This window comes from Streptomyces sp. NPDC057253 (assembly GCF_042669125.1).
Taxonomy (GTDB): Bacteria; Actinomycetota; Actinomycetes; order Streptomycetales; family Streptomycetaceae; genus Streptomyces.
Genome location: NZ_JBHUXV010000009.1, coordinates 1 through 114,469, shown reverse-complemented (window position 1 = coordinate 114,469; position 114,469 = coordinate 1). Strand labels below are relative to the sequence as shown.

The 114,469-nt window shown below is 72.1% G+C and carries 97 protein-coding genes (1 of these 97 cut by a window edge); 48 read left to right on the top strand and 49 right to left on the bottom strand.

Features of this window, described 5'->3' with window-relative positions; all coding sequences use genetic code 11:
* The 3 genes in view from ACFULQ_RS07270 to ACFULQ_RS07260 are tightly spaced (each overlapping or abutting the next) and all read left to right on the top strand, a layout consistent with a single transcriptional unit that may run on beyond the window.
* Window positions 1–283 carry the final stretch of a response regulator gene (locus ACFULQ_RS07270; protein ID WP_383539355.1) on the top strand. 413 nt of this gene lie to the left of the window's left edge, so the window shows 283 of its 696 coding nt (coding positions 414–696); the start codon falls outside the window, past its left edge; it ends in the stop codon at window positions 281–283.
* Window positions 280–1,740, top strand: coding sequence for an ATP-binding protein (locus tag ACFULQ_RS07265; RefSeq protein WP_383539352.1), 1,461 nt, complete (start codon window positions 280–282; stop codon window positions 1,738–1,740). The genes ACFULQ_RS07270 and ACFULQ_RS07265 overlap by 4 nt, the downstream gene beginning before the upstream one ends.
* Entirely contained in the window at window positions 1,737–2,312 is a 576-nt protein-coding gene (locus ACFULQ_RS07260; RefSeq protein WP_383539350.1) for a hypothetical protein, read from the top strand. The genes ACFULQ_RS07265 and ACFULQ_RS07260 overlap by 4 nt, the downstream gene beginning before the upstream one ends.
* Before the next feature lie 13 nt (window positions 2,313–2,325).
* Here ACFULQ_RS07260 and ACFULQ_RS07255 read toward each other — a convergent pair whose 3' ends face one another.
* From ACFULQ_RS07255 to ACFULQ_RS07235, 5 genes are all read right to left on the bottom strand, one after another.
* The gene (locus ACFULQ_RS07255) at window positions 2,326–2,715 is read right to left on the bottom strand and encodes an ArsR/SmtB family transcription factor (protein WP_383539348.1); all 390 of its coding nucleotides are present in this window, start codon (window positions 2,713–2,715) and stop codon (window positions 2,326–2,328) included.
* Window positions 2,716–2,869: 154 nt separating this feature from the next.
* The gene (locus ACFULQ_RS07250; protein ID WP_383539345.1) at window positions 2,870–3,244 is read right to left on the bottom strand and encodes a hypothetical protein; all 375 of its coding nucleotides are present in this window, start codon (window positions 3,242–3,244) and stop codon (window positions 2,870–2,872) included.
* Window positions 3,245–3,449: 205 nt separating this feature from the next.
* Window positions 3,450–5,216: a SpoIIE family protein phosphatase gene (locus tag ACFULQ_RS07245; RefSeq protein WP_383539342.1), complete on the bottom strand. Its 1,767-nt coding sequence runs from the start codon at window positions 5,214–5,216 to the stop codon at window positions 3,450–3,452.
* A gap of 90 nt (window positions 5,217–5,306) precedes the next feature.
* Entirely contained in the window at window positions 5,307–5,606 is a 300-nt protein-coding gene (locus ACFULQ_RS07240) for a hypothetical protein (protein ID WP_383539339.1), read from the bottom strand.
* Window positions 5,603–6,421, bottom strand: a complete 819-nt coding sequence (locus ACFULQ_RS07235) for a phytanoyl-CoA dioxygenase family protein (RefSeq protein WP_383539336.1) — start codon at window positions 6,419–6,421, stop codon at window positions 5,603–5,605. The genes ACFULQ_RS07240 and ACFULQ_RS07235 overlap by 4 nt, the downstream gene beginning before the upstream one ends.
* A gap of 70 nt (window positions 6,422–6,491) precedes the next feature.
* Between ACFULQ_RS07235 and ACFULQ_RS07230 the strand changes: the two genes are divergently transcribed.
* Window positions 6,492–7,283 (top strand): helix-turn-helix domain-containing protein, encoded by a 792-nt coding sequence (locus ACFULQ_RS07230; protein ID WP_383539333.1) that lies wholly within the window; start codon window positions 6,492–6,494, stop codon window positions 7,281–7,283.
* A gap of 6 nt (window positions 7,284–7,289) precedes the next feature.
* Here ACFULQ_RS07230 and ACFULQ_RS07225 read toward each other — a convergent pair whose 3' ends face one another.
* The 7 genes from ACFULQ_RS07225 to ACFULQ_RS07195 form a co-directional block, all read right to left on the bottom strand.
* Window positions 7,290–8,159 (bottom strand): metal ABC transporter permease, encoded by an 870-nt coding sequence (locus tag ACFULQ_RS07225; protein ID WP_383539330.1) that lies wholly within the window; start codon window positions 8,157–8,159, stop codon window positions 7,290–7,292.
* Entirely contained in the window at window positions 8,156–8,956 is an 801-nt protein-coding gene (locus ACFULQ_RS07220; protein WP_383539327.1) for a metal ABC transporter ATP-binding protein, read from the bottom strand. Before ACFULQ_RS07220 ends, ACFULQ_RS07225 begins: the two co-directional genes overlap by 4 nt.
* Window positions 8,953–9,891 (bottom strand): metal ABC transporter solute-binding protein, Zn/Mn family, encoded by a 939-nt coding sequence (locus ACFULQ_RS07215; protein WP_383539324.1) that lies wholly within the window; start codon window positions 9,889–9,891, stop codon window positions 8,953–8,955. Before ACFULQ_RS07215 ends, ACFULQ_RS07220 begins: the two co-directional genes overlap by 4 nt.
* Before the next feature lie 156 nt (window positions 9,892–10,047).
* Window positions 10,048–10,947 (bottom strand): amidohydrolase, encoded by a 900-nt coding sequence (locus ACFULQ_RS07210; RefSeq protein WP_383539321.1) that lies wholly within the window; start codon window positions 10,945–10,947, stop codon window positions 10,048–10,050.
* 102 nt (window positions 10,948–11,049) lie between these two features.
* Window positions 11,050–12,342 (bottom strand): VWA-like domain-containing protein, encoded by a 1,293-nt coding sequence (locus tag ACFULQ_RS07205; protein ID WP_383539434.1) that lies wholly within the window; start codon window positions 12,340–12,342, stop codon window positions 11,050–11,052.
* A gap of 92 nt (window positions 12,343–12,434) precedes the next feature.
* Window positions 12,435–13,667 (bottom strand): AAA family ATPase, encoded by a 1,233-nt coding sequence (locus tag ACFULQ_RS07200; RefSeq protein ID WP_383539319.1) that lies wholly within the window; start codon window positions 13,665–13,667, stop codon window positions 12,435–12,437.
* A gap of 56 nt (window positions 13,668–13,723) precedes the next feature.
* Window positions 13,724–15,424 carry a hypothetical protein gene (locus ACFULQ_RS07195; protein ID WP_383539317.1) on the bottom strand — a complete coding sequence of 567 codons (1,701 nt, stop codon included), beginning with the start codon at window positions 15,422–15,424 and terminating at the stop codon, window positions 13,724–13,726.
* A 141-nt stretch (window positions 15,425–15,565) separates the two neighbouring features.
* Between ACFULQ_RS07195 and ACFULQ_RS07190 the strand changes: the two genes are divergently transcribed.
* Window positions 15,566–16,723 (top strand): cytochrome P450, encoded by a 1,158-nt coding sequence (locus ACFULQ_RS07190; RefSeq protein WP_383539315.1) that lies wholly within the window; start codon window positions 15,566–15,568, stop codon window positions 16,721–16,723.
* 15 nt (window positions 16,724–16,738) lie between these two features.
* Here the strand turns inward: ACFULQ_RS07190 and ACFULQ_RS07185 are convergent, their stop codons facing one another.
* The 3 genes from ACFULQ_RS07185 to ACFULQ_RS07175 all read right to left on the bottom strand — a co-directional run bounded on the left by ACFULQ_RS07185 (window position 16,739) and on the right by ACFULQ_RS07175 (window position 19,928).
* Complete coding sequence (locus ACFULQ_RS07185; RefSeq protein ID WP_383539312.1) at window positions 16,739–17,524, bottom strand: hypothetical protein; 786 nt, start codon at window positions 17,522–17,524, stop codon at window positions 16,739–16,741.
* Entirely contained in the window at window positions 17,521–18,780 is a 1,260-nt protein-coding gene (locus ACFULQ_RS07180) for a glycosyltransferase family 4 protein (RefSeq protein WP_383539310.1), read from the bottom strand. The genes ACFULQ_RS07185 and ACFULQ_RS07180 overlap by 4 nt, the downstream gene beginning before the upstream one ends.
* A 74-nt stretch (window positions 18,781–18,854) precedes the next feature.
* On the bottom strand, window positions 18,855–19,928 hold the full coding sequence (locus ACFULQ_RS07175) for an alkene reductase (RefSeq protein ID WP_383539307.1): 1,074 nt from the start codon (window positions 19,926–19,928) through the stop codon (window positions 18,855–18,857).
* Between the two features lie 99 nt (window positions 19,929–20,027).
* Between ACFULQ_RS07175 and ACFULQ_RS07170 the strand changes: the two genes are divergently transcribed.
* The 7 genes from ACFULQ_RS07170 (at window position 20,028) to ACFULQ_RS07140 (ending at window position 32,364) form a co-directional block, all read left to right on the top strand.
* Complete coding sequence (locus ACFULQ_RS07170; protein WP_383539305.1) at window positions 20,028–20,396, top strand: MerR family transcriptional regulator; 369 nt, start codon at window positions 20,028–20,030, stop codon at window positions 20,394–20,396.
* Window positions 20,397–20,970: 574 nt separating this feature from the next.
* Window positions 20,971–22,167 carry a cysteine desulfurase-like protein gene (locus ACFULQ_RS07165; protein ID WP_383539302.1) on the top strand — a complete coding sequence of 399 codons (1,197 nt, stop codon included), beginning with the start codon at window positions 20,971–20,973 and terminating at the stop codon, window positions 22,165–22,167.
* A 14-nt stretch (window positions 22,168–22,181) separates the two neighbouring features.
* Entirely contained in the window at window positions 22,182–22,970 is a 789-nt protein-coding gene (locus tag ACFULQ_RS07160; RefSeq protein WP_383539299.1) for a DUF427 domain-containing protein, read from the top strand.
* Window positions 22,971–23,093: 123 nt separating this feature from the next.
* Window positions 23,094–26,468 (top strand): pyruvate carboxylase, encoded by a 3,375-nt coding sequence (locus ACFULQ_RS07155; RefSeq protein WP_383539297.1) that lies wholly within the window; start codon window positions 23,094–23,096, stop codon window positions 26,466–26,468.
* A gap of 122 nt (window positions 26,469–26,590) precedes the next feature.
* Complete coding sequence (locus ACFULQ_RS07150; protein ID WP_383539294.1) at window positions 26,591–29,314, top strand: glucosidase; 2,724 nt, start codon at window positions 26,591–26,593, stop codon at window positions 29,312–29,314.
* Window positions 29,311–30,756, top strand: coding sequence for an alpha-amylase (locus tag ACFULQ_RS07145; RefSeq protein WP_383539291.1), 1,446 nt, complete (start codon window positions 29,311–29,313; stop codon window positions 30,754–30,756). The genes ACFULQ_RS07150 and ACFULQ_RS07145 overlap by 4 nt, the downstream gene beginning before the upstream one ends.
* Window positions 30,757–30,882: 126 nt before the next feature.
* Window positions 30,883–32,364: an MFS transporter gene (locus ACFULQ_RS07140; RefSeq protein ID WP_383539431.1), complete on the top strand. Its 1,482-nt coding sequence runs from the start codon at window positions 30,883–30,885 to the stop codon at window positions 32,362–32,364.
* Here the strand turns inward: ACFULQ_RS07140 and ACFULQ_RS07135 are convergent.
* The 5 genes from ACFULQ_RS07135 to ACFULQ_RS07115 all read right to left on the bottom strand — a co-directional run bounded on the left by ACFULQ_RS07135 (window position 32,333) and on the right by ACFULQ_RS07115 (window position 37,760).
* Complete coding sequence (locus ACFULQ_RS07135; protein WP_383539289.1) at window positions 32,333–33,103, bottom strand: response regulator transcription factor; 771 nt, start codon at window positions 33,101–33,103, stop codon at window positions 32,333–32,335. The two genes, ACFULQ_RS07140 and ACFULQ_RS07135, sit on opposite strands and share 32 nt — an antisense overlap.
* 184 nt (window positions 33,104–33,287) lie before the next feature.
* Window positions 33,288–34,973, bottom strand: coding sequence for an NlpC/P60 family protein (locus tag ACFULQ_RS07130; RefSeq protein WP_383539286.1), 1,686 nt, complete (start codon window positions 34,971–34,973; stop codon window positions 33,288–33,290).
* Between the two features lie 126 nt (window positions 34,974–35,099).
* Window positions 35,100–36,155 carry an NAD-dependent epimerase/dehydratase family protein gene (locus ACFULQ_RS07125; protein WP_383539283.1) on the bottom strand — a complete coding sequence of 352 codons (1,056 nt, stop codon included), beginning with the start codon at window positions 36,153–36,155 and terminating at the stop codon, window positions 35,100–35,102.
* 103 nt (window positions 36,156–36,258) lie between these two features.
* A complete protein-coding gene (locus ACFULQ_RS07120; RefSeq protein WP_383539281.1) occupies window positions 36,259–37,254 on the bottom strand; it encodes a hypothetical protein in 996 nt (331 codons plus the stop codon).
* A 104-nt stretch (window positions 37,255–37,358) separates the two neighbouring features.
* A complete protein-coding gene (locus tag ACFULQ_RS07115) occupies window positions 37,359–37,760 on the bottom strand; it encodes a hypothetical protein (RefSeq protein WP_383539278.1) in 402 nt (133 codons plus the stop codon).
* 271 nt (window positions 37,761–38,031) lie between these two features.
* On the opposite strand from ACFULQ_RS07115, the gene ACFULQ_RS07110 reads away from it, so the two are divergent.
* Entirely contained in the window at window positions 38,032–41,967 is a 3,936-nt protein-coding gene (locus ACFULQ_RS07110; protein WP_383539428.1) for a helix-turn-helix domain-containing protein, read from the top strand.
* Between the two features lie 76 nt (window positions 41,968–42,043).
* Window positions 42,044–42,910: a fructosamine kinase family protein gene (locus tag ACFULQ_RS07105; RefSeq protein WP_383539425.1), complete on the top strand. Its 867-nt coding sequence runs from the start codon at window positions 42,044–42,046 to the stop codon at window positions 42,908–42,910.
* 236 nt (window positions 42,911–43,146) lie between these two features.
* On the opposite strand, the gene ACFULQ_RS07100 is transcribed toward ACFULQ_RS07105, so the two are convergent.
* The gene (locus ACFULQ_RS07100) at window positions 43,147–45,315 is read right to left on the bottom strand and encodes a hypothetical protein (RefSeq protein ID WP_383539276.1); all 2,169 of its coding nucleotides are present in this window, start codon (window positions 45,313–45,315) and stop codon (window positions 43,147–43,149) included.
* A gap of 78 nt (window positions 45,316–45,393) precedes the next feature.
* Window positions 45,394–45,777 (bottom strand): DUF5997 family protein, encoded by a 384-nt coding sequence (locus tag ACFULQ_RS07095; RefSeq protein WP_383539273.1) that lies wholly within the window; start codon window positions 45,775–45,777, stop codon window positions 45,394–45,396.
* 58 nt (window positions 45,778–45,835) lie between these two features.
* On the opposite strand from ACFULQ_RS07095, the gene ACFULQ_RS07090 reads away from it, so the two are divergent.
* Complete coding sequence (locus tag ACFULQ_RS07090) at window positions 45,836–46,678, top strand: LysR substrate-binding domain-containing protein (protein WP_383539271.1); 843 nt, start codon at window positions 45,836–45,838, stop codon at window positions 46,676–46,678.
* 156 nt (window positions 46,679–46,834) lie between these two features.
* Here the strand turns inward: ACFULQ_RS07090 and ACFULQ_RS07085 are convergent, their stop codons facing one another.
* Both ACFULQ_RS07085 and ACFULQ_RS07080 read right to left on the bottom strand, forming a co-directional pair.
* The gene (locus ACFULQ_RS07085; RefSeq protein ID WP_383539268.1) at window positions 46,835–48,004 is read right to left on the bottom strand and encodes a GDSL-type esterase/lipase family protein; all 1,170 of its coding nucleotides are present in this window, start codon (window positions 48,002–48,004) and stop codon (window positions 46,835–46,837) included.
* Between the two features lie 16 nt (window positions 48,005–48,020).
* Complete coding sequence (locus ACFULQ_RS07080; protein ID WP_383539265.1) at window positions 48,021–48,590, bottom strand: TetR/AcrR family transcriptional regulator; 570 nt, start codon at window positions 48,588–48,590, stop codon at window positions 48,021–48,023.
* A gap of 70 nt (window positions 48,591–48,660) precedes the next feature.
* Between ACFULQ_RS07080 and ACFULQ_RS07075 the strand changes: the two genes are divergently transcribed.
* From ACFULQ_RS07075 to ACFULQ_RS07065, 3 genes are all read left to right on the top strand, one after another.
* Complete coding sequence (locus tag ACFULQ_RS07075; RefSeq protein WP_383539263.1) at window positions 48,661–49,155, top strand: FBP domain-containing protein; 495 nt, start codon at window positions 48,661–48,663, stop codon at window positions 49,153–49,155.
* Window positions 49,156–49,262: 107 nt separating this feature from the next.
* Window positions 49,263–52,496, top strand: coding sequence for an AAA family ATPase (locus ACFULQ_RS07070; RefSeq protein WP_383539260.1), 3,234 nt, complete (start codon window positions 49,263–49,265; stop codon window positions 52,494–52,496).
* A gap of 100 nt (window positions 52,497–52,596) precedes the next feature.
* Window positions 52,597–54,012, top strand: a complete 1,416-nt coding sequence (locus ACFULQ_RS07065) for an FAD-binding oxidoreductase (RefSeq protein WP_383539258.1) — start codon at window positions 52,597–52,599, stop codon at window positions 54,010–54,012.
* A 127-nt stretch (window positions 54,013–54,139) separates the two neighbouring features.
* Here the strand turns inward: ACFULQ_RS07065 and ACFULQ_RS07060 are convergent, their stop codons facing one another.
* Together ACFULQ_RS07060 and ACFULQ_RS07055 are read right to left on the bottom strand one after the other, a co-directional pair.
* Window positions 54,140–54,829, bottom strand: a complete 690-nt coding sequence (locus ACFULQ_RS07060) for an HAD family hydrolase (RefSeq protein ID WP_383539255.1) — start codon at window positions 54,827–54,829, stop codon at window positions 54,140–54,142.
* Between the two features lie 20 nt (window positions 54,830–54,849).
* Window positions 54,850–55,326 (bottom strand): Lrp/AsnC family transcriptional regulator, encoded by a 477-nt coding sequence (locus tag ACFULQ_RS07055; protein ID WP_383539253.1) that lies wholly within the window; start codon window positions 55,324–55,326, stop codon window positions 54,850–54,852.
* Window positions 55,327–55,530: 204 nt separating this feature from the next.
* Here ACFULQ_RS07055 and ACFULQ_RS07050 point away from each other — a divergent pair, with 204 nt between their 5' ends.
* Together ACFULQ_RS07050 and ACFULQ_RS07045 are read left to right on the top strand one after the other, a co-directional pair.
* On the top strand, window positions 55,531–57,018 hold the full coding sequence (locus tag ACFULQ_RS07050; protein WP_383539251.1) for an FUSC family protein: 1,488 nt from the start codon (window positions 55,531–55,533) through the stop codon (window positions 57,016–57,018).
* Between the two features lie 447 nt (window positions 57,019–57,465).
* Entirely contained in the window at window positions 57,466–58,497 is a 1,032-nt protein-coding gene (locus tag ACFULQ_RS07045; RefSeq protein ID WP_383539248.1) for a lactonase family protein, read from the top strand.
* A 107-nt stretch (window positions 58,498–58,604) separates the two neighbouring features.
* On the opposite strand, the gene ACFULQ_RS07040 is transcribed toward ACFULQ_RS07045, so the two are convergent.
* Both ACFULQ_RS07040 and ACFULQ_RS07035 read right to left on the bottom strand, forming a co-directional pair.
* Complete coding sequence (locus ACFULQ_RS07040; RefSeq protein WP_383539245.1) at window positions 58,605–59,528, bottom strand: sirohydrochlorin chelatase; 924 nt, start codon at window positions 59,526–59,528, stop codon at window positions 58,605–58,607.
* Window positions 59,529–59,623: 95 nt separating this feature from the next.
* Complete coding sequence (locus ACFULQ_RS07035; protein WP_383539242.1) at window positions 59,624–60,595, bottom strand: N-acetylglucosamine kinase; 972 nt, start codon at window positions 60,593–60,595, stop codon at window positions 59,624–59,626.
* A 115-nt stretch (window positions 60,596–60,710) separates the two neighbouring features.
* Between ACFULQ_RS07035 and ACFULQ_RS07030 the strand changes: the two genes are divergently transcribed.
* From ACFULQ_RS07030 to ACFULQ_RS07020, 3 genes are all read left to right on the top strand, one after another.
* Window positions 60,711–61,388: a uracil-DNA glycosylase gene (locus ACFULQ_RS07030; RefSeq protein WP_383539240.1), complete on the top strand. Its 678-nt coding sequence runs from the start codon at window positions 60,711–60,713 to the stop codon at window positions 61,386–61,388.
* A gap of 350 nt (window positions 61,389–61,738) precedes the next feature.
* Window positions 61,739–62,515, top strand: coding sequence for a hypothetical protein (locus ACFULQ_RS07025; protein WP_383539237.1), 777 nt, complete (start codon window positions 61,739–61,741; stop codon window positions 62,513–62,515).
* A gap of 61 nt (window positions 62,516–62,576) precedes the next feature.
* Entirely contained in the window at window positions 62,577–63,353 is a 777-nt protein-coding gene (locus ACFULQ_RS07020) for a phosphotransferase (protein WP_383539235.1), read from the top strand.
* A gap of 15 nt (window positions 63,354–63,368) precedes the next feature.
* Here the strand turns inward: ACFULQ_RS07020 and ACFULQ_RS07015 are convergent, their stop codons facing one another.
* From ACFULQ_RS07015 to modA, 3 genes are read right to left on the bottom strand one after another with little or no spacing between them, the layout of a single operon-like run.
* Window positions 63,369–64,436, bottom strand: coding sequence for an ABC transporter ATP-binding protein (locus ACFULQ_RS07015; RefSeq protein WP_383539233.1), 1,068 nt, complete (start codon window positions 64,434–64,436; stop codon window positions 63,369–63,371).
* Entirely contained in the window at window positions 64,433–65,287 is an 855-nt protein-coding gene (gene modB / locus ACFULQ_RS07010; RefSeq protein ID WP_383539231.1) for a molybdate ABC transporter permease subunit, read from the bottom strand. The genes ACFULQ_RS07015 and modB overlap by 4 nt, the downstream gene beginning before the upstream one ends.
* A complete protein-coding gene (gene modA / locus ACFULQ_RS07005; protein ID WP_383539228.1) occupies window positions 65,284–66,108 on the bottom strand; it encodes a molybdate ABC transporter substrate-binding protein in 825 nt (274 codons plus the stop codon). Before modA ends, modB begins: the two co-directional genes overlap by 4 nt.
* A gap of 180 nt (window positions 66,109–66,288) precedes the next feature.
* Here modA and ACFULQ_RS07000 point away from each other — a divergent pair, with 180 nt between their 5' ends.
* Window positions 66,289–67,125, top strand: coding sequence for an MOSC domain-containing protein (locus ACFULQ_RS07000; protein ID WP_383539226.1), 837 nt, complete (start codon window positions 66,289–66,291; stop codon window positions 67,123–67,125).
* Between the two features lie 76 nt (window positions 67,126–67,201).
* On the opposite strand, the gene ACFULQ_RS06995 is transcribed toward ACFULQ_RS07000, so the two are convergent.
* The gene (locus ACFULQ_RS06995) at window positions 67,202–68,287 is read right to left on the bottom strand and encodes a WD40/YVTN/BNR-like repeat-containing protein (protein WP_383539223.1); all 1,086 of its coding nucleotides are present in this window, start codon (window positions 68,285–68,287) and stop codon (window positions 67,202–67,204) included.
* A 294-nt stretch (window positions 68,288–68,581) separates the two neighbouring features.
* On the opposite strand from ACFULQ_RS06995, the gene ACFULQ_RS06990 reads away from it, so the two are divergent.
* The gene (locus tag ACFULQ_RS06990) at window positions 68,582–69,169 is read left to right on the top strand and encodes a hypothetical protein (protein WP_383539220.1); all 588 of its coding nucleotides are present in this window, start codon (window positions 68,582–68,584) and stop codon (window positions 69,167–69,169) included.
* A gap of 137 nt (window positions 69,170–69,306) precedes the next feature.
* Here the strand turns inward: ACFULQ_RS06990 and ACFULQ_RS06985 are convergent, their stop codons facing one another.
* Window positions 69,307–71,337: a HEAT repeat domain-containing protein gene (locus ACFULQ_RS06985; RefSeq protein WP_383539218.1), complete on the bottom strand. Its 2,031-nt coding sequence runs from the start codon at window positions 71,335–71,337 to the stop codon at window positions 69,307–69,309.
* 137 nt (window positions 71,338–71,474) lie between these two features.
* Window positions 71,475–73,130 (bottom strand): acyl-CoA dehydrogenase family protein, encoded by a 1,656-nt coding sequence (locus ACFULQ_RS06980; protein ID WP_383539215.1) that lies wholly within the window; start codon window positions 73,128–73,130, stop codon window positions 71,475–71,477.
* Between the two features lie 65 nt (window positions 73,131–73,195).
* Here ACFULQ_RS06980 and ACFULQ_RS06975 point away from each other — a divergent pair, with 65 nt between their 5' ends.
* A complete protein-coding gene (locus ACFULQ_RS06975; protein ID WP_383539212.1) occupies window positions 73,196–73,954 on the top strand; it encodes a PaaX family transcriptional regulator C-terminal domain-containing protein in 759 nt (252 codons plus the stop codon).
* 65 nt (window positions 73,955–74,019) lie between these two features.
* Here ACFULQ_RS06975 and ACFULQ_RS06970 read toward each other — a convergent pair whose 3' ends face one another.
* The gene (locus ACFULQ_RS06970; RefSeq protein ID WP_383539209.1) at window positions 74,020–74,823 is read right to left on the bottom strand and encodes a pectate lyase; all 804 of its coding nucleotides are present in this window, start codon (window positions 74,821–74,823) and stop codon (window positions 74,020–74,022) included.
* A 43-nt stretch (window positions 74,824–74,866) separates the two neighbouring features.
* A complete protein-coding gene (locus ACFULQ_RS06965) occupies window positions 74,867–75,844 on the bottom strand; it encodes a polysaccharide lyase family 1 protein (protein WP_383539206.1) in 978 nt (325 codons plus the stop codon).
* Window positions 75,845–76,110: 266 nt separating this feature from the next.
* On the opposite strand from ACFULQ_RS06965, the gene ACFULQ_RS06960 reads away from it, so the two are divergent.
* Window positions 76,111–77,484: a PHB depolymerase family esterase gene (locus ACFULQ_RS06960; RefSeq protein WP_383539203.1), complete on the top strand. Its 1,374-nt coding sequence runs from the start codon at window positions 76,111–76,113 to the stop codon at window positions 77,482–77,484.
* 31 nt (window positions 77,485–77,515) lie between these two features.
* Here the strand turns inward: ACFULQ_RS06960 and ACFULQ_RS06955 are convergent, their stop codons facing one another.
* Window positions 77,516–78,595 (bottom strand): NADH:flavin oxidoreductase/NADH oxidase, encoded by a 1,080-nt coding sequence (locus ACFULQ_RS06955; protein ID WP_383539201.1) that lies wholly within the window; start codon window positions 78,593–78,595, stop codon window positions 77,516–77,518.
* A 118-nt stretch (window positions 78,596–78,713) separates the two neighbouring features.
* Here ACFULQ_RS06955 and ACFULQ_RS06950 point away from each other — a divergent pair, with 118 nt between their 5' ends.
* Window positions 78,714–79,067, top strand: a complete 354-nt coding sequence (locus tag ACFULQ_RS06950; RefSeq protein WP_383539198.1) for an ArsR/SmtB family transcription factor — start codon at window positions 78,714–78,716, stop codon at window positions 79,065–79,067.
* Window positions 79,068–79,104: 37 nt separating this feature from the next.
* Here ACFULQ_RS06950 and ACFULQ_RS06945 read toward each other — a convergent pair whose 3' ends face one another.
* Window positions 79,105–80,448, bottom strand: coding sequence for an FAD-dependent oxidoreductase (locus ACFULQ_RS06945; RefSeq protein ID WP_383539196.1), 1,344 nt, complete (start codon window positions 80,446–80,448; stop codon window positions 79,105–79,107).
* A 189-nt stretch (window positions 80,449–80,637) separates the two neighbouring features.
* Between ACFULQ_RS06945 and ACFULQ_RS06940 the strand changes: the two genes are divergently transcribed.
* Window positions 80,638–81,102, top strand: coding sequence for a DUF6214 family protein (locus ACFULQ_RS06940; RefSeq protein ID WP_383539194.1), 465 nt, complete (start codon window positions 80,638–80,640; stop codon window positions 81,100–81,102).
* 28 nt (window positions 81,103–81,130) lie between these two features.
* On the opposite strand, the gene ACFULQ_RS06935 is transcribed toward ACFULQ_RS06940, so the two are convergent.
* Entirely contained in the window at window positions 81,131–81,799 is a 669-nt protein-coding gene (locus tag ACFULQ_RS06935; protein ID WP_383539191.1) for a DUF305 domain-containing protein, read from the bottom strand.
* Window positions 81,800–81,895: 96 nt separating this feature from the next.
* On the opposite strand from ACFULQ_RS06935, the gene ACFULQ_RS06930 reads away from it, so the two are divergent.
* Window positions 81,896–83,398 (top strand): LVIVD repeat-containing protein, encoded by a 1,503-nt coding sequence (locus tag ACFULQ_RS06930; protein WP_383539188.1) that lies wholly within the window; start codon window positions 81,896–81,898, stop codon window positions 83,396–83,398.
* Here ACFULQ_RS06930 and ACFULQ_RS06925 read toward each other — a convergent pair.
* From ACFULQ_RS06925 to ACFULQ_RS06910, 4 genes are all read right to left on the bottom strand, one after another.
* Window positions 83,386–84,060: a TetR/AcrR family transcriptional regulator gene (locus ACFULQ_RS06925; RefSeq protein WP_383539186.1), complete on the bottom strand. Its 675-nt coding sequence runs from the start codon at window positions 84,058–84,060 to the stop codon at window positions 83,386–83,388. The two genes, ACFULQ_RS06930 and ACFULQ_RS06925, sit on opposite strands and share 13 nt — an antisense overlap.
* 217 nt (window positions 84,061–84,277) lie before the next feature.
* Entirely contained in the window at window positions 84,278–84,970 is a 693-nt protein-coding gene (locus ACFULQ_RS06920; protein ID WP_383539183.1) for an HAD family hydrolase, read from the bottom strand.
* Between the two features lie 218 nt (window positions 84,971–85,188).
* On the bottom strand, window positions 85,189–85,902 hold the full coding sequence (locus ACFULQ_RS06915; RefSeq protein WP_383539180.1) for a phosphatase PAP2 family protein: 714 nt from the start codon (window positions 85,900–85,902) through the stop codon (window positions 85,189–85,191).
* A gap of 118 nt (window positions 85,903–86,020) precedes the next feature.
* Entirely contained in the window at window positions 86,021–86,551 is a 531-nt protein-coding gene (locus tag ACFULQ_RS06910; RefSeq protein WP_383539177.1) for a DUF5134 domain-containing protein, read from the bottom strand.
* A gap of 159 nt (window positions 86,552–86,710) precedes the next feature.
* On the opposite strand from ACFULQ_RS06910, the gene ACFULQ_RS06905 reads away from it, so the two are divergent.
* From ACFULQ_RS06905 to ACFULQ_RS06895, 3 genes are all read left to right on the top strand, one after another.
* The gene (locus ACFULQ_RS06905; protein WP_383539174.1) at window positions 86,711–88,300 is read left to right on the top strand and encodes an FUSC family protein; all 1,590 of its coding nucleotides are present in this window, start codon (window positions 86,711–86,713) and stop codon (window positions 88,298–88,300) included.
* Window positions 88,297–88,836, top strand: a complete 540-nt coding sequence (locus ACFULQ_RS06900; protein ID WP_383539172.1) for a MarR family winged helix-turn-helix transcriptional regulator — start codon at window positions 88,297–88,299, stop codon at window positions 88,834–88,836. The genes ACFULQ_RS06905 and ACFULQ_RS06900 overlap by 4 nt, the downstream gene beginning before the upstream one ends.
* Window positions 88,837–88,961: 125 nt before the next feature.
* On the top strand, window positions 88,962–91,556 hold the full coding sequence (locus ACFULQ_RS06895) for a cellulosome protein (RefSeq protein WP_383539169.1): 2,595 nt from the start codon (window positions 88,962–88,964) through the stop codon (window positions 91,554–91,556).
* A 279-nt stretch (window positions 91,557–91,835) separates the two neighbouring features.
* Here the strand turns inward: ACFULQ_RS06895 and ACFULQ_RS06890 are convergent, their stop codons facing one another.
* Window positions 91,836–92,876 (bottom strand): LacI family DNA-binding transcriptional regulator, encoded by a 1,041-nt coding sequence (locus tag ACFULQ_RS06890; RefSeq protein ID WP_383539167.1) that lies wholly within the window; start codon window positions 92,874–92,876, stop codon window positions 91,836–91,838.
* Between the two features lie 248 nt (window positions 92,877–93,124).
* Here ACFULQ_RS06890 and ACFULQ_RS06885 point away from each other — a divergent pair, with 248 nt between their 5' ends.
* From ACFULQ_RS06885 to ACFULQ_RS06860, 6 genes are all read left to right on the top strand, one after another.
* Window positions 93,125–94,021, top strand: a complete 897-nt coding sequence (locus ACFULQ_RS06885; RefSeq protein WP_383539164.1) for a carbohydrate ABC transporter permease — start codon at window positions 93,125–93,127, stop codon at window positions 94,019–94,021.
* Entirely contained in the window at window positions 94,018–94,839 is an 822-nt protein-coding gene (locus tag ACFULQ_RS06880; protein WP_383539162.1) for a carbohydrate ABC transporter permease, read from the top strand. Before ACFULQ_RS06885 ends, ACFULQ_RS06880 begins: the two co-directional genes overlap by 4 nt.
* A 43-nt stretch (window positions 94,840–94,882) precedes the next feature.
* Window positions 94,883–96,148: an ABC transporter substrate-binding protein gene (locus ACFULQ_RS06875; RefSeq protein WP_383539160.1), complete on the top strand. Its 1,266-nt coding sequence runs from the start codon at window positions 94,883–94,885 to the stop codon at window positions 96,146–96,148.
* Between the two features lie 145 nt (window positions 96,149–96,293).
* The gene (locus ACFULQ_RS06870; protein ID WP_383539422.1) at window positions 96,294–99,311 is read left to right on the top strand and encodes a family 78 glycoside hydrolase catalytic domain; all 3,018 of its coding nucleotides are present in this window, start codon (window positions 96,294–96,296) and stop codon (window positions 99,309–99,311) included.
* A 136-nt stretch (window positions 99,312–99,447) separates the two neighbouring features.
* Window positions 99,448–100,551: a LacI family DNA-binding transcriptional regulator gene (locus ACFULQ_RS06865; RefSeq protein ID WP_383539157.1), complete on the top strand. Its 1,104-nt coding sequence runs from the start codon at window positions 99,448–99,450 to the stop codon at window positions 100,549–100,551.
* Window positions 100,552–100,690: 139 nt separating this feature from the next.
* Window positions 100,691–102,196: a glycoside hydrolase family 43 protein gene (locus tag ACFULQ_RS06860; RefSeq protein ID WP_383539154.1), complete on the top strand. Its 1,506-nt coding sequence runs from the start codon at window positions 100,691–100,693 to the stop codon at window positions 102,194–102,196.
* A gap of 228 nt (window positions 102,197–102,424) precedes the next feature.
* Here ACFULQ_RS06860 and ACFULQ_RS06855 read toward each other — a convergent pair whose 3' ends face one another.
* Window positions 102,425–103,747 (bottom strand): diacylglycerol/lipid kinase family protein, encoded by a 1,323-nt coding sequence (locus ACFULQ_RS06855; protein ID WP_383539151.1) that lies wholly within the window; start codon window positions 103,745–103,747, stop codon window positions 102,425–102,427.
* 106 nt (window positions 103,748–103,853) lie between these two features.
* Window positions 103,854–104,246: a VOC family protein gene (locus ACFULQ_RS06850; protein WP_383539148.1), complete on the bottom strand. Its 393-nt coding sequence runs from the start codon at window positions 104,244–104,246 to the stop codon at window positions 103,854–103,856.
* Between the two features lie 71 nt (window positions 104,247–104,317).
* On the opposite strand from ACFULQ_RS06850, the gene ACFULQ_RS06845 reads away from it, so the two are divergent.
* The gene (locus tag ACFULQ_RS06845) at window positions 104,318–104,854 is read left to right on the top strand and encodes a GNAT family N-acetyltransferase (RefSeq protein ID WP_383539145.1); all 537 of its coding nucleotides are present in this window, start codon (window positions 104,318–104,320) and stop codon (window positions 104,852–104,854) included.
* Window positions 104,855–104,896: 42 nt separating this feature from the next.
* Here the strand turns inward: ACFULQ_RS06845 and ACFULQ_RS06840 are convergent, their stop codons facing one another.
* Window positions 104,897–105,580, bottom strand: a complete 684-nt coding sequence (locus ACFULQ_RS06840) for a glycerophosphodiester phosphodiesterase (RefSeq protein WP_383539143.1) — start codon at window positions 105,578–105,580, stop codon at window positions 104,897–104,899.
* A 271-nt stretch (window positions 105,581–105,851) separates the two neighbouring features.
* Here ACFULQ_RS06840 and ACFULQ_RS06835 point away from each other — a divergent pair, with 271 nt between their 5' ends.
* From ACFULQ_RS06835 to ACFULQ_RS06820, 4 genes are all read left to right on the top strand, one after another.
* On the top strand, window positions 105,852–107,249 hold the full coding sequence (locus ACFULQ_RS06835; protein WP_383539141.1) for a DUF6421 family protein: 1,398 nt from the start codon (window positions 105,852–105,854) through the stop codon (window positions 107,247–107,249).
* 35 nt (window positions 107,250–107,284) lie between these two features.
* Window positions 107,285–108,034 (top strand): SDR family NAD(P)-dependent oxidoreductase, encoded by a 750-nt coding sequence (locus ACFULQ_RS06830; protein ID WP_383539139.1) that lies wholly within the window; start codon window positions 107,285–107,287, stop codon window positions 108,032–108,034.
* Window positions 108,031–109,104, top strand: a complete 1,074-nt coding sequence (locus ACFULQ_RS06825; RefSeq protein WP_383539421.1) for a threonine aldolase family protein — start codon at window positions 108,031–108,033, stop codon at window positions 109,102–109,104. The genes ACFULQ_RS06830 and ACFULQ_RS06825 overlap by 4 nt, the downstream gene beginning before the upstream one ends.
* Window positions 109,105–109,190: 86 nt before the next feature.
* Window positions 109,191–109,763, top strand: coding sequence for a transglutaminase domain-containing protein (locus ACFULQ_RS06820; protein ID WP_383539136.1), 573 nt, complete (start codon window positions 109,191–109,193; stop codon window positions 109,761–109,763).
* Window positions 109,764–109,856: 93 nt separating this feature from the next.
* Here the strand turns inward: ACFULQ_RS06820 and ACFULQ_RS06815 are convergent, their stop codons facing one another.
* Complete coding sequence (locus ACFULQ_RS06815; RefSeq protein WP_383539133.1) at window positions 109,857–110,585, bottom strand: lysophospholipid acyltransferase family protein; 729 nt, start codon at window positions 110,583–110,585, stop codon at window positions 109,857–109,859.
* A 186-nt stretch (window positions 110,586–110,771) separates the two neighbouring features.
* On the bottom strand, window positions 110,772–111,188 hold the full coding sequence (locus ACFULQ_RS06810; RefSeq protein WP_383539130.1) for a DUF4395 domain-containing protein: 417 nt from the start codon (window positions 111,186–111,188) through the stop codon (window positions 110,772–110,774).
* Between the two features lie 75 nt (window positions 111,189–111,263).
* On the opposite strand from ACFULQ_RS06810, the gene ACFULQ_RS06805 reads away from it, so the two are divergent.
* The 4 genes from ACFULQ_RS06805 (at window position 111,264) to ACFULQ_RS06790 (ending at window position 114,446) form a co-directional block, all read left to right on the top strand.
* Entirely contained in the window at window positions 111,264–111,677 is a 414-nt protein-coding gene (locus tag ACFULQ_RS06805; RefSeq protein ID WP_383539418.1) for a TlpA family protein disulfide reductase, read from the top strand.
* 208 nt (window positions 111,678–111,885) lie between these two features.
* The gene (locus tag ACFULQ_RS06800) at window positions 111,886–112,395 is read left to right on the top strand and encodes a flavin reductase family protein (protein ID WP_383539127.1); all 510 of its coding nucleotides are present in this window, start codon (window positions 111,886–111,888) and stop codon (window positions 112,393–112,395) included.
* A 227-nt stretch (window positions 112,396–112,622) separates the two neighbouring features.
* Window positions 112,623–113,411: an electron transfer flavoprotein subunit beta/FixA family protein gene (locus ACFULQ_RS06795; RefSeq protein WP_383539124.1), complete on the top strand. Its 789-nt coding sequence runs from the start codon at window positions 112,623–112,625 to the stop codon at window positions 113,409–113,411.
* Window positions 113,412–113,483: 72 nt separating this feature from the next.
* Window positions 113,484–114,446 carry an electron transfer flavoprotein subunit alpha/FixB family protein gene (locus tag ACFULQ_RS06790; RefSeq protein WP_383539121.1) on the top strand — a complete coding sequence of 321 codons (963 nt, stop codon included), beginning with the start codon at window positions 113,484–113,486 and terminating at the stop codon, window positions 114,444–114,446.
* The last annotated feature ends 23 nt before the right edge of the window (window positions 114,447–114,469 follow it).

Genomic DNA, 114,469 nt, shown 5'->3' with positions numbered 1-114,469 from the left:
ACTGGCCGTCGACCGGGCCGGTCTGACCGTCGCGCTGCACGGCGAGCCGATCGCCCTCGCCCCCTCCGAGCTGCGGCTCCTGCTCACCCTGAGCGCCTCACCGGGCCAGGTGTTCAGCCGTCAGCAACTCCTGGAGGCGGTCTGGGAGCACGACTACCACGGCGACGCCCGCCTGGTGGACGCCTGCGTCAAGCGGCTGCGCACCAAGATGTCCGAGCCGCCCCGCGCACCCCGCTACATCCACACCGTGCGCGGCTTCGGCTACCGATTCGCGGCGCCGTGAGAACGCGCCGACTGCGCGGCCTGCGGGCCCGTCTGGTGGTGGCCTTCGGCCTGGTCGCCGCCGTCGCGGCCGTCACGACCGGCGCCCTCACCTTCCGCGAGGCCCGCACCGGAGTGCTCCAGCAGAGCCAGGACGCCACCATCAGACAGCTGCGGGCCCAGCTCAACCAGCACGCCGCCGAACTCGGGCTGCCCCCCGACCGGTCGGCACTGCTGAAGTTCGCGCAGGACACGGCGGCCACCGAGTCGCAGGGCAGCTGGCGGGTCCTGGTGACCTACGGGGACCTGAGCGGCTCCTCCGCCGCCGGCGACCCCTTCACCGAGGTGACCCCCGCCCTGCGCGAAGCCGTCGCGTCCAGCCGGGCCACCGTCTTCCAACGGGTGCGCCACGACGGACGCACCTTACTCGTCGTCGGCATGTCGATTCTCTTCGGCGGTCAGGGCGTCGACCAGACGGCCAGCGGGGTCCGGGTCTTCCTGGTCGTCCCGCAGACCACCGAACAGGCCTATGTCGACGCCCTGGTGACCGCTGTCGAACGGGCCATGGTGGCCGCGCTGGTGCTCGCCGTGGTGCTCGCCCTCCTCGCCGCGCGCGGAGTGCTGGTCCCGGTGCGGAAGCTGCGGCACGCCACCCGCCGGATCGCCGAAGGGCGCCTGGACACCCGGCTCGCGGTCAACGGCTCCGACGAACTCGCCGATCTGTCCCACACGTTCAACGAGACGGCCGCCGCACTGGAGACCTCGGTGGCCGAGCTGCGCGACATGGAGGCCCGGGCCCGCCGCTTCGCCGCCGACGTCTCGCACGAACTGCGCACCCCGCTCGCCGCCATGTCCGCGGTCACCGACGTCCTCGACGAGGACGCCGCCCGACTGGACCCGGACACCGCCACCGCGGTCCGGCTGATCAGCGAGGAGACCGTCAAACTCGCCCGGCTCGTGGACGACTTGATGGAGATCTCCCGCTTCGACGCGGGCGCCGCGGTGCTGCACCTGGACGAGATCGACCTCGCCGAGTCGATCCGGCGCACCCTCGCCTCCCGCGGCTGGACGGACACCGTGGAGACCGAACTGCCCCCGCCGCACGCGGTACGCGCACGCGTCGACCCGCGCCGCGTCGACGTCGTCGTCGCCAACCTGGTCGGCAACGCCCTCAAGCACGGCGCCCGTCCGGTGAGGGTGCGCCTGAGCGGCGACGACACGGTGGCCGTCATCGAGGTCCGGGACAGCGGACCCGGCATCCCGCGCGACGTCCTGCCCCATGTCTTCGAGCGGTTCTACAAGTCCGACAGCGCCCGGATCCGCTCCGAGGGCAGCGGCCTCGGCCTGTCCATCACCGCCGAGAACGTCCGCCTCCACGGCGGTACCGTGCGCGCGGGCGACCACCCGGCGGGCGGTGCCGTCTTCACCGTGGAACTGCCGCTGCGGCGGGACGAGTCGACCGAGGAGTACCGGGCATGAAGGCCCTGCATCGCGTTCCGCTGCTGGCGCTGCTCGCGCTCACCTCCTGCGGGATCCCCGCGACCGGGGTGGTGGAGGCGGGCGGCCCCGCGAGCGGGATCCTGCCCCTCACGCCGGTCTACTTCGTGGAGAACGGCCGGCTCGTCTCGGTGCCGCGCCACACCGGGCGGCCGGGCGACCCCACGGAGGCGCTGCGGCTGCTCATGGCCGGTCCGCTGGCCGGTGAGGGGCGCATCGACGGCCTCTCCACCGAGGTGCCGGCCCTGCCGACCGCCATGGCCGTTCCGACGGCCGCCTCCGAGGTGCCGGGGAGCCCCCCGCCGGACACCGCCGGCCCGGCCGGGGACTCCGCGTCGGGCGAACCGACCGTGACGGTCGAGGGTGACACGCTGACGATCCGACTGCCGCCGGGCATGGACGTGTTGAGCGACCTCGGGGTGCGGCAGACGGTGTGCACGGCCGCCGCCGCGTACCGCCTCACCCACCCCTCCGCCACCCCGCTCACCGCCGAGGTGACCGGGGGCGGCGGATGGCGGGTCAGGACCACGGACGAACGCTGCCCTGACCGGTGAGGTGGCTGCCGGGTCATGCCGTCGGGCGGCCGCCGGCCTGGTCGGTGAGCATGCCCCCCGCCCGGGGTGCCGCGGTGTCGGCCTGCTGGAGCTGGCTGAGGAGCTGGTTCTGGCCGGCCAGAAGCTCGGTGAGGATCCGGCGGGCGGCGCGCAGGAGTTCGGCGACATCACCGCCGGCCAGCGCGTAACTCACCGTGGAGCCCTCCCGTATGGAGACGACGATGCCGGACCGCCTGAGGACGGCCAGTTGCTGGGAGAGGCTGGACGGCTCGATGTCGATGTCGGCGAGCAGGTCGCGGACGGGCACGGGCCCGTGCTGGAGCAGCTCCAGGACCCGGATGCGCACCGGGTGGCCGAGCATGCGGAAGAAGTCCGCCTTGGCCTGGTAGAGGGGGACCTGCATGGGGCGCTCGCTCCCTGCCGGACGGTACGGGGTCGTCGGTGCCGATCCTGCTGGTCGGGGACGCCGGGCGGCCGTGGATTGGACTCATGTTGATGTGGCGACTTGCAGAAGTCTTCACATCGTGGGCGCGCGGCGACCCCGACCGGAGCGGGACCTAGACCTCCAACTGCTCTTCCACGCGCTTGAGTTGGTGACGGGCCATCGCCAGGTTCGAGCGGGCCTTGTCGAGGACCAGGTAGAGGAACAACCCGTTGCCGTTGCGGCCGGTCACCAGACGGATGAGGTGGTACTGGTTCTCGAGCGTGATGAGGATGTCCTCGATGTTGCTCTTGAGGCCCAGCTGTTCCATGGTGCGTACCTTGGCCCGGATGACGTCGGTGTTGCCGGCCGCCGCGACCGTCGTGTCCAGGTCCTTGCCGCCGCCCAGGGTGCCCAGCGCCATCCCGCTGGTGTAGTCGACGACCGCGGCCGCCATCGCCCCTTCCGTGCCGGCCATCATCTCCTTCAGCGACACTTCCACACTCGCCACGGTGCCTCCCTTGTGCCTGTGGGTCGCGGCGGGCCCGTGCCGGGTCCGTCCGCCGGATCTGTGGACCGTATGCGCCTGGCCGCCGTGCGGGTCGGGGGTCTTCGGGACTGCTCCCCGTTGACTGAACACCGACTCGACGAGACCGCCTGCCGGGCACAACTGGCCTTCACGGGGCCGAAGATGACTCCGGCGCCGGCCGGTGTGCTCAGTGGGTGCGGGCCGCCAGCAGGGTCACGTCGTCCTCCGAGCTGGCCGGGGCCAGGCGGTCGAGGACGGTGCTCAGGACGTCGGGCAGGGAGTGCCGGGAGGCGATGGGCAGGGCGGTGAGCGTGGCGAGACCGATGTCGATGTCCTCGCCCCGCCGCTCCACCAGCCCGTCGGTGTAGGCGAGCAGCAGGGAGCCCGACGGCAGCGCGCAGCGCCGGCTCTCGTATCCGCCGGACCCGGTGCCCAGCGGAGGGCCGACGGGGAGGTCCGCGAGCTCGGGGGCTCCGTCCGGGCGGACCAGCAGGGGCGGGACATGACCGGCCGTCGCCAGGTCCGTGTGCCCGGCGCCGGGGTCGAGCAGGGCCAGCACACAGGTGGCGACCCGGTCCACGTCGAGGGCGTGGGCCGTGCGGTCCGCCTCGGTGAGCAGCCGGTCGGGGTCGAGCCCCTGGAGGGCCAGCGCGCGCAGCAGCGAGCGGTACTCGCTCATCGCCGCGGCGGCCCGCACCCCGTGCCCCATGACGTCCCCGACCACGAGCAGGGTGCTGCCGCCGGGCAGGGCGACGGCGTCGAACCAGTCCCCGCCGACCTCGGCGCCTCTCCCGGCGGGCAGATAGCGGCTGGCGATCTCCACACCGGGCCCCGGGGTGTGCGGGGTGGCCAGGAAGGCGCGCTGCATCTCCAGCGCGGTCTCGTGCTCGTGGGTGTAGCGCAGGGCGTGGCCGATGCCCGTCGCGGCCCGTGCGGTGAGCAGCTCCAGCAGCTCGACGTCGTCCGGCGTGAACTCGGGCGAGTCCGCCCGGCGGCCGACGATGACGGCTCCGACCGGCTCACCGCCCACCATGAGCGGCAGATAGGCGACGGAGTGCACCTTCAGGGCCCGGTAGCGCTCCAGCCGCTGCCGGGTCGGGGCGAGCAGCCGCACGGTGTCGTCGTCGGGCCGGTTGAGCACCATGGGCTTGTGCGCGGTCAGCACCTGGGCCATCGAGGAACTGGCCTGGTGGAAGATCACCTCGCCGGTCCTGGTCGTGGGGGTGAGCGGCGCGGGCACCCCCGGCGCGGCCGCCACCGCCATGCGCCGCAGCCGCACTGGCACCGGAGCGGTCGGCGCCCGGCGCGTGCCCTCCGGGTCGAGGACGTCCACCGCGGCGTAGTCGGCGAACCTCGGCACCAGCAGATCCGTCAGCGCCCGGCAGGCGTCGCCCGCGTCCAGCGTGCCGCCGACCCGGGCGGCGGTCTCCTCCAGCAGCTCAAGGCGCTCCTGGGCCCGCCGCAGCGACTCCCGCTGCCGGATCCCGTCGGTGACCTCCATGACGACCGCGGCGACGCCGAGGACCTGGCCGTCCTCGCCGTCGAGCCGGTGGAACGCGCCGAGCCACCAGCGCGGGGCGTCCACCTGGTCGACGGGCACCCGGCCGTCGAAGACGACGGTCTGCGCCCGTCCGGTGCGGATCACCTCGCGGGCCACCGCCGCCGAGGGCCCGGAGCCCGGGATCACCTCGGGCATGGGGCGCCCGAGGTGGTCCTCGACGGGAAGTCCGTTGAACCTCGCCAGGCTCTCGTTGAGGTACAGATAGCGCAGCTCGGTGTCCAGGACGGCGACGGCCGCCGGGGTCCCGTCCAGGAACCGGCGGGCCGTCCACAACTCGTCCAGCGCCTGCCCCGTCCGCCCTGTCCCCGCCGCCCGGGCCGCCTTCGACAGCGCCCGGAGGGTCTCCGAGGGGAGGAAGGGCGCGGCAGGGGCGGACGGACGGGGATGGGTCATCTGGGGTGAGTCCTCGAAGGGCGGAGTCCGTTTCGTCATACTTATGGCGTATTGGACCATATTCGCGCCGCTGAAGCTATGAGCTGTATCTCATCCGGGGTCCCCCGCCCCGTCGACCAGCCGCTCGAAGAAGAATTCGTGCTTGAGGAACGACGTCTCGTGCTCCGCCCCCGGGTACGGCGGCACGAGCTGTGCGGCCTGGAAGAGCCGCCAGCCGTCCTGGAGGGCGGCGACGCCCGTCTCGTACGGCGGCTCGTCGCTGTCCCCGGTCGTGGGGCGGGTGGCGCCGGTGCCGTCGTACCGGGCCCAGCCCCTGACCCAGGAGTCGAGCGCGGAGGTGTCCAGGTAGAGGACGAGAACCTGCTGACGCACGGTGTTCGGGAGAGTCACGCGGTCCTCCTCTGGACGGGCCGGTTGTCGATACGGGTGGCCCAGTGCTCGATGTCGAAGTCGGGGTCGCCGGACAGGGTGCGCCACAGCCGGACCCGGTTGAGGATCTCGAGACGCGCGGTGGCCTGCTCGCACCAGGGGAAGGTGCGTGACAGCTCCTCGCGAACGGCCGGCCCGTCCAGGTCCGCGGTGTCCCACAGCCGTACCTGCGGCACGGTCGGGTTGAAGCGGATCTTGTACATGTGGCGGACGGTGTCGCTGTCGTTGCGCCGCCCGCCGTGCCAGATGCCGTGGTGCAGCAGCATCACCGTGCCGGCCGGACAGGTCAGCCGGGTCTGGCCGCGCAGGTTCTGGTAGCGGCCGGTGTCGGACTCGTTGACCCGGCGCAGATGGGTGCCGGGCACGACGAGCGTGCCGCCCATGTCCGCGGTCACCTCCCGCGGGTAGTACATGAGCTGGACGTCGAACGCGTCCGGCCGCAGATCGATCAGGGCGTCCGCGTGCAGCGGCTGGGCGCTGCCCTCCCGCGGCTCACGGATGTGCAGGGCGTGGTGGTCGACCTCCGGATCCGGGCCCACCAGGCTCTCCAACGCACCCGCCACGGCAGGCAGTTCGACGAGCCGGCGAGCGAAGGAGCCCTCGGGGAACGCCTTCGGCACGGGCGTGCCGTACGGCACCGAGGGCAGCCCGCCGGCGAAGGCGCCGAGCGCCTGCGCGTTCATCTCCGGGGGCACGACGCCGTCCAGGCGCAGGAAGCCCTGGGCCACGAAACGCGCCACCTGGGCGGAGTTCAGCAGCTGTGGTGTGGTTGACATACGGCAACCGTAGGAACCGGAACCGGGTAAGTCGTGGGCCGTATTCGGCGACCACTGGTAATTTTCCACCATGACCACACATGTCGACCTGGCCCTCGACCAGCCGCCCCAGGTGGAGAACGCGGGCGTCGGCGTGCACGGCTCCGCCGGCCCGCACGAGGTGTTCCGCCTGCCACGGCTGTGGCAGCTCCATCTCTACGGCTACTCCGGCACCCTCGGTCTCGGCGGCTCCCGGCACCCCATCCGCCCCGGCCATGTGAGCCTCGTCCCGCCGGACACCGAGGTGCACTTCCACTACGGCACAGCGCGCTGCGAGCACCTGTACGCCCACTTCCGGCTGCCCGGCGAGGGCGAGCGGCGCCGGGTCCCGGTGATGCAGGACGCCGGCGCCGAAGCGGGCGTGCTCAGGGCGCTGCTGCGGCAGACGGTCACGGCGAACGCGCAGTCGAAGGCCCGGGCCGCCGCCGAGCTGTGGACCGTGCTGTGGCGCACGACCGGCCTGACCGCGGCCGACAGCCGCCCCGGCTCCCGGCACCCCGCCCTGCGCACGGCCGTCGCCCACATCGAGGAGCACCTGGCGGGTCCCCTGACCGTGCCCGGCATCGCCCGCGTGGCCGGTGTCTCGCACACCCACCTGACCCGGCTCTTCCGCGAGGACACCGGCCACACGGTCGTCGCCTACATCCGGCGCCGCCGCATGGACCGCGCCCGGCATCTGCTGGTCGCCTCGACGCTGGCCATCCCGGCGATCGCCGCGACGGTCGGCATCCCCGACCTCCAGGCGTTCAACAAGGCGTGCCGCAAGGAGCTGGGGGCGTCGCCGCGCGCGGTGCGGGAGCGGGACGGACAGCTCGAAGGATGACGCCTCTCACGCCGGTGCCGTGACCGTCCGCCGCGCACCCCGGCGCCCGGTCCGGTACCGGCCGACCGCGCCGCAGCCGACGTAGAAGGCGAACGAGACCGTCGTGACGTACGGGCTGATCGGGATGCTGCTGCCCAGGGCCAGCAGGATGCCGCCCTCGATCGACGCCGTCGCGAACACCACGCTGAGCAGCGGCAGCAGCACCGGGGACGCCGTCACGCGGGCGGCGGCCGCGGCCGGGGTGATCAGCAGGGAAAGCACCAGCAGGGCGCCCACCACCTGCACCGACAGGGCGACCGCGAGGCCGAGCACGATCATGAAGGCGAAGGAGAGGCCGCGCACCGGCACCCCCCGGGCCTCGGCGACATCGGGATCGGCGCTCGCGAAGGTCAGCGGGCGCCACATCACCGCGAGGGCGATCAGGACCACCGCGGAGGTGGCCAGCAGCCAGGTCGTCTGCGGGGTGTCCACGGCGACGATCTGGCCTGTGAGCAGGCCGAACTTGTTCGCCGCCCGCCCCTTGTAGAGAGCGAGGAAGAGCACGCCGAGGCCCAGTCCGAACGGCATCAGGATGCCGATCACCGAGTTGCGGTCCCGCGCGCGCGTGCCGAGCACGCCGATCGCGCCTGCCGCGAGCAGCGAGCCGGTGATCGAGCCGGCCACGATGTCGGTGCCCAGCAGCAGCGCCGCGGAGGCGCCCGCGAAGGACAGCTCGCTGATGCCGTGCACCGCGAACGGCAGGTCGCGCATCGCGACGAAGACCCCGGCGAGTCCGCCGACCAGACCGAGGGCGGCTCCGACGACGAGCGAGTTGCGGACCAGGACGAGGAGTTCGCCGTAGTCGTCGAAGTCGAACAGCTGGTGCCAGACGCTCATGGGCGGATCTCCTCGGGCACGTGGTGCGGGTGTCCTTCGAGGGCGCCGACCACCACGATCCGGCCGTGCACGTGGACGACGTCGACCCGGGTGCCGTACAGCCGGGACAGGGCGGCGGAGGTGAGGACCTCGTCGGGGGTGCCGACCCGATGGCCGCCCGGTGCCAGGTACAGCACCCGGTCCACCAGGTCGAGCACCGGGTTGATCTCGTGCGTAACGAACACCACCGCCGTGCCGTGGGAGCGGCGGCGGGCGTCCACCAACTCGGTGACCGCGCGCTGGTGGTGGAGGTCGAGGGAGAGCAACGGCTCGTCGCACAGCAGGATGCGGGGATCGGTGGCGAGCGCCTGCCCGACGCGGACGCGTTGCCGCTCACCGCCGGAGAGCAGGCCGACGGGGACGTCGGCGTACGCCGAGGCGCCCACGGCGGCGAGGATCTCGTCAACCCGCTTGCGTACGGCGGCCGTTCGCAGCCGTGGCCCGAAGCGGTGGCCGTCGATGCCGAACCGCACCAGGTCCCGGGCGCGGAGCATCGCCTGCGCGGACAGGGCGGCCTGCTGCGGGACGTAACCGATGTGCCGGGCGGCCTCCCGGGGAGTGCGGCCGAGGACCGTCAACTCCCCGGCGGACAGCGCCTGTCGGCCCAGCAGGGCCCGCACGAAGCTGGTCTTGCCCGCTCCGTTCGGGCCCAGCACGGCGAGGAACTCCCCTGGCCGCACATCCAGTTCGAGGTCGTGCCACACCGTGCGCGGACCGTAGGAGAGCGCGGCCCCGCGCAGGCTGATGACGGAGCTCACTTGGCCAGCGCGTTCGCGAGCGCGTCGACGTTGGCCGTCATCCAGCCGAGGTAGTTCTCGCCGCTGGGCAGGGTCTCGGTCACCGGGACCACGGGGATGCCGGCCGCCCTGGCCGCCTGCTCGGACTTCTCGGTCTGCGGCCCGGAGGTCTGCTCGTTGTAGACCAGCGCCTTGACCTGCTTGCCGGAGAACAGGGCGAGCGCCTCCTGGAGGACCTTGGGGGAGACGTCGGTGCCCTCCTCGATGGCCTCGCTGAACGCGGCGGGTGTCCTGTCGACCAGACCGCTCGCGCCGGTCATGTACAGCGGCACCGGCTCGGTGATGGCGATGCCCTCTCCGGCGTGCTCCTTCTTGATCTTCGCCTCCTTGGCCTCCAGCGGCGTGAGCTGCGCCTTGAAGGTCTGGGCGTTCTTCGTGTAGAGGGCGGCGTTCGCGGGGTCGGCCTTGCCGAGGGCGGCGGATATGCGATCGGCGATCTTGGCGACGGTGGGGAAGTCGTACCAGACGTGCTCGTTGAGCTCGCCGCCCTTGGGCGCGGTCCTGCCGGACACCTTCACCGCGTTGATCACCTCGGCGGAGGTGTTGCCGCCGCTCTTGAGCATGCGGTCCACGAAGTCGTCGTAGCCGCCGCCGTTCTCGACGACGACCTTCGCCTTCGACAGGGCCAACTGGTTCTGGGTGCTGGCCTCGTAGGAGTGCGGGTCCTGGTCGGGGTCGCTGATGACCGAGGTGACGGAGACCTTGTCGCCGCCTATGCGCGAGACGATGTCGCCGTAAACGTTGGTGGAGGCGACGACGGCGACCCTGGCCGAGGCGGCCGGGGCCGCGGACGCGCTCCCGTCGCCCCCGGAGTCCGAGGAGCTGCCGCAGCCGGCCAGCAGGGCGACACAGGCGCCGACGAGCAGCGCGACGCGGCGGGACGGGGACGTGGACATGGATCCTCCAAGCGCGGTTCTGATGGCCCCGTCACGCTAGATGGAAATGATTGTCGTAAACAGGCCTGGCGGCCGGTATGTGAAAACCGTTGCCATTAATTGACCTGTTCCTGGTCAGAGGCCCCTGGCCGGCGCCACCCGTCCCGACAGCGCCGGTCACTCCTTCCCGGTGAGCAGCCTGCGCGGGTTGGCGATCCGGAAGGCGTACGCCGCCGCTCCGCCGAGCCCGTGGCCGGGATGCTGCGGCGGTTCGGCGTACGGCCGGTCCGAACCCTGGACCACGGCGTCCACGCCGAGGGCCCGTACGACGGACTCGACCGCGCGCGGCCCGTACGAGGACGTCTCCACGAAGACCAGCGGGTCCGGCTCGCTCGAGCCGTCACCGCGGGCGGCGAACCGCTCGCCGTGCAGCGGAGCGAGGCCGGCCAACAGCGCGAAGCAGACCCGCAGCCGTGGGTGCCGGGGCCGGCCGAAGGCGCGGAAGGCGAACCAGGCGGCGTGCATCTGCTGGACGTAGGGCACCATCGCGGGCCACCAGCCGGGCCCCTCGGTGCCGTCGGCCGCGGGTCCCGGGTGCACGAACAGCGGTAGGTCGCGCTCTTCGAGCAGATCGAGCAACGGGGCGCACCGGGCGTAACCCGCCGCGTCCGCAAGGGCGTTGGCGGGAAGCTGGAGCCCGACGAACCCCCGGTCGAGGGCGTCGGCCGTCGCCTTGGCATCGATGTCGCGCACACCCGCGGCCGCCCACGCCCCGAACGGCTCGGGCAGCGCGGCCGAGCCCTCGTGATAGGCGTCCAGCAGGGGCCGGGCCTCGGCCGCGGGCAGCCACTCCACACCGATCGGCGCGGACAGCGAGACCAGCGCGAGACCGAGGCCGTCGGTGGCGGCGAGCTCCGCGCGCCGGGTCACGTCGTGGTCGGCGGGCGGGAGGTCGTAGGGCGGCTCGCCGTGCAGATACAGGGTCCAGCCGTCGAGACACGGCGGCTCGCGCCGCGACCTCAAGGCCGTGACCAGCGGGGGGCTCCACAGATGCTGGTGCACGTCGACATTGGTCATGACGCTCCTCCCACCCAGGCGCGCAATGTGCTCCGGACCTCGCAGGCCCCCATGATCTCGTGGCCGACCACCCCCGCGTCCAGCCCGCGAGGCCCGCGGACCTCACCGAGCCGTCGACGCCGACCCGATCTCGACCACGCGGGCCCACGCGGGCGGTGCCTTCGGCACGTACTCGGCATTGTCCTCGCGTCCCGCCCGACTCACCCCCGGCCGGGAGAACAGTCCGACGACCGTACGGCACGCCGGCCGCGCGCCGGGCCAGGGCGTCCCGCCGTCGGTGAGGGCCACGACGACGTCCGGACGGGGACTGGAGCGCAGCGCCTTCCGGAAGCCGGTGCGCAGGTCGGTGCCCCCGCCGCCGACCAGCGGGATGCCCTCGGTCCGGCACAGCGGACGCACGGCGCCGGCCGCCGCGTCGCACGACAGCACGTGGACCAGGTCCCGGCGGCCGCCCACGGCACGGGCGATGGCGGCCACCTCCAGGAGCGCGCTGCCCAGTTCGTCATCGCCGACCGAGGCGGAGGTGTCGATGATCACGCAGACCCGGGGCGGCCGGCGCCGCAGACTCGGCAGCACCACCCCGGGCAGGCCCGCGGAGCGCCGCGCCGGACGGCCGTAGCTGTAGTCGTCGCCCGCCCCGGCTCCGGAGACCGCCGAGCGCAGCGCAGCGCCCAGCAGATCCCGCCAGGGCTGCGGCGGATGGAAGGCCTCCTCCGCCCACCGCCGCCAGCCCTTCGGGGTGTTGCCGGGGCGTGCGTTGATGCCCTGCGCCACCCGGAAGCGGACCGCGTCGCGTTCCTGCTCGCTCAGCCCGTCGGCGCCGTCCGGACCCAGCTCCCACTCCCGCTCCAGCCCGTCGGCGCCGCTGCCGCAGTCCAGCCAGGACAGGTCCAGCGTGAGCGGCCCGAGGCTGATCCCGCTGACGTACTCCTCCATCAGCCGGCCCTCCGGCAGCCGCAGCTTCCAGGGCTCCACGGCACCCCGCGGGCGGACCAGCCCCTCGCCGTACACGTCGTCGTTGATCTCGCAGTCCGCGGCGATGTTCATCCGCAGCCGGTCGCCCACCCCGGTCAGCCCGCGCTCCCGGGCCAGCCGGTCGCCGCGCCCGTGGTGGTCGCGCAGCAGGTGCGACACCTCGTGCACCCACACGCCCGCCAGCTCCTCCACCGGCGTCCGGTCCACGAACGCCGGGGAGACATAGCAGCGCCAGTACCGGTCGACGCCCATGGTCGGGACGTGCCGCGACTCGACGGTGTGCAGGGCGAACAGCGCGGTGGCCAGGTAGGGGCGGGTCCGGGCGGCGTGCAGGCGGGCGGCGAAGAGCTTGTCGCGGTAGAGCCGGCCGGCCTCCTGGTTGACCGGGCGGGCCGCTTCCTGGGTGGTGGGCGTGCCCATCGCACCGGTGGTCGGCGTGCTCATCTCGCCGGTGGTCGGCGTGCTCATCTCGCGGGTGGTAGGCGTGCTCATCGCCCCTGTGGTGGGCGTGCTCATCGGCGGCCCTTGGCGGCGACCGCGGCCCGGTCCGCCCGCCGGGACAGCGCCACCGTCCCGGCGAGCTTCTCGATCGCCGCGGGCACGTCCCAGTCCTCCTGGCGCAGCGAGGCGAGCGTGGTCGCGGGCACCACCACCAGATCCGGCGCCCCGGTCTCCAACGCCCGCACCAGCACCGCCCAGGCCGCGTCCCAGCGGGCCCGCTCCGGACGGGCGCGTACGGCCGCCACCACGCCGTCGAGCACGGCCTGGCGCAGATCGCCCCGCTCGGGCAGTACCGCCCCCGCCGGATCGGCGAGCACGTCCTCGGGGTCGGGCAGGTCCAGGCGGTCCAGGCTCGCCAGCAGCTCCAGGCCGGGACCGTCCCCGACCGTGCCCCGCACCAGCGAGGACAGCACGTCCCGCGAGGAGCCGGCCGCGGTCGCGAAGGCGATCAGGGACAGCGTCATGTCCCAGCTGCGCGGCGACGGCCAGGGCCCGCCCCGCTGGGTCTCGCCGGTGGGCAGCCGGTGCACCAGCGTCGGCCGGGCCGCGAGCAGCCCGCACACCGCCCGCCGCGCGAAGTCCACGGCCTCGGGCAGCTTCTCCGGGTCCAGCCGCGGCAGGGTGGCCCGGGGCCAGGTCCCGCCCAGTCCGCGTACGACGACGTCGTGGTCGTGGGTCCACTGGAGATGGACGAAACGGTTGGCCAGCGGCGGGCTCAGCTCCCAGCCGTCGGCCGCCGAGGAACGGGGGTTGGCGGCGGCCACGATCCGTACCCCGGGCGGCAGGCGCAGGGCGCCGATCCGCCGCTCCAGCACCAGCCGGAGCAGCGCGGCCTGGACGGCGGGCGGGGCCGTGGACAGCTCGTCCAGGAAGAGCAGCCCCCGGCCGGCCCGCACCAGCCGTACCGCCCAGTCCGGCGGGGCCATCGGCACGCCCTGGGTCGCGGGGTCGTCCCCGACCACGGGCAGCCCCGAGAAGTCCGACGGCTCGTGGACGCTGGCGATCACCGTGGTGAGCGGGAGGTCCAGGGCGGCGGCGAGCTGGGTCAGGGCTGCGGTCTTGCCGATGCCGGGCTCTCCCCACAGCAGGACGGGCAGATCGGCGGCCACGGCCAGGGTGAGGGCCTCCAGCTGGTCGTCGGGGCGAGGTTCGGTGGTGGAGTCGCGCAGGAGGGTCAACAGGTCTGCGGCGACGTCGAGTTGGGAGGTGGGGGCGAGGGCGGGCATGGGCATGGGCATGGGCATGGGGCGTCACCTTCGGGGCTTGAGGAGGGAAACGGGTGTTGAGAAGGGGGGTGCGTTCAGCGACGGGTCGCGTGCGGTGGACGGGTGCGGTGCCGGTGGGAGGGGCGGCCGTTCGGGCGTGGGGGGAACCAGGCGGGGCCGGGTCCGGTCATGCCCGTTCTGAACAGGCCGTAGGTGATCCGCCGCTGCGCGGCCGCCTCCAGTTCGTCCCGGAGCGGACCGGGGCGCAGCAGCGCCTCGGGCCCGAGCAGTCCTTCCACGACGGCCAGGGCGCCGGCGAGGTCACCGTGCACGAGGCGTTCGCGGACGCCGTCGAGACAGTGCGGGCGGCGGTGTGCCTCGTCGATGGCCTGGAGGCAGGGGAGCGGGGTGCCGGTCAGCGCGACCAGGAGCTCCTCGCGGCGGATCTCGTCCGGGTCGTGGTCCAGTGGGGCCAGGACCCCGTCGACCAGGCCGATCCGGTGGCGGGCGCCCCGGCACTCCACGGTGTGTGGTCGTCCCGGCCGGTCGGGGGCCGGAGGCGGACCGGTGGCCGCGTGGCCCGGTGCGAGGGCCGCCGCGACCAGGGGGTGCAGCCGACCGGGCTCGATCGCGCCGGTGCGGAGCAGTGCGAGGTCGGGGAGGATCCAGGTCGCCGCGTCGGGCAGGACGGGAAGGCAGGGGAGGGGACCGTCGCAAGGCACCGGAACCGCCTGGTGCTCAGTCACCTCCCACACCAGCCGCCGTCCCCCGCACCGGATCAACACCCGCCCGTCGGACCGCCCTTCGGCCCCGAGCAGAATCCGCGCCTCGGCGGCCCAGCGGTCCACGGCACAGCCGTCGGGCAGCGGGGCGAGCAACTCGGCACAGGCTGAGGAAGCTCGACCGCCGTCGGCCCACTCCCACGGCGGCTCCACGGCACCGGCGTGCTGCGGTAGATCGCCGATCCCGGCGCCCTGCGGGAGTGCCCCGGCTGCGGATCGCTGTCGTGGCTCACCTGTCCCGGACCGCTGCCACGGCTCACCGGCCTCGGCACCGGCCTGCTGCCGTGGATCGCCGTGCCATGCGCTGTGCCGTGGTGCCCCGGCCGCGGTCTGCTGCGGTGGATCCCCGGGTGCGGACAGCTGTCGTGGCTCACCGGCCGCGGACCGCTCCACCAACGCTCCGGCGTGGGGCCGCTCCAGCGGTTCCCCCGCCCCCGGCCGCTCCGGAAGCTCGCCACCTCCCGACCGCCCCGACACCTCTCCCGCCCCCGCCCGCTCCCACAACTCCCCGGCCCTCCCCGCATCCCACAGATGCCGGTGCAGGTCCAGGCGGAAGCGGCGGTTCGGGTGGGGATGGGGGTGTCGTACGGCGTCGTCGGCCGGGCGGGACCACACCGCGAGGCTGATCCGCTGGCCGGCGTCCGCCCAGGCCGGTGCGGTCCGGGCCACCAGATGCACAGGGCCCTCGGCGGCCTCGTACCGCGCCAGTGTCAGGGTCAGTCCGGGCCGCAGCAGCCCGTCGGGGGCGATCCTCGGCATGTGCCAGCGCAGCAGGTCGGGAGCGAGGGCGCGCAGATCGGCGCGGACCCGGGACGCCAGCTCCCGGCCGTGATCGCGTGCCACGGCACGGAGGGTGAGGTCGACGTCGAAACCCGCGGCGGCACACGCCCCCGCCCAGTCCCCGGCGAGCCGTCGGGCGGTCGCGGTCTCGATCATGGAGGCCGGCACGGCGAACTCGCGCACGCGCGGCCAGAAGGATGTACGGAAGTCGTCGTACGCGGTCGAAGGGAGCATCAGCACTCACCTTGCGCGGACGGGACCCCCAATCGCTGAGAGCTGTGAGTCGTCATCGCCGGCGAGCCTAACCTCGCGCGGTCGCTCACCGCCAGGCATTTACCGTCCGGGAGCCGAAGCACGGTTGCTAGCCTCGACACCGTGATCGAATTCCCCCTCGGCGCCGCGACCACGCTGGCCGAACTCGCCCGGGACCCGCACCCGCGCCTGGCCGAACTGCGTGCGCACGAGCCGGTGTCCTGGCTGCCCGAGCTGAACGGCTGGCTGGTGACGCGTCGCGATCTCGCCCTCGACGTGATGCGGGACGCCGAGACCTTCACCGTCGACGACCCCCGCTTCTCCACCGCGCAAGTCGTCGGGCCGAGCATGCTCTCCCTCGACGGCGCCGAGCACATCCGTCACCGCGAGCCCTTCGCCGCGCCCTTCCGTCCGCGTGAAGTGCGGGAGGGCTTCGCGGAGTTCATCGAGGCGGAGACCGACCGGCTCGTCACCGCGCTGGCACCGCAGGGCGCCGCCGAACTCCGCCGCGTCTTCGCCGGACCGCTCGCCGTGGCGGTGGTGACCCGGGCGCTCGGACTGGCGGGCGTCGGCACGGACACGGTCCTGGCCTGGTACGACGCCATCGTGCGAGCCGTCTCCGACCTCACCGCGGGCCACGCGGCGGACCCCGCGGGCCCCCAGGCGTACGCACAGCTCCGGGCGGCGGTCGAGGCCACCGTCGCGGAGGGAGCCACCACCTCGCTCCTCGCGGAGGCGGCCGACCGGCTGACCCTGCCCGAAGTGGCCTCCAACGCCGCGGTGTTGATGTTCGGCGGCATAGAGACCACCGAGGCGATGATCACCAACGCCCTGCTGCACCTCCTCCGGCATCCGGACCAACTCGCCCTGGTCCGGGCCGACTCCGCTCTCCTGGACGGCGCGATCGAGGAGTCGTTGCGGCTGGAGCCCGGTGCGGCGGTCGTCGACCGCTACGCCACCCGCGACACCGCCCTCGGCCCGGCCACGATCCGCGAGGGCGATCTCGTCACCGTCTCCCTGACCGGCGCCAACCGCGATCCCGCGGTCTTCCCGGACCCCGACCGCTTCGACGTGCGCCGCGCCGACGCCCGCCTCCAACTGGCCTTCGCCCACGGCCCGCACTACTGCCTCGCCGCCCACCTGGCCCGTCTGGAGACCCGGATCGCCCTGCGGCATCTGCTCGACCGCCTCCCCGCCCTCCGCCTCGACCCGGACCACCCCACCGCCCCGCACGGCCTGGTCTTCCGCAAGCCGCCCGCCCTGCACGTCCGTTGGGGGTGAATCCGGGGCGCGTGATCAGCCGGCCCGCTTCACCTCCAGGGACAGGTCGTTGTCGACCGTGTAGTACGGCCGTACGACCGCGCCTCCGAGCGTGGCACCCGGATACACGAAGACCTGCTTGCGGTCCGCCACGTCGTCCAGGAGCCGGGCGAGCCGGATCGGCGGGGCCCCGGGAGCGGGCCGTAGGAACATGTCCCAGATGCCGGTGTCCAGGGCCGGCGTGTCGTCGAGGGTGTGGGTGAACCCGCGGCCGTCCGCCTCGACGCGGGGCTCCAGCGTGCGCGTGACGGCCTTGTCCCGCCGCAGCCGCAGCTCCACGCGGGCGCCCTCGGCGAGCGGGGAGCCGTGCAGCCGGGCCGCCACCGTCAGCGTCCGGTCCGTGACGTCGATGCGGTCGACCTCCGCGTGCGCGGGCCTCAGCCAGGTCCGCACCGCGAGGAAACCGTCCTTGGTGACATAGGGGACCCGGACGGCCAACGGCCCCTGCCGCTCCCGCAGATGCCCGTCGACCAGGGCGCGCAGATCACGCGGTCCCGGGCGCAGCCGCGTCCGCTCCGAGCCCTGGAGCAGATACACGTCCCACCGCCCCTCCGGCAGCACGGGATCGGCTCCCAGCACGGCCTGCGCCCGCCCCTCGGCGCCCGAGTCCGGGCCGAGCAGGTCGAGGACGTGCAGGCTCTCCTCGGGCTCCCCCTTCTTCGGACGCAGCCGCAGCAGCAGCCGGTGGCCCTCGGCCCGGGGCACCTCGAAGGTGATCCTGCCGTCCGCGTCGACCGCGCACCCGGCGCGTGGTGTGGTCATGAGCGTCCCTTCCGTACGAGGCGCAGCGCGCCGCTCGCCGCGACCAGCGCGGTGTCCCTGACGGCGGAGCGACGGGCCGACAGCGTCGCGCCCGGGCGTTCCCGCACCACCGGCCGCCCCGCCCGGCGTGCCGCGACGGCCTCCGCGACGAGCGCTTCGGCCTGCTCGACGACGGGTTCGGGAGCGAACCGTCGCGCGTTCTCCAGCGCCGCCCTGCTCATACGGCGGCGCAGCTCGTCGTCCCCGACCAGCTCGAGCAGGGCCGCGGCCAGCGCGTCCCGGTCCCCGACCGGCACCAGCCGACCGTCGACCCGGTCCGCGATGATCTCGGCGGGCCCGTGCGGGCAGTCGGTGCTCACGACGGGCAGTCCGCAGCGCATCGCCTCGACGATGGTCATGCCGAAGGGCTCGAAGTCGGAGGTGGCCGCCCCGATCGAGCCCTTGACCCACTCGGCCTCCATGGGGGCCGCGGCCCCCATCAGGAAGACGTTGTTCCACAGCTTCAGGTCGGTGATCAGCCGCCGCAGCCGGTCCTCCTCCTCTCCCTTGCCGTAGATGCGCAGCTGCCAGTCCGGATGCGCGGCGGCGACCGCGGCGAACGCCTCGACGAGCAGGTCGTACCGCTTCATCCTGACCAGCCGGCCGGCCGCCACGACCACCTTGGCCGAGCCGTCGGCGGCCGGCAGCACGGGATCCGGCACGCTGTTCGGCAGCGCCCGCACGCGTACGCCGGGCAGCCGCATCCGGCGCCGGTAGGCGGCCGCGTCCGCCTCGGTCACCGTGGTGAGGACGTCGAGCCCGCGGTAGGCCCGGCGCAGCGCGGTCCGCAGCCGGGGCGAGTGGTTGTCCAGGGTGAGGTGCTCCTGCCCGACCCGGGCGACATGGCGGGGCGCCTCACGTGCGAGATGCACGTTGAGCCCGGGTCGGGTGCCGATCACCGCGTCCGCGTCGGTCGTGGCGAGGGCCTCGGCGATGCGCTGGTCCGTCAACTCGCTGTACTGGCCGTACCGGTACTCGGAGCGGGGGAAGACCCGCGCCGGTCTCAGATGTAAGGGGTGCTCCTTCTCCTGTCTGAGATCGACCAGCGGCCGCAGCGAAACCCGGGGGTCCAGCACGAAGTTGGGGAGTTCCCGGTGCCGCAGCACCGAGATGATCTCCACGTCGTGCCGCTCGGCCAGGGCCTGGGCCAGATTGAACGTGGTGGTGATCGTGCCTCCGATCCCGTAGGCGTTGTGGAGCAGGAAAGAGATCTTCATGTCGGGCTAGACCACGGCCCATTGCCTCTGGTTGACCTTCGTTACCTTTTCGTGGTGTCCTCGCCGCCTGGACGTCACGCCGTGTACTGGTATGCGGGATAAGTGAGATAGCCGCTGTCGCCGCCCTCGAAGTACGTGGCCTCGTCGGCGGGCGCGATCGGCAGACCGGTGCGCAGCCGCTCGACCAGGTCCGGGTTGGCGATGAACGCGCGGCCGAAGCTGATGAGATCGGCGCCGAGTTCGAGCCAGTGGTCGGCCTCGCCGCGGCCGGTCTGCTTGGCGCCCATCGGCAGCACCGGGTTCATGACGAGCGCTCCCGGCCACGTCCGGCGCAGGGCCAGGAGCGTCTCCTCGGGGGCGGTGGCCTCCAGATGGACGTAGGCCAGGTCGAGTCGGGACAGCTCGGTCAGCAGCGCGGTGTACAGCTCGGGGACATCCGCCTCCTCAACTCCCCAGAAGGTGCCGCCCGGTGAGAGCCGGATCCCGGTCCGTTCCGCGCCCACGGCGTCCACGGTCGCGGCGACCGCCTCCACGGCGAAGCGGATCCTGCCCGCCACCGAGCCGCCGTAGCGGTCCGTGCGCAGATTGGCGTTGGAGGAGAGGAACTGCGAGATCAAGTAGCCGTTGGCGCCGTGCAGTTCCACCCCGTCGAACCCGGCGTCGACGGCTCGGCGGGCGGCCTCGGCGTACGACTCGGCGTGCTCGGGCACCTCGTCCGTGCGCAGCGCCCGCGGCACTGGCGGGGCCTGGCGTCCCGTGGGCGTGAACACCTCTCCGGCGGCCGGGACGGCCGAGGGCCCGACGGGCCGCAGTCCGATGGTGTCCTGGTGCGAGACCCGGCCGCCGTGCATGATCTGGGCGAAGATCCGGCCCCCGTTGGTGTGCACGGCCTCCGTCACCGGGCGCCAGGAGGCGACCTGCTCGTCGGTGTACAGCCCCGGAGTGCCCGGATTCGACTGCCCCACGAGGCTCGGCTGCACCCCCTCGCTGACGATCAGGCCGGCGGAGGCCCGCTGGGCGTAGTAGCGCGCCATCGAGGCCGTCGCCAGACCGCCCTCGGCGGCCCGCACCCTGGTCATCGGGGCCATGACCACCCGGTTGGGCAGCCGCACACCGCCGAGCCGGAAGCCGGTGAAAAGCGTCGTCACGTCATGTCTCCTCAGTGATCCGTCGTCCCCGTGCCCGGGAACACGGTTACGCTAAAACCTGACGTCGACGTGAGGGTCAAGTCCTTCCGGGAGGAACACATGCGCATCGGGGAGCTCTCGGCGCGGTCCGGGGTCAGCGTCCGGGCCCTGCGCTACTACGAGGAGCAGGGTCTGCTCACCAGCACGCGCAGCGCGAGCGGGCAGCGGCACTACACCGAGTACGCAGTCGACCGCGTGTCGTTCCTCCAGCGGATGTACACGGCCGGACTGTCCAGCCGCACGATTCTCGAACTGCTGCCGTGCGTCGACTCGCCCAGCGAGGAGACGTCCGACGCCGCGCTGGAGCGGATGGCCGAGGAACGCGACCGGCTCACCGACCACATCGCGGAACTGATCCGCACCCGCGACGCCCTCGATGGCCTGATGGCCACGAACCGGGCACACCGCGAGAGCCTCAGGGCGGGGTGACGGGGCGGATCAGCGGGTCAGCTCGCGGCCGGGGTGACGGGGTGGGGCTCGCCAGGAGACCAGACCAGGCGGGTGGGGTGGCGGGGCCGAGGTCGCCGAGGGGCCTCGCGGGCGGGGAGACGTGGCCTGGGATTGCCGAGGCGGCTTGCGGTCTGCGTGACGTGGTTGGGGTCGGCTAGGGACCTCGCGGCCGGGGTGACGTGGCTGGGATCGCTGAGTCGGCTTGCGGTCTGCGTAACGTGGTTGGGGTCGCCAAGAGACCTCAGCGGTCGGCCGGGCATGGCTGGGGGCGCCAAGAGACCTCCCGGTCGGCCTGACGTGGCTGGGATCGCCAAGCGGCCTTGCGGACGGGCCGGCGGCCTGAAGTCACCGACAGGCCCGCGGACGGCGTGACACGCTGAGAGCCCGTGAGTCCCCAAGGACGCGTGCCAGGCTCGGATAACCCGCGGACGGCGTGACACGCTGAGAGCACCGTGAGTCCCCGTGGACGCGTGCCAGGCCGGGATCGCCCGCGAAACCCCGCCGACCGCGTGACACGCTGGGACCATCGCAACCGGTCGGACCAAGGAGCCCCGTGACGTACGACATCGCCGCCCTCCGCTCCCACTTCCCGGCCCTGGCCGCCGGTGTCGCCCACTTCGACGGCCCCGGCGGCACCCAGACCCCCACCCCCGTCATCCGGGCCATCGCGGACGCGCTGGCACAGCCCCTGTCGAACCGGGGGCGGATCACGCTGGGGGAGCGCAACGCCGAGGCCCTCGTCACCGGGGCCCGCCGGGCCATGGCCGACCTCCTCGGGGCGCACCCGTCGGGGATCGTCTTCGGCCGCAGTGCCACCCAGCTCACCTACGAGTTCTCGCGCACCCTCGCCAAGACCTGGTCGCCCGGCGACGAGGTGGTCGTCACCCGCCTCGACCACGACGCCAACATCCGGCCGTGGACCCAGTCGGGCGCCACCGTGCGCTGGGCCGAATTCGACCCGAGCACAGGGGAGTTGACGGTCGACGCCATCCGGGCCGTGCTGTCCGGGCGCACCCGGCTCGTCGCCGTCACCGCCGCCTCCAACCTCATCGGCACCCGTCCCGACATCCCCGCGATCGCGCGAGCCGCCCACGAAGTCGGCGCGCTCCTCTACGTGGACGGCGTCCACCACACCGCCCACTCCCTCGTGGACCTGGAGGAGTCGGGCGCCGACTTCTACGTCTGCTCCCCCTACAAGTTCCTCGGCCCCCATCACGGAGTCCTCGCCGCCCGCCCGGAGCTGCTGGAGACCCTGCGCCCGGACAAGCTCCTGCCCTCCACCGACGCCGTCCCCGAGCGCTTCGAACTCGGCACGCTGCCCTACGAGTTCCTCGCCGGGACGACAGCCGCGGTCGACTTCCTCGCCGACCGGCTGGACCCGGACGCCACCGGCACCCGGCGCGAGCGGCTGACCGCCGGGTTCGCCGCGCTCGAAGCCCACGAACACGTCCTGCGCACACGGATCGACCAGGGGCTGGCCGCGCTCGACGGGATCACCGTCCACTCCAGGGCCGCCGACCGCACCCCCACCGTGCTGCTGACCTTCGACCACGACGACACCGCCGACGCGTACGGCTTCCTCGCCGAGCGCGGTGTCCAGGCGCCCGTCGGCTCCTTCTACGCCGTCGAGGCATCCCGACACCTCGGCCTCGGCGACACCGGCGGCCTGCGCGTGGGCCTCGCCCCCTACAACGACACGGAGGACGTCGACCGGCTCCTGACCGGGCTGACCGACTTCCTGAAGAGGTGAAGGGAGAACCACCCATGACCACCTTCCCCACCGCACGAGACGTCCGGACCACCCCCGAAGGCCTGCTGTGGGAGCCCAGCGAGCGCTGGGTGCGCGGCCGCAAGGGGGACGTCACGGTCGTCGACAGCCGGCACCCCGTCCTCGTCTGGGAACCGGACGTCCCCGTCCCGCTGTACGCCTTCCCGCGCGCCGACGTACGCGAGGACCTGCTGCGGCCCGCGAAGAACCCGCGGACCGGAAGCCACACCGGATCACAGGTCTTCTACGACCTCGAAGTCGACGGCGAGGTCGTGGAGAACGCCGCCTGGACCTTCCCGGCCGCCGACCTCGCCGACCACATCGCCTTCGCGTGGTTCCGGCGCTGGGGGACCGGCCTCGACCACTGGTACGAGGAGGAGGAAGAGATCTTCGTCCACCCCCGTGACCCGCACAAACGTGTCGACGCCATGCCCAGCAGCCGCCATGTCCGGGTGGAGATCGACGGGACGGTCGTCGCCGACACCCGCCGACCGGTCCTCCTCTTCGAGACCGGCCTGCCCACGCGGTACTACATCCCGCGCGAGGACGTCCGCCTCGACCTGCTCGAACCCACCGACCACCAAAGCCAGTGCCCCTACAAGGGCACCGCCGAGTACTGGTCGACGGGCGGCCACGCCAACATCGTCTGGAGCTACCCGGACCCGCTGCCCGCCGTCGGCGCGATCAGGGGACTGCTCGCGTTCTACAACGAGGCCGTCGACATCACCGTGGACGGGGAGCGCCTGGAGCGGCCGGTCACCGTCTTCACCGGCACCGTGAAGTGACCAGGGCTGCCCTCGACCCGGATCGTCTTCGAACGGCCCGCGACACGTGACCTGACTCTCATGGCCACCGGGGGTCTTTGCCGAGACCATGGGGGCGTCACCGGCAGGCGGGAAGGAACGGGAATGCTCCGCAAGGTACTGGTCGCCAACCGTGGTGAGATCGCGATTCGCGCGTTTCGCGCGGGTTATGAGGTGGGCGCGAGGACGGTCGCCGTCTTCCCGCACGAGGACCGCAACTCACTGCACCGACTCAAAGCCGACGAGGCCTACGAGATCGGCGAACCGGGCCATCCCGTGCGGGCCTACCTCTCCGTCGACGAGATCATCCGCGCCGCCCGCCAGGCCGGCGCCGACGCCGTGTACCCCGGCTACGGCTTCCTGTCGGAGAACCCCGAGCTCGCGCGGGCCTGCGAGGAGGCGGGCATCACCTTCGTCGGCCCCAGCGCCGACATCCTCGAACTGACCGGCAACAAGGCCCGCGCGGTCGCCGCGGCCCGCGCCGCCGGCGTACCGGTGCTGGGCTCCTCGGCGCCCTCCGACGACGTGGACGAGCTGGTCAGGGCCGCCGACGACATCGGCTTCCCGGTCTTCGTGAAGGCCGTCGCCGGTGGCGGCGGGCGCGGTATGCGCCGGGTCGAGGACCCCGCTCAGCTGCGCGAGTCCATCGAGGCGGCCGCCCGCGAGGCCGCCTCCGCCTTCGGCGACTCGACCGTCTTCCTGGAGAAGGCCGTCGTCGAGCCCCGCCACATCGAGGTGCAGATCCTCGCCGACGGCGAGGGCAACGTCATCCACCTCTATGAGCGCGACTGCTCGGTGCAGCGCCGCCACCAGAAGGTCATCGAGCTCGCGCCCGCACCGAACCTCGACCCCGAACTGCGCGACCGCATCTGCGCCGACGCCGTCCGCTTCGCCCGCGAGATCGGCTACCGCAACGCGGGCACCGTGGAGTTCCTCCTCGACCGCGACGGCAACCACGTCTTCATCGAGATGAACCCGCGCATCCAGGTCGAGCACACGGTCACCGAGGAGGTCACCGACGTCGACCTCGTCCAGGCCCAGCTGCGCATCGCCGCCGGCGCCACCCTCGCCGACCTCGGGCTCTCCCAGGAGACGATCCGGCTGCACGGCGCCGCCCTCCAGTGCCGTATCACTACCGAGGACCCCGCCAACGGCTTCCGCCCGGACACCGGCCGCATCAGCGCCTACCGCTCGCCCGGCGGCTCCGGCATCCGCCTCGACGGCGGAACGACCCACGCCGGTACGGAGATCAGCGCCCACTTCGACTCCATGCTGGTCAAACTCTCCTGCCGGGGCCGGGACTTCACCACCGCCGTCAACCGGGCCCGGCGAGCCGTCGCCGAGTTCCGCATCCGCGGAGTCGCCACCAACATCCCCTTCCTGCAAGCGGTGCTGGACGACCCGGACTTCCAGGCGGGCAACGTCACCACGTCGTTCATCGAGCAGCGCCCGCACCTGCTGACGGCCCGTCACTCCGCCGACCGCGGCACCAAGTTGCTCACGTACCTGGCGGACGTGACGGTCAACAAGCCGCACGGCGAGCGCCCGGAGCTGATCGACCCCGTCTCCAAGCTGCCGACGACACCGGACATCGAGCCGCCCGCGGGATCCAAGCAGAAGCTCACCGAACTGGGCCCCGAGGGCTTCGCCCGGTGGCTGCGCGAGTCCCCGACCATCGGCGTCACCGACACCACCTTCCGCGACGCGCACCAGTCCCTGCTCGCGACCCGCGTCCGCACCAAGGACATGCTCGCCGTCGCCCCGGCCGTCGCCCGCACCCTGCCCGAGCTGCTCTCCCTGGAGTGCTGGGGCGGCGCGACCTACGACGTGGCCCTGCGCTTCCTCGCCGAGGACCCATGGGAGCGGCTGGCCGCCCTGCGCGAGGCCGTGCCCAACATCTGCCTCCAGATGCTGCTGCGCGGCCGCAACACCGTCGGCTACACCCCGTACCCGACCGAGGTGACGGACGCCTTCGTGCAGGAGGCCGCCGAGACCGGCATCGACATCTTCCGCATCTTCGACGCCCTCAACGACGTCAGCCAGATGCGCCCCGCCATCGAGGCCGTACGCGCCACCGGCACCTCGGTCGCCGAGGTCGCCCTCTGCTACACCTCGGACCTCTCCGACCCGAACGAACGCCTCTACACCCTCGACTACTACCTGCGCCTGGCCGAGCAGATCGTCGCCGCGGGCGCCCACGTCCTGGCCGTCAAGGACATGGCGGGCCTGCTGCGCGCCCCCGCCGCCGCCAAGCTCGTGGCGGCCCTGCGCCGTGAGTTCGACGTGCCGGTGCACATCCACACCCACGACACCGCGGGCGGCCAGCTCGCCACCTACCTGGCCGCGATCCAGGCCGGCGCGGACGCCGTGGACGGTGCCGTGGCCTCCATGGCCGGCACCACCTCCCAGCCCTCCCTCTCCGCGATCGTCGCCGCGACCGACCACTCCGACCGGCCGACCGGCCTCGATCTGCGGGCGGTCGGCGACATGGAGCCGTACTGGGAGAGCGTCCGCCGGGTCTACGCCCCCTTCGAGGCGGGCCTCGCCTCCCCGACCGGGCGGGTCTACGACCACGAGATCCCGGGCGGCCAGCTCTCCAACCTGCGCACCCAGGCCGTCGCCCTCGGCCTCGGCGACCGGTTCGAGGACATCGAGGCGATGTACGCGGCCGCCGACCGGATCCTCGGCCACCTGGTGAAGGTCACCCCGTCCTCCAAGGTGGTCGGCGACCTCGCCCTGCACCTCGTCGGCGCGGGCGTGTCCCCGAAGGAGTTCGAGGAGACCCCGGACCGCTTCGACATCCCCGACTCCGTGATCGGCTTCCTGCGCGGCGAGCTCGGCACCCCGCCCGGCGGCTGGCCCGAGCCCTTCCGCACCAAGGCCCTGAAGGGCCGCGCCGACGCCAAGCCCGTCCAGGAACTGAACGCCGAGGACCGCGAGGGCCTGGAGAAGGACCGCCGCTCGACCCTGAACCGGCTCCTGTTCCCCGCCCCCACCCGCGAGTTCGAGACCCACCGCCAGTCCTACGGCGACACCAGCCTCCTGGACAGCAAGGACTTCTTCTACGGCCTTCGCCCGGGCAAGGAGTACGCCGTCGACCTGGAACCCGGCGTCCGCCTCCTCATCGCGCTGGAGGCGATCGGCGAGGCCGACGAGCGGGGCATGCGCACGGTGATGTCGACGCTCAACGGCCAGCTGCGGCCCATCCAGATCCGCGATGCCGCCGCCTCCTCGGACATCCCGACCACGGAGAAGGCCGACCGTTCCGACAGCGGCCATGTGGCCGCCCCCTTCGCCGGCGTGGTCACGCTGGTGGTCGCCGAGGGCGACGAGGTGGCGGCCGGGGCGACCGTGGCCACCATCGAGGCGATGAAGATGGAGGCCACCATCACGGCGTCGAAGGCAGGCCGCGTCTCCCGGCTCGCCATCAACAAGGTGCAGCAGGTGGAGGGCGGCGACCTGCTGGTCGAGATCGCCTGAGCCCCGACGCCCGCCCGCGTCCGGAACCGTGACACCTGCTTCCATATGGCTCAAAACCATTGCGACCCGGCCCCGGCGGTTCGAGTCTGGACCCAGGTGCCGTGCGGCGAGGAGGACGGACGATGACGACGGGCAGCGACGCACCGGACGCCGAACGGCAACGACTGGCCGAGGCCGACGCCGGTACGGCCCCCTGGCGACGCTGGGGGCCGTACCTGAGCGAACGTCAGTGGGGCACCGTCCGCGAGGACTACAGCGACAACGGCGACGCCTGGTCGTACTTCACCCACGACCAGGCCCGCTCCCGCGCCTACCGCTGGGGCGAGGACGGCATCGCCGGAGTCAGCGACGACAAACAGCGGCTGTGCTTCGCGCTCGCCCTGTGGAACGGCCGCGACCCCCTCCTCAAGGAGCGGATGTTCGGCCTGACCAACGCGGAGGGCAACCACGGCGAGGACGTGAAGGAGTACTGGTTCCACCTCGACAACACGCCCACCCACTCGTCCATGAAGTACCTCTACAAGTACCCGCAGGGCGAGTTCCCCTACGCCGACCTCGTGGCCGGCAACCGGGCCCGGGGCCGCAAGGACTTCGAGTACGAGCTCCTCGACACCGGAGTCTTCGACGAGGACCGCTACTTCGACGTGTTCGTCGAGTACGCCAAGGCGGGACCGGAAGACCTCCTGATCGAGATCACCGCGCACAACAGGGGCCCCGAGGAGGCAGTGCTGCACCTCCTGCCCACCCTGTGGTTCCGGCACACCTGGTCCTGGGCGGGCGGCACGGCGGTCCCGGCGCTGCACGCCACGGACGGGGCGATCCGCGCCGACCACGAGGAGCTGGGCACGCGGTGGCTGTACCACCAGGGCGAGCCGCTGTTCACCGACAACGAGACCGACAACGAACGGATCTTCGGCAGCCCGAACACCACCCCGTACGTGAAGGACGGCATCGACCGGTACGTGGTCCACGGTGAGACGGACGCCGTCAACCCCGCCCGCACCGGCACCAAGGCCGCCGTCCACCACGTGCTCACGATCCCCGCAGGGGACAGCGCCCGCATCCGCCTGCGCCTGACCGACACCGAACTCACCGACCCTTGGAGCGAGTTCGACGCCGTGCTCGACCTGCGCCGCACCGAGGCCGACACCTTCTACGCGGGCATCACCCCACCGGGCGTGGGAGCCGAGGAGCGGCGACTCGCCCGCCAGGCCCTCGCCGGCATGCTCTGGAGCAAGCAGTACTACTACCTCGACGTCGAGCGCTGGCTCGCCGAGCACGGCGTGGACCCGCTCGCCGCCGACCCGCGCCTCCGCAACAGCGCCTGGTACCACATGGTCAACGACGAGATCATGTCGATGCCGGACACCTGGGAGTACCCGTGGTTCGCGGCCTGGGACCTCGCCTTCCACACCCTCGCCCTCGCCATGGTCGACATCGGCTTCGCCAAGTCCCAGCTCGACCTGCTGCTGCACCGCCTCTACCTCCACCCCAACGGCCAGATCCCCGCCTACGAATGGAACTTCGGCGACGTCAACCCGCCGGTGCACGCCTGGGCGGTGCTGTTCGTGTACGAGCTGGAGAAGCACCGCACCGGCCGCGGCGACCGCGCCTTCCTGGAGAACGCCTTCCACAAGCTGACGAAGAACTTCACCTGGTGGCTCAACCGCAAGGACCCCGACGGCAACAACGTCTTCCAGGGCGGCTTCCTCGGCCTCGACAACATCGGCGTCTTCGACCGCAGCGCGCCCCTGCCCACCGGCGGCCGGCTCGACCAGGCCGACGGCACCGCGTGGATGGCGCTGTACTGCCAGAACCTCTTCGACATCGCCATCGAACTCGCCGTGGAGAACCGGGTCTACGTCGAACAGGCGCAGATGCTCTTCGAGCACTTCGCGTGGATCGCCGTCGCCCTCAACCGCATCGGCAAGGACAACGCCAGCCTCTGGGACGAGGAGGACGGCTTCTTCTACGACGTCCTGCGTCTGCCCGACGGCACCGCGACCCCGTTGAAGGTGCGGTCCCTGGTCGGCCTGGTACCGCTGGCGGCGACCAGCGTCATCGGCGGCCGGGTGGACCAGGCGTTCCCCGAACTCGCGGCTGGAGCGCGGGACTTCATCCGACGCCATCCCGCCGTCGAGGCCTTCGTCGCACAGCAGGCGGCGGACGGCCCCGGCACCGACGGCCGGCACCTCTTCGCGCTGTTCGGCGAGGAGCGGCTGCGCCGGATCCTGGCCCGCATGCTCGACGAGGACGAGTTCCTAGGCCCCTACGGCATCCGGTCCCTGTCCAAGTACCACGAGAAGCACCCGTACACCTTCGACGTGCACGGCCAGGAGTACGGCGTCGGCTATCTGCCCGCCGAGTCCGACTCCGGGATGTTCGGCGGGAACTCCAACTGGCGCGGCCCGGTGTGGTTCCCGATGAACATCCTGCTCATCCGCGCCCTGCTGAACCTCCACGCCTACCACGGCCCCGAGTTCACCGTGGAGTGCCCGACCGGCTCCGGACGCCGGCTCAACCTGTACGAGGTCGCCCGTGAGATCTCCGACCGGCTCACCGCCACCTTCCTGCCCGACGCCGACGGCGGGCGGCCGGTGCACGGCGGCCAGTCGGTGTTCGCCAAGGACCCGCACTGGAAGGACCTGATCCTCTTCTACGAGTACTTCCACGGCGACAACGGCGCGGGACTCGGCGCCTGTCACCAGACCGGCTGGACAGGCCTGGTGGCCACCACCGCGACCCTCTTCCACGCCATCGGCGAGGAGGACTGGCACCGGGGCGCGCGGGAGTCGCTCCGGCCGACGGGAGACGGCGACGGCGACAGGGAGGAGCCTCTGTCATGACGGTCATCCACGAGATCAACACCCTCGTGTGGCTCGGCGGGTTGAGCCACCGCCTCGGCCGTCCCGTCACCCTCGGCGAGGTCCCCGGCGAGGCCTGGGACGCGGTCGTGCCATCCGGTGTCGACACCGTGTGGCTGATGGGCGTGTGGGAACGCAGCCCGGCCGGACTGGAGATCGCCCTGCGCGACGAGGGTCTCCTGGCCTCCTTCCGCGAGGCCCTGCCCGACCTCACCGAGGCGGACATCGCCGGATCCCCGTACTGCGTGCGGAACTACGTCGTCGACGCCGCGCTCGGCGGCCCCGAGGGACTGGCCGAGGCCCGCGCCCAACTGGCCGCGCGGGGAGCCCGGTTGATCCTCGACTACGTCCCCAACCACGTGGCCCCCGACCACCCCTGGCTCACCGCGCACCCCGACCGACTCGTCCGGGGCACCGCCGAGGACCTGGCCCGCGCTCCGGGTGACTTCCTGGAGAGCGGGGGACAGGTCTTCGCCCGGGGCCGCGACCCCTACTTCCCGCCCTGGCCGGACGTGGTCCAGCTGAACGCCTTCAGCGACACCCTCCGCGAGGCGACCGTGGAGACCCTGGTGTCCATCGGCGACCAGGCCGACGGCGTGCGCTGCGACATGGCGATGCTGCTGATGAACGACATCTTCGGCAAGACCTGGCCGGACCGCGCGGGCCCGGCCCCGGCCGAGGACTTCTGGCCGTACGTCATCCCCCGCGTCCACGCCCGCCGTCCCGGCCTCCTCTTCGTCGCCGAGGCCTACTGGGACCTCGAAGGAGCCCTCCAGCAGCAGGGCTTCGACCACTGCTACGACAAGCGCCTCTACGACCGCCTCCTCCACGAGGACGCCGGCTCCGTCCGTGCCCACCTGGGCGCCGACCTCACCTACCAGAACGGTCTCGTCCGCTTCCTGGAGAACCACGACGAACCCCGGGTCGCCGCGGTGATCCCCGAGGACCGTGAACGCGCGGCCGCCGTGGCCGTGGCCACGCTGCCCGGCGCCACGCTCTGGCACGAGGGCCAGTTCGAGGGCCGCAGGGTGCGGCCACCGGTGTTCCTCAGCCGCAGACCGCAGGAGCCCGTCGACGAACCCCTGCGCGCGTTCTACGGCCGTCTGCTGCCCGCCGCCGCGACCGTGCGCCGCGGGGAGTGGCGGCCCGTCACCCCGGCGGGCTGGCCCGACAACGACACCCACCGCCGTCTCCTCGCCTGGACCTGGACCCACGCCGACGCCCGTCACCTGGTCGTCGTCAACGACTCCGACGGCCCGGCCCAGGCCCGGCTGCCCCTCCCCTGGGACGACCTGCGGGGACGGGAGCACCGCCTGACCGACCTGCTCGACGGGGCGGTCTACGACCGTGACGGAGACGAACTGACCGACTCCGGACTGTTCGTGTCCCTTCCGCCCTGGGGGTGCCACGTTTTCGCGTGGTAAGGGCCAGTTCGAGTGGTGGGGGCCACGGCACGGGCGTACGGTCGTACGGAGACCATGAGCAGCGACCCGCAGGCAAGTTCTGCACCACGGACCACCCCACCGGACTCCGGCGGCGGTGGCAACGTCATGGCCCTGCTGGTCATCGCGTCCTGTCAGCTGATGGTGGTGCTCGACATCACCATCGTGAACATCGCGCTCCCGGACATCCAGCGCTCCCTGGACTTCTCCACCACCAGCCTGGCCTGGGTGGTCAACGCGTACACCCTCACCTTCGGCGGACTGCTGCTGCTCGGCGGCCGGGCCGGGGACATCCTCGGCAGACGGCGGGTGTTCATCTTCGGAGTGCTGCTGTTCGTGCTCGCCTCCCTGCTCGGCGGACTCGCCCAGAACGAGGGGCAACTCCTCGCCGCACGCGCCCTCCAGGGCGTCGGCGGTGCCATCGCCTCCCCGACCGCCCTCTCGCTGGTCAGTACCACCTTCCGCGAAGGCCCCGAGCGCAACCGGGCCTTCGGCGTCTTCGCCGGCGTCTCGGCGGGTGGCGGCGCGATCGGTCTGCTGGCCGGCGGAGTCCTCGTCGAGTGGCTGAACTGGCGGTGGGTGCTGTTCGTCAACGTCCCCATCGGACTGCTCATCGCGCTCGCCACGCCCCGCTGGATCCGCGAGTCCGAGCGCCACCCCGGCAACTTCGACATCGCCGGCGCGCTGACCGCCACCGCGGGCATGGTGCTGCTGGTGTACGGCTTCATCAGGGCCGCCCAGGAAGGCTGGCGGGACACGCTCACCCTGTGCTCGTTCGCCGCGGCGGTCGTCCTCCTCGTGGGGTTCGTGCTGATCGAGAAGCGTTCCCGGCAGCCCATCACCCCGCTGCACATGTTCGCCGACCGCAACCGCGCGGGCACCTACGGGATCATGCTGTGCCTCGCGGCCGCGATCTTCGGCATGTTCTTCTTCCTGACGCTCTTCGTGCAGAACGTCCTCGACTTCTCCCCGCTGGCCACCGGGTTCGCGTTCCTGCCGGTCAGCGCGGTCATCGCGGTCGGCGCCGGACTGGCCTCCCGGTTCCTCCCCGTCTACGGTCCCAAGCCGTTCATGGTGGGGGGAGCCATCCTGGCCGCGATCGGCCTCGGCTGGCTGACCCTCACCGACGTTCACTCCACCTACGCGGGCAGCGTCCTCGGACCGATGCTCGTCTTCAGCCTCGGCATGGGCATGGAGTTCGTCTCGCTGACCCTGATGGCGCTCTCCAACGTGCCCAACGAGGAGACCGGCGCGGCCTCCGGACTCCTCAACGCCACCCAGCAGGTGGGCGGTTCGCTGGGGCTGTCCATCCTGGTCACGATGTTCGGCACGGCCAGCACCAACGAGGCGGAGAAGCAGGTCCCCCGCTTCCTCGCCCAGGCCACCCCGGTCGAGCGCCGGATCTTCGAACGCACCGGGCAACTCCCGGGCTCCTGGGGCGACGAGGTCCTCACCGCCGGAGTCTCGGCCGCCTTCGTCATGGCCGCGATCTTCACCGTGGTCGCCGCCCTCATCGCGATCGTGGTCATCCAGGTCCGCCCCTCCGACCTGGAACGCCTCAAGGGCGGGCCGACGCTGCCCCAGGGATGAGCCCGAGCCGCTGCGCGTGCAGGACCGTGCTGACGCGGTCGTGGGTGCCGAGCTTGCGGTAGATGTTCGCGATGTGCTTGTGGACCGTACGCTCCGAAATCCCCAGCCTGCGGCCTATCGACAGGGCGGTCAGGGCGTCGCCGAGCAGGAGCAGCACGGTCGACTCCCGGGGCGTGAGCGCCAGTTCCGCCGTCTCCTCGGACGGGGCCGCAAGCCGCCGCAGGAGCCGGCGCTGCTCCTCGACGGCGGCCAGCAGCGGCTGCAACTGCTCGGCGAGGCGCAGTTCGTCGTCGCTGAAGTCCCGGCCGGAGCGGTAGACCATGCACCCGGTGACCGGGGTGGTCGAGCGCGGCAGCGGGACCCCCAGCACATGGTCGACGTCCAGGAGGTCGTCGAGCAGTCGCGCGGTCGGGCTCCCCGACCAGGACCGGCCGGCCACCCGACGAGCCGTCACCGGCGCCCGGTCCGCTCTGCTCGCGTAGTGCGCGGCCAGTGGATAGCCCGCGCGCAGCAGGGCCGTCTCCTCGTCCCCGAGCGCGGTGAACTCCGAGGTGACACCGGGGGACAGCCCCAGGGTGCCCTCGTTCTCGTTCCAGTTGTCCAGCTTGTAGATCAGGGCGTCCCCACCGCACAGGGCCGGCAGGTCGGCCGCCAGCAGGGGCCACAGCTGCTCAGGGTCGCGTTCGTGGAGCGCGGCCACGGCGACCGACAGCACCCGCTCATACGCAGTTGTACCCATACCGGCCCAGTACCTCGCTGACCCACACTTCATCCGGGCAACATCGAAGTTGTCGACATGACTCCAGCACATCGGCGCTCCGGCAGCCGCAGCGGGGGAGACCAGGCACAGGAGGGGATGCCTGGGTCTCTCCTTTTTTCGTGCGGGCCGCCGGCACGGGGGACCGGCGGCCCGCACGTGGGGGTCAGGCGGGCCGGATCGCGCCGCGGATGATCGACTCGCCGGTCGGGTAGATCGACTCCTCGCGGATCGACGCCCCCGGGCCCGGCGCGTGGATCATCATGCCGTTGCCGGTGCACAGGCCCACGTGGCTGAGGTCGTCGTGGAAGAAGACCAGGTCGCCGGGTTGCATGGCGTACAGCGGCACTGCCGTCCCGGTGCTCGCCTGACCGAGGGAGGTACGCGGCAGGGAGACACCGGCGACCTTCCAGGCGGCCTGGGTGAGACCGGCGTTGTCGTACGAACCCGGGCCCGCCGCGCCCCAGACGCAGGGCTTGCCGATCTGGGAGCGGGCGAAGGCGAGTACCTGGATGACCTTCGAGTCGTAACCGGGGTCGGCGGTCGGGAGGGTGCCCGGGGCGGCGGTCTGCTGCGGGGCCTGCCACTGCGGTTCGGGGGTGCGGGGGGAGGGGATGGCGGGGATGGACTGGGTGCTGGTGGTGGCGAGGGGAGCGGGGGCGGGGGCCTGCGCGGTGAGCGGGGTGCTGAACTGGCCGGTGCCGTCGGGGAGGACGGTGCTGAACTGGCCCGTGTCGTTCGGCAGGGCGGTGCTGAACTGGCCCGTGCCGGTGGGGAGGACGGTGCTGAACTGGCCCGTGCCGTTGGGCAGGGCGGTGCTGAACTGGCCCGTGCCGTTGGGGAGGACTGTGCTGAACTGGCCCGTGCCGTTGGGCAGCGCGGTGCTGAACTGGCCCGTGTTGTCAGGGAGTCCGGCAGGGGCTTGTGCCGCGTACTCCGGTACTCCCGTGGCGAGTTGCCCGGTGTAGTCGGGGAGCCCGGTGCTGAGCTGACCGGTGTACTCGGGGAGCCCTGTGGCGGCCTGACCGGTGTACTCGGGGAAACCGGTGGTGAGTTGGCCGGTGTACTCCGGGAGGGCGAGGCCGGTCTGGGCGCCGTACGCCGGGAGGGCCGTGCTCGTCTGCGTGCCGTACTCGGGGAGGCCGGTGCCGGTCTGGGTGCCGTAGGCGGGGAAGGCCGTGCCGGTCTGCGTGCTGTACTCCGGGAAGCCGGTCTCCAGTTGCGGCACCATGGGTATCTCGCCGGTGCCGGTGAGGGGCTGCGATGCCGGGTCCGGTGCCCAGGCCGGGGACTGGTCCGGCGCGGCGGCGAGCGCGGCCGGTGCCGTCTCCGGTGCGGCCGGCAGGGCGAGCATCGGCTTGGCGGTCAGCTCGGGCACGGCCTGCTCGGCCGGCTTCGGCGCACGGGACGCGGGGGCCTCCGCGGGGCGCTGACGGCGCGGCTCGGCCGACGGGGCCGGAACACGGTCACGCGGCAGGGTCGCCTCGACGAACGGGCCCAACTTCGCCCGGCCCACGCCGTACCACTGCTTGGCGAGGGCGTCGAGACCGGGCTCGCTCCCGGACCTGCGGCTCCCGCCGGTGGCCGCGGGGGCACGGTCGCGGGGGCTCGACGACTTGCTGGCCGCGCGGGTGGCGTTGTAGGTGCCGGAGTCGGACTCGGCGCGGTCGTAGAGGTTGGTGATCCGCCGGTTCACCTCGTCGCGGCTGGGTTCCTCGTCGGCGGCGGCGTTCCCGGTCTGGGAGAGCAGTGCCGCGGAGGCCATCGCGGCCGTCGCGAGCGCGGAGTTGCGCTTGGCCGGGAGGCTGGACCCTCCATTGCGCGAAGTTCGTTCCGGCGCCATGAAAGTCATGCCCCTTCCTCGTGCTGTTCGCCGTCAACCTAACCAACTTGTGAGGCTCACGTGAAGATTGAAGTGTGAAAAGGGCGAGATGTAACTGTGACCTTCGTCGCGTGCGCCCGTTTCCGCAGGTGAGGGTCAGTGTTGTCCGCGCTGCCGTCGCCACGCCTCGTAATGGTCGAGGATCGTCTCCGTCACCGGCCGGTAGCTGAGGCCCAGTTCGTTCACGCTGCGGCTGTTGTCCACCTCGAAGCGGATGCCGAGGTGCTTGCGCATGTAGTCCTGGGTGAGCCCGAAGGCCGGGCCCAGGATCCGTACCGGCCAGTGCGGGAGCGCGGTCCGCGGGAGGCGCCGATCCCGGGGGTGGCGGGCTCGGATGACGCGGGACATCTCGTGGAACGACGTCATCGTCCGGGCGGCCAGGATGTAACGGCCCTTCGCGTCGGGCTTCTCGGCGGCGGCGATGTGTGCGTCGGCCACGTCACGGACGTCGACCGTGGTGAAACTGAAGTCCGGGGCGCCGTAGAAGAAGTAGCCCTTGAACAGTTCCTCCAGGAGGAAGAGGCTGCCGGACTCGGAGGCGGGGGTGAGGGAGGGGCCCAGGATCAGGCCGGGGTTGACGGAGACCATGCGCCAGCGGTTCTGCGCGGCCTCCGCGTCCCAGGCCGCGCGTTCGGCGACCGTCTTGGCGTAGTGGTACGGGTTGTTGTCCACCGTGCTGCTGGTGTTGAAGTACCTCTCCGACAGGATCTGCCCCTCCATGTCCCGCACGTCGGCGTAGTCGCCGAAGATCGCGCCGACCGTGGAGGTGAACACCAGCCGCTCCACGGACGGCGTCCGCTCGATGCCGGCCAGGACGTTACGGGTGCCGGTCAGGGCCGGATCGACCATGTCCTTCTGGCCGTCCTTGATCTTCTCCGGCATGAAGAAGGGCGAGGCGACGTGGAAGACGACCCGGCAGCCCGTCATGGCCTCGTCGAAGGAACCCTCTTGGAGGAGGTCCGCCTCGAACAGACTTAGCTTGCCGGGGAATTCGGCCTGCATGTCCCGCAACGGCCGCACCTTCGCCGCGTTCGCGAGGCTGCGCACGGTGGCGTGCACCTGGTAGCCGCGCTCCAGCAGTCGCCGTACCAGATGACTGCCCACGAAACCGCTGCCGCCGGTCACCAGGACCCTGCCCGACTCCGCACCCATGCCGCCGCTCCTCCGCCCGGGAGTGACATTGAAGCACCGGCGGATCTTCCGCGGCAGGTGATCGCCCGCACCGCCCGCACGGCTCACGCGGCCGCCGGTCTCCTCAGTGGTCGCCGTTCAGGACGCGGTCGGCGTTCGCCGTCTGGGTGCGGATGGCGTCCTTCGCGCGGGCGAGTTCCGGCCCCTTGGAGGCCATCAACTGCCGCTGGTAGGCGGTGTCCACGGTGAACCAGACGCCGATCACATTGGTCTGCCGCTTGCAGGCCACGTCGGCCTCGGCCAGGGCGATCTCCTGCCGGGTCGGCGCCGGGCCGGTGAACCGGGGGTCCTTGCCGGGGGCGTCGGTGGGCGCGGCATAGGAGTAGCCGTGGGCGCGCATACAGGCCGACCACGCGCGGAAGACCGACCTGACACGGGGGTCTGCCCGCGACTTCTGGTAGCTGACGATGTTGATCTCACTGGCCAGTTGGTCGTTTCCCAGCGGCCGGTCGCCGGTCAGCCGGGCGGTCGCCTGTCCCTGGCAACCGCCCTCCGGTACCGCCAGGCCGTGATACCGGCTCGGGGCCGGTGCGCCGTCGGCGGTACGTCCGGTCAGTACGGTCATTGCGTCGGCGTCGGCGTCGGCGTCGGGCCCGGCGGTGGTGGAGTCCTCGGTGGTCCTCTGCCGGGGGTCGGGAGCGAAGTGGTACCCGTGCCGGGCCGCGAGCGCCGGATCGGTGATGCCGTAGCGGCGGTCCATGTTGGCCGCGTTCCTCATGCCCCCCGCCGTTTCGGTGCTGTCGCCCGGCTCGGGGCCGGGAGCGGGCCACGCGAAACCGAACCGGCGCATGCACGGGACCACCAACGTCTGCCGGGCCCGCAGGACGTCGGCCAGCTGACGGGTGGTGAACAGATAGGGCTCGATCGGCAGGACCAGGGACGTCACGCCGAGGATCACCGGGGTGCCGGCCACCTGACGTGTGGTGGCGGGGGCGGATTCGTGCGGCCGCTCGGCGACTCCGTCCGAACAACCGGTGATCGCGACGAGAGCGGCCAGGGCGCCGAGGGTCGCGGTGGCTCGAACACCCTTGTTGTCTAGGGTCGTTGACGTTGGGCGCATGTACGTCTCCCCCTTGGGGCGAGCAGATGGGTCCGACCACGAGTGCTCGTCGCGGCGGCGGGCCGGGAGAGCGTCTCCACGACCCGCCGCCACGTGCGTCGAGGTCAGCCCACGTAGGTCCAGCTCAGCGAGGCGTTGTCGTTGCGCACCCCGACCTTCAACTGGCGGGCCTCGCCCGGGGAGAAGGTGTCCACCGCGCCCTGGAAGTTCTCGTTGTACCAAATGTTCGCGGCCCAGTGCTGGTCGTTGTTGAACGCCCGGTTGACGTTGTTCTTCACGCGCTGGCCGTAGCCGTCGACACCGCTGTTGAAGGTGTCCGAGCCGAAGTCCGCGGTGCCGCCGGAGTAGGCCCTCCAGGCGCTGTTGGACGCGGTGCTGTAGTAGAGGTAGATGTTTCCGTCCCAGGCCGCCTTGGCCGGGGCGGCCGTGGCCGTGCCGACGCCGGTCAGCAGGAGCGCGGCGGTGGCCGACCCCGCCACAACGGCCGAAAGCATGCGGGTCCTCATGGTGTCCTCCCTGAAAGATCCTTTTCATGGGCCGGGTCGGTGACCGGCCCGGGTTCCGAGCTTTCGGCCCAGGTCATGCGCATGTCGAGACGTTTCCCGTCGACCGCCGTCAACGGGAAACAGGGAAACACCTGCCTCTGATCGCCGCTCGGGCCCCAACTGGCCCGGCTGTAGCGTGGAGTTGGGGCGGCGGCGGGAGTCGTGACCAACGGGGGGACACGGGCCGCCGCGGGGAGGTGGCGTGGTCGAGAACCCGCACACGACCGAGGGCATGGGGGACGTCGGAGCCGACGAAGGGGGAGCCGGTGGTGCGCCGCCGGACTTTCCCTCCGAGCTGAGACGTCTGCGGCACGAGAGAGGGCTGTCGCTCACCGCGCTCGCCCAGCGGGTGCACTACAGCAAGGGCTATCTGAGCAAGATCGAGAACGGCTCCAAACCGGCCACGGCGGATGTGGTGCGCCGCTGCGACGAGGCGTTGCTCGCGGGCGGCGCGCTCCTGCGGCTGCTGGAGGAGACCCCCGGTCCGGACCGGACCGGAGGACCCGGGAAACCGGAGCGGGAATGCCCCTACCGGGGTCTGGCCGCCTTCACCGAGCAGGACGCCCGCTGGTTCTTCGGACGTGAGCGGACGACCGCCGCGCTGGTCGACCGGCTCTTCGAACGGGTGGGCAGCGGACCGCTGTTGGTCGTGGCGCCGTCAGGGGCGGGCAAGTCCTCACTGCTCAACGCGGGGCTCGTCCCCGCGGTCCGCGGTGGCGCGCTGCCGATGGCGGGATCGCGCGAGTGGCCGACAGCGATCCTCACCCCGACGGCCCGCCCACTCGAGGAACTCCTGTCCCGGACCTCCGAGGCGCTGGGCAAGGACTTGGACATCACAGCGTCCGACCTCCGCGAGAACCCGTCCGGCCTGGCCACGGTGGTTGCGAGGGCCGCCGCGCTGCCATCCGCAGGCACCCGGTCCGGGAGCGGCGACCGTGAACCACCGCCCGAGCGGCTGGTGTTGTTGGTGGATCAGTTCGAGGAGGTCTTCACACTCTGCGCGGACGAGGGTGAACGGCGGGCCTTCGTCCGGGCGTTGTGTGCCCTGTCGATGCCGGGTCCGGCGGACGGCGGCGAGGAGCGCGCGGCGCCGGCCGCCGTGGTTCTCGGTATGCGGGCCGACTTCACCGGCCGCTGCCTCGACCACCCCGAGCTCGCCGCGGTGTTCGCCGCGGGGCTGTTCGTGCTGCGGCCGATGACCGTACGGGAGTTGCGCGAGTCGATCACCCGCCCGGCCCGGCAGGCCGGCCTCGTGCTCGCGCCCGGCCTGGTCCAACTGCTGCTGCGGGACGTGGGACTGCGCTCGGATCCGACGACCGCACCGCTCGAACCACGGACCGGGCCCGGGACCGGATCCGGGGCCGGCCCCGGAGCACACGCCGCCGAGGGAACAGCCGCCCGCGACGAGTCCACGCCCGCCCCGCCCGGCGCCCTCCCCCTGCTCTCCCACGCGCTGATGGCCACCTGGCAGCGCGGCGACGGACGCACGCTGACCATCACGGACTACGAGCACAGCGGGGGTATCCAGGGCGCCGTCGCCAGGACGGCGGAGACCCGCTTCGCCCGTCTGTACCCCGCGGAACAGGCCATGATCCGCCAGGCCCTGGTCCGGCTGGTCCAGCTCGGGGACGGCAGCGAGGAGACCCGCCGCAGGCTCGACCGCGCGGTCCTGCTGGAACAACTCCCCGACCCCTCGGCGGCGGCCACCGCCCTCGACGCGTTCGTGCGGGCCCGGCTGATCACCGTGGACCGGGACACCGTCGAGATCACCCACGAGGCGCTGCTGCACGTCTGGCCCCGACTGCGCGGCTGGATCCACGCGGACCGGGCCGGACTGCTGATCCGGCAGCAACTCGCCGACGCGGCCGCCGAATGGGAGCACGAGGGACGCGACCCCTCGCTGCTCTACCGGGGGCCCCGGCTGTCCGCCGTCACCGAGTGGGCCCGGGAGGTCGCCGACCGGGCCGAACTCGGGCCACGCGAGGCGGAGTTCTACGAGGCGAGCCGGGCCGAGGAACTCCGGCGGCAGGAGTCCGACCGGCGTCAGGCGCGTCGGCAACGCCGCCTTCTCGCCGTACTCGCGGCCCTGTTGGGCCTGGCCGTCACCGCGGGAGCCCTCGCCTACCAGCAGCGGGCCGAGGCTTTGCGGCAGAGCCGGGTCACGCTGTCCCAGTCGCTGGCCGTACGGTCGACCGCGATGGCGAACGCGCAGCCGGAGGCCGCCCTGCTGCTCGCCGCCGAGGCCTACGGCACCGAGCCGACCACGGAGGCCCGCGGCGCCCTGCTCAGCACCCAGGCGCAGTACTTCTCCGGTCGGCTGACCGGGCACGCGGGGCCCGTCAACGCCGTCGCCTTCGCTCCCGGGGGCCGTCTGCTCGCGAGCGCCAGCAGCGACGGCACGGTCAGGCTCTGGCGGACCGCCGAGCGACGGCAGACCGCGGTCCTCGCCGCGGGCGGCAAGGTGCGCTCGGTGGCCTTCGGCCCCGACGGCCGTACCCTCGCCGCGGGCGTCTCGGGCGCGGCCGGTGGCATCGTGCGGGTGTGGGACGTGACCGCGCGCCGGGTCGTCGCCGACCTCACCACCGGCGCCCCGGTGCGGGCCGTCGCCTACGCCCCCGACGGGGGGACCCTCGCGTCCGCGGACTCCGACGGCACGGTCACCCTGTGGCGAACCACCGGTGCGTACCGCCCCGCCGCCACCTTCAGGGGCCACCGGGACGGCGTCAACGCCCTGGCCTACAGCCCCGACGGACGGACCCTGGCCTCGGGCGGCTCCGACCACACCGTGCGGCTGTGGGACACGGTCCGGCACCGGCCGCTGGCCGTCCTCGCCGGGCACACCGCCGAGGTCCTGGGCGTGGCGTTCGCCCCCGACGGCCGTACGCTCGCCTCGGGCGGCGCCGACCGTGTCGTACGCCTGTGGGACAGGGCACGGCTGCGGAGCACCGCCGCGCTGACCGGCACCGGCGACGACGTGAACGCCGTCGCCTTCACCCCCGACTCGACCACCGTGATCGGTGCCGCGGGCGACGGCGCGGTGCGCCTGTGGGACGTCCGCGGTCACCGGATCACGACCACCCTGTCGGGGCACACCGACTATGTCCTCGGAGTGGCCACGGACCCCGGTGGCACGCTGCTGGCCACGGCCGGGTTCGACGAGTCCGTCGTGTTGTGGGACCTGAGCCGCTCGGCGCTGACGGCCCGCCCCTTCACGGAGGTCTGGCACGCCGCGTTCAGCCCGGACGGGCGGACCCTGGCCGCCGCCGACGCGGATCACACGGTGCGGTTGTGGGACGTGGCCGGGCGGCGGCCACTGGCGGTGCTGCGGGGGCACACGGGCGCGGTGCTCTCGGTGGCCTTCGCCCCGGACGGACGCACCCTGGCCTCGGCGGGCTCCGGCGGTACGGTCCGGCTGTGGGACGTGGCCGGGCGGCGGCCGCTCGCGGTGCTGCGGGGGCACACGGGCACGGTGTTCTCGGTGGCCTTCGCGCCCGACGGGCGCACCCTCGCGTCCGCCGGTCTGGACGGCACGGTACGGCTGTGGGACGTGGCCCGGGGCAGGCTGCTGACCACGCTCACCGGACACACCGACTTCGTGAACGCGGTGGCGTTCAGCCCGGACGGACGCACCCTCGCGAGCGCGAGCGACGACCTGACCGTGCGGCTGTGGGACGTGGTCCGCAGAGTGCCGCTCGCCACGCTCACCGGTCACACCGGCGCGGTCCGCGCCGTGGCGTTCGCCCCGGACGGACGGACCCTCGCCAGCAGCGGGAACGACGGCACCGTACGGCTGTGGGACCCCGCCGGGCACCGGGCCACGGCCACCCTCACCGGGCACACCGGCGCGGTCCGCGGACTCGGCTTCGCCCCCGACGGACGGACCTTGGCCAGCAGTGGCAACGACAGCACGGTGCGGCTGTGGGACACCCGGGCACCCGGTCCTACCGCCACCCTGACCGGTCACACCAGCGCGGTGTGGGGCGTCACCTTCGCCCCGGACGGACGGACCCTGGCCAGCAGCGGCATCGACGGCACCGTGCGGCTGTGGAACCCCGACGTGCGCGCCCGCGCGGCCGAGGTGTGCCGACTGACCCGCGCCCCACAGGGCCCCCGCTGGCAGCAGCTGATGACGGACCTGCCCGCGGGCCGCTGCCGGAAGGGAAACTGAGCCCCGGAGTCGACGTGGAGGCTGTGCACGGGACCTTCGGGTACGCGGGGAGTGCGAAGTGATCAGGGAGGCACAGGTGTACGACGACGGGGACGGCCCGCGTGCGGCGGCGGCGCGGCTCACCGGCCGGACGGCGGCCGAGGAGCGCCCGGTGTCCGGCGCGCTGACCGAGGTGACCCTCGACGACGGCCGGGAGGTGATGGCCAAGCGGGGTGACGCCCCCGAGGAGGTGGCGGCCGAGGCCACCGGGCTGCGCTGGTTGGCTGAGGCGAGGGCGGTCCGCGTGCCCGTCGTGTACGGCCATGACGACCGGTGGCTGGTCACGGAACTCGTCCCCCGGGGCCGGCCGAGCCGGGACGCGGCGGACGGACTGGGGCGCTCCCTGGCCGCTCTGCACGCCGCCGGCGCCCCCGCCTTCGGTTCGGCGCCGCCCGGCGGTCCGCGGGAGGCGTTCATCGGGCGGGCGCCGATGCGGAACGTCGAGGGCGCCGACTGGCCCCAGTGGTACGCCGAGCACCGGGTGCTGCCCTATCTGCGCCGCGCGGTGGACGACGGCACGATCGCCGCCGACGAGGCGCCGGTGATCGAGCGGCTCTGCGAGCGGCTGCCCGAGCTCGCGGGCCCCGCCGAACCCCCGGCCCGGCTGCACGGCGACCTGTGGAACGGCAACGTCCTCTGGGGTGCCGACGGCCACGCCTGGCTGATCGACCCGGCCGCGCACGGCGGCCACCGCGAGACCGACCTCGCGATGCTCCACCTCTTCGGCTGTCCGCACCTGGACGAGGTGCTGCGCGGCTACGAGCGGGCGGCACCGCTCGCCGACGGCTGGGCCGACCGCGTGGGGCTGCACCAGCTCTTCCCGCTGCTGGTGCACGCCGTGCTGTTCGGACGCGGATACGCGCAGCAGGCGCTCGACACGGCGAAGGCGGCCCTGGAACGGTGAGTGCACCGGTCCGGGGCCGCCTGGGCTCGTGACGTCGTGGGCGAGGAGAGCGAGGGAACTGAGGCCATTGCAAGGCCGGTTTTGGAGACCGGTGAGAAGGAAGCCCCCTCATGGCCTCGCCGCACGTGTCACGTCGAGGGCGAGGAAAGCGGAAGGACTGAAATCCAAGCCCCATGGGGACTCATCGCATTGAGAAGGAAGCCCTTCCATGGCCTCGCCACGGGTAACGCTAACAGTCACTCGGGGATCAGGTCGCGCAGATTTTCCGGGGTGATGACCACCGAGTCCGGGTGCAGGCCCTCGGGCCGCTCCAGACCGATGTAGGTCACCGGCTCCTGCGGCACCGACGCGGCGTCCCAAGTCGCCACCTCCGTACCGGCGTTCGCCATCAGCTCGGTCAGATACCCGACCGTCAGCTGCTCGCGCTCGACGATGCCGCGCAGCAGCGTCGCCACCGTCACCTGGTTGCCCTCGACGCGGTTGTGCTCCGGCTCCCCCTTCAGATACAGGTGCAGCCACTTGGCCTGCCAACTCCCGTCCTCGGCACGCCGGAACGCCAGCGGCAGCGCCACCCGGCCAGGACCGCGCAGCTCCGACTTCATCCGCACGGTACGCGGCTCGAAGGGCTGCCCCTTCTGCTCGGCCTCGCGCAGCATGAACCCGAAGAACGACTCCTCGGCCTCCTCGAACCTCTCCCCGGAGTAGATGTTGACCTGCGGCACGATGTACATGCCGCGCACGGCCCCGAGCCGCAGGTCGATGAACTCCGAGGCGCCGTCGGGGGCGTTGGTGATGTCCCCGGAGTGCTCCCCCTCCACGTCCCGGAGATTGGTGTACGACAGCCACGACACCGTGTCGTACCTCGCGTCCAGCAGCAGCGCCGACAGGTCGTAGTCGGTGACCCGCTGCTTCTGCTTCCAGTACACGAAGAACCGCAGCAGCTCCCCGTCGACCGGCGAGAGCGAACCACGGGGCAGCACCCCGAGCCCGGCCGCGGTCGCCCGCCCGCTCAGCGGCAGCGCCACATCGAGGACGTCGGGGTCGACCAACAGCCGCTCCGGAGAGGGGAGTCGACGGGCCGTCTCCGCGTCGAGCGCGGCCATCAGACGCTTGCGCTCCTCCTCCGGTACGGCGTGACGCGTGTCGTCGGTGACATGCGCGCGGCCGGCCCGGTTGATGAACACCCGCTTGCGGCCCGTCTCCTCGGCCCGGTTGTGCAGGTACTCACGCACCGACAGCACGACCCGCCCGGACACCTCCGGCGCGACCCGCTCCACGGCGGCCACCACGGCGTCCCGCTCCTCCTGCGTGGCGGCGGAACGCAGCAGCCGGTCCAGGGACCGGAACAGCTTGCCGGGCGCGGACGCCAGCAGCCGCGCGGCCCCGGTGACGTCGTCCGCGCCGAACAGCGCCTCCACCCGGCCGTCGAAGGAGTGCGCCTTCTGCTCGCCCCGGGCCACGGCGAACACCTCGGCGGCATGCGGCCACCGCGGGTACTCGTGGGGGTGCAGACGCTCGCCGAGCCGCTTGAAGGCCTCGCGGTGCAGGAGGACGTCGGCGAGCTTGGCGGGCGCCTGGGCGACGACGTCGTCGAGCCCGGCGAGCAGGGCGCGGCGGACCAGCCGGGACAGTTTGCGGAACCGGGTCGGCTCCTGAAGGCTCACGTCCCCGTCCGACAACGCGCAGGCCAGCCGCAGCACATCGGTGACGGTGTCGAGCAGCGGAAGCGAACCCGCCTTCAGCCGGGCCGCGTTGACGACGGCACGGTTCTCCCGCACCGGGATCTCCACCGGCTGGGGGCCGTCCGCGCAGTGCTCGGCGAGCACCCCGAGGTCGGCCAGGTGCTCGTCGCCGAGCGGCGTGGTGCTGCCGGCCAGCGCCAGGTACAGGGCGGTGACCTCGTCGCCCAGCGGGCCGCCCAGGTGCAGGACGGTCAGCCGGTCGCCCACCGCGGCGGTCAGCTCGTCGTGCGCGGCGAGCATCTCGTCGTAGGTGTGGCGGTAGTTGCCGTACGACGGCAGCGTGAGCAGGTTGATCACGCCGGTGCGGAGCTGGGCGATGATGCCGGGGCGGGCCTTGCGGTCCTCCAGCGCCTCGGTGACGCAGCGCATCCAGAACTCGAAGGTGTCCGGGACGTTCGCCGGGAAGTCGACGAAGTAGACGTTGTGCCGCACATGGTCGCCGGCCAGCTCGCGGACGGTGGCCAGGGTGCGCACGGCGGTGTCGACGACCGTGCCCTCGGACAGCCCCGACAGCGTCCTCAGCGCGTCGGCCGACAGCTTGAAGCCGACGGACATCAGCGCGGCGTCGAACTGCCGCGCGGCGACATCGCCCTCCCCGGCGGGTCCCGCGGGGGAGGGGAGGCGAAGGGTGTGCCGGATGACCAGGCGTTCCAGACGGTCCATGCCGGAATGGTCGCAGAGGTGTTCGACTGGGCGCACCGGAGTTTTTCGGGGCCCGGAACGTCTCGGGCTGGACCGGTGCTAGTCCTGCTGCTGGGCCTTCTTCTCCTTCAGGCGGGCGGCCTCCTTGCGGACCTCCGCCTGCGTGGCGCGCTCCTTCTCCAGCCACTCGGGGCCGTCCTCGCGCAGCGCCTCGATCTGCTCGGTGGTGAGCGCCTCGGTGACCCCGCCGCGCGCGAGCCCGGCGATGGAGACACCCAGCCGGGCCGCGACGACCGGGCGGGGGTGCGGGCCGTTGCGTCGCAGGTCCTGCAGCCACTGGGGCGGGTTCGTCTGGAGTTCGTTCAGCTCGGCGCGCGAGACGACACCCTCCTGGAACTCGGCGGGGGTGGCGGGGAGGTACACACCCAGCTTCTTCGCCGCGGTCGCGGGCTTCATCGTCTGGGTGTTCTGGTGCGACGTCATGGAGTCCAGACTATCGGCCGCGCACGAGACGTCCGACCACAGTGGGTAACCTTGCCGCGTGACAGACTCGCCAGCATCCCCGTCCTTCCGGCTCGCGTACGTCCCCGGGGTGACGCCCGCCAAGTGGGTGCGGATCTGGCACGAGCGCCTGCCGGACATCCCCCTGGAGCTCCTCCAGGTCACGGCGTCCGAGGCCTCCGATGTGTTGCGCGACGGCCGCGCGGACGCCGGGCTCGTGCGACTCCCGGTCGACCGTACGGTGTTCAGCGCGATCCCCCTCTACACCGAGACGACGGTCGTCGTGGTGCCCAAGGACCACGTGGTGACCGCGGCCGAGGAGGTCACGCTGGACGACCTCGCCGACGAGGTCGTCATCCACCCCCTCGACGACGTCCTCGGCTGGGATCAGCCGCCCGGCGAACCGGCCTTCGAACGCCCCGCCACCACGGCCGACGCGATCGAGCTCGTGGCGGCGAACATCGGCGTCCTCGTCGTCCCCCAGTCCCTGGCGCGTCTCCACCACCGCCGCGACCTCACCTACCGGCCGATCACCGACGCCCCCGAGTCCGCCGTGGCCCTCTCCTGGCCCGAGGACGCCACGACGGACCTGGTCGAGGACTTCATCGGCATCGTCCGGGGCCGCACGGTGAACAGCTCACGCGGCCGCACCCAGCCGACACCGGACCCGAAGAAGCCCCCCACCACGAAGAGCGGCGGCAGGACGGGGGCGGCCACCGGGAAGGGGGCAGCACGGGGGGCCTCCGGCGGGGCGAAGGGGTCTCGCGGCGGCTCTGGCAGGACGGGCGGGTCAGGCAGGACCGGTGGCTCGGGCAGGACTGGCGGGTCCGGCGGCGCCAAGGGCACGGCGAGCCGCCGGGGCAAGCCCAAGCGCAGGGGATAGCAGCGCAGAGAGGGGAGAGGGCGGACGGTTCCTGGCCGGAGACGCCCCGCGGCTCTCTGCTTGCCGCCGGAGCTCTCTCCGCGGCGCATCCGCCCGCTGGAGGACTCGGCCCGCCTCAGGACACGCACGTCGCAGGGGCTGCCCCGTGGCTCCCTCTCAGTTCTCGGCGAAGGGTCCGTCCGGGCCGAAGGTCAGCCTTGCGAAGCGTTGGCCCATGCGCTGGTGTGTGGTCGCGTCGGGGTGGAGGTCGTCCGGGAGGGGGAGTTCCTCCGCGTCGGACTCTCCGTACAGGTCGCGGCCGTCCAGGTAGTGCAGGTTCGGGTCCTCGGGGGCCCGCTGCTTGACGATCCGGGCCAGTTCCTCGCGGATCACCCGGAGGGTCAGTTTGCCGCTCGCGCGTTCCGCCGGGTCGCCCAGCGTCCTGAACGTGAACCGGCCCTCGGCGATCCCGCTGAAGTCCGGGAAGCAGGGCCCCGGCGTGTCCTCGTGGATCGGGCACAGGATCGGCGAGACGACCAGCACGGGCGTGTCCGGATGGCCCTCGCGGATCGTGTCGAGGAAGCCGTGGACCGCCGGACCGAAGGCCCGCAGCCGCATCACATCGTGGTTGACGATGTTGATGCCGATCTTGAGGCTGATCACGTCGGCGGGGGTGTCCCGAATAGCCCGCGCGGTGAACGGGTCGAGCAGCGCGCTGCCCGCGAGGCCCAGGTTGATCAGCTCCACCCCGCTCAGCGTCGCGGCGACCGCGGGCCAGGTGTGCGAAGGGCTCGCCGCCTCGGAGCCGTGGCTGATGGAGCTGCCGTGGTGCAGCCACACCCGGCGGTCACCGGGAGGCGCCGGCTCGACGGGCGCGTCGGTGCGCAGCGCGATCAGCTCGGTGGTCTCGTTGTGCGGCAGCCATATCTCCACGTCCTTGACCTCGCCGGACAGCCCGTCGAAACGGACGGTCCCTGGCTGCCCGGTCCGCACCTCCGACGTCCCCGCGGTCATGTCGACGGTGATGACATGGCCGCCGAGCACACTGCCCTGACCGGCCGGCCGACCGTCGACCACCAGGTCGTAGAGACCGTCCGGCCGCGGCGGCGCACCCACGTAGGCCCGCTTGGTCGGCAGGGTCTCCAGCTCCACCGCGGTGGCCCGGGTGCGGAAGACCAGCCGCACCCCGGCGGGCTGCGACTCGGCCATGGCCAGCTGCTCGTCGGTGTTCTGGGCGCGGGCCCGCGCGGGCAGCCGGTGCGGCAGCACCCCGAGCTCGGTCCGCTCCACGTCGAGGGCACCGCGCAGCAGCTCGGCGGTGACGGGTGTGGTGATCCAGTCGTGCATGTCCTCAGCCTGTCGGTCAGCGGGTGGGCCAGTTGCGCAACAGCGCGTCGAGGGCGTCCAGGATCCGTCTCCAGGACTCCTCGGAGTCGGGGGCGCTGTGGCTGAACCCGCCTGCCCCCTCCAGGCTCGCGTATCCGTGGAAGGTGCTGCCCAGCAGCCGTACGGCATGGGTCCGGTCGGGTTCCGGCAGGTCGTAACCGCGCAGGATCGCCCGCATCAGCTGCGAGTGCCGTACGCCCGCACTGGCCGCCGCCGTCTCGGGGTCGAGCCTGAGCCGAGCGGCCGCGGCCCGGCCGGGGTGGGCGTGGGCGTAGTCGCGGTAGACGTCGGCGTACGCGGTCAGGGCGTCCTTGCCGGCCCGTCCCGCCACCGCGTCGGCGGAGAGGTCGGCGAGCTCCTCCAGGGCGAAGAGGGCGAGCCGGGTCTTCAGGTCCTGGGAGTTCTTGACGTGCGAGTACAGGCTCGCGACCTTCACGCCGAAGCGCCGGGCCAGCTCCGAGACCGTCACGTGCTCGAAGCCCACCTCGTCGGCCAGCTCCGCGCCCGCCCGGACCAGTTTCTCCGTCGTCAGTCCCACCCGTGCCATGACCGACCTCCCGTTCGCCTGAACCGATTATGCGTTTGCCTAAAGTTTTTAGGCAAACTAGCGTGAAGTTATGGAACCGCTGACCGAGCAAGAGATCCGTGCCGCCTTCGTGAACTGCACCAAGGGCGAGGCGAAGCGCCTGTCCGTCCCGCGCGACCTGGCCGAGCGGCCGTGGGAGGACCTCGACTACCTGGGCTGGCGCGATCCGCAGGCCCCCGACCGCGCCTATCTCGTGACCGTGCTGGACGGCCGCCCGAAGGCCGTCCAGCTGCGGGCCGGTGCGCGCGGCTTCTCCCAGACGCGCAAGAGCATGTGTTCGATGTGCCTGACCACCCACACCGGCGGGGTCTCCCTGATGGTCGCCCCGAAGGCGGGCAAGGCCGGGCAGCAGGGCAACTCGGTCGGCGCCTACATATGCGAGGACCTCGCGTGCTCGCTGTACGTGCGGGGGAAGCGGGAGGTGGGAGCGGGCGCGCGCCTGCACGAGACGCTCACCCTGGAGGAGAAGATCCAGCGGACGGTCACGAACCTCGCCGCGTTCGTGGCGAAGGTGGTGGGGCCGTAGGGTGCCCGCCCCTGCGGGAGCTCGGGGACGGGAGCAGCCGCCTGCCGAGCCGTGCTCTGTTAATGGTGCGGAGCCGTTCCGGTGCCCCCGGTGGCAGAATCGGCTCCGTGGATCGGCGGATCCTCGAGCGCGAGCCCGAGCTGGCGCGATTGGCCGCGGCCGCGCGGGAGGCGGCGGACGGGGCCGGATCCGTGGTGCTCGTCCTCGGCGAGGCAGGGATCGGCAAGTCGAGCCTCGTGAGGGCCCTTCCCGAGCACCTTCCGCATGGCATCCGCGTCCTCGTGGGGGAGTGCGACGACCTCGCGACCCGGCGCCCGCTCGGCCCTTTCCGCGACCTCATCGGCAGCGTGGGGGACGAACTCGCCCGGGCCGTGACGGAGGGCGGCGACCGTAACCGCTTCCACGAGGCACTGCTCGAGGAACTGCGCGGAGCGGTCCTCGTCGTCGAGGACGTCCACTGGGCCGACGAGGCCTCCCTGGACGCCCTGCGCTTCCTGGTCCGGCGCATGGAGCGGCTGCCCGCCCTGCTGGTGCTGACCTACCGGGACGACGAGCTCAGCCGTGAGCATCCCCTGCGGCACCTGCTGGGCCAGGTGTCCCGGGCGCCACGCGTGCACCGGCTGCCGCTGGCCCGGCTGTCCCTGGACGCCGTACGCGCTCTCAGCGCCGGCCGTGTCGATCCCGCCCAGGTGTACGCGGTCACGGGCGGCAACCCCTTCTTCGTCGCCGAGATCATCGCGGCCGGCGGCACCGGGAAGGTGCCCCCGACCGTCGTCGACGCGGTGCTGGCCCGGCTGCGGGGCTTGCCCCCGGCCACCGTGGACGCGCTGGAGCAACTGGCCGTGGTCCCGTCGGCGGTGGAACGCCCGCTGGTGGACACGTTGTTGGGGGACACGCTGGTGGGGGAGGGGGCGCTGGGGGACGGGCCGCCGCCGGGTGACCCGCGGTGGGGTCGCGCGCCGCTTGGTGACCCGCCGCTTGGTGACCCGCCGATCGGTGACCCGCCGGTCGGTGACGCGTCGCCCGGTGGCCCGCAGTCGGGCGGCTCACGGTGGGCCGACGAGGCCGCGGCTGAACGGGATTGGTCCCGCGCGGCCGATGCGCAACGGGGTGGTCCCGGCGAGGCCGCGACTGAGCGAGGTGCTGCCCGGGAGACCGAAGCTCAACAGGCTGGTCCCCGCGAGGCCCCAGCTCAAGGCGATGGCCCTCGCGAGGCCGAGGCCCAATACGACGGCCCTCGCGAGGCCGAGGCCCAACAGGCTGGTCCCCGCAAGGCCGCGGCTGAACGAGGTGGCTCCCGCGAGGCAGCAGCTCAATACGACGGCCCCCGCGAGGCCGAAGCTCAACAGGCTGGTCCCCGCGAGGCAGCAGCTCAATACGACGACCCTCGCCAGGCCCCAGCCCAATACGCCGACCCCCGCGAGTCCGCGGCCCAACAAGATCGCCCCCGCGAGGCCGTGCCCGACCACAGTGGTCCCCGAGAGGTCGGAGTGTCCCTCCCGGCCGCAGTCGGACACCGCACCCCTCTCCCCGTCGGCGGAGTCGCCGTCCTGGCCGCCGCCGAGCAGCGTGGTCTGCTCACCGTCACCCCCGAACGGGTCGCGTTCCGGCACGAGTTGATCCGCCGGGCCGTCGCCGACTCCCTCCCCGCCGCCCGCCGCATCGGTCTCAACCGGGCCGTCCTCGCGGCCCTCGTCGCCCGACCCGGCTCCGACGCCGCCCGGATCGTCCACCACGCCGCCCAGGCCGGCGACCAGGACGCCATCGCCCGCTACGGCCCCGACGCGGCCCGCGAAGCCTCCTCCGCCGGCGCCCACCGCGAGGCCGCCGCCCATCTCCGGCTCGTGCTGCGCGGGCGGGGGCGCTACCGGCCCGCCGAACTCGCCGACCTGCTGGAGCGCTACGCCGTGGAGACCTACACCATCGCCGACTCGGCCGCCGCCGTCGCGGCCCAGCGGGAGGCCGTCGCTCTGCGCCGGTCCCTCGGGGACACCCTCGCCCTCGGCGCCGACCTGCGCTGGCTGTCCCGCATCCACTGGTGGGCCGGCAACGCCGACCAGGCCCAGGAGGCCGCCCGGGAGGCGGTCGCGGTCCTGGAACACGCGGGCGACGACCGGCTGTTGGCGCTCGCCGTCAGCAACACCGCCCAACTGCGCATGCTCTCCGAGCGGTACGCCGAAGCCGTAGAACACGGCGAGCGCGCCATCACCCTGGCCCGCAAGGCCGACGACCCGGCGATCCTCGCGCACGCCCTCAACAACGTCGGCACCGCCCGCTGGCGCTCCGGAGACCCCGGCGGGCGGGCGCAGTTGGAGGAGAGTCTCGACGTCGCGCTCGCCGCCGGCGAGGTCGAGCACGCCTGCCGGTCCTACGCCAACATCATCTGGACCCTCCTCGACAACCTCCAGTACGACGAGGCCGACACGTTCCTGCCCCCGGCGATGGAACTCGCCGACGGCGCCGAGCACTTGGGCTTCCTCAACTACCTCCACGTCGAGCTCGCCATGCGCAGGCTCGCCGCCGCCGACTGGGGCGACGCCGAGAAGCACGCCGAGTACGGCATGCACGACTTCGTCCCGGCCCGCTGTCCCGCCCTGACCGTGCTCGCCCGGGTCCGCACCCGCCGCGGGCACCCCGGCGCCGACGAACTCCTGGACGAGGCCTGGGAGATCGCCGTAGGGACGAAGGAACTGCAACGCACCGGGCCGGTGGCGGTGGCGCGGGCGGAGGCCGCCTGGCTGCGCGGGGACAGCAAGGCGGTGATCGCGGCGGCCGCGCCCGTCCACGCCCAGGCGTGCCGACTGCCCGGCGCCCCCTACCGTGCCGAACTCGGCTACTGGCTCACCAAGGCGGGCCGCCCCGTCCCGCCCGACGACTCGGACCATCCGTACGCCTTGCAGGCCCGCGGGCAGTGGCGCCGGGCCGCCGCGCGCTGGAAGGCCGTGGGGTGCCCCTACGAACACGCCGCCGCGCTTGCCGAGAGCCCGGACCCCGACGACAAACTGACCGCCCTCGCCGCCTTCGACGCGCTGGGCGCGGAGCCCGCCGCCCGGCTGCTCCGCGTCGAGCTGCGCCGGCTCGGCGTGCGCCACATCCCCCGCGGCCCCCTCGCCGCGACCCGTGAGAACCCCGCGGGGCTCACCGAACGCCAGCTCCAGGTGATACGACTGCTCGCCGAAGGGCTGACCAACGCGGAGATCGCCGCCCGGCTCGTCGTGTCGGTCCGGACGGTCGACAACCACGTGCGGGCCGTGCTCGACAAGCTCGACGCACCCAGTCGGCGCCGGGCCGCCGTACGCGCGGCGGAGCTGGGGCTGCTGGCCGACGGTTCGCAAACGTAGGTATACCGGGGCGCCGAGCTGGGTGACGGTCACGGATGTCCGCCTCCGTGCGACGCGAGTAGAACGGACGAATCAACCCGATTCGGAAACGGGGGACTCCATGTCCAGCACAGCCGCCCAGGCCGCTCGCCGGGAACTGACCGGATTCACCGGGGAGCTGATCGGACCCGACGACACCGGGTACGAGGAGGCCCGTAGCGTCTACAACGCCATGATCGACCGGCGCCCCGCCCTCGTCGCGCGCTGCGCCGACGCGGACGCGGTGGCCCGCACGATCGGCTTCGCCCGCGCCCACGGCCTGCCGCTCGCCGTGCGCGGCGGGGGCCACCACGGCGCCGGACTCGGCACCGTCGACGGGGGAGTGGTCGCCGACCTGTCGCCCCTCAAGGACATCCAGGTCGATCCGGAGGCCCGCACCGTGCGGGTCGGCGGCGGCTGCGTGTGGGGCGAGGTGGACCGCGCCACCAACGAGCACGGCCTGGCCACGCCCAGCGGCATCGTCTCCACCACCGGCGTCGGCGGCATCACCACCGGCGGCGGGCTCGGCCATCTGACCCGCAGGTGCGGGCTGACCATCGACAATCTGCTGGAGGCCGAGGTCGTCCTCGCGGACGGCCACAAGGTGCGGGCGAGCGCCGACGAGAACAGCGACCTGTTCTGGGCGATCCGGGGCGGCGGCGGCAACTTCGGCGTCGTGACCTCGTTCGTCTTCCGGCTGCACGAGATCAGCACGGTGATCGCCGGACCGACCTTCTGGCCCGTCGAGGTCAGCGCCGACGTCCTCTCGGCCTACCGTGACTTCATCCTCGGCGCACCCCGCGAGCTGAACGGGTTCTTCCTGTACGGCACCGTCCCGCCGGCCCCGCCGTTCCCCGAGGAGATCCAGCTCCGCAAGACGGCCGGTGTGGTCTGGTGCTGGACCGGGGACGACCCCGAGGCCGCCGCGCGCGAGATGGCCCCGCTGCTCGACGCCCTGCCGACGCCGCTGCTGCACGCCCCGATGGTCATGCAGCACCCCGACCTCCAGTCCATGTTCGACGGGCTCTACCCGCCCGGCCACCAGTGGTACTGGCGGGCCGACTTCGTCGAGAACATCCCGGACGAGGCGGTCCAGTTGCACGCCAAGTACGGCGCCGAGGGGCCGACCGTCCAGTCGACCATGCACCTCTACCCGATCGACGGTGCCGCCCACGACGTGGGCCAGGACGAGACGCCGTGGGCCTACCGCCACGCCAACTGGGCCTCCGTCTTCGCCGGCGTCGACCCGGACCCGGCCAACGCCGAGCTGATCAAGCGGTGGACCGTCGACTACTTCGACGCCCTGCACCCCTTCTCGGCAGGTGGCGCCTACGTCAACATGATGATGGACGAGGGGCAGGAGCGCGTCCGCGCCAGCTACCGCGGCAACTACGACCGCCTCGCCCGCACCAAGGCCGACCGCGACCCGGACAACGTGTTCCGCCTCAACCAGAACATCCAACCGGCCCCGGGCCCGTCGCGGACGACGCGGCCGTAGGGGCGGCCCAGACGGCGTGCGAGCGGTGCCCCACCGGCACCGCCCACACGCCCCACCGCCGTTCCGACCGACCTCCGTGTTCGCGGGCCCTGACGTGCCTCCCCCACCCGCGGCTACGGCTCGTCCGTCAGCCCGACGCCCCCGCCACCCACGCGAAAGCCCCCCGCGCCGTGAACTCCTCCTGGCCTCCCCGCAGGAGGAGGTCGGCGTGGGTGAATTCCGGGGCGTCGGCCTGGGCGGGCAGGTACGGGACGGCGATGCAGCGCATGCCGGCGGCGTGGGCCGCGGCGGCGCCCGGGGCCGCGTCCTCCAGGACCACGCAGTCGGCCGGGGCGGCGCCGAGCCGGCGGGCCGCCTCCAGGAAGACGTCCGGCGCGGGCTTGCCGTGGGCCACCTCGTCGGCCGAGACGGTCGTACGCAGGTACTCGTCCAGCCCCGTCCCGGCCAGGATCGCCTCGATGGCCTGGGGCGAGGACCCCGAGGCCACCGCCATCGGCACCCCCACCCCAGCCAGCAGCTCCACGAACTTGCGCATCTCCGGGTACACGCGCGTGCCACCCCGAGCCAGCTCCAGATAGCGCCGGTTCTTCGCGGCGAGCAGCTCCGACACCGAGGCCCGCAGCCCGTACTCGGACTTCCACCGCGCGACCGTCTCCTGCGTGCTGATCCCGACGTACCGCTCATGGTCCGACCAGCCGAAGTCCGGGACGCCGTACTCGGCGAGGGTCTGCCGACCCGCTTCGTAATAGTTCGGCTCGCTGTCCACGAGCGTTCCGTCGAGATCGAAGATGACCGAGATGCCGCTGAGCCTGCTCATGGCCCCCAGGATGTCAAAGATCAACTCCGGGCAGCCCGCCCGACCGACTCCACCAGCGGCCCCAGCCGGTAGGCGACCCGCTCCCGCAGCGCCACCTCGGTACGCGTCCGCACCACACCCGGCAGGCTGATCACCGTCTGGATCACGTCCTCCAGATGCGCGTTGTCCCGCGCCACGACCCGTGTCAGGAGATCCCCGCCGCCCGCGATCGAGAACGCCTCCACGATCTCCGGTACGGCCGCCAGCGCGTCCCCCACGTCGTCGAGCCGCCCCTGCGTCACCTCGATGTGCACGAACGCCAGCACCGGATGCCCCAGCGCGGCGGCCGACAGCGAGGGCCCCGTGCCGGTGATCACCCCGTCCCGCTCCAGCCGGTCGAGACGCGCCTGGAGGGTCCCGCGAGCGACCCCGAGAATCCGGGCGCACTCCCGCACACTCGTCCGCGGCTGCTCCAGCAGCAGTCGCAGGATCCGGGTGTCGAGCTCGTCCACGGCCATGCCGTACGACCTCCTCCGCGCGCTTGGTCCGATGGCCCGCCGTTGGACGACCGAGGACCGCCTCTGCTGTACCAATGGCCCAGCGTAACCGTCCTCACTTGAGCCGAACACGGCGAGGATGCTCCAATGAACCCATCAATGGCGCTGCGGACCTCCGCGGCGCCTTTTCCATGCCGGGGTCCAGAGGGTTTCAGGGGGCGGTACGTGCTGAAGAGGGTGTTCATGGCTCCGGACCCGGGCGGGGTCCGGCTGCGCTTCGCCGCGCGGGCGGTGCTCGGCATCGGCCTGGCGGTCGTCGTCTGCGGACTCGCGGGGCACTCCCTCGCCGGTGCCGTCACCGGCGGTCTCGCCGCGCTGCTCGCCCTGTTCACCGTCACGGACGCGACCGTGCGGGGCCAGGCGGTCACCACCGCGCTGCTGCCCTTCGTCGGCCTGCCCGTCCTCACCGCCGCGGCCGGGCTCCACGACCACCCCGTCGCCCGCGACCTCACCTTCCTCGCCGTGGTCGGGGCGGGTGTGTACGCGCGGCGCTGGGGTCCGCGCGGGCACAGCCTCGGCGTCTTCGCGTTCATGACCTTCTTCGTGGCGCAGTTCCTGCACGCCGGCACCGACCAGCTGCCCGAGCTGTACGTCGCCGTCCTGCTGTCCGTCCTCTCCGCCGCCGCGGTCCGCTTCGGGCTGTGGTGCTACGAGCGGCGGCTGCCCCCGGCGCCCGTGCCCGCCCCGCCCGCCGGGACCGGCCTCGCCCGCGCGACCACCCGCCAGGCGGTCCAGGCCACGGCCGGCGCCGGCTTCGCCCTGGTCGTCGGCCAGCTGATCTCGGGGCAGCGCTGGTACTGGGCCGTCGGCGCCACCTGGTGGATCTTCGTCAACACCACCTCACGCGGCGAGACCCTGGTGCGCGGCTTCCGCCGGGTGCTCGGCACGGTGATCGGCATCGGACTCGGCCTGCTGGTCGCCGTACCGCTGCACGGGGCCCCGGCCCCCACGGCCGTACTCGTCGCCGTCTGCGTCTTCGGCATCTTCTATACGGCCGCCGTGTCGTACACCTGGATGATGCTCTGGGTCACGCTGCTCGCGGAGCTGCTCTACGGCCTCCTCGGCGTCCTCGAGCCCGGTCTGCTGGCCCTGCGGTTCGCGGAGACGGGTGTCGGCGCGGTCGGGGCGGTCCTCGCCGTGCTGTTCGTGCTGCCGATCACCACCCACACCGTCACCGACGCCTGGATCCAGCGCGCCCTGCGCTGCGTGCACGCCTGCACGGCCGAGGCGGCGGCCCGGCTCGCCGGGGCACCGGGGGCCGACCCGGCCGGGCGGGTGGCCGAACTGGAGCAGCTGCTCGGCCGGGTCCGCCTGTCCGTGGCCCCGCTGGTCCACCCCCTCACCCCCATGTCGGCCCGCAAGCGCCGCGCCCGCCGGGTGCTCGCCCTTCTCGACGACTGCGCCCGGGAGATCCGCGGCCTGGTCGCCGTCGCGGCCGATCCGGAGGCCTCGCACGACGCCCGGCTGGCCGCGGCGTGCTGGCGGGTGGAGACCGCGGTGGAGGCCCTCACCGACGGCAGGGACCTCCCGACGACGGACCGCCCCCCGGCCGAGGAGCCGGCCCTGGCCCACCTGCACGGCCTGGAACGAGCCCTCACGGAACTGTCGACCCCCCTCCGGACACCGTCCGGCTCCCGCCTGGTCGGAGCCTGACCGCTCCGCGGGGCTTCGCAATGCACCGGACCGCTGAGCGGGGCTTCACGATGCCGGCCGGCGTCGGGGCCTCACCGCCGGTCGCCGCCGGGGCCGTCGGACGCTTTGAACCACGTGCACCTGGTCCACTGGCCGCAGCCACCGTCGGGGCCCGTCGGTCGCCCTCCTCGCCCACCACGCCCGTCCGCCCGGCCCGAGCGCCCCCTCGGCCCCCGGCACGCGCAGCCCCTGCTGACGCCCAGGCTCCCCCTGTCCCCGCCGCGCGCACCTACGCTCCGGTCCGGCCCCCTAATACCCCGCCTCATCACCGCCCGGTCACGCAAGGCCCCGCCGTGCGCCTCCTCGCCCCCCATGACGCCCCCGTGAATTTGCCCGAGGTTGGTCTAGACCGGTCGTGATCGACTGCTACCGTCGCCCCGGACGGCACAGGACCGAGAGGGGACCACGGTGGCAGAAGGCGGCGGGCGGCGACGGGCCTACATCGGGTCGTTCACGGCGGCCGGAGGTCCCGGCATCGTGACGGCGACGGTGTCCCCGGACACCGGGGCGCTGAAGGCGCTGGGCGCCCTGAACGGCGTACCGGATCCGTCGTATCTGGCCCTGTCGGCCGACGGCGACCTGCTGTACGCGGTCAGCGAGACGGCCCAGGGAGCGGTGGCCGCGTACCGGGTGACCGGCGACCGGCCCGAGCCGGCCGGCCCGCCCGTGCCGGTGGACGGCAACGGGCCCACCCATCTCGCCGTGCACGCCGGACACGTCCTGACCGCCAACTACGGCTCCGGCAGCGTCACCGCCGTGCCCCTGCGCACCGACGGCGCCCTCGCGGCCGCCCCCTCCGGCGTGCTCCGGCACACCGGCTCGGGTCCGCACACCCCCCGCCAGCAGGGCCCGCACGCCCACCAGGTGCAGCCCGACCCCAGCGGCCGGTGGATCGTCACCGTCGACCTCGGCACCGACTCGGTGCGGGTGTGCACGCTGACCGGCGGCACGCTCGCCGTGCACCGCGAGATCGCCCTGCGCCCCGGATCCGGCCCCCGCCACCTGGCCTTCCATCCCGACGGCAGCCACGCGTACGTCCTCAACGAGCTGAGACCGACCATGACCGTCTGCCGGTGGGACGCCGAGGAGGGCCTCCTGAAGCCCCTGGGCGAGACGCGGGTACTGGCCGGCCCGCCCGCGGGGAACGCCTACCCGTCGGGCGTCGTCGCCTCCCCCGACGGCCGGTTCGTGTGGACCGCCACCCGCGGCGAGGACGTCCTGTCCACGTTCGCCGTCGAGGGCGACGAACTGCGGCTGGTCGGCACGGTCTTCTGCGGCGGCGACTGGCCACGGGCGCTCGCCGAGTCGGGCGGATACCTCTACGTCGCCAACGAGCGCTCCGGCGAGGTGACCTGGTTCGCCGTGGACCCGGAGACCGGCCTCCCACGCTACGAGGGCTCGATCGAGGTACCGGCCGCGTCCTGCGTGGTCTTCGACTGAATCCACCCGCCGCTCGGCGAAAGACCCGCCACATGCCGAAGGGACCCCTCCGACAACTGGAGTGGTCCCTTTCGGCGTAGCGATCGCGGGAGGCGCGGTGCGTGCGGTCAGCGCACCGGCGCGCCCTGCGCCTGCTGCGGGGCGATGCCCAGCGCGGTCGTGTACTTGGCGAGGGCGAGCTTGCCGATCGCCGGGTAGGGGCCGAGCGGCTCGGCGGCGGAGCAGCCGGCCTCCTTGGCCGCCTCCTCGATCACGGACGGGTCGATCTCCGGCCCTATCAGGTACGGCGCCAGCGCCAGCTGCTGGGAACCGGAGGACCGCAGCTGGTCGGCGATGGACGCGATCGAGCCCTCCTGGTCGAGGGCCGCCGCCATCACCGGCACCGCGAGGCGCGCGGCGAGCAGCATGCCGGTGATCCCGGCCGCCTGCACGGCCTCCTCGCCGCCCACGGCGGCCAGGACGATGCCGTCCGCGGCCGTCGCCACGGTGAACAGCCGGGCCCGGTCGGCGCGGGCCAGCCCGGCCTCGGAGAGCCGCACGTGCAGCGCCTCGGCGAGCAGCGGGTGCGGGCCCAGCACATCGGTGAGGTCGGCCGCGATCCGGCTGTCCATCACGGCCTGGCGGATCCGGCGCAGCAGCGCGTTGTCCGGGCCGGCGAGCAGCGGTACGACGACGGCGACGGGGCCCTCGGGCTCCTTGACGTCGACCCCGGCGGCCTTGGCCTGCGCGTAACGCGCCGTGCGCTCCTCGGCGGCATGGACCAGGACGGCCTGGAGCGTGGGGAACTCCGAGTCGTCCCCGTCGAGGTAACCGATCCGGGCGTCGAGGCCGGGCAGCTCGGAGCGCGCGATGCTCACGACCTCCTCGGCGAGGCTGCGCGTGGCGGCACCGGGCGTGCCCGGGACCGCGAGAACGAGAGCGGGCGCGCCCTCGGGAGCCGCCAGGGGCTCGGGTCGGCGGTGCCGCCCGGGCTGGCGAGGTCGCGGCATTCGTACTGGCAGGCCGGACGCGGGCCCAGTGGGGGAGCTCATGGCGACGCATGTTACTGGCTTCCTGGGCTTCCCTGTTCGGGGAGGGTGCAGGTGAGCGGTATCCGTCCGGATTTGTCTGATGAGTTACGTCCGCTTCAGCCCCTCTTTGGGGTCACGACGTACACCATCGACTCGTCACCCGGCAGGGTGAACGAACTCCGCGCCAGTTCTGTGGCGATCTGTACCGATCCCTCCAACGGCCCGCCCGCCGCGGGTACCTGTCGCGCGTGCGGCAGCAGTCGCCTCAGCTCTTCCTCCAGTGGTACGACGAGGGCGGCACCCGTACGGAACAAGCCACCGGTGAGGCAGATGCGCGGCTCACCCTCCGCCGGGCAGACCGCGGCCGCCGAGTCGGCCATGTGCCGGGCCGCCTCGCGCAGGATGCCGCCGGCGACCGGGTCGCGGTCGGCGCAGGCGGCGACTTGGGGGGCGAAGGAGGCGAGCACGGCGGCCCGGTCCGTGCGTGGGTAGAGCTTGCCGGGCAGTTCCCGCACCGGCCCGAACGACTCCTCGGCCAGGGCCAGCAAGGTCGTGGAGCCGCCGGGCCGCCCGTCGTGGGCGCGCAGCGCGGCCTCCAGCCCCGCCCGCCCGATCCACGCCCCGCCACCGCAGTCGCCCAGCAGATGGCCCCAGCCGTCCGCGCGACGCCAGGTCTTGAGATCGGTGCCGATCGCGATCAGACCGGTACCGGCGGCGAGCACCGCACCCGGGCGCGGGCCGAGCGCGCCGGTGTAGGCGGTCACCGCGTCCGCGACGAGCGCGACCGTCCTGACCCCGAACTCCCGGGCCAGCGCGGCGGGCAGCTCGGCCCGCAGGGCGTCACCGAGGGTCGCGAGACCGGCCGCCCCGACCACGGCCGTACCGAGCGAGCCCACTCCCGCCTCGGGCAGCAAGGACCGGACCATGGGCACGAGTTGTTCCATCAGATGCCCCGGATCGATCCCGCGCGGGCCCGTCCGCACCGGCACCCCGGACTCCCGCGGGGCCGTGCTCCCCCGGCCGGGGACGCCCAGGACCACCCGCAGACCGGAACCACCGGAGTCGACGGCCAGGAACCCAGCCTCCACGCGCTCGTCTCCTTCCCGGCCCTCGGCCGCGTGAGTGGGAGGAAGGGTAGCGGCCCGGGCGGCAGGCTTCCCTGCGTACACGGGGTGTCGGTGGGGGCCAGTAGGGTGACGCTCTGTGGCACCACGACCTTTGCATGAACTTGTTGAAGCGGGCTGGGCGAAGGCCCTGGAACCCGTGGCCGAACGTATCGCCGCGATGGGGGACTTCCTGCGGGCCGAGATAGCGGCCGGCCGGACCTACCTGCCGGCCGGGCAGAACGTGCTGCGGGCCTTCCAGCAGCCCTTCGACGACGTGCGCGTCCTGATCGTGGGTCAGGACCCCTACCCCACACCGGGGATGGCCATCGGGCTGAGCTTCGCGGTGGCGCCGGAGGTGCGCTCGCTGCCGGGGAGCCTGGAGAACATCTTCCGGGAGATGCACTCCGACCTCGGGCTGCCCAGACCGTCGAACGGCGATCTGACGCCCTGGACCGAGCAGGGCGTGCTGCTGCTCAACAGGGCGTTGACGACGGCTCCGCGCAAGCCGGGTGCGCACCGGGGCCAGGGCTGGGAGGAGGTCACCGAGCAGGCCATACGCGCCCTCGCGGCGCGGGGCAAGCCGCTCGTGTCGATCCTGTGGGGCCGCGACGCCCGCAATCTGCGCCCCCTGCTCGGGGATCTGCCGGCGATCGAGTCCGCGCACCCGTCCCCGATGTCGGCGGACCGGGGCTTCTTCGGCTCGCGCCCCTTCAGCCGGGCGAACGAGCTGCTGGTGGGGCAGGGCGTGCAGCCGGTCGACTGGCGCCTTCCCTGACCCGCCGTCGACTTCTCTGACTGGCATCCGGGCTGGTCGAGCGGCCGACACGCCGCCCGACCAGCCCTACGCGGCCCCCACGCTCGCACTCGCTCCCGCGAGGCCTCCCAGGGCGACGCCCACGACGGCGCTGGTGGTGACGAGTTCGATGCGCATGCGATCCGATTTTTCGTATGACTGAATTCGGGCCAGATTCAGAGGCTGCGCCGGAGGGGATTCGCGTCGGGAATTCGTGAAATCTGGCCGATCACCCTGTTGTCGGTCGAGCGGGGTGGCGCAGGGCCTCGGCGTGGTGGTCAAGTGTCCAGTGCTGTGAAGGATTTGACGGCTGATCGGGGCGGGGGACGGACATGCGCGTGGCGCGTGGAGGTGGGGTGTGCGCGGCCGTGCTGGTGGCGGTCGTGTCGGTGACGTCGTGCACGGCTGACGGGCGCAGCAGTGAGGCACGGGCCTTCGAGGAGGCGCTCCGGCCCCTGGGCTCGGCGAAGTCGTTCAGGATGGTCGGGGAGTTCCGCGGCCCCGACGGATCGCGGACCGGCTTCGACGCCCGCCTCGACGGCCGGGGTGCCTGCGCGGGAACGGTCGGGGACGCCGAGAGCCTCCTGGTCGGTGAGCAGGTGTGGACGCGCTGGGCCGACAGCGCGCTGCCCGGGGCGGTGAGCCGGCTCGCGGGGGACAGCGAGATCCCCGAGATCGACCCCGTCGCGGACCCGGCGGAGGACGTGCAGTGGACCGCCGTCAAGCTGCTGCGGGGCTCGTACATGGTCACGACCCTGCCCGGCGACGTACCGGAGGCGGAGGGCATCGCGCCGGTGTGCCGGGCGGGGCTGCTGCTCGCGGGAGCCGGGACCGGTGCCGGGGACGTGATCTCCGGTCCCGCGACGGTGCGCGACGGGGAGCGGCTGCGCCCGCTGTCCCGGACCGTCGGACCGGTGACCGTCCGGGTGTACGTGCCGGAGCGGGGCGCTGCGAAGGTGCGGCGTGCCGAGTACCGCGTCGAGGGAGGCCGGTCGTACTCGGTGCGGTTCAGCGACCTTGGCGAGCCGGTCACCGTCCGCAAGCCCGACGGTGAGCAGACCGTTGCGTCCGGGGACGTGATGGCGGTGCTCCGGCGGAACGGCGCCTGACGGCCGCGAACCCCGGCGATAACCGGCTGCCCCTCCTCGTCGGGCGGCCTATCGTGCTCCCGTGGAAGATCGCGAAGTGCTGGCCGGCGGGATCAACCAGGTCGTCCGTGAGGGGGATCGCGTCAGACGTCCCGCGGCTCCGTGGAGCGCGACCGTGCAGCGGCTGCTCGCTCATCTCGCCGAGGCGGGGTTCACCGGGGCGCCTCGCCCGTACGGGCTCAGTGACGACGGCGAGGAGGAGATCGTCGAGTTCCTGCCCGGAGAGGTCGGACACGACTTCGAGGCGCCCCAGGTGCGCAGCGACGACTCACTGACCGCCGTCGCACGACTGCTGCGGAACCTCCACGACGCCTCGGCGAGCTTCGCGCGACAACCGGACGACGTCTGGCAGTTCGCGCCGCGCGAGCCCGCGGAGGTCGTCTGCCACGGCGACGCGGCCACCTACAACACCGTCTTCCGGGACCGACTCCCGGTCGCGTTCATCGACTTCGACACCGCACACCCCGCCCCGCGGCTCTGGGACGTGGCGTACACCGCCTACCGCTTCGTGCCGCTCTACGCCCCCGACGCGGCCGAGCCCTCGCTGCCGGTCCCCGAGGCGAGACGCCGGCTGAACCTCTTCGCCGACGCCTACGGACTGTCCGAGGCGGAGCGCGCCGCGCTTCCCTCCGCCGCCGGGGCGCGGCTGCGGGCACTGGTGGAGTGGATGCACGCCGAAGCGGCGGCGGGCCACACGGCCGTACAGCGGCATGTCGCCGAGGGGCACGACCGGCGCTATCTCACGGACGCCCGGTGGATCGAGGACACCCAAGGGCCGGTTGCCGACGAGCGCGCGTAAGCCTCGCGCGTGCCTTCACGCCGGGTACGCGTGGGTCTGGGCCGCCTTCACCGTGGCCCACACGGTCGCCCCGGGGCGCAGGTCGAGTTCCGCAGCGGCGACGGTGGTCAGGTCGGCGGCGAGGGGGAGTTGACCGGTGAGCGCGGCGCGGATCTGGTCGCCGTGGGTCTCCAGCCCGGCGACCTCGCAGCGCCAGAGGTTGCGGGCGCTGGAGCCGGTCGGCCGGTCGCGGTGCAGTGTGACCGCGCTGGGCGGGAAGGCGACGAAGACGGGACCAGTGAGGTCCTCGGTGGTGGTGACCTCGGCCCCGCCCTCGACCCGGACGGTGTGCCCCTCGGCCTCGCCCCGGTAGAGATTGAGGCCCACCAGATGCGCGATGTAGTCGGTGCGGGGGTGCCGGGCGATGTGTGCCGGGGTGCCCTCCTGGACGATCCGGCCCTCCTCGACGACGACCAGGCGGTCCGCCAGGACCATCGCGTCCAGCGGATCGTGCGTGACGAGCACGGCGACCGCTTCGAACTCGGCGAGATGGTGCCGGAGCTGGGCCCGGACATCGAGACGGGTGCGCGCGTCGAGCGCGGCGAGAGGTTCGTCGAGGAGAAGCAGCCGCGGGTTCGTGGCCAACGCGCGGGCGAGGGCCACCCGTTGGGCCTGACCACCCGACAGCCGCCGGGGCTTGGCGGACGCGTGCGCGGTGAGGTCCATGCGTTCCAGCCATACGGCGGCCTGGGCACGGGCCTCCGCCCTGCTCGCCCCGTGGCAGCGCGGGCCGAAGGCCACGTTGTCCAGTGCGGTCAGGTGAGGGAAGAGCAGATAGTCCTGGAAGACGACCCCGACGGGGCGGGACTCCGGCGGCGTACGCTCCAACTCGGCGCCGTCCACCCGTAGATGACCGTCGGACAGCGGGACGAGACCGGCGAGCGCGCGCAGCGCCGTGGTCTTGCCGGCCCCGTTCGGGCCGAGGAGCGCGACCACGTCGCCGGGGGCCGCCGTGAGCGTGACGTCGAGGTGGAAGGAGCCGCGCTCGACCACGAGACGGGCGTCGAGGCCCGTCGCGGGTGCGGTCCTGGGGGGCGCGGTCATGAGGCGGTCATCCAGCGGTCGCGCAGCCCCGCCAGGACCGCGACGGAGACGGCGAGCAGGACCAGGCTGAGGGCGATCGCGGACTCCGGGTCGTTCTGGAGGGCGAGGTAGACGGCCAGTGGCATGGTCTGGGTACGGCCGGGGAAGTTGCCGGCGAAGGTGATCGTCGCGCCGAACTCGCCCAGCGCACGCGCCCAGGCCAGGACCGCGCCGGCCGCGATGCCGGGGGCGATGAGCGGCAGGGTGACCCGGCGGAACGCGGTGAAGCGGGAGGCGCCCAGCGTGGTGGCGGCCTCCTCGTAGCGGGGATCAGCGGCGCGCAGGGTGCCCTCGACGCTGATGACGAGGAACGGCATCGCCACGAAGGCCTCGGCGATCACGACGCCGGTGGTGGTGAAGGGGAGCGTGATGCCGAACCAGGTGTCCAGCCACTTGCCGACGACGCCGTTGCGGCCCAGGGCCATCAGCAGGGCGACACCGCCGACCACCGGGGGCAGCACCAGCGGCAGCGTCACCAGGGCCCGTACGACACCGCGGCCGGGGAAGTCCACGCGGGCCAGCAACCAGGCCAGCGGCACGCCGAGGACCAGGCTCACCGCGGTCGCCGCCGTCGCGCACACCAGGGAGAGCCGGAGTGCCTGCCAGACCTCGGTGCTGGTGAGCAGGTCGGGCATGCTGCGCCAGGGGGCCCTGATCAGCAGGGCGATGAGCGGCAGGGTCAGGAACGCCAGGCCGATCAGGGCGGGGACGAGCAGCGGCAGCGGAGCACCGCCCCTGAGGGCACGGCGGCGCCGCGGACCACCGGAGAGGGTGTCCGCGGCGTCGGGCCGGCCGGGGGAGCGGAACGTCACGGCTGGAGGAAACCGGCCGCGGTCAGGACCTTCTGGCCCTCGGCGGACCGCACCAGCGCGATGAACGCCTTGGCGGTCTCGGTGTTCTTCGACTCCTTGAGCAGGGCGATGGGGTAGTCGTTGATGGCGTCGGCGGACTCGGGGAACTCCACACCCTCCACCTTGTCACCCGCGGCCTTCACATCGGTCTTGTACACGACGGCCGCGTCGGCCTCCTTCAACACCACCTTGTTGAGCGCGGACTTGACGTCCTCCTCGTAGGACACCGGGGTGAGCTTCAGCTTGCTGGCGGTCAGCGCCTTCTCGGCGGCCGCGCCGCAGGGGACCGTCTTGTCGCAGAGCACGACCTTCAGGTCCTTGTTCGTGAGGTCCTTCAGCGAGGCGACCTTGTCCGGGTTGCCGGGCAGGGTGGCGATCTCCAGCTGGTTGCGGACGAAGGTGGCGGGCGCGTCGGCGTTGTCCTTCGCGTCCGTCACGACCTTCATCGTCTTGGGGCTGGCGGAGGCGAACACGTCCGCGGGCGCCCCGCCGGTGATGGACGCGGCGAGGGAGTCGCTGCCGCCGAAGCTGAAGGTGACCTTGGTACCGGGGTGGGCCTTCTCGAAGTCCTGGCCCAGCGTCGTGAAGCTCTCCTTGAGCGAGGCGGCGGCGAAGACGGTGATGTCACCGGAGATCTTCGCGTCCGAGGACGCCGACGCCGAGGAGCCCGACTTCGCGGAGTCCGAGTCGTCGGAGGACGAGCAGGCGCTCAGGGCCAGCAGCGCGGCGGCGCCCAGGGCGGCCACCTGCACGGGCCGGCGGGTGCGCACGGAACGGGTCATCACGGGTCCACTCCCTCACGTCACGTTCGGCGGTGAGCTCCCCGCCGTCGATCATAGTGCCGCATATGCAAGGTAAAAGTCTCCTGTCGCATCGCATGAGCCGTAACCATGATCTCTCAGGTTGGCATGTGCGTTTGTACGTGAAGCCTCGCGGGGTAGGGCGGCCGGGATACTTGATCCATGGGGAGTGTGGCGGCGTTGTACCGCTATCCGGTGAAGTCGATGCTGGGCGAGGCCGTGAGCGTCGCGACGGTCACGGAAAGCGGGATCCGCGGGGACCGGAGCCACGCCGTGCTCGACGGGACGGGCGCGGTCGGCAGTGCCAAACACCCTCGGAAGTGGGGTGAGTTGCTGCGCTGCCGCAGCGTGCGGGGCGATAACGGCAGCGTGCGGGTCGTCCTGCCGGACGGTACCGCCCTGGAGGCGGAGGACCCGGAACTGGACGCACGGCTGTCCGAGCTGCTGGGCCGCAAGGTGTTCCTCTCGGCCACCCTGCCCGAACACGGCCGACTCGAACGTGCCGTGCCCGAGTACGAGGGCGGAGTGCCGGACGTGGTGCGGAGATCGGCGTCCGTCGATGCCACCGGCACGAGCATCACGACGGGCAGCGTCGCCGCGGGCACCTTCTTCGACTTCGGCCGGCTGCATCTCGTCACCACGGCCTCGCTGGCCCGGATGCGTGCGGTCCATCCCGCCGGGGACTTCGACGCCCGCCGCTTCCGGCCGAACCTGGTCGTCGACACCGACGGGGCACCGGGCTTCCCCGAGGACGCCTGGCCGGGCTCCCGGCTGCGGGTGGGAGAGGCACTGTTCCGTGTGGTGGTGCCCACGCCCCGCTGTGTGATTCCGACCCTCGGCCACGGCGAGCTCCCCCCGGACCCCGGCATCATGCGCGCGGTCGCCCGCGAGCACCGGGTCCCGGTGTTCGACCTGGGCCGCCTCTCCTGCCTCGGCGTCTACCTCGACGTCCTCGAAGCGGGCACGGTCCGGGTGGGCGACACGACCACCTTGTGCTGAGGGGGCTGCTGAGGGGGCTTGCGCTCAGCACAAGGTGATGTGCCGGAGGTGTCCGGCCTCCGGACCGACGTCCGGATCACCCGATCACCGCCGCCCGTACGCACAGCACGTCCGGCAGGTGGGAGGCCAGCTGACGCCAGCTGTCGCCGTCGTCGGCCGAGGCGTACACCTCTCCGTTGCGGTTGCCGAAGTAGACGCCGGCCGGGTCCGCGTCGTCCGTGCACATCGCGTCCCGCAGCACCGTGCCGTAGTGGTCCTCCTGCGGCAGCCCGGCGGTGAGCGGCTCCCAGCTCTTGCCCGCGTCCGCCGTACGGAACACCCGGCAGCGGTGGTCGGCCGGGACCCGGTCCGCGTCGGCGTTGATCGGGAAGACATACGCCGTCTCGCCGCGGTGCGGGTGCGCGGCCGTCGCGAAGCCGAAGGTGGACGGCAGTCCCTCGCCGATGTCCGTCCAGTGCCCGCCCGCGTCGTCGCTTCTGTACACACCCCAGTGGTTCTGGAGGTACAGCCGGTCCGGGTCCGCCGCGTCCCGGGCGACCTTGTGCACGCACTGGCCGAACTCCGGGTTCGGATCGGGCAGGAACACCGCGGAGACGCCGGAGTTGGAGGGCTCCCAGCTCGCTCCGCCGTCCTTCGTGCGGAACACCCCGGCCGTGGAGACGGCGACCGTCACCGCGCGCGGGTCCCGCTTGTCGGTCAGGACGGTGTGCAGACCCTCACCGCCGCCGCCCGGCACCCACTTGGAACGGGTCGGATGCTCCCACAGGGGCCGGACCAGCTCGAAGCTCTCCCCGCGGTCCTCCGAGCGGTACAGCGCGGCCGGTTCCGTGCCCGCGTACACCACGTCCGGCTCGGCGGCGGCCGGGTGCAACTGCCAGACACGCTCCAGCGAGGCCCCGGTGTCCTTGGGGAACTTCACGGCCGGCTGGGCGGGCTCGGTCCAGGTGCGGCCCAGGTCGTCGGAGTGGAACACGGACGGCCCCCAGTGCGCGCTGTCCCCGCCGGCCAGCAGCCGCGGTCGCTCGCCCCGGGTGTCGATCGCGACCGAGTAGACGGCCTGCGCGTTGAAGTACGGGCTCTGGTCGAACTCCCAGGTGCCGCCGCGCGCCCGCCCGATGAACAGGCCCTTGCGTGTCCCCACGGCCAGCAGCTTCTCAGTCATACCGGTCACCTCCGCTGTGCTTTGACGTCTTTGTCCCAGCCACCGGCCAGTCTGCACCCCACCACTGACAGTCACCTCTGGAAACGGCTTCGCCGCAGGTCAGGGCGGGGATGGTAACCGGCCGCCGCGCTTGACGGGCGGCTTTCGCCGAAGACGCCCGTGGAGCTGGGCGACCCGGGGGACCGTGGTGACGGAGAACTCGCCGTGAGCCGTGAGCATCGAGGGGGACTCTCCCGTATGGGAGAGCGGTCCGGCATGTTCGTGCGCCCGTCGCTCATGAGGAGGATGCCTTCGATGGCGTTCCGTGGTCCCAAGGTCTGGCTGTGGCGATGGCGGCGCAACCCGCTCAGACGTCGTGCCGACACCGTCGAGGCGTGGGTCGTGCTCGGTGCCTGGCTGCTCACCGTGTTAGCGGGAGTGGGCGCGGGGCTGGCGGTGAGCCGGGCCGTCGAGCACCAGCTGGCCCGGGAGCGCGTCGAATGGAGTCCTGTCGTGGCCCGGCTCACCGAACACGCACCCGGTACGGCCGACCCCGGTACGTCCAGTGGTGAGCGGGTGTGGGGCGAGGTGGCCTGGACCGGGGCCGACGGCTCCCACCACACCGGCCAGGTACGAGTCGACCCCGGCAGCACCCAGGGCACGCCGGTCACGATCTGGACCGACGCCCGCGGCCGCCTGATGACCCAGCCCGCGACCGCGGGCCAGGCCCAGATCCGCGCCGCGCTGATCGGCGTCCTGGTCGGCATCAGCACCGCCGCCGTCCCCTTCGTCGGCACCCGAGTCCTCCGCGCCCGCCTGGAACGCCGCCGCCTGCACCAGTGGGACACGGACTGGGCCCACTTCGGCCCCCTGTGGGGCGGGAGACGCGCGGACGGGAGGTGAGCGGACGCGAGGTCAGCGGTCGGGGCGGGCTGCGGCGGGCGTGGGCCGCCCCGCCGCTGTCGCCGCCGAACCGGCCTGCCCGCTTCACTCCCCCCGCCGCGCATCTCCGGACAGTCCGAACAAGCAGAACCCCCGCCCTACCGCCCCGCCAGCACCTCCCCACACGCCCCCACCAACCATTCGTCGTCCAGCACGTCCTCACTGCCGCGCCCACCCCCCGGCAGCGCCAGATGCCGCCGCCGAGCGGTGACCTCCGCGTGGAGAAGGTCGTGGAGCGGTGTCCCCGCAGGGCCCAGCGCGGCGAGGCAGGTCGTGATGGTGCGGCGGGTGTGCGGGTTCTCCGTCCAGGCCGTTCGCAGGACCGGCGCCGACAGGTCCGGGTCCCCGGTGATCCGCCACACCGCGCACGCGGCGGAGACCCGCTCCCACAGGTCGTCCGCCCGGACCATCCGCAGCAACCCCGCCACGGCCGGCTCCGCCGAGGGCCCCAGCCGCGCCAGCGCCGCCGCGGCGGCCCGTCGCCGAGGCCGCCCCTGCGCCAACTCGGCCGTCAGCACGGGCAGTACCGCTGAAGCGTCCGCCGCCACGGACCACAACGCCCCCGCCGCCACCGCCGCGAACTCCGTCTCCAGCAGCTTCCGCAGCACCGGTACGACCTCGGACGCCCCGCCGCTCACCCCCGCACTCCCGAACGTGTCGAGCGCACGGACGGCCGACTCCACCACCGCGTCCCGCAGCCGCGCCCCCACCGGCACGCCCCGCACCAGCCGCAGTACCTCCGGCACCGCCTCCGCGTCGCCCAGCGCGGTGACCGCCGACAGCAGCGGTACGGCCCGCTCGAACACCCCGGGGGAGTCCACGGGGATCGCCCCCAGCCGGCGACGCAGCGCGGGCGCGAGAGGGGCCGCGGCGGGGCCCAAATGGCGGATCACATGCCCCAGATCGTCCGGTACGACCGAACCGTCGAGCACCTCCGACAGCACCGGCACCGCCCGGCGGTCCCCGCTCCTGGCCAGCGCCTTGAGCGGACCACCGAGTGTCGGTGCCCCACGCTCCCACCGCCGTACCCACAGATCCGGCCGGGAAGTGACCAGAGCGGCGAGGTCGTCGGCGGCGGGAGCGGCCAAGGTGAAGAGGTCCGCCAGGACGGAGACCGCAGCGTCGCGCAACCCGCCTTCCTCGGAGGCCAGTTGAGCGCCGATCAGGGCCACCGGCTCGGCCCAGTCGCCCCGCCACTCGCGGAACAGGCCCGCCGACATCCATACGGCGTTGCACCGGTCGACGACCTCCGGGCTGGTCAACTGCCCCTGGAGAAGGGCCTTCCGCGCGTCGAGCCGGTCGTCGAGCGCGCTGTGCAGGGTGCGCAGCAACTGCGAGCCCTCCTCGTCCGACGGCCGTAGCCGCCGTAACCGACTCGCCAGGGTGTCGGAGTGGGGACAGCCGACGCCGTTCCGTGCCGTGAGCCGCTGCGCGGACCGCTCTCTGAGCAGCCCGACGGCGATCGGGACCAGGTCGGGTGGAAGGCGGTCGGGAGCGCAGGCGGCGAGCTGTCCGAGGGCGGCCAGCCGCAGTCCGGGGGCACAGGACGGGGAGCTCTGCGCTGTGAGCAACTCCAGCGCCTCGTCCGCGTGTCCGGGGTGGCGCCGTACGAACAGACCGAGGCTCTCGGTGAGGGCGAGCAGGACCCGGTCGTCCCGCTCCAGCGCGCCACGCTCCCGCAACAGGCCCAGCACGCGGGCCGGTTCGTCGAGGAAGCGGACGAGTGCCGCCAGGGCCGCCCGGCGGACGGAGGGGTCGGCGTCCCCCGCCAGCCGGACGAACACCTCGGCACCGGCGCGCACCCCGACACCTGCACGCGCGGACAGGCCGTCATCGCCACCCTCCCACCCCTCGCTGCCCGCCCCGATGCTCACCAGCAGTTCGACGATGCCCGCCCGGTCCGCGACCTCCCCGCGGGCCGCGAGCGCGAGCAGAAACGGAATGCAGGCCAGGGTCGAGTCGTACACGTCGCCCTGGTGGTGCACGGCCCCGTACATCGCGTCGAGGGCGGTCTCCCGCTCGACCCGGTCCGTGGAGGCGAGTCCCCGCAGCAGCCCGGGCACATCCTCCGCGCTGCCGTACGCATGCCGCAGCGAGGCCCAGTCGACCTCGTCGATCCCCGTGAACACGTTGTCCTCCCCAGGCGAAGTGCCAACTGATCGGAGTCTGCACCACGGGACTGACAACGAAGCGGAATCAGTGTGTGACGGTGAGCGATCCGGACAGGGAGGTGGTCCGGTTTTCGCCAAGTAGTCCTGGAACGGCCTTAGTTGTCGCCGGGTAGCGCCCTCGCGAGGACGGCGTCCAGGTCCGCGGAGTCGGGCAGGGTGCCGAAGGCGTGCCCCCACTCGCCGCCGAGCCGGCTCGCGCAGAAGGCGTCGGCGACCGCGGGCGGGGCGTGCCGGACGAGGAGGGAGGCCTGGAGCGTCAGGGCCATGTGCTCGACCAGCCGGCGCGCACTCGTCTCGGACGCGGTGGTCAGCAGGTCCTTGAGCCGGTTCACGGCCGTGTCCAGGCGCGCGTCCGCTCCCTGGGCCTGGGCCAGTTCGCCGAACAGCGCCTGAGCGGTGTCCGGTTCGCGGCGCAACGCCCGCAGGACGTCGAGGGCGTTGACGTTGCCCGATCCCTCCCAGATCGACAGCAGGGGTGCCTCCCGGTAGTGCCGGGGCATGCCCGAGTCCTCCACGTAGCCGTTGCCGCCGAGGCATTCCAGGGCCTCCGCGGTGAAGGCCGGGCCCCGCTTGGTGACCCAGTACTTGCCGACGGCGGTGGCGATACGGCGGAACGCCTGCTCGCCGGTGTCCCCGCGCACCGCGCGGTCGGCGGCGCCCGCCAGCCGGAGCGTGAGGGTGGTGGCGGCCTCGGACTCCAGCGCCAGATCGGCCAGGACGTTGCGCATCAGCGGCTGGTCGAGCAGCCGGGCGCCGAAGGCGCTGCGGTGCCGGGCGTGGTGGCCCGCCTCGACGAGGGTCTTGCGCATCAGGGTCGCCGACATCATCACGCAGTCCAGGCGGGTGCAGTTGACCATCTCGATGATCGTCTTGACGCCCTGTCCCTCGGGACCGACCAGCCAGGCGACCGTCCCGTCGAACTCGGGCTCGGACGACGCGTTGGACCGGTTGCCGAGCTTGTCCTTGAGGCGCTGGATGCGGAAGGTGTTGCGGCTGCCGTCCGGCAGGATCCGCGGCACGAGGAAGCACGACAGCCCGCCGGGTGCCTGCGCCAGCACCAGGAAGAGGTCGCACATCGGAGCCGAGGTGAACCACTTGTGTCCGCACAGGGTGTACACACCGGGCTCGGCGGTCGGCGTGGCCGCCGTGGTGTTCGTCCGGACGTCGGAGCCGCCCTGCTTCTCGGTCATCCCCATGCCCGCGAGCAGCCCGGGCTTGTCGGTCGGGACCCTGAGCTCCGGCTCGTACTCACGTCCGGTCAGCAGGGGTTCGTAGAGCTTCGCCAGCTCCGGCTCCTTGCGCAGTGCCGGGATCGCCGCGTACGTCATCGACGTGGGACAGCCGTGGCCGGCGTCCGTGTGTCCCCAGACCAACCCGCCCGCCGTACGGGCGACATGGGCCCCGGGCCGGTCCTCCGCCCACGGTGTGCCGGCCAGTCCCTCGGCCACGGCGGTCCGCATCAGGTGGTGCCAGCTCGGATGGAAGTCGACCTCGTCGACCCGGTTGCCGTAGCGGTCGTGCGTGCGCAGCACCGGCTCGTGCCGGTTGGCCTGATCCGCCCACTCCTGGGCCTCGGCGCTGCCCGCCCGCAGCCCGAGCCGCCGGACCCCCTCCTCGGCCCAGCCGGCGCCCTCGCGGCGCAGCCCTTCCAGTAGGACGGTGTCGGCCGAGGCGTCGTACGGGGCGAGAGGAGGCGGCTGATTGGTGACGGTGTGGGTGGCGGCGTGTCCGGACGCGGGGAGAGAAGCCATGGCGTCCATGTTGCACCTGCTCTGCGGTCGTAGCAATAGTGCAACAGGACGTACAGTGACTGGCCATGCGGAGGAACGTGTCGGCACGGCCCGGTGGGATCGACCTGCGACCGCTCTCCGCGCGGTCGGTCGTGCTGAGCCTGCTCCTGGGTGCCCATCCACCGGAGATGCCGGTGAAGGACCTGGTCCGCGCGGTGGAGCCGTTCGGGGTGGGAGGCTCCACACTGCGTGCCGCGCTCAGCCGGATGGTGAGCGCCGGTGACCTGCGGCGCGCCGACACCGTCTACGGCCTCAGCGACCGCCTGCTCGCGCGCCAGCGACGCCAGGACGACGCCGTGCACCCCTCCACGCGCGCGTGGAGCGGCGACTGGGAGATGGTCGTGATCACCGCGACGGGCCGCGGCCCCGCCGAACGTGCCGAGCTGCGCGCGCGGCTGACCACCCTGCGGCTCGCCGAACTCCGCGAGGGCGTCTGGCTGCGCCCCGCCAATCTCCTACGGCCGCTCCCCGACGGCCTCGACGCGGTCGCCCTGCGCTCCACGGCCCGCCCTGACCGCCCGGCGCCCGAACTGGCTACGGCACTGTGGCCCCTGGACGGGTGGGCGGCCCGGTCCCAGGCGCTGCTCGCGCATGTCGCGCGCGTGGAGCGCCCCGCGGACCGGCTCACCGGCTTCGCGGCGGTCGTACGGCATCTGCTGACCGATCCGGTGCTGCCGCCCGACCTCCTGCCGCCCGACTGGCCCGGTGCGCGGCTGCGCTCCGCGTACGCGGCCTACCAGCGGGAGCTGGCGGACACCGTGCCCCAGCACCACCTGCCCGCATGACACGGCGGCCGTGCGAAGCGTCGTGCGGGGACGCTTCGTACGGCCGCCTTCACCTGCCGACGGGACTACCTGTAGGTGATGTCGGAGGTCGTGTACTTGCAGTAGGTGCCGTCAGGGTCCTTGCCGTTGGTGGTCGGCTCCTTGCCCGTGTTGTTCCCGATGTACTTCTGGCACGGGACGATCTTCTTGCCGGAGTCGCCGACGATCGTGATCCCCTTCAGGGACGCGCTGTCGCCGTAGTTGGTGTTGATGCCGACGAGCTTGTTCCCCGAATAGGTCGCCTCGATGGTGTTGAGGTTGATCGTGCGCTTGTACTGCGTCGAGCAGTTGCCGCAGGAGCGCACGAAGGTGCCGAAGTTCTGCACCGCGAAGTTCGAGACGTTGAGCGTCCCGGCGCCGTTGAACTGGAACACCTTGTCGCTGGCCGACCGCGCGCCACCGCCGGAGACGGTGTACACGTTGGACGAGGAGGAGCCGCGGAAGGTGGCCGCGTCCTCGCCGACGTCCTCCCACCACACGTTCTGGAGCGTGCAGCTGCCCGCGCAGTGGATGCCGTCGGCGGCGGGAGCCCCGATGATGACGTTCTTGAGGACGGTTCCGGCGGCCAGGTTCAGGATCGGCCCCTGGTCCTCGTCCTGGCTGCCGCTGCCCAGGTCGCCCGTGCCGTACAGGCGCTTCATCCCGTAGTCCTTGGTGCCGGACAGCTGGATGGTCGAGGAGACCGCCTGGCTGCCGTTCGCGGTGGGCCAGGTGGCGGCCGTGGCGGTCGGCGCGTTGACTGTCATGATCATGCCAACCGAGAGGCCGAGTGCGGCCGCGGCGCCGGTCAGCGCACGCGTACGCGCGTGTGGACGTGCCGAAGAAGTCATGTCCCGAATCCTTCTTCCGTAGGGGGTGGACGGTGGGGGGTGGTCAGATCTTTCCGGCGCCCGCGCCGCCGGTCACCGAGGCGGTGACGGAGGAGGCGGGCTCGGCGGTGTAGCCGTACGGAGCGGTGGTGAAGGTGCCGACGCGGGAGATCTCGGTGGCGGCTCCGCCGAGGTCGTTGCCGCGCAGGTTGGCGTATCCGTCGACGTCACTGCTCCGGTTCGTGGTGACAGCGACTCCGGTACTGCGGAAGACGTTGTTCTCCACGAGCATCTGGGCGCCCATCCGCGAGTGCACCGCGGTCTCGGCACCGACGACGTAGTTGTCGTAGAAGTGCCCGGTGCCGAAGCGCAGGCTGGGGATGCGCGAGTTGACGTTGTTGAACCAGTTGTGGTGGTACGTCACCTTCAGATGGCCGGTGTCCTCGCTCGCGTTGTTGTCGCTGTGGCCGACGAGCGAGCCCTTGAAGTGATCCTTGAAGGTGTTCCAGGACACCGTGACGTTGTCCGAGGCGTGGTTGATGTCCAGCAGACCGTCGTAGTGGTCCTTGTCGTGATCGCGGTCCGCCGAGAAGGAGTTGTGGTCGATCCACACCTTCGTCGAGGCCTGCACCTCGATGCCGTCGGCGGGTGCGAGGGGCTTGCTGATGTTCAGGTTGCGGACCGCGACGTTGGTGACCTTCTTCAGCCGCAGCCCGCCGCCGGTGCACCCGGACGACGAACCGACGCCCAGCACCGTGGTGTTGGAGCCGACGTCGACCGTGCCGCTCAGCGAGATCAGGCCGTTGACCTTGACGACCTTCGCCGTGCTGCCGGTGACGGCCGCCTTGAAGGCGGCCAGGGTGGAGACGGTGACCGCCGAGGCGCTGCCACCGCCGGTGGTTCCGGCGCCGAAACCGATGGGGGAGGTCTCGGCGGCCCCGGCCGGCTGCGGGACGGCCAGGGCGGCCGCCGTCGCGAGCGCGGCCGCACCGGCGGCCAGAGCGGATCTTTGCGCGTGTGCACGTGGGGGGCGAGTACGCATGCGGGTGCGTCCCTTCGGGGTGCCTGCTTGGTGCCGGGTCGGACATGTACGTGAAAATTGATCGCCATGTTGAACGACTTGCGCAGTGCAGAGTGGTGATGTGTGGACCGCTCGCCGCAGGGTCGTTCACATCACTGAACGGAAGGTAGGGGGCAAGCGCTTTCTAGTCAACGCTTCGCGCAGAAGACCTTCGGCCACCCGGGTGGGGGAGGGGTGGTTAATGCGAGCGAATTCTTTCGACGTGTGGGAGCGCTTCCATGGCAGCCATGTGCATGCCACGATGCTCGCCGGGCGCCTCGGACCAACTCTCCCTGCTCAAGGAAAGGGGCAAGGACGTGTCCACCACCCCCCGCAACTCCCCGCGGAGACGGCTGAGCTCGCTGCTGCTGTCCGTGCTGTCGCTGCTCGCGGCGGTCTTCCTCTCCGGGCCCACCGCCTCGGCACGCACCGAGGCGGTGCCGGCCGCCACGCTCACCGAGGTGACGGGCTTCGGCGCGAATCCCAGCAACCTCCAGATGTACCTGTACGTGCCGGCCAACGTCACCGCGCACCCGGCCGTCGTCGTGGCCGTGCACTACTGCACGGGCTCGGGACCTGCCATGTACAACGGCACCGAATGGGCCCAACTGGCCGACACCCACGGGTTCGTGGTGATCTACCCCTCGGTCACCCGTGCCAGCAAGTGCTTCGACGTGTCCTCGCCGCAGGCGCTGAAGCGCGGCGGCGGCAGCGACCCGGTCGGCATCAAGTCGATGATCGACTGGACGGTCGGCACCTACTCCGCCGACACCGCGAGGATCTACGCCACCGGCATCTCCTCCGGCGCGATGATGACCAACGTCCTGCTCGGTGACTACCCGGACGTCTTCGCGGCCGGCGCCGCCTTCTCCGGCGTCCCCTTCGGCTGCTTCGCTACGACGGACGGCTCGGAGTGGAACAGCGCCTGCTCCGGCGGCACGATCACCCGCACCCCGCAGGAGTGGGGCAACCTGGTGCGCGCCGCCTACCCCGGCTACACCGGCACCCGGCCCCGCATGCAGGTGTGGCACGGCACCGAGGACGACGTGCTGCGCTACCCCAACTTCGGGGAGGAGATCAAGCAGTGGACGAACGTCCTCGGCGTCGGCCAGACGCCCGCCGCCACCGACTCCCCCGTCTCCGGCTGGACCCGCACCCGCTACGGCGCCACCGGTGACCGGGCCCCGGTGGAGGCCGTCAGCCTCCAGGGTGTCGGCCACAACCTGTACAGCTGGGGCATGGCCGAGCGCGCGCTGACCTTCTTCGGGCTGGGCGGCGACGGACCCGCGCCCCAACCCCAGCCCGGCGCCTGCAAGGTGACGGTCACGACCAACGCCTGGAACACCGGCCTCACCGCGTCCGTCACCGTCACCAACACCGGCACGACGTCGATCAACGGCTGGCAACTCGCCTTCACCCTGCCCGGCGGCCAGACCATCACCAACGGCTGGGGCGCCACGTACGCCCCGAGCTCGGGAGCGGTGACGGCCACGAACGCGTCGTACAACGCGGCGATCGCCCCGAACGCGAGTGTCAGCATCGGCTACCAGGCGAACCACGGTGGGAACAGCGCGGCGCCGGGTGCCTTCACGCTCAACGGGAAGGCGTGCACGGTGAGTTGAGCCTGCACGCCGTCCGGCGGGACGTCCGGTGTCAGACCGACCGGTGGTACTGGTCCGGCACATGGACGTCCCCGCCCAGCTCGCGCGCCGCGTGCCGGGCCCAGGACGGGTTGCGCAGCAACTCGCGGCCCAGCAGCACCGCGTCCGCCTCGCCGTTGGACAGGATCTTCTCGGCCTGCTCGGCGTCCGTGATCAGACCCACCGCGGCGACCGGCAGGGTGGTCTCCGCCTTGACGCGGGCGGCGAAGGGAACCTGGTAGCCGGGAGCGACCGGGATGCGGACGCCGGACGCGTTGCCGCCGCTGGAGACGTCCAGGAGGTCGATGCCGTGCGCCTGGAGGTCGCGGGCGAAGCGGACGGTGTCGTCCGGGGTCCAGCCGCCCTCCTCCAGCCAGTCGGTGGCCGAGATGCGGAAGAAGAGGGGCTTGTCGTCGGGCCAGACCGCACGGACCGCGTCGACGACCTCCAGCGCGAAGCGGGTGCGGTTCTCGAACGAGCCGCCGTACTCGTCGGTGCGGTGGTTGCTGTGCGGGGAGAGGAAGTTGCCGATCAGATAGCCGTGGGCGCCGTGGATCTCGGCGACCTCGAAACCGGCGGCGAGGGCGCGACGGGCCGCGTCCGCGAACTGGCCGACCACTTCCGCGATCTGAGCGGTCGTCAGCTCCGTCGGAACCGGGTGCTTCTCGTCGTAGGCCACCGCGCTCGGGCCCAGCGGCTGCCATCCCCGCGCGTCCTGGGCGAGCGGCGCGCCGCCCTTCCAGGGCTGGTCGGTGGCGGCCTTGCGGCCGGCGTGGGCGAGCTGGATTCCCGGAACCGTGCCCTGGGAGGCCAGGAAGCGGGTGATGCGGCGGAACGCCTCGACCTGGGTGTCGTTCCAGATGCCGAGGTCGTAGGGCGAGATACGGCCCTCGGGGCTGACGCCGGTGGCCTCGACGATGACCAGGCCGGTGCCGCCGGCCGCGCGGGCCGCGTAGTGCGCGAAGTGCCAGTCGTTCGGGGCGCCGACCTCGGGCCCGTCCGGAGCGGCCGAGTACTGGCACATCGGCGGCATCCACACCCGGTTCGCCATCGTCAGGTCGCGCAGGGTGAAGGGCTCGAAGAGTGCGCTCACGGCGGGCTCCAATCGTCACGGGACCGGTGGTCGACTCGTACGATAGGCATCGTAGTACGCCAGGTGTCAAACTACGAGAGTTCTCGTACAATGAAGGTCCCGCAGAAGTGGAGCCGCCGTGACCTCCCCCGCCGTCAGCAGCCGCGCCCTACCGCATCCCGAGCGCGACGAGATCCGCCTGGAGGGCATCCTGCACGCGCTCTCCGACCCGATGCGCCTGCGGATCGTGCGCGAGCTCGCCGCGGCCGGCGCCGAGCTCTCCTGTTCGCACTTCGATCTGCCCGTCACCAAGTCGACGACCACCCACCACTTCCGGGTGCTGCGCGAGAACGGCGTGATCCGGCAGATCTACCAGGGCACGGCCAAGATGAACGGCCTGCGCAGGGACGACCTGGACGATCTCTTCCCGGGACTTGTCGACTCCCTCCTCGACGCCGCCGCCCGCCAGGCCGTCCGGGCCGGGAGCGGCTGAACCGGCCCTCGCGGGAAGGTCGGGCGTTGCCGGTGCTCTAGAGGGCACCCCCCTGGGCGGCATGCAGCAGGGACTGCCAGTCCGGGAGCTTCACCACGCGCCGGCCCAGGGACGCGCCCAGCGCCGCTTCTGCCCGCTCTATCGCGCACCAACCCGCCCACTCCACCGGCTCGATGCCGTCCGCTCGCAGCGCGTCGAGCGGGTCCCCGGGAAGTTCCTTGCGTACGAGGGCGGGGGCGTCCTCGAGCAGAGACGTCACCGTCTCCTTGGCGTCCGGGCGGTTGGTGCCGATCACTCCGGTCGGGCCGCGCTTGATCCAGCCAGCCACGTACTCACCCCGCATGACGAAGCAGCCGCGCACCACACGGCCGTCGACGTTGGGCACCGTGCCGCTCTCCGCGTCGAACGGCAGCCCCTCCACCGGCAGACCCCGGTACCCCACCGACCGCAGCACCAACTGCGCCTCGATCTCCTCGAATTCACCGGTGCCGCGCACGCCCCCGCTGCCGTCCGGCGCCGTCCGTTCGAAGCGGACCGCGCCCACCCGGCCGCCGTCGGCGAGGAGTTCGACCGGGCGGAGGAAGAAGCGCAGCGAGATGGTGCGGGGCGCCCGGTGCGGGGCCGCTCCCGCCCAGCCCCGCAGCACCTCCACGTTCCGGCGCTGCGGCGCGGGCAGGGGAGCGGGGTCCAGATACGCCGGATCCAGCGCCAACTCCTCGCTCCGCACCGCCACTTCGACATCCGGGAGCGAGCCCAGCTCGCGCAGTTCCTTGGTGGTGAAGCGCGCCTGGGAGGGGCCGCGCCGGCCGACCATGTGGACGTCCGTCACCCGGCTGGCCGCGAGCGCGGTCAGCGCGGGCTGCGGGATGTCGGTGGGGCTGAGCTCCGTCACGCCGCGCGCCAGCATCCGCGTCACGTCGACCGCGACATTGCCCACACCGATGACCACCGCCGACCGCGCGCCGGCGACGAAACCGTCGGCCGTGGAGTCCGGGTGCGCGCTGTACCAGGACACGAACTCGGTGGCCGACCAGCTGCCCGGCAGGTCCTCGCCCGGGATGCCCAGGTGGCGGTCGGTCGCGGCGCCCACGCAGTGGACGACCGCGTGGTACAGCTCGCGCAGCCGCGCGGCAGGCACTCCGCCGGGACCGATCCCGACCCCGCCGAGGAACCGCACCCGGTCGTGCTCCAGGACCGTGCGCAGGTTGTTCTGGAGGGACTTGATCTTCTCGTGGTCCGGTGCCACGCCGTAGCGCACCAGGCCGTAGGGGCAGGGCAACCGGTCCAGGACGTCGACGAGCACGTCCGGGTCCTGCTGGACGAGGCTCTGGGCGGTGTAGCACCCGCTGGGCCCGGAGCCGATGACGGCGACACGCAGCACGGCGGAACTCCCTACGCGAGGAGTCGCTGACACCTCCAGGATCGCACCGCCGGTGCTGGTCTGACAGAGTGCCGGAGGAGCCTTGGCACGCGTGTCCGTTCGTATGGAGTGTGATCATGCGGTTACGTTGCGTGTGTGCTAGAAGCATCCTTTCTTAATCTTTCTGATCGTTGTCCGACGGACGGCAGCGTGTCCGTGTGGCCCGCGTGGGAAGTGCGGGAGGACGGGGGCGCGACTTCGTGGTTCCACGTCCGGCTGGCCTTCGCCGACGGGGCCCGCGTGGACACGCTCGCGGTGGTGGCCGAGGACGGTGTCTCCCTGGAGGATGTGCGGGCGCAGCCGGCGCTGTCGCTCGACGACCTGGGTGTGCTCGCGGACTGGATCGAGGGACCGCTCTTCGAGGCGTGCGGCAGGGAGCCCGGGGCGCAGGCCGATGCCCAGGCGGGTGGTGCGCGTCGCGCTCGCCCGGCCTGGCCCCGCGGGATCGAGGGGCGTTGGCTGATCGCGCAGGAGTACCTGGCCGCCCAGCAGGACGGTGTCGACCCGGTCCTCGCGGTGATGTGCGCGACCGGGCACAGTCGCCGCAAGTCGCTGCGGCTCATCTCCCAGGCGCGTGACGCCGGATTCCTGACCCCTCGTCACGCTCGGCGCTGAACAGCCGCGTTGAGCCCCCGCACCCCGTTCAGAGCATGTTCCGCATCCGGTTGATCTCGCTCGTCTGCTGGGCCACGACGTCGTCCGCCATCTCCTCGATGCGGATGTTGTTGCCCTGCCCCTTGACCTCCGTGGCCATGGTGATCGCCCCCTGGTGGTGAGTGATCATCAGCGTGAGGAAGAGCTCGTCGAACGCCTTCCCCTTCGCCGCGCGCAGGTTCCTCAGCTGGGATTCGGTCGCCATGCCGGGCATGGTGGCGTGCGAGTGCCCGTCGCTCTTCTCGGACTTGCCGTGGCCCTTCAGCCAGGCTCTCATCGACTCGATCTCCGGCCCCTGGGCGGCAGCGATCCGCTCGGCGAGGGCCTTGAGCTTCGCCGACTCGGCGCGCCCCGGGACCAGTTCGGTCATCTCCAGCGCCTGGGCGTGGTGCGCGATCATCATCCGCGCGTACGAGACGTCCGCCGAGTTGGGAGTGTCGTCGTCGCCGCGCTGTTCCTCCGCGTCCTGTGCGGAGAGCGTGCGGTTCGCCTCACCCGGTTTGCCCGGCACCAGCACCGAAGGCCCGTTCGCCGAGGCCGACTTGGGGTCCGTGTCGGAGTCGCAGCCCGCGAGGGCCAGGGCTGCGACGACTGCCAGGACGGCCGTCACGTACGGCACACGGCCGAAAAGCACAGTACCCACCCATGGTCCTCTCATTACAGGTTCGTTGCCCTCTGTTGATCTGTGCATGATGCAGACGATACTGCGGTGACGCGTGAACCGTTCCACATGAACGGCACAGGGAGGAAAACAGTGATCCTGTTGAGTGAGTCCCGAACCCGGCACAGACGTCTGGGAGTTGCCGCGGCCGCCGCGGGTCTCCTGGCCGCGCTGCTGACCGCCGGTCCGGCCGTCGCGACCCCCGATCCCGGGGACGGGCCGGCCGCGAGCAAGGGGGTGTCCAGGAGCACCGAGGCCGAGGTGCGCGCGGCGATAGCCGACGGCGAGATCCCCGGCCAGGACGAGATCGTCCACTCCGCCAACATCGAACACCTCGTCAACGTCCCCAAGGACGCGCTGCCCGGCACCAATTCGGACCTGGCCTTCCAGGGCCGGTACGCGTTCGCCGGCAACTACGACGGCTTCCGCATCTTCGACATCAGCAACCCGAAGGCGCCGAAGACCATCGCCCAGGTGCTGTGCCCCGGCTCCCAGAACGACATCTCCGTCTCCGGGAACCTGCTGTTCCTCTCCACCGACTCCTCGCGCAGCGACAGCAGTTGCAACAGCACCACCCAGCCGGTGACCGAGAAGTCGTCGTGGGAGGGCATGAAGGTCTTCGACATCAGCGACAAGCGCAACCCGAAGTACGTCGCCGCTGTCGAGACCGCCTGCGGCTCGCACACCCACACGCTGGTGCCGGAGCGCAGGAACGTCTACCTCTACGTCTCCTCGTACTCCCCGAACGCCGCCTACCCCGACTGCCAGCCCCCGCACGACGGCATCTCGGTCATCAAGGTGCCGCGCAACGCCCCCGAGACGGCGGCGGTCGTCAACTTCCCGGTGCTCTTCCCGGGCGAGGGCCCCGACGGCGGCGGCAACCCCGGCGCGCCCACCAACCCGGGCGTCTCCAAGACCACCGGCTGCCACGACATCACGGTGCTCCCGAGCAAGGACCTCGCGGCGGGTGCCTGCATGGGTGACGGCATCCTGTTCTCCATCAAGGATCCGGAGCACCCGAAGGTCATCGACCGGGTGCAGGACAACGTGAACTTCGCGTTCTGGCACTCCGCGACCTTCAACCAGAAGGCCAACAAGGTCGTCTTCACCGACGAGTTGGGCGGCGGCGGCGCGGCCACCTGCAACGCGGCGATCGGCCCGAACCGCGGCGCCGACGGCATCTACGACATCGTTGGCAAGGGCGACAAGCGCAAGCTCGTCTTCCGCAGCTACTACAAGATCCCCCGCTACCAGGCCGACACCGAGAACTGCGTCGCCCACAACGGCTCGCTGATCCCGGTCAAGGGCAAGGACCTCATGGTCCAGGCGTGGTACCAGGGAGGCGTGTCCGTCTGGGACTTCACCGACTCCTCGAAGCCCCGGGAGATCGCCTACTTCGAGCGCGGTCCGCTCAACACGACCACCATGCAGACCGGCGGGGCCTGGTCGGCGTACTACTACAACGGCTACATCTACTCCAACGACATCGTCAAAGGCTTCGACGTGCTGAAGCTCAGCGACAAGCGGACGGATCCGGCCAGGAAGGTGCGGCTCGGGGAGCTCAACGTCCAGACGCAGCCGGACTACTTCGACTGATCCCCGGGCCCCCGGCCCGTCTCGAAGAACCGCGACAGATCCGCGTCACACGTCCCGCCGGGCGCCTCGGTGCCCGGCGGGACGCCCTGCTCCCAGTCGAGCCGGTAGCGCGCGAACAACTCGGCGCGCAGGGTGGCGATCGGCAGCGGCACGTTCGGCAGGACCATCGCGTAGACCGCGCCCATGAGCTGTGAGCGCAGCATCGGGTAGTCGGTCTCGACCGTCTGCGAGCCGTGCCGCTCCATGGTGTCCCGCAGCAGTTCGGCCAGGCGCTGCTGCTCCGGGCACTGCACGAAGCCCTCGGTGTCCAGCAGGCCCGCCATGTGCTGGCGCATCAGCACGGTCCGGTCCCTGGCCAGGCCGAGGACCGCGTCGATGGCCCGCGCCATCCGCTCCCGGCCGTCCTCGGTGCGCGGCTCGCGCTCCAGGGCCTCCTCCAGCGTGCGGTGCATGAGCCGGTGCACGGCGGACTGCACCAACTGGCGCTTCCCGGGGAAGTAGTACGAGACCAGACCGCGCGCCGAACCGGCCCGGTCCGCGATGTCGCCGAGGGTCGTGGACTCGTATCCGCGCTCGGAGACCAGTTCCAGGGCCGCCTGCAGGAGCCGCTCCCGGGAACGGCGGCGCAACTCTTCATTGACCGAGGCGCTGCGCGGGGACATGCTGTAACTCCTGCGTTGACTGGCTATCAGCCAACTATACTCAGCGCGTCCGGATCGGCCCGTGAAAGGCCTGGTCCGGGCTGCCGCCTGCTCTGGGCGACGCGGGGGATCGTCCAGGGTGGGCGAGCATACGCTCCAGTGGTGGCCTCAGGCGACCTTCCCCGCGGGGTGACCGCCCCGTTTTCGGCCACCGATTTCCGGGCGCCGATCCGGGCTCTCAGCCCACCAGATCAAGGACCGGCCGCAGCCCGTCGGGGCGCCGCGCCACCGGCAGATGGTCCACGAAGTGCACCCCGCAGCCCAGGGCCGCCGCTCCGCCGTCCGCCCGTCGGTCGTCACCGACCATCAGGACGTCCGCCGGCTCGACGCCGAGCGCCGCGCAGGCTGTCCGGAAAAGCCCGGGGTCCGGCTTCTGGACGCCGTGCTCGTACGACAGCACGTACGCGTCGACGTACGGATCGAGGCCGTGCGCGCGGAAGACGGGCCTGAGGTCCCAGCCGATGTTGCTGACCACGCCCACCCCGATGCCGCGCTCGCGCAGGGTGCCCAGCACCTCGGCGGCGTCGGGGTAGGGCTGCCAGGCGGCGGGGGACATGTGCCGTTCGTACAGCGCGTCGTGCAGGGCGGGATCGGGCAGCGGGACCAGCCGCGAGAGCCCGGTGTAGGCGGCCCGGTGCAACTCGGCGCTCTCGTCCCGCACCCCCCACACGGCGGCGACCTCCTCCGGCATCGGCACCCCGGGCGCGGCCCCACCGGGCAGCGCGCCCGCGCTCTCCAGCGCCCGCGCGGTCCGCGTCAACTCGGCTTCGTCGAGGGAGAGCCCCGCCGCGTCGAGGACGGCCCGCAACCAGGACTCGGTGGACTCGATCCGGAAGAGGGTGCCGGAGAAGTCGAAGAGGACGGCAGACATACGGCGATCCTAGGCTTCGCCGGTTATCCGTCGGGCGGGACGGTGGTCGTCCTTGGCGCGGTGCCGAAGCCGTCTGTCGTGGGCAGGCGCCGACGTCCGTCACGTGGGACCGGAGTCGTCCGTGGCGCGGGACCATGGTCGTCCGTCGTGCGGGCGCCCACGTGGATCGTGCTCCCTCGATGGGCGGGACCGTGGTCCCCGGTCTTGCCGCACCGGCGTCACCCGTCGCGTGGCCCGGTGCCCCCGTCGCGCGGCTCCGCCCCCGGCACCCATCGCCGGTGGGCCAGCACCGCCAGTGCCACCAGCGTCGCGCCCAGGACCCAGCCGCCGAGTACGTCGGAGGGCCAGTGGACGCCCAGCCAGATGCGGGTCAGGCCCACGCCCAGGACGGAGAGTGCGGCGACTGCCAGGGCCGTGAACCACAGGACGCCGCCGACGCCGTAACGGTGGAGGAGCCACAGCAGGAGGCCGCAGACGACCGTGGCCGTCAGGGCGTGCCCCGACGGGTAGGCCGCGAAGTGCGCGGTGTCGACCGGGTCCGGCCAGACGGGGCGTTCGCGGCCGACCGCGGCCTTCAGGACCTGCTGGACCAGTGTGCCCACCGCACATGTGGCCACCAGCCATAGGGCCGTCCAGCGGGCATGGCGCCGCCACACCAGCCAGATCGCCGCGACCGCGGCCAGGAGGCGCATCGTCCAGGGGTCCCAGACCCAGTCCGAGAGGATCCGGAAGGCATGGGTGAGCCCTGGTTCGTCGACCGCCCAGCGGTGCGTGGTGTCGGCGATCTCGCCGTCGGCGGTGAGCAGCGGCCCCCACTCGGCGACGACCAGCACCAGCAGCAGCACCGAGCACAGGGCGAGGACACCGGTGGCGCGAGCCGCGGTCCGGTGCTCCGACGGACGGGGCGGGGAGTCGACGGACGAGATGTGCATACCGCGATCCTCGCCGACCCGTGCGCCTTGAGGCCAATACCCGGGGTGAGGGCCGATCCGGGCTGCCGTCTCGCAAGCGACCGGCCCGCGCGCCGCCGGCCGTGGGGAGCCGCTCCCCTCACATCGTCAGCAGCATGGCCACCATCGCGATGCCCATCGACAGCCGGCACGCCCGCGCGAGTTCCGGCCGGTCGCCCCAGCCCACGGCTGCCACCCCGGCGGTCACCGGTATCAGGCGGGCGCCGGACAGCAGGACGTATCCCGTGAAGTAGAGCAGCAGCACGCCTGTGACCAGAGGGACTCCCGCACCGCCATGGTGTCCGGTAGAGGTCGCCATCACCACCGCCATGTAGACCATGGCCCCGGCCCCCACCAGGTGGTGCAGGTGATGGGCAGCTGCACGCGCCGCCCACAGCGCGCGCAGCGCGGCGCCGCCGAAGACGGCCGCGTAGAGCGGCCAGGCCCACGACGGTGGTGTGAACACGGCGGCCGGTACGGCCATCACGGCCATGCCGAAGCCCATCAGCGCCTCGCCGCCCGCGGCCCGGCGCTGTTCCTCGACGCTGCTGCGCATCCGCAGCAGGCAGTACGCCCCGGTCGCCGCGCAGAGCGCCACGAGCAGCCAGCCGGGCGAAGCCGGTCCGTGCACGTCCACCACCCCCGTCGACGGTCGGTCAAGAAATGCCCGGGCCGTGCGGCGCGCAATCGAGCGCAAGGGTGTACGCGGGGAGCGTGCGACGGAGCACAGCAGGTCAGGGCCGTCATCCGAGACTCGTTTACGAGTAAAACACCTGCTAATGTCATACCCATGAGCACCCGTCTCCCGCTGGCCGGCGTGCTGCGCCTCGGCAGGCCCTCCGACATCTGGTTCAAGCCCGCCCTCAGCGTGGTCGTCGCGGTCGCCCCGCCCAACCTCACCCTGCTCGCCCTCGGCCGCCTCGACCTCGCGATGTACACCATGGCCGGGTCCCTGTGCGCCCTGTACGCCCACAACCGGCCCTACGCCGCCCGGGCCCGCGCCCTGGCCTGGGTGGTGCTCGGCATGGTCGCCGGCCTCGGGGCCGGTCTGGTCGCCGCCTCCCTCACCGGCAGCGCGGTCGTCCTCGTGACCGTCGGCGCGCTGGTGGCCGCCGTACAGAAGACCCTGTGCGACGCGACCCGGATCGGCCCGCCGGGCCATGTGGTCCTCACCTTCATCAGCTCCGCCTCCCTGTTCGCCCCGCAGACCCTCGCCCAGGTCCCCGGCCACCTCGCCCTGGCCCTCGCCGCGGGCGCCTGGGCCTGGCTCATCGGCATGGCACCCGGCCTGCTGCGCCCGCACGGACCGGAGCGACGCGCCACCGCCCACGCGCTCAGCGCGGCCGCCGCTCACGTGCGGAGCCCGAGCGCCCACACCGGCCGGACCGCCCATGCCGCCGTCCAGGCCGCTTGGCACACCCTCCTGGCGGCCGGAACCCGCTCCGAGACCCGGCGCGCCCTCGAACGCCTCGTCGTCCGCGCCGAGACCGCCCTCGCGGCCCCCGCCGACGCCGACCCGGACCGCCTGCGCGCCTGGGCCCGCGCACTGCGCGGCAACGGAGAGGTCCCGAGGACGTCGTACGACGACGAACTCCTCGGCGTGGACATCGAACTGGCCGTCCCCGGCCGCCCCTGGTGGCGCGCCCTCGGCCCGCTCGCCCCGATCGCCGTCCGCACCGCGGTGGGCTGCGCCCTGGCCGGTTACGCCTCCCTCGCGCTCGGCGTCGGCCGCCCCTACTGGGCCCTGGTCACCGCGGCCTCCCTCTACCAGGCCAACGTCACCCTCACCTGGAGCCGGGGCGTCCAGCGGGTGGTCGGCAACCTCCTCGGGGTGCTGGTGTTCGCCGCCGTGGTCCCGCTCGCCCACCTCGGGCCCGCCGCGCTCGTGCTGTGCTGCCTCGCCTTCAACTTCGGTGCGGAGGCGCTCATCAGCCGCAACTACTGGCTCGGCAGCATCTGTGTGACCCCGATGGCGCTGCTCATCACCGAGTTCGCGGGACACCAGGAGCCGGGCCGGCTGATCACCGAGCGGCTCGCGGACACCGTCGTCGGAGCCCTGGTGGGATTCGTCGCCGCGGTCGCCGTCACCAACCGGCGGGCGGGCGACCGGGTCGAGCAGGCGCTGGCCGCCGTGGAGGGGGCCCGGGAACGCACCGCCCGGCTCGTCGCGGAGCCACGCACGGAACCCGGCGTGCTGGATCACGCCCGGCGTGTCCTCGCCGCCGCCCTGGTCGACCTGCGCGCCACCGTCGAGGCCGCCTCCGGCGAATGGTGGCAGCGGGCCCTGCCCGAGGAGAGGGTGGTGCGTGCCGAGCGGGCCGGACACCGTACGCTCGCCGCGACGGTCCGGCACCACAGAGCGGAGGGCGCACGCGCATGACGGCACCGAACGGACGACCGGCGGACCCGACGAGGAACGACACCGTCGCCGCCGTCGTCCGGCAGTGGCAGACCGTCCACCCCGGCCTCGACACCGGCCCCATGGAGATCATCGGCCGGGTCAACCGCTGCGCCGCCCTGCTCCAGCAGGCCGAGGACGCCCCGCTGCGCCGGGCCGGGCTCAGCCGCCCCGAGTTCGACCTGCTCGGCGCCCTGCGCCGCACCGGCCACGAACTCACCCCCGGCGACCTGGCCCGCGAGACCTTCTCCTCGGGCGCCGCCGTCACCAAGCGCCTCAAGCAGCTGACCGAGCGGGGCCTGGTGGAGCGCCGGGGCGACACCCGCGACCGCCGGGTCGCCCATCTCCGGCTCACCGAGGCGGGGCGCGAGCTGGTCGACGGGATCCTGCCCGAGCAACTGGCGTACGAGACGGCCGTGCTGTCCGTTCTCACCCCCGAGGCGCGGGGCGAGCTCGCCGCCCGGCTCGGCGAACTGCTCGGCCGACTGGAGGGCACCCTCGGAGTGCTGCGCGCCTGACGCCGCCGACCTGCGGTTTCGCAAGTTTCGAAGCCGGTTGCCTGTTGACGCGGTCCGCCCGCGGTTCCTACGTTCGTCCAGGTCGGTGCTGATCATCGACTGTCGTACGGAATGTCGAACGAAGGATGGATGCCGTGACAGCCGAAGGCCCCGCCCCCGACCAGCTCGTCATCGACCTCGGCACCGAGACCGGCCCCTTCCACGGCGGAGCGAGCGGCACCCTCTACGGCCTCTACGGCGACGGCGTGCCCAGCCGCGTGGTGGTGGAGGGCATGTACCCGCGCACGGTGACGACCAAGGCCCAGGACGGCGCCCAGCACCCCGGCGGCGACGCCCTGGAGATCCTGCCGCCCTTCGTGGCGGCCGGCGGCAAGGACGTCTACGTCTATCTGCCCGACTTCCACCGCGGCTTTCCCTACGAGTGGCCCGGCGCCACCGGAGAGGAGCGGCTCGCGGGACACCTGGACGTGATCCGCCGCCAGGTCGAACACGTCCTGACCCTGGGGGAGTTGCGGTCCCACATCGTCTACGTGCCGTTCAACGAGCCCGAGGGCAACATGTTCGGCGAGGGGGAGTGGAGCTACGACGGGGTGTCCTGGCGGACCGAGCCGGCCCCCTACTTCGCCGCCTGGGAGGCCGCCCACCGCCTCATCAAGGACCTCGACCCGGCCGCGCGGGTGGCCGGACCCAACACCTGCATCCTGTACCCGGAGGTCAGGGACTTCCTGGAGTTCGCGAAGTCCCGGGACGTGCTGCCCGACATCGTCACCTGGCACGAACTGTCCTCGCCCGCCGAGGTGCGCACCAACATAGCCAAGTACCGAGACCTGGAACGGGAGTTGGGCATCGGCCCGCTGCCCGTCAACATCAACGAGTACGCGCACAACTACCACGTCTCGGTGCCCGGCCAGATGATCCAGTGGATCGCCGCGATCGAGGAGTCGAAGGTCGACGCCGACCTCGCCTACTGGAACATCGCCGGCAATCTCAACGACTCGGCGGTGGAGGCGAACAAGGCCAACGGCCAGTGGTGGCTGTACAACGCCTACGGACAGCTGACCGGGAACACCGTCCGGGTCGTCGCCCCGCACCCCAACGTGCAGTACACCCTCCAGGGCGTTGCCGCCCTCGACCGCGAGAAGCGGCAGGCGCGGGCGCTGTTCGGGGGCGCGGACGGTCCCGCGGACCTCGTCTTCACGGGCGTGGACGCGGAGGTCTTCGGTGCCGTGGTCCACGTACGGCTCGTGGAGATCCCCTGGACGGGCCAAGTGGGCTCCGCGGAACAGCCGTTGCGGCTTCGGGACGAGGAACTCCCCGTCCTGGACGGCACGGTGACGGTCGGTCTGACCGGTCTCGACGCCATGTCGGCCTACCAGGTGATCCTCTCGCCCGGCGGCAACGGGGCCGCTTCCCTGCCGCCCTCGGTGCGCTGGAGGCGCACGTACGAGGCCGAGGACGCGACCTGGACGGGCGGGGGCTACTCGCTGAACGGACCCGAGGGATCCCCGTCCGCCGTCGACCGGTTCGCCACCTCCGGCGGCTACCACGTGGGCGGGCTGCGCACCGGCTCCGACGGGGTGCTCGCCTTCGACATCGAGGTCCCGCAGGACGGGACGTACGACCTCATGGTCTTCGCAGGCTCGCACAACCTCGCGGACCTGGTGCGCGAGCAGGGACCCACCAACGTCTTCCTGCGCGTCGACGGCGAGGACCCGCGCGAATTGCGGCTGCCGCTCGGCTACAAGCGGGCGGTGTGGGGGCACACCGACACCCGGGTGCGGCTGACCGCGGGCCGGCACCGGATCACCCTCGCCGCCCAGGACCCCGGCCTCGGGGTCACCAAGGGTGACGCGCTCGTCGACAAGCTGGACCTCGTCCTGCGCGAGGAGGACGAAACCGCCCTGTACGACGCCGAGTTCGCCGATCTCGGCGGTGGCGCCCGGGTCAGCCACGCCCATCGCGGAGCCTCCGGACCCGCGGTCGCCGTGCTCCCGCGAGGCGGCACCGTCACCTTCTGGGCGCACGCGGCCGACGACGGCGAGGCATCCGTCACCGTCGACGTACTCGGGCCCGGGGAAGGGGTGTTGAGCGTCAACGGCGAGGAGATCGGACGCGTCGAGCGGGGCGCCGTACCGCTCTTCCTGGCCGGCGGCATCAACAAGATCACCGTGACCGGGACCTCGGACCGGCTGATCGTGGACCGGCTGCGGGTCGCCCCCTCGCGCGGACTGCTGCCCACGAGCGGGTACGCCGCGGAGGCAGGCCTCCTGACCGGGACGGCGAGGGTGACGGGATATCTGTACGCCAACGGGGGCAAGGCGGTCGACGGAGTCGGCGCCGGGCCCGCGAACGCGCTCTCCCTGACGGTCACCGCGGACCGCGCCGGACGCCATGCGCTGACCGTCCGCTACTCCAACGGCGAGCAGCCGTCCTCCACCCACTACAACCCGGACCCGGTCTGCCGCCACGCCGACCTCTCCGTCAACGGCGGCCCGGCGCAGCGGGTGCTGTTCCCCACCACCTTCCACTTCAACAACTTCTGGACCCTGGCCGTGCCGGTCACCCTGCGCCCGGGCCTCAACACCGTCACCTTCACCGCCGACGAACTCCCCGACTTCGACGGCGACACCGGGAACGCGTACGGCCGGCGCTCGGCCTACGCCCCCGTCATCGACCAGGTGACGGTGACACCGCTGACCGCGGGGGAGGAGCCTGTCTGACCGGTGCGGGGTCTTCGGGGCGGGTCGCTCCCCGGACACGCCTGGGGGCAGCGAGCGGCGGCCGTCCGGCCGAGGCGGGCGCGCGGACACGAACGCCGGGGCCCGGCGTCCGACCGGCGATCAGCCGCCTCCAACCCCCGGACCGGCGCCGCGCGGACACGAACGCCCCGGCCCGGCGTCCGACCGGAGGTCAGGCGCCCCGAAGCCCCCGGACCGGCGCCGCGCGGACACGAACGCCCCGGCCCGGCGCCCCGGAGCCCCCGGCCCGGTGACCCCGTCTCACACAGCCCGCGGCGCCGCCGTCGTCCGTCGGGCCACCAGCGTCGGAGTGAGTCTGATCCGTACCGACGGCTTCGCGCGGTCCGCGATCCGTTCCAGGAGGAGTCGGGCGGCGTTGCGGCCGATCTCGTTGCCCGCCTGGTCGACGCTGGTCAGGGAGATCGGGCCGAGCGCGGCGAAGGTCGTGTTGTCGTAGCCGACCACCGAGATGTCCCCGGGAACCGAGAGACCGGCCTCGGCCACCGCCTCCAGCACCCCCATGGCCACGACATCGGCCCCCGCGAAGACGGCCGTGGGCCTGCGCGGACGGGCCAGCAGCTCCAGCGCGCCCTCGTACCCGCCCTCCTGCGTGTAGGTCGTGGAGACCACGTCGATCTCCTCGTCCAGGCCGAAATCCCGCATGGCCCGCCGGTAGCCGTCGGCGCGCTGGGCGTTCGGCATCTCGACACTGCGGGTCGGGTCGGTCTCGTGGTGCTCGATGTGCGCGATCCGGCGGTGCCCGAGCCCCGCGAGATGGCCGACCACCAGCGCCGCCCCCGCCACGTCGTCGTCGCCGACGCTGTCGTAGGCCGGGGAGTTCCCGTGGCGGCCGACGACCACGGTCGGCACGACGGAGGCGACATGTTCGAGATGGCTGGGCGGGGACACCGGCGCGACCAGGATGAGACCGTCCATCCCGCGGTCGATCATGGCCTCGGTGACCTTGGCCTCCTCCTTCTCGCCGTTGCACCCCGGGCCCAGGAGGACCTGGTAGTCGGTGTCCTCCAGACAGGCGGTGACACCGTCGAGGATCTCCGGGAAGAAGGGGTTGCGGATGTCCGGCAGCATCACGCCGATCGTGTACGTCTGCCCGCGCAGCCCCCGCGCCGCCGCCAGCGGCCGGTAGCCCAGCTCCTCGATCGCCCGGCGCACCTTGGCCCGCATCTCGGGGCTGGCCCCGTACGCGTTGCGCAGCACTTTGGACACCGCGGTGGTGGACACCTGGGCGTGACGGGCCACGTCGACAATGGTGACGCGACGGGGTGATGCGGGCGGCTCCATGCGGCTCTTCCTCCGACGCCATGGGCAACGTTGGCCAGAAGTGTACGGACATTGCCCTCGCAACGTAAGCGTGATCGCCGCGGGGATGCCGGCCGACCTGGACCGGACGCCGTAACAATCACGCAGCTTGCGCGGCATCTTGACGTCATGCCGGGGGCTCCTTAAGGTCTGGCACCACCGATGGGAAACGTTACCCATCGGGTTTCCCAGGCGTGACGTGAAACGTTTCAAGGAAGCAGGTCCGCCCCGTGACCCTCGCCGCCCCTGCCCGCCGCACCCGCACCGCACCACCCTGGTGGTTCATGGCGCCGGCCCTGCTGCTGTTCGCCTTCGTCGTGCTCGTGCCGAGCGCCCGCGGTGTCTACTACGCGTTCACCGACTGGGACGGCCTCGATCCGCACTTCTCCTTCGTGGGCCTCGGCAACTTCGCCGACATGTTCGACGACGCCGACGCGGTCCAGGCGATCTGGCACACCCTGCTGATCGCCGTCTCCATCACCGTCGTCCAGAACGCCCTGGGGCTGCTGCTGGCCCTCGGCGTCAACACCGCGATCAAGTCCCGCAACCTGCTGCGCGTGCTGCTGTTCGCCCCCGCCGTGATCACCCCGATCGTGACCGCGTACCTGTGGCGCAACCTGCTCGGCCCGGACGGGGCGGTCAACAGCCTGTTCGGCGCCGTGGGCCTCGACTCCTGGCGCCAGGACTGGCTCGGCAGCCCCGACCTGGCGCTGTGGGCGGTGGTCGGCGTGACCGTGTGGCAGTACGCCGGCTACTCCATGGTCATCTTCCTGGCCGGACTCCAGTCGGTGCCCCAGGAGATCCACGAGGCGGCCTCGCTCGACGGAGCCGGTCCGGTCCGACGCTTCTGGTCGGTCACCCGGCCCCTGCTCGCCCCGGCGCTCACCATCAACCTGATGCTGTCGATCATCGGCGGGATCAAGCTCTTCGACCAGGTCTACGCGCTGACCGGCGGCGGCCCCGGCCACGCCACCGACACCCTGTCGACCCTCATCTACAAGGACGCCTTCACCCTCGGCGAGTTCGGCTACAGCATCGCCCTCGCGGTGGTCCTGACGATCATCGTCGCGATCGCCTCCACCGGCCAGTACGTCCTGCTGTCCCGCAGCGAGAGGGCCGCCTCGTGAACCGCTACCGACCGCGCACCCTCGCGCTCGAACTGGCCATGATCGCCGTCGCGTTGATCGTCGGCTTCCCGGTGTACGTCCTGGTGAACCTGTCGGTACGACCGGCCTCCGACTCCTCGTCGCCCATCGCCCCGACCAGCTCGCCGACCCTCGACAACTTCTCCCACGCCTGGCAACAGGGCGGACTCGGCGGCGCGTTGGCCAACAGCGTGCTGGTGACGGTGTGCAGTGTCCTGATCGTGCTGGCCGTCTCCTCCCTCGCCGCCTATCCGCTGGCCCGCATCACGGCCCGCTGGTCACGCGGCACCTATCTGCTCGTCCTGCTCGGCCTGGTGCTGCCCTTCCAGCTCGCCTCGCTCCCGCTCTACCAGACCATGCGCGACCTCGGCCTGCTCGGCACCCCCTGGGCGCTCGTCCTCTTCTACTCCGGCCTCCAGGTGCCCTTCACCGTCTTCCTCTACGTCGGCTTCCTGCGCGCCCTGCCCCGCGACTTCGAGGACGCGGCACTGATCGACGGCTGCACCCCGCTCCAGGGCTTCCGCCATGTCGTCCTGCCGATGCTCAAGCCCATCACCGTGACCGCGCTCGTGCTCAACACGGTCGCCGTCTGGAACGACTTCTTCACCCCGCTGCTGTACCTGAGCGGCAGCGCCCAGCAGACCATGCCGGTCGCGATCGCCGGCTTCGTCGGCCAGTACGTCACCGACTGGAACCTCATCTTCGCCGCGCTGGTGATCAGCATCCTGCCCGTCCTGCTCGTCTACTTCCTCCTGCAACGCAGCATCATCAACGGCTTTGCCGGAGGACTGCGGGGATGACGCTCCGCCTCCGCCCCGCCTTCTGCTCCGCAAGGGAGACACCATGAAGACACGCACCCTCACAGCCCTGGTCGCCACCACGACGGCCGCAGCTCTCCTCGCCGCGTGCAGCGGCGGCACCAAGTCCGCGTCCGGAGGCGGCGGTTCCAAGACGCTGACCCTCGCCTCGGTCGACCAGGGTTCCGTCGAGGACGTCGTCAAGGCGTTCGAGAAGGCCAACCCGGGCGTCAAGGTCCGCTACACCACCAGCGGCGCCGACCAGTACCAGCAGCAGATCCGCACCCAGCTGTCCTCCGGCACCGCACCCGACGTGATGTCGGTGTGGCCGGGCAACGGCAACCCCGGCGCCACCTACGTCCTCGCCAAGCCGGGTTACCTGCGCGACCTCTCCGACCAGGCCTGGGCCGGCAGGATGCCCGAGGCGATCAAGAGCGTCGCCCAGTACGAGGGCAAGACGTACAACGCGATCTTCGGGCAGAACGGCATAGGAGCGGTCTACAACCAACAGGCCCTGGACAAGGCGGGCCTCACCGCGCCGGACACCTGGACCAAGCTGCTGGCGTTCTGCCGGGACGCCAAGGCCAAGGGGACGCCCGCCTTCGCGCTGGGCAATCAGGACAACTGGGTGACCCAGCTCGCGCTGTACGCGCTGGTCGCCACCACCGTCTACGGACCGGACCGCGACTTCGACCAGAAGATGCAGTCCGGACAGACCACCTTCGCGACGTCGCAGTGGGCGACCGCGCTGGACAAGTACGTGACGATGGAGAAGACCGGCTGCTTCCAGAAGAACCCCCTGGGCACCAACTACGAGGCCAGCCAGCAGCTCGCCGCCACCGGCAAGACCCTCGGCATCATCCAGGGCAACTGGGTCATCGCCCTCCTCAAGCAGAAGAACCCGCAGGGCACCTTCACCCTCAAGGCCCTGCCGGCGACCGACGACCCGTCCCAGACCCTCATCCCGGCCGCGGCCGGCGCCGGCTACGCCGTCAATGCGAAGGCGAAGAACCCCGAACTCGCCCTGAAGTTCGTGAACTTCGTGATGTCCCCAGAAGGCATGAACCTGTTCGTCAAGAAGCAGGGCGGGCTGCCCTCGCTCCCCGACACGGGCTTCAAGGTGGACTCCTCGCTCACCGAGCTCTCGCGGTTCATCCGATCGAACCGCACCGTGCCGTTCATGGACCAGCGCTGGCCCAACGCCAAGGTGCAGCAGACCATGCTCAGTGGTCTCCAGGAGATCTTCAGCGGACAGTCCACGCCCCATGCCCTCCTCAAGGACATGGACAGCGACTACAGGGCCGGCTCATGAGCACGGGACCGGCGACCGAAGGGACCAAGGAGTGAGCAGTGGCACATCTGACGAAGCCGGGGCGGACCCCGGGGCCCGACGCACCGGACCGGGGCGCCGGACCGTGCTCGCGGCGACCGCCGGCGCGGTGCCGGTAGTGGCCGGCATGCCCGGCGGCGGCCCGGCCGCACAGGCCGCACCGGATCTGGAGGAGGGCAGTGTGGACGGACTGACGGTGGAGCACCGCACCGAACCGCTCGGCGTGGACGCCACCGCGCCCCGCTTCGGCTGGCGGATGCGGTCCGTCCGCCGGAACAGGGCCCAGGGCGCGTACGAGATCCTCGTGGCGAGCTCACCGGGCAAGCTGACCCCCGGCCGCGCGGACCTGTGGACGAGCGGCCGGGTCCGCTCGGCCGAGTCGGTGGCCGTCCGCTACGGGGGCAAGTCCCTGAAGGCGTCCACCCGTTACTACTGGACCGTCACCGTCTGGGACACCGAGGGCGAAACGGTCGGCACCGGCCCCGTGTCCTGGTTCGAGACGGGCCTCATGAGCACCGACGGCGTCACCGGCTGGGAGGGCGCCCAGTGGATCGGGATGCAGGGCAAGACGCCCCGCTCGCCCGGTGCCCCGATGCTGCGCACCCAGGCGCGGCTGACCGGGCCGGTCCGCGAGGCACGCCTGTACGTCTCCGCCCTCGGCGTCCACGACGTCCACGTCAGCGGGCACCGCGTGACCGTCCCGCAGGACGGCGGCACCACCCTCGAACTGCTGCCTCCCGGCTGGACGAACTACGACGCGCGCGTCAACTACCTCACCTACGACGTCACCCACCTGGTGGCCCTCGAACCGGCCGTCACCCTGGCGGCCGTGCTCGGCAACGGCTGGTACAACGGCCGTGTCTCCGAGGGCAGTACGTACTACTCGGAGGACGGCAACGCCCTCGCCCTCAAGGCCAGACTGCTGATCCGCTACACCGACGGCACGTCCTCGTCCGTGGTCACCCGGCCGGACGGCTCCTGGAAGGCCACCGACACCGGTCCCTGGCGGGCCGACGACATCTACGACGGCCAGACCTACGACGCCCGCAGGGAACTGCCCGGCTGGACGTCGTCCGGCTACGACGACTCCGGCTGGTCCGACACCGAGCGCGTCCCCTTCGAGACCAGGTACCCGGACGCCCGACTCCTCGCCTACCCGGCCGAGTCGGCCCGGCTGATCAGCCGCTGGGACCGGCGCCCGCAGTCGGTCACCGTGTACACGGGAGTCACCGGCGAGGGCCGGGGCCGTATCGTCGTCGACCCCGACCGGACGGTCACCGACCCGCACCGGGCGGCCTCCGCCCCGGTCACCATCGGCGCCGGCGACACCGCGGTCTTCGACCTGGGCCAGAACATGGTCGGCGTGCCCCGCTACAGCGTGCGCGGCCCCGCGGGCGCCCAGGTCACGTTCCGGTTCGGCGAGATGCTCAACGACGACAGCGCCGGAGCCGACGGCCCCGATGGCTCCCTCTACCGGGCCAACCTGCGCAGCGCCGAGGCCACCAGCACCTACGTCCTCAAGGGCGACCGCCGCGGGGAGACCCACCAGGACTCGCTGACCTTCTACGGCTTCCGCTACGCCTCCGTGACCGCGAGCGAGACGGTCACGATCACCGGCCTGACCGGCAAGGTCGCCACCTCCGCGATCCGCGAGCGGGGCACCCTCACCACCAACGACCCCGACACCAACCGGCTGATCGGCAACATCCGTTGGGGCCAGCGCGGCAACTACCTCTGGGTGCCGACCGACTGCCCGCAACGCGACGAACGCCTCGGCTGGACCGGCGACACCCAGGTCTTCGCCACCACGGGCCTCTACAACGCCGACGCGGGTCCCTTTCTCAGCCACTTCCAGGACACGGTGGTCGACTCCCAGACCCTTTACGGCCAGGACAAGGCCCAGTTCACCGGAGTCGCCCCCGGCGGGCGCTACAACTTCCCCGGCGGCGGCAGCGGTTGGGCGGACTGCGGGGTGGTCCTGCCCTGGACGCTGTGGCAGATGACCGGCGACCCGGCCGTCATCGAGCGGAACTGGCCCGCCATGACCCGCTACCTCGACTGGATCCGGCAGCAGACCGGCGACACCTACGCCGGCCAGGGCTCCCTCACCGGCGACTGGCTCGCCCCGCAGAAGACCAGCGCCCAGCTCATGAGCGACGTCTACTACGGCCATGTCGCCCGCCTCATGGCCCAGATGGCCCGAGCGGTCGACCGGGACGCCGAGGCCACGGCCTACGAGCAGCTCTTCGTGAACATCAAGAAGGCGTTCGTCAGGAAGTACCTCAGCACCGAGGGCGGCACCGTCACGGTGCGGTCGAGCCTCGGCGAGGCCTCCCCGATCGAACCGGGCGCCGACCCGAACCAGAAGACCGAGGACAACACCCAGTCGGCCCTGCTGTGGGTCCTCAAGCTCGGCTTCTACGACACCGAGGCCCAACGCCGCACCCTCGTGGACCACTTGGCGGACAACATCGGCAACGACGCGGCCCACAAGGCGGCGCACCCGGACAGCAGCCGGGTCAAGTACGCCGAGAACACGCTCTCCGTGGGCTTCCTCGGCGTCAACGTCCTCGCCCCCGTCCTCAGCGACGAGGGCCGCGCGGACCTGGCGTACCGGCTGCTCCACCAGGACGCGATGCCGTCCTGGCTGTACTCGGTGAGAAACGGCGCGACGACCGTCTGGGAGCGCTGGAACTCCTACTCCGAGGAGGACGGCTTCGGACCCGTCAGCATGAACTCCTTCAACCACTACGCCTACGGCGCCGTCATGGAGTGGATGTACGCCTACATGGCCGGCATCGCCCGCGATCCACGGAGCCCGGGCTTCAAGCGCTTCGTCCTGAAGCCGCACCTCGACCCGACCGGGAGGATCACGCACGTCGCGGGCGCGCACGAGTCGCCGTACGGCGAGATCAGGAGCGAGTGGAGGCTCGACGACCAGGGCACGACCCTCTCCTACGACGCGCTGGTGCCCGCCAACACCGAGGCGACCCTGCACCTCCCGGCCCGTTCCGCCGACGCCGTCCGCGAGGGACGTGATCCGCTCGCCCAAGCGGACGGCGTGCGGTTCCTAGGGCATGCGGACGGCGTCGCCTCGTACCGGCTGCCGTCCGGTGTGTATCACCTGACGAGCAGGCTCCGCTGACCCCTGCCCGCCCGCCGCTCCCGGAGGATCACGCGGCCGTGCCCGTCATTTCCAGAGCAACTTTCGTTGCGCGCGGCGGAGAAATCAACATGAAGCTGTGTCAGAGGCCACAGCCGTGCCGAAAGAAGATGCCAGAATGGGCCGGCGCGCCTATGGCGCCCTCGTGAGCCGTTCGACGACCGGGAAGGTCCCCTTGGCAGACAACGCGGCAGCCGGTCCGGCCGATCAGGAGCGCGAGCGGGGCGAGGCGCCCAGGTCGGTCACGATCGCGTACATCGCCGAGTCCGCGGGGGTGTCCGTGCCGACCGTCTCCAAGGTGCTGAACGGCAAGTCGGGCGTCTCGGCGGACACCCGCGCCCGGGTCGAGGAGCTGATCAACCGGTACGGCTACCGCAAGCCCGCGTCCCACCGCAGCAACGTCGTCGAACTCGTCTTCCGCGAACTCAAGGACATGTGGGCCGTCGAGATCATCCGCGGCGTGGAGCGGGTGGCCCGCCAACACCGCGTCGGCGTCATGGTGTCGGAGTTCGGCCTGCACGACGGTGTTTCACCGGCCTGGGAGGACACCGTGTCCCGGCGCCCGAACTGCGTGCTGTCCGTGGCACAGCTCTCGGAGGCCGAGCGCGCCCAACTGACCGCGAAGGGCATCCCGTTCGTCGTCTTCGACCCCATCGTCGAACTGCCGGACGACGTCCCCTACGTGGGCGCCACCAACTGGTCCGGCGGCCGGGCCGCCACCCGGCACCTCGCCGAGCTCGGCCACCGGCGCATCGCCATGATCAGCGGCCCCGAGGGTCAACTGTGCTGCGCCGCGCGGCTGGACGGCTACCGCTCTGCCGTCGCGGCCGCCGGACTGCCCGTCGATCCGGACCTCGTCGTGCACACCGGGCTGACCCGGGAGGACGGCTGCGAGGCGGCGCGCACCCTGCTGGCCCGGCCCGTACGCCCGACGGCGATCTTCACCGCCAACGACCTCCAGGCCCTCGGCGTCTACCAGGCGGCGCGCGACGCAGGGCTGCGCATCCCCGACGATCTGAGCGTGGTCGGCTTCGACGATCTGCCGGTCGTCGCCTGGGTGGACCCGCCGCTCACCACTGTCCACCAGCCTCTGACCGAGATGGCCGTGGCCGCCACCGAACTCGCGCTCACCCTCGGCCGGGGTGAGCAGGCACCCCAGGCCGGCCTGGAGCTCGCCACGACCCTGACGGTCCGAGGCAGCACCGCCCCGCCCAAGAGCTGACGGCGCCTCTCCCGCCGTACCGCACCGTTGACCATGGTCGAGGCCTCTCGCTAACCTCCGCGGAAAACTATCCGTCTGAAGGGGCGAAAGTTTCTCCCGCCGCCGACTCCGGGTGAAGCGGCCCCCGAAAGGACTCGCTTTGTCGAGCACGCCTGCGCGGACCGTCAACAACCCCGTGATCCCGGGGTTCCACCCCGATCCGAGCATCTGCCGGGTGGGCGAGGACTACTACCTCGTGTGCTCCAGCTTCGAGTACTTCCCCGGCCTGCCCCTGTTCCACAGCCGCGACCTGGTGCACTGGACCCGGATCGGCAACGCCCTCGACCGGCCGGAGCAACTGCGGCTGCCGGCCGGTGCCGCCTCCTCCGGCGGGCTCTACGCGCCCACCCTGCGCCACCACGACGGCCGCTTCTGGCTGATCGTCACCAACGTCAGCGCCGACGGCAACATGCTCTTCACCGCCACCGACCCGGCCGGCCCCTGGTCCGACCCGATCCGGCTGCCCGGGGTGCACGGCATCGACCCGGACCTCGCGTGGGACGACGACGGCACCTGCCGGTGCACGGTCGCGGGCGTCAGCCAGTACCGCGTCGACCCGTTCACCGGGGAGACGCTCGGCGAACCCCGGCGCCTGTGGTCCGGTGCCCCCGGCGCCAAGGCCCCCGAGGCACCGCACCTGTACCGGATCGGCGACTACTGGTACCTGCTCATCGCCGAGGGCGGCACCGAGCGCTGCCACGGCATCTCGATCGCCCGCGCCCGCACCCCCGACGGGCCCTTCGAGCCCTGCCCCGACAACCCGGTCCTGACCCATCGCGGCACCGACCACCCCATCCAGAACACCGGTCACGGGGATCTCGTCCAGGGGCCTGACGGCTCGTGGTGGATGGTGTTCCTCGGAGTGCGGCCGCAGGGCGGCACCCCCGGCTGGCACGTCCTCGGCCGCGAGACCTTCCTCGCCCCGGTGACCTGGGTCGACGGCTGGCCGGTCGTCGGCGAGGTGGCCCTCGACATGGCGGCGCCCCCGTGGCCCCTGCACGAACCCGCGGTGCAGCCGGTCCGGGACGACTTCGACGCCTCTGAGCTCGCCCACGGCTGGATCTCGCTCCGCTCGCGTTCCGCCGCGCACTGCACCACCGGGGAACGGCCCGGCTGGCTGAGCCTGCGCGCCCGCGGGGACTCCCTCGACGATCCCGAGGTCACCTTCCTCGGCCGCCGCCAGCAGCACCTGTCGTGCCGGGTCCGCGTCCTCGCCGACCCGTCCGACGGGCGCGGCGGGCTGGCCGTCCGGCTCGACGAGCAGCACCACTACGAGATCGAGGCGGAGCCCGGCCAGGTACGGGTGATCGCCCGCGTCGGCACCCTGCGCACGGTGGTCGCCTCCCACCCGACGCCGGCCGGCCCGCTGGTGCTCAGGATCGAGGCGGCCGTCACCCGGAAGGTCACCGATCCGCGCCAGGGGCCGGACACCGTCCTGCTCGGAGTGGAGGACGCGGACGGCACGTACGCCGAACTCGCCGCCCTCGACGGCCGCTACCTCTCCACGGAGGTCGCGGGCGGCTTCACGGGCCGGGTGATCGGCGTCTACGCCGCGCTGGGGACCGTCCACTTCGACTGGTTCGACTACGAGCCGGTCGCGGACTGAGCGGGTCGAGGGTTGGGCGGGTCGAGGGTTGCGCGGGTCGTGGACTGGGCCGGTCCTGGAGCGCGCGGGTCGAGCACTGAGCCGGTCCTGGAACGCGCGGGTCGAGGCCTGAGCCGGTCGAGGGGTGCGCGGGTCGAGCACTGAGCCGGTCCAGGCTCGCGCCGGTCCAGGATCGAGCCCGTCCGGCCAGGGATCCCGGTCGTCGTGCTCGGTCCGACCCGCTCCGGCTCAACCCCGCCCCCCGGTCGCCGCCAGCTTCCGCAACCTCCGCCAGTTCAGGCGGGGTTGTACCGCCGGCACGCCCGGCCGTTTCCGCGGGACGCGGACGCGCAGCGCCCCCGGGGCGATACGGCAGTGGACCGGGGTGGGCAGGACCAGGGCCTCGCCGTCGACGCCGACCTCGATCTCCGGTCGGTCGGCGTCGACCACCGCCTCCCGGGCGGACAGCACCACGAGCCCCTGCGGATCGGGCGCGAGCAGCAGCGCCGCGGCCTCGGCCGCGCTGTCCACCTTGACGCCGAGCACGCCGAGTCGGCCGGAGTCGAGGCGCCGGCGCCGACCGAGCCCCGCCGGGTCGCCGGTGCGGTACGCGTTGTTGCTCACCAGCACCGCCTGCGGCCCGTCGAGGGTCGTGTCACCGACCCGCGCGGTCAGATGCGGCCCCCGCTGGCGGGTGAGCAGATCGGGCAGGAGCTCCAGAGTGGTGCCGATCTTGTCGTCACGGTAGGCGGGACTCTGGACGACCGCCGCGTAGGCGCCGAAGGAGGCGTTGTTGACGAACGGATGGTCCGCGGCGAAACCCAGGTCCACGCGCAGCTCGACGCCGTCGGTGAGCGCGTCCAGGCAGGTCGAGGGGTCGGTGCGGTCGAGGCCGAGGTCCATGGCGAAGTGGTTGCGGGTACCGGCGGAGATCACGAGGAACGGCAGGTCGTGCTCCGCGGCGACGGCGGCGACCAGCGCCTGGGTGCCGTCACCGCCCGCGACGCCCAGCAGGTCCGCGCCGTCGGCCACCGCCTCCCGCGCCAGCGCGGTCACGTCCTGCTGCTCCTCCGGGTCCAGCAGCACGACCCGAGCCCCGAGCCGCTCGGCCTTCTCCTTCAGCGCGAACCGCTCGACCTTCCCGCCGCCGGAGCGGGGGTTCATGATCAGGAAGGGGCGCTGAACCGGCCGCGCCCGGTGCTCCTTCATCCGCCCCGGACGCCGGCCGGTGCTGCGCAGCGCGTACCGCCCGCTCCACACGGCCGCGGCCCACAGGGCCAGGGACAGCAGGAGCGTCCGGCCCAGGGTCACCGCGAACAGGACCACGACGACGGTGGGTGTGACGACCGTGACCACGGCCGCCAGCCAGCGCTCCGGGCCGCGCCGGGTCAGTGTCCACCACAGCCCGGCCGCGGTGACGGCGGCGCCCGCGAGTCCGGCCGCCAGCAGCAGCACCCCGCCGAATCCGCCGTAGCCGAGCGGCAGCAGGACGGCGAGAGCGGCCGCCGCCAGCGACACCCTGGCCGCCCACCGCTGCCGGTGCCAGGCCGGGGCGTTCACATCCACCCTCATGTGCTCCTCCTGCTCGACGCCCTCGGGGCCACGGCGGTCGGCGGAGCATATCCAAGTCGGCGCAACGGTCGGCGTCCTGCGCGATGCCGTCCGGTGGACGGGGTGTTCAGATCCCGGGCCGGTACCGGATCGGGTGGTCGGCGGGCACCTCCACCAGCACGATCGGTGTCCCGTCCGGGTCCGCCACCCACATCTCGACCAGCCCCCACGGCTCCTTCACCGGCGGCCGGACGATCTCGACTCCCTTGGCCAGGAGTTCCTCGTGTGCCGCGGTCACGTCCGGGACCTGGAGCCAGAGCCGGACGTCCGCGGCGGGCGGGGCCTCGGCGCGTCCGGACAGCTCCAGGAAGCCGCCGCCGAGGAAGTAGACCGTGCCCCGCTCCGGCCCCGTACCGAACTCGCGGTACACGGCGAGGCCCAGCTGATCGCCGTAGAAGACGCGGGAACGCTCGGGATCGGTGGGCCGTAGCAGGACGCGGCCGCTCAGTACGTGCACCATGCGGGCGAGCCTAGCCGGGGCGTTACCCTCGGCCGTGCCCGAGTCGTGCCCCTGAAGTGGAGACGCGCCCCATGAAGACCACCGCCGGACTCACCTTCCGTGACGCCACCGACGCCGACGTGGACGCGCTCGTCGCGCTGGTCGAGTCGGCCTACCGGGGGGACGACAGCCGGGCCGGGTGGACCACCGAGGCGGACATCCTGGAGGGGCAGCGGACGGACCCCGAGGGGGTGCTCGAGGTCATCAAGTCGCCGGACAGCCGGTTGCTGACGGTGGAGCGGGACGGGCTGGTCGTCGCCTGCTGCCAGCTCGAACACCGGGGCAGCTACGCGTACTTCGGGATGTTCGCGGTCAGTCCCACGCTCCAGGGCGGCGGCCTCGGCAAGGTGGTCATCGCGGAGGCGGAGCGGCTCGCCGTCGAGACCTGGGGCGTCACCGAGATGCACATGACGGTGATCTCCGTGCGCGAGGACCTCATCGCCTGGTACGAGCGGCGCGGCTACCGCCGTACCGGAAGGATGTCGCCCTTCCCGTACGGCGACGAGCGCTTCGGCATCCCGCAGCGCGACGACCTCGAGTTCGAGCTGCTGGTCAAGCCGTTGGTGTGACGTTCCTGCCCCGGACCCGGCAGGAACTGCGGCCCACCGGGTTCACGCGGTAAAGCGGCCGGTGCGCTTGATCTCGGGGTAGTCGGTCGTGGCGCCGTCCAGCTCCAGGGCGCGCACCAGACGCAGATGGTCCTGGGTGTTCACCACCCAGCCGATGATCTTCAGATCCGCCTTGCGGGCGGCCTCCACGACCTCCAGGGTCAGCCGGCGGATGTTGAGGCAGACGGTCCCGGCGCCCGCCTCGACGGCGCGCTCCACGATGTCGGGGCCGAACCGGCTGCCGATCAGCGCGGTCCGTACGCCGGGCACCAGTCGGCCGATCTCGGCGATCGCCTCGTCGTGGAACGAGGACACCTCGACCCGGGAGACCAGATCCCGCCGGAGCATGACCTCGGCGAGGGCCCGGGCCGCCGCGATGTCCTTGATCTCCGCCTGGAGCGGTGACCGCACGGTGTCCAGCACCTCCTCGAACACCGGGACGTGCTCTCCGCGCCCGGCGTCCAGGGCGCGCAGCTCGGTGAGGGTCTTCTCGGCGATCGGGCCGGTTCCGTCGGTCGTGCGGTCCACGTGGGTGTCGTGCATGACGACGAGGGCGCCGTCCTTGCTCAGATGCAGATCGAGTTCGATGACGTCGAGGCCGGCCTGCTGGGCGGCGACGAAGGAACGGAGGGTGTTCTCGGGTTCGGTACCCATGACTCCGCGATGACCGATGGTAAGGAAGTTCAAGGTTCAACTCGCTTCCGTCGACGGCGGCTCGGTGCGCAGCCGCAGCCTAACGGCTACACGGTGTGATGGACCCGTGCGTACGCGAGGGATCGCGGTGACGTGAGGGGAAGCGGTAACTCCTACCCGCAATCACGGTGTTCATGGCACTCGGCAGGAAAAAGTTCGGTGACCATTGAGTTGCGCGGGATAACTTCCCGTGTCCGCTCTTGCTGGAAGGAAGGCCGTATGTATACGGTCTCCATACGCGAGGTTCTCCCGTGGAGGATGGGACATGACGGAAATTCTTGTGCAGGCGGCTTCGGGGGACCAGGTTCCTCCCGTGACCAGGGTGGTGGAGCACCCGGCATGGCCCGTGCTCAAGGATGCCGTGGAGCAGATCCGGCCATGGCAGTCCAAGGACGGGTCGATCGACTTCGAGGCCGAGGGTGCCCCCGCGCGCGCGGACGCCGAGGCGGCCGTACGGCGTGTCGTGGAGGCCGTGGAGGAGCTGTCCCCGCTGCTCCCGCACGACGCCGACTACCACGAGGCCCTCGTGAAGGACCTCAGGCGCTGGGCCGAGGGCGGCTTCGCGGTGCCCGACTTCCTGGACTCCCTGCTGGCCTTCCAGCCCGCCGCGAACCGCGCGGACGGACTCCAGCACCTGGTCGTCTTCGCGATGTACACGCAGAACGGCAACCCCGACCGCAACCTGGAGGCGGTCGTGCTGCGCATGGTGTGGCCCGACTGGCTGGCCGAGCTGGAGCGCACCCGCTACGACAACCCGCTGTTCTGCGGCATCAAGTTCGAGGACTTCACGGCCGGTTACGACACCAACTCCGCCGTCCTCTTCCCGGAGACGATCGCCGTGCGCGAGGCGCCGGAACGCTTCTCCTGGGGCGGGATCTTCTGCGACCGCGAGGCCGCCCGCTTCCGCCGGGTCACCGACGCCGCGGTCGGCATCCTGGGCCTGGAGCTGCCCGAGGACATCGCCGCGATGGTCCACGACCAGAAGCGCTGCGAGGAGGCCTTCGTGCTGTGGGACATGGTCCACGACCGCACCCACAGCCATGGCGACCTGCCCTTCGACCCGTTCATGATCAAGCAGCGCCAGCCGTTCTGGATGTACGGCCTCGAGGAGCTGCGCTGCGACCTCACCGCCTTCAAGGAGGCCGTGAAGCTCCAGGAGGACGGCGTCCCGCAGGCCCGTGACGTGCAGTACGCGGTCCTGTTCGACCGCATGTTCCGCTTCCCGGTCACCGGCGAGCGGGTGCGCAACTACGACGGCCTCGGCGGCCAGCTCCTCTTCGCCTACCTGCACAAGCACGACGTCGTCCGCTGGACCGACAACAAGCTGTTCATCGACTGGCAGCGCGCCCCGCAGGTCACCAACCAGCTGTGCGCCGAGATCGAGGACCTGTACCGGGCCGGCATCGACCGCCCGAAGCTGGTCCACTGGTTCGCCGCCTACGACCTGGTCTCCCAGTACCTCGCCCCGCACCCCGGGTCCAGGTGGGCCAAGGGCCCGGACGCCCTCGACCTGTCCCAGCCGCCCCGGAAACTCGTCGATGACGTGCTTCCGGACGAGTTTCCGCTGAGCATGTTCTATGAGGCCCTCTCCAAGAAGCTGAAGAACGTGATCGCCTCCACCCGGGGCATCACGGCGGAGAGCGCCGAGCAGGTCGCCGCGTGAGCGACCGCACCACAACTGCTCAGGAGGCGAAGCGCATGGTGGGGAACGGAGCTCTCAGCGGTGCGGTGATCGCGGTGGCCGGCGCGGGCGGACCCGCGGGCCGGGCGGCGCTGATGCGCCTGGCCGAGGCGGGCGCGACCGTCGTCGGCGCCGACAACGACCCGGAGCGGCTCGCGGAGGCCGTGGACGCGGCACGCTACGCCTCGGGCGGCGCCACCGTGACCGGTGAGCCGGTCGACCTGCTCGACCTGGGATCCACCCAGGACTGGGCCAAGCACATCGAGAAGGACTTCGGCCGGGTCGACGGCCTGGTCCACCTCGTCGGCGGCTGGCGCGGCAGCGAGACCTTCATCAAGTCGAGCCTGGACGACTGGGACTTCCTGGAGCTGCTCCTCGTCCGCACCGTGCAGCACACCTCCCTGGCCTTCTACGAGGGCCTCCAGCGCAGCGAGCGCGGCCGGTACGTCCTGATCAGCGCGGCCGGCGCGACCAAGCCGACCGCGGGCAACGCCTCGTACGCCGCCGCCAAGGCCGCCGCCGAGGCCTGGACGCTCGCCCTCGCCGACGCCTTCCGCAAGGCGGGGGGCGCTGAGGGGCCGACGTCCGCGGCTGCGATCCTGGTGGTGAAGGCACTGGTGCACGAGGCCATGCGCGCCGAGCGGCCCAACGCGAAGTTCGCGGGCTTCACCGACGTCAGGGATCTGGCCGAGGCCATCGCCGGTGTCTGGGAGAAGCCCGCCGCCGAAGTGAACGGAAACCGTCTGTGGCTGACCGAGAAGCCGTGAACCCGACCGCCTTCACCCAGGCGCGCCGCCATCACGACCCGCAGATCCGCGGCTTCGCCAGCGACAACTACGCCGGAGCCCACCCGGAGGTGCTCGCCGCCCTGGCCCTGGCCAACGGCGGGCACCAGGTCGCGTACGGCGAGGACGACTACACCGAGAACCTCCAGAGCATCGTCCGCAGCCACTTCGGCGCCACGGCGGAGGCCTTCCCGGTCTTCAACGGCACCGGGGCCAACGTCGTCGCGCTCCAGGCGGTCACCGACCGCTGGGGCGCGGTGATCTGCGCCGAGAGCGCGCACATCAACGTCGACGAGGGCGGCGCCCCCGAGCGGATGGGCGGCCTGAAGCTGCTCACCGTGCCGACGCCGGACGGCAAGCTCACCCCGGAGCTGATCGACCGGCAGGCGTACGGCTGGGAGGACGAGCACCGCGCGATGCCGCAGGTCGTCTCGATCACCCAGAGCACCGAGCTCGGCACGCTCTACACGCCGGAGGAGATCCACGCGATCTGCGAGCACGCACACGCGCGTGGCATGAAGGTCCACCTGGACGGCTCCCGCATAGCCAACGCGGCGGCCTCCCTGGACGTCCCCATGCGGACGTTCACCAACGCGGTCGGCGTCGACATCCTCTCCCTGGGCGGGACGAAGAACGGCGCGCTGTTCGGCGAGGCGGTCGTGGTGATCAACCAGGACGCCGTCTCCCACATGAAGCACCTGCGCAAGCTGTCGATGCAGCTCGCCTCCAAGATGCGTTTCGTGTCGGTCCAGTTGGAGGCCCTGCTCGCCAAGGACCTGTGGCTGCGCAACGCCCGCCACGCCAACGAGATGGCCCAGCGCCTGGCCGAGGGGGTGCGCGCGGTCCACGGTGTCGAGATCCTCTACCCGGTGCAGGCCAACGGCGTCTTCGCCCGGCTGCCGCACGACGTGAGCGAGCGCCTCCAGAAGCGGTTCCGCTTCTACTTCTGGGACGAGGCCGCGGGCGACGTCCGCTGGATGTGCGCCTTCGACACCACCGAGGACGACGTGGACGCCTTCGTGGCGGCCCTCAAGGAGGAGATGGCGCGCTGACGCGCGGGGACTCTTCGATGCATAGATATGCGGTCACCTGAAAAGTCATTGACTGTCGGGTGATCGCATTCCTATGCTCTGCGGTCATGGAGCTGATCCAGGACACCCCCGACCTTTCCGCGTACTTGGCCGCTGACGAGGTGATCGACCATCACCACCCGCTGGTGCGCGGCACGGCCGCACGGCTCGCCCGGCAGGCCGAGGACTCGTATGCCTATGCGCGGCTCGCCTTCGAGTTCGTCCGCGACACGATCCCGCACTCCCAGGACGCCGGCGATCTCCGCGTCACCTGGCGGGCGTCCGACGTCCTGGAGCAGCGCACCGGCATCTGCTTCGCCAAGGCCCATGCGCTGGCCGCCCTGTTGCGCGCCGAGGACATCCCGACGGCGCTCTGCTACCAGAAGCTCGACGTGGTGCACGGCCTGGTCGCCGTGCGGTTCAACGGCGCCTGGCACCGCCAGGACCCCCGGGGCAACAAGCCCGGTGTGGACGCACAGTTCTCCCTCGACGGCGAGCGCCTGGGGTTCACCCCCGCACCGGAGTCCGACGAGACGGACTACCCGGTCCTGTACGCCGAACCGCACCCGACCGTCCTGAGCGTGCTGAAAGCAGCCCCGGACCGTCCGTACCTCTGGAAAACGCTCCCCGTCGCGCTCTGAGAGGCACCCGATGCCGGTGGCGGCCGCCGAACCGGCGGAGCCACCGGAGAAGTTGGGTCCGGGGGTGCGGATCGAGCTGTCGCGAGCGGCGGACTAGCGCGCCTCGGCCGCGCGGACCTCTTCGGGGGTGGGTGCCGTCCCCCCGAGATGCGCCGGCATCCACCAGGTGTCGGCCGGTCCCTTCGGCCGCACGGGGTACGCGCGCTGAGCGGCTTCCAGCAACTCGTTGACCCGCTCCCGCAGTTGCCGGGTGATGGCTCCGGCGTACTTGTCCCGGGACGCCTCGATCGCCTCGCCGACCCGGATCGTGATCGGGATGTGGCTGCGCTTGAAGTTGCGCGGGTGCCCCTTGGTCCACAGCCGCTGGGTGCCCCAGACGGCCATCGGGATCAGCGGGACGTCCGCCTCCTGCGCCATCCGCGCCGCACCCGACTTGAAGCTCTTCAGCGTGAAGGACTGCGAGATCGTCGCCTCCGGGAAGACCCCGACGATCTCGCCCGACCGCAGTGACTCCAGGGCGTGGGCGTACGCCGTCTCGCCCTGCTTGCGGTCGACCGGGATGTGCTTCATCCCGCGCATCAGCGGGCCCGAGACCTTGTGGCGGAACACCGACTCCTTCGCCATGAAACGCACGAGACGTTTCTGCGGGAGCGCGGCCAGGCCGTTGAAGACGAAGTCCAGGTAGCTGATGTGATTGCTCACCAGCACGGCGCCGCCCGAGCGCGGGATGTTCTCCGAACCCTTGCAGTCGATCTTGAGGTCCCACGCCTTGAACAGCGCCTGGGCGAATCCGACGACGGGACGGTAGACAAGCTCTGCCATGGGCGGGGTGAGCCCTTCCTGCTCTGCCGGGGAGGGGGGTCCCGGCATTAAGTTACGCAGCCGTAGGTTTACGGCATGTCGCAGATCGTGCCCCAAGAACGGGCGGGGAGCCAGTCCTGGTGCCCGACGCAGGGGAGATTCTCGTCACGTCCACCGTGTGATCCACCTCGGGCTTTTAAACCGCCTTTACTCCGCGCGTACCGCGACTCGCCGCACGAGCAGGTACAACTCGCAGCCCAGGCAGTACCCGAACGTGGCGTTGAGAAAGGCCGCCGCGAGTGCCGCTCCGGTGGCGGCGAGCCCGAGCCACTCCGGCCCGAGCCCGTACCCCACGAGTCCGAGGCCCGCGAAGACGAGGCCCACCGCCTGCGCGAACCGCGGCGGTTGCGGCGACTCGAACTCGGTCGGCGGCCCGATCCGCGGCCGTACCACCGTGCGGAACAGCCAGCCGTACGGCGAGCGCCCCACCCCGCCCGCCGCGCCCAGCGCGAACGCCAGTGTCTGCCAGGCCAGCAGCCAGACGTTGCCCGTGATCAGAACGGCCGCCAGAACGACGGTCGTCACAGCCGCTCCGAAACGCGGCCCTCGTGCGTCGATGTCCATGAATCAAGCATTCCGCAACGGAAAGACTGAGGGGAGGCGGGAATCTTTGCAGTCTCGTGAATGCTTGTGCAGGTGATGACCGGACTGGTGGTGTGCGTGGTGGTGCTCGCGGCGGCGAGCGCCTATGGAGTGCTGCAACGGCGGCGGAGCGGGAGAGTACGGGTGCGCGGGCGCGACGACGGCAAGAGGCTCGGCGCGGCCGAGTTGGGCGGGGAACTCGGTGAACGCGCCACGCTCGTCCAGTTCTCCAGTGCCTTCTGCGCCCCCTGCCGCGCCACCCGACGGGTGCTCGGCGAGGTCGCCGGCATGGTCCCGGGAGTGACCCACGTCGAGATCGACGCCGAGAAGAACCTCGACCTGGTCCGCGAACTCGACATCCTCAAGACGCCGACCGTGCTGGTCCTCGACGCGCAGGGCCGGGTCGTCCGGCGGGCCGCCGGACAGCCGCGCAAGGCCGACGTCATCGCGGCGATCGGGGAAGCGGTGTGACGCCGGGTGAGCCGACGGTGAGCCGGCTCCCAGATGCCGGAACGTACTTGACTGTGCACGGCACCTATCGTCAGCCTGACCGTATGCCTACGGAACTCCTTCTGTACGGGCGGGTCCATGTCGACCTGGCCCGCACCGCGAGCGCGCGCTGTCCGGCTCGCTGAGCAGCCACGGTCCCGCTCGCCACTCCTCGCAGAAGGAACCCCGCATGACGGCCGCCTCCGAGCTCGGCACCCCGCAGCTCGCCTCTCCCGACCTCCTCCGCTCCGTCTTCCGTCGGCACGCGGCGGGAGTCGCCGTGATCACCGCGCGCGGTGACGCCGGCCCGGTCGGCTTCACCGCCACCTCCCTCGCCTCGGTCTCCGCCGAACCGCCCATGCTGTCCTTCGGGATCGGCACGGGCGCCTCCAGCTGGCCCGCGATATCCCGGGCCGAGCACGTGGGCGTGCACATACTCGGTGAGCACCAGGAGGAGCTGGCCGCCACCTTCGCCCGCAGCGGTGCCGACCGCTTCGGTGCACCCACCGCCTGGCGGGAGGGGCCCGAGGGCGTCCCCGTCCTCGACGACGTCCTCGCCTGGCTGGTCTGCCGGGTGCACGCACGCGTGCCCGCCGGTGACCACCGCATCGTGCTGGCCGAGGTGCGGATCGGCGACCCGGCCGGGTCGGGCCGGCCGCTGCTGTATCACCAGGGCCGGTTCAACGGCCTGCGCGACTGATCGGCTCATCCACGCTTCCGCCGTGCTGCGCGGTCGTCGAGTTCCGATTACGCTGCGTTGCAAAGGTCACAGTTCAAAGCGCTTGCTTAGCGGGCATGTACTGGGTGTACTGGCGAGTAATATTTCGGTCGGGAGCGCAGCCCGCCCCGACCGGGATCGGCCGCTTGGGGCGCCTATGCTGCCTGCAAGAGGCAGCCGAGAAATGACGATGCAGTAGGAGAGCCGGCGTGAGCTTGAGGATCGTTGTCACTGTGAAGTACGTGCCCGACGCCACTGGCGACCGGCACTTCGCCGATGACCTGACCGTCGACCGGGACGACGTGGACGGTCTGCTCTCCGAGCTCGACGAGTACGCGGTCGAGCAGGCGCTGCAGATCTCGGAGAACTCCGACGACGACGTCGAGGTCACGGTCCTGACCGTGGGTCCCGAGGACGCCAAGGACGCGCTGCGCAAGGCGCTGTCCATGGGCGCCGACAAGGCCGTCCACGTCGAGGACGACGACCTGCACGGCACGGATGCGATCGGTACCTCCCTGGTGCTGGCCAAGGCGATCGAGAAGGCCGGCTACGACCTGGTGATCTCCGGCATGGCCTCCACCGACGGCACCATGGGCGTCGTCCCGGCCCTGCTGGCCGAGCGTCTGGGCGTGCCGCAGGTCACCCTGCTCTCCGAGGTCTCGGTCGAGGACGGCACCGTCAAGGGCCGCCGCGACGGCGATGCCGCCTCGGAGCAGCTGGAGGCGTCCCTGCCGGCCGTGGTCTCGGTCACCGACCAGTCGGGCGAGGCGCGGTACCCGTCCTTCAAGGGCATCATGGCGGCCAAGAAGAAGCCGGTCGAGTCGTGGGACCTGTCCGACCTGGACCTGGAGGCCGAGCAGGTCGGCCTGGAGGGTTCCTGGACCGCGGTCGACTCCGCCGCGCAGCGTCCGGCCCGCACGGCCGGCACGATCGTCAAGGACGAGGGCGAGGGCGGCAAGCAGCTCGCCGAGTTCCTCGCGAGCCAGAAGTTCATCTAAAGGGTCCTGGCCCGCTGAGGCTCACCCCCCTTCCGCCCCGCAAGACTTCGCAATCCGCAGGAGAGCATTCCCATGGCTGAAGTTCTCGTCTACGTCGATCACGTGGACGGTGCCGTCCGCAAGCCCACCCTGGAGCTGCTGACCCTGGCCCGCCGTGTCGGCGAGCCGGTCGCCGTCGCGCTCGGTGCCGGTGCCGCCGACACCGCCGCCGCCCTGGCCGAGCACGGCGCCGTCAAGGTCCTCACCCACGACGCCGCCGAGTACGCCGACTACCTGGTCGTCCCCAAGGTCGACGCCCTGCAGGCCGCCGTCGAGCAGGTGTCCCCGGCCGCCGTCCTCGTCCCCTCCTCCGCCGAGGGCAAGGAGATCGCCGCCCGCCTCGCGCTGCGCATCGGCTCCGGCATCATCACGGACGCCGTCGACATCGAGGCCGGCGACGAGGGCCCGGTGGCCACCCAGTCGGTGTTCGCCGCCTCCTTCACCACCAAGTCGCGAGTCTCCAAGGGCACCCCGGTCATCACCGTCAAGCCCAACTCCGCCGCCGTGGAGGCCGCCCCGGCCGCCGGTGACGTCTCCGAGCTGAGCGTGACCTTCTCCGCCCAGGCCACCGGCACCAAGGTCACCGGCCGCACCCCGCGCGAGTCGACCGGGCGTCCGGAGCTGACCGAGGCCGCGATCGTGGTCTCCGGCGGCCGCGGTGTCAACGGCGCCGACAACTTCGCGATCATCGAGGCGCTCGCCGACTCCCTCGGCGCGGCCGTGGGCGCCTCGCGTGCCGCGGTGGACGCCGGCTGGTACCCGCACACCAACCAGGTCGGCCAGACCGGCAAGTCGGTCTCGCCGCAGCTGTACATCGCCAACGGCATCTCCGGCGCCATCCAGCACCGCGCGGGCATGCAGACGTCCAAGACCATCGTGGCCGTCAACAAGGACGCCGAGGCCCCGATCTTCGACCTCGTCGACTACGGCGTCGTCGGCGACCTCTTCGACGTCGTCCCCGCCCTCACCGAGGAGATCAAGACCCGCAAGGGCTGATCCCGCTCCGGGCGTACGAGGCC

Excerpts from the sequence above, each read along its gene's own strand:
- ACFULQ_RS07085 (WP_383539268.1), bottom strand. The coding sequence starts at position 48,004 with ATGCACGACTGGATCACCACACCCGTCACCGCCGAGCTGCTGCGCGGT.
- ACFULQ_RS07225 (WP_383539330.1), bottom strand. The coding sequence starts at position 8,159 with ATGAGCGTCTGGCACCAGCTGTTCGACTTCGACGACTACGGCGAACTC.
- ACFULQ_RS06820 (WP_383539136.1), top strand. The coding sequence starts at position 109,191 with ATGGAGCTGATCCAGGACACCCCCGACCTTTCCGCGTACTTGGCCGCT.
- ACFULQ_RS06845 (WP_383539145.1), top strand. The coding sequence starts at position 104,318 with ATGAAGACCACCGCCGGACTCACCTTCCGTGACGCCACCGACGCCGAC.
- ACFULQ_RS06805 (WP_383539418.1), top strand. The coding sequence starts at position 111,264 with ATGACCGGACTGGTGGTGTGCGTGGTGGTGCTCGCGGCGGCGAGCGCC.
- ACFULQ_RS06875 (WP_383539160.1), top strand. The coding sequence starts at position 94,883 with ATGAAGACACGCACCCTCACAGCCCTGGTCGCCACCACGACGGCCGCA.
- ACFULQ_RS06890 (WP_383539167.1), bottom strand. The coding sequence starts at position 92,876 with ATGGAGCCGCCCGCATCACCCCGTCGCGTCACCATTGTCGACGTGGCC.
- ACFULQ_RS06865 (WP_383539157.1), top strand. The coding sequence starts at position 99,448 with ATGGGCCGGCGCGCCTATGGCGCCCTCGTGAGCCGTTCGACGACCGGG.
- ACFULQ_RS07115 (WP_383539278.1), bottom strand. The coding sequence starts at position 37,760 with ATGAGGACCCGCATGCTTTCGGCCGTTGTGGCGGGGTCGGCCACCGCC.
- ACFULQ_RS06975 (WP_383539212.1), top strand. The coding sequence starts at position 73,196 with ATGCGGAGGAACGTGTCGGCACGGCCCGGTGGGATCGACCTGCGACCG.
- ACFULQ_RS07230 (WP_383539333.1), top strand. The coding sequence starts at position 6,492 with ATGACCACACATGTCGACCTGGCCCTCGACCAGCCGCCCCAGGTGGAG.
- ACFULQ_RS07140 (WP_383539431.1), top strand. The coding sequence starts at position 30,883 with ATGGCCCTGCTGGTCATCGCGTCCTGTCAGCTGATGGTGGTGCTCGAC.
- ACFULQ_RS07055 (WP_383539253.1), bottom strand. The coding sequence starts at position 55,326 with ATGGCCGTGGACGAGCTCGACACCCGGATCCTGCGACTGCTGCTGGAG.
- ACFULQ_RS07125 (WP_383539283.1), bottom strand. The coding sequence starts at position 36,155 with ATGGGTGCGGAGTCGGGCAGGGTCCTGGTGACCGGCGGCAGCGGTTTC.
- ACFULQ_RS06815 (WP_383539133.1), bottom strand. The coding sequence starts at position 110,585 with ATGGCAGAGCTTGTCTACCGTCCCGTCGTCGGATTCGCCCAGGCGCTG.
- ACFULQ_RS06800 (WP_383539127.1), top strand. The coding sequence starts at position 111,886 with ATGACGGCCGCCTCCGAGCTCGGCACCCCGCAGCTCGCCTCTCCCGAC.
- ACFULQ_RS07135 (WP_383539289.1), bottom strand. The coding sequence starts at position 33,103 with ATGGGTACAACTGCGTATGAGCGGGTGCTGTCGGTCGCCGTGGCCGCG.
- ACFULQ_RS06900 (WP_383539172.1), top strand. The coding sequence starts at position 88,297 with ATGACGGCACCGAACGGACGACCGGCGGACCCGACGAGGAACGACACC.
- ACFULQ_RS07015 (WP_383539233.1), bottom strand. The coding sequence starts at position 64,436 with ATGACCGCGCCCCCCAGGACCGCACCCGCGACGGGCCTCGACGCCCGT.
- ACFULQ_RS07245 (WP_383539342.1), bottom strand. The coding sequence starts at position 5,216 with ATGACCCATCCCCGTCCGTCCGCCCCTGCCGCGCCCTTCCTCCCCTCG.
- ACFULQ_RS07130 (WP_383539286.1), bottom strand. The coding sequence starts at position 34,973 with ATGACTTTCATGGCGCCGGAACGAACTTCGCGCAATGGAGGGTCCAGC.
- ACFULQ_RS06980 (WP_383539215.1), bottom strand. The coding sequence starts at position 73,130 with ATGGCTTCTCTCCCCGCGTCCGGACACGCCGCCACCCACACCGTCACC.
- ACFULQ_RS07095 (WP_383539273.1), bottom strand. The coding sequence starts at position 45,777 with ATGACGTCGCACCAGAACACCCAGACGATGAAGCCCGCGACCGCGGCG.
- ACFULQ_RS07185 (WP_383539312.1), bottom strand. The coding sequence starts at position 17,524 with ATGACCACACCACGCGCCGGGTGCGCGGTCGACGCGGACGGCAGGATC.
- modA (WP_383539228.1), bottom strand. The coding sequence starts at position 66,108 with ATGACCCGTTCCGTGCGCACCCGCCGGCCCGTGCAGGTGGCCGCCCTG.
- ACFULQ_RS06990 (WP_383539220.1), top strand. The coding sequence starts at position 68,582 with ATGGCGTTCCGTGGTCCCAAGGTCTGGCTGTGGCGATGGCGGCGCAAC.
- ACFULQ_RS06835 (WP_383539141.1), top strand. The coding sequence starts at position 105,852 with ATGACGGAAATTCTTGTGCAGGCGGCTTCGGGGGACCAGGTTCCTCCC.
- ACFULQ_RS07060 (WP_383539255.1), bottom strand. The coding sequence starts at position 54,829 with ATGAGCAGGCTCAGCGGCATCTCGGTCATCTTCGATCTCGACGGAACG.
- ACFULQ_RS06850 (WP_383539148.1), bottom strand. The coding sequence starts at position 104,246 with ATGGTGCACGTACTGAGCGGCCGCGTCCTGCTACGGCCCACCGATCCC.
- ACFULQ_RS07195 (WP_383539317.1), bottom strand. The coding sequence starts at position 15,424 with ATGCTCCCTTCGACCGCGTACGACGACTTCCGTACATCCTTCTGGCCG.
- ACFULQ_RS06960 (WP_383539203.1), top strand. The coding sequence starts at position 76,111 with ATGTGCATGCCACGATGCTCGCCGGGCGCCTCGGACCAACTCTCCCTG.
- ACFULQ_RS07150 (WP_383539294.1), top strand. The coding sequence starts at position 26,591 with ATGACGACGGGCAGCGACGCACCGGACGCCGAACGGCAACGACTGGCC.
- ACFULQ_RS06965 (WP_383539206.1), bottom strand. The coding sequence starts at position 75,844 with ATGCGTACTCGCCCCCCACGTGCACACGCGCAAAGATCCGCTCTGGCC.
- ACFULQ_RS07065 (WP_383539258.1), top strand. The coding sequence starts at position 52,597 with ATGTCCAGCACAGCCGCCCAGGCCGCTCGCCGGGAACTGACCGGATTC.
- ACFULQ_RS07210 (WP_383539321.1), bottom strand. The coding sequence starts at position 10,947 with ATGACCAATGTCGACGTGCACCAGCATCTGTGGAGCCCCCCGCTGGTC.
- ACFULQ_RS07255 (WP_383539348.1), bottom strand. The coding sequence starts at position 2,715 with ATGCAGGTCCCCCTCTACCAGGCCAAGGCGGACTTCTTCCGCATGCTC.
- ACFULQ_RS06995 (WP_383539223.1), bottom strand. The coding sequence starts at position 68,287 with ATGACTGAGAAGCTGCTGGCCGTGGGGACACGCAAGGGCCTGTTCATC.
- ACFULQ_RS07205 (WP_383539434.1), bottom strand. The coding sequence starts at position 12,342 with ATGGGCACGCCCACCACCCAGGAAGCGGCCCGCCCGGTCAACCAGGAG.
- ACFULQ_RS06905 (WP_383539174.1), top strand. The coding sequence starts at position 86,711 with ATGAGCACCCGTCTCCCGCTGGCCGGCGTGCTGCGCCTCGGCAGGCCC.
- ACFULQ_RS07145 (WP_383539291.1), top strand. The coding sequence starts at position 29,311 with ATGACGGTCATCCACGAGATCAACACCCTCGTGTGGCTCGGCGGGTTG.
- ACFULQ_RS07155 (WP_383539297.1), top strand. The coding sequence starts at position 23,094 with ATGCTCCGCAAGGTACTGGTCGCCAACCGTGGTGAGATCGCGATTCGC.
- ACFULQ_RS06920 (WP_383539183.1), bottom strand. The coding sequence starts at position 84,970 with ATGTCTGCCGTCCTCTTCGACTTCTCCGGCACCCTCTTCCGGATCGAG.
- ACFULQ_RS06915 (WP_383539180.1), bottom strand. The coding sequence starts at position 85,902 with ATGCACATCTCGTCCGTCGACTCCCCGCCCCGTCCGTCGGAGCACCGG.
- ACFULQ_RS07000 (WP_383539226.1), top strand. The coding sequence starts at position 66,289 with ATGGGGAGTGTGGCGGCGTTGTACCGCTATCCGGTGAAGTCGATGCTG.
- ACFULQ_RS07025 (WP_383539237.1), top strand. The coding sequence starts at position 61,739 with ATGCGCGTGGCGCGTGGAGGTGGGGTGTGCGCGGCCGTGCTGGTGGCG.
- ACFULQ_RS07075 (WP_383539263.1), top strand. The coding sequence starts at position 48,661 with ATGGAACCGCTGACCGAGCAAGAGATCCGTGCCGCCTTCGTGAACTGC.
- ACFULQ_RS07120 (WP_383539281.1), bottom strand. The coding sequence starts at position 37,254 with ATGCGCCCAACGTCAACGACCCTAGACAACAAGGGTGTTCGAGCCACC.
- ACFULQ_RS06970 (WP_383539209.1), bottom strand. The coding sequence starts at position 74,823 with ATGACTTCTTCGGCACGTCCACACGCGCGTACGCGTGCGCTGACCGGC.
- ACFULQ_RS07080 (WP_383539265.1), bottom strand. The coding sequence starts at position 48,590 with ATGGCACGGGTGGGACTGACGACGGAGAAACTGGTCCGGGCGGGCGCG.
- ACFULQ_RS07170 (WP_383539305.1), top strand. The coding sequence starts at position 20,028 with ATGCGCATCGGGGAGCTCTCGGCGCGGTCCGGGGTCAGCGTCCGGGCC.
- ACFULQ_RS06935 (WP_383539191.1), bottom strand. The coding sequence starts at position 81,799 with ATGAGAGGACCATGGGTGGGTACTGTGCTTTTCGGCCGTGTGCCGTAC.
- ACFULQ_RS06810 (WP_383539130.1), bottom strand. The coding sequence starts at position 111,188 with ATGGACATCGACGCACGAGGGCCGCGTTTCGGAGCGGCTGTGACGACC.
- ACFULQ_RS06830 (WP_383539139.1), top strand. The coding sequence starts at position 107,285 with ATGGTGGGGAACGGAGCTCTCAGCGGTGCGGTGATCGCGGTGGCCGGC.
- ACFULQ_RS07235 (WP_383539336.1), bottom strand. The coding sequence starts at position 6,421 with ATGTCAACCACACCACAGCTGCTGAACTCCGCCCAGGTGGCGCGTTTC.
- ACFULQ_RS07260 (WP_383539350.1), top strand. The coding sequence starts at position 1,737 with ATGAAGGCCCTGCATCGCGTTCCGCTGCTGGCGCTGCTCGCGCTCACC.
- ACFULQ_RS07040 (WP_383539245.1), bottom strand. The coding sequence starts at position 59,528 with ATGAGCTCCCCCACTGGGCCCGCGTCCGGCCTGCCAGTACGAATGCCG.
- ACFULQ_RS07100 (WP_383539276.1), bottom strand. The coding sequence starts at position 45,315 with ATGGACCGTCTGGAACGCCTGGTCATCCGGCACACCCTTCGCCTCCCC.
- ACFULQ_RS07110 (WP_383539428.1), top strand. The coding sequence starts at position 38,032 with ATGGGGGACGTCGGAGCCGACGAAGGGGGAGCCGGTGGTGCGCCGCCG.
- ACFULQ_RS07215 (WP_383539324.1), bottom strand. The coding sequence starts at position 9,891 with ATGTCCACGTCCCCGTCCCGCCGCGTCGCGCTGCTCGTCGGCGCCTGT.
- ACFULQ_RS06790 (WP_383539121.1), top strand. The coding sequence starts at position 113,484 with ATGGCTGAAGTTCTCGTCTACGTCGATCACGTGGACGGTGCCGTCCGC.
- ACFULQ_RS06895 (WP_383539169.1), top strand. The coding sequence starts at position 88,962 with ATGGATGCCGTGACAGCCGAAGGCCCCGCCCCCGACCAGCTCGTCATC.
- ACFULQ_RS07180 (WP_383539310.1), bottom strand. The coding sequence starts at position 18,780 with ATGAAGATCTCTTTCCTGCTCCACAACGCCTACGGGATCGGAGGCACG.
- ACFULQ_RS06925 (WP_383539186.1), bottom strand. The coding sequence starts at position 84,060 with ATGTCCCCGCGCAGCGCCTCGGTCAATGAAGAGTTGCGCCGCCGTTCC.
- ACFULQ_RS07200 (WP_383539319.1), bottom strand. The coding sequence starts at position 13,667 with ATGCCCATGCCCATGCCCATGCCCGCCCTCGCCCCCACCTCCCAACTC.
- ACFULQ_RS06855 (WP_383539151.1), bottom strand. The coding sequence starts at position 103,747 with ATGAGGGTGGATGTGAACGCCCCGGCCTGGCACCGGCAGCGGTGGGCG.
- ACFULQ_RS06870 (WP_383539422.1), top strand. The coding sequence starts at position 96,294 with ATGCCCGGCGGCGGCCCGGCCGCACAGGCCGCACCGGATCTGGAGGAG.
- ACFULQ_RS07160 (WP_383539299.1), top strand. The coding sequence starts at position 22,182 with ATGACCACCTTCCCCACCGCACGAGACGTCCGGACCACCCCCGAAGGC.